At 63.7% G+C, this 106,606-nt stretch carries 82 protein-coding genes and 2 rRNA genes (1 of these 84 only partly in view); 23 read left to right on the forward strand and 61 right to left on the reverse strand.

Annotation, left to right across the window (positions count from 1 at the left end; all coding sequences use genetic code 11):
• The 6 genes from BM193_RS23385 to BM193_RS23410 all read right to left on the reverse strand — a co-directional run.
• A protein-coding gene (locus BM193_RS23385) for a YgiQ family radical SAM protein (RefSeq protein WP_217638518.1) crosses the window boundary here: on the reverse strand, positions 1-450 show its 5' portion. 1,806 nt of this gene lie to the left of the window's left edge; the window shows 450 of its 2,256 coding nt (coding positions 1-450); it begins with the start codon at positions 448-450; the stop codon falls past the left edge of the window.
• Between the two features lie 264 nt (positions 451-714).
• Entirely contained in the window at positions 715-996 is a 282-nt protein-coding gene (locus tag BM193_RS23390; protein ID WP_092801458.1) for a DUF4404 family protein, read from the reverse strand.
• 11 nt (positions 997-1,007) lie between these two features.
• Complete coding sequence (locus tag BM193_RS23395) at positions 1,008-1,220, reverse strand: VF530 family protein (RefSeq protein ID WP_092717418.1); 213 nt, start codon at positions 1,218-1,220, stop codon at positions 1,008-1,010.
• 118 nt (positions 1,221-1,338) lie between these two features.
• On the reverse strand, positions 1,339-3,477 hold the full coding sequence (locus BM193_RS23400; protein WP_092801461.1) for a M3 family metallopeptidase: 2,139 nt from the start codon (positions 3,475-3,477) through the stop codon (positions 1,339-1,341).
• Positions 3,478-3,707: 230 nt separating this feature from the next.
• Positions 3,708-5,879 (reverse strand): M3 family metallopeptidase, encoded by a 2,172-nt coding sequence (locus BM193_RS23405; RefSeq protein ID WP_175533396.1) that lies wholly within the window; start codon positions 5,877-5,879, stop codon positions 3,708-3,710.
• A gap of 120 nt (positions 5,880-5,999) precedes the next feature.
• The gene (locus BM193_RS23410; protein ID WP_046683207.1) at positions 6,000-6,218 is read right to left on the reverse strand and encodes a SlyX family protein; all 219 of its coding nucleotides are present in this window, start codon (positions 6,216-6,218) and stop codon (positions 6,000-6,002) included.
• A 193-nt stretch (positions 6,219-6,411) separates the two neighbouring features.
• Between BM193_RS23410 and BM193_RS23415 the strand changes: the two genes are divergently transcribed.
• Positions 6,412-6,765 (forward strand): type II toxin-antitoxin system RelE/ParE family toxin, encoded by a 354-nt coding sequence (locus BM193_RS23415; RefSeq protein WP_302847675.1) that lies wholly within the window; start codon positions 6,412-6,414, stop codon positions 6,763-6,765.
• Positions 6,762-7,118 carry an addiction module antidote protein gene (locus BM193_RS23420; protein ID WP_092801470.1) on the forward strand — a complete coding sequence of 119 codons (357 nt, stop codon included), beginning with the start codon at positions 6,762-6,764 and terminating at the stop codon, positions 7,116-7,118. Before BM193_RS23415 ends, BM193_RS23420 begins: the two co-directional genes overlap by 4 nt.
• Before the next feature lie 7 nt (positions 7,119-7,125).
• Here the strand turns inward: BM193_RS23420 and BM193_RS23425 are convergent, their stop codons facing one another.
• Complete coding sequence (locus tag BM193_RS23425; protein WP_092801473.1) at positions 7,126-9,186, reverse strand: UvrD-helicase domain-containing protein; 2,061 nt, start codon at positions 9,184-9,186, stop codon at positions 7,126-7,128.
• A 209-nt stretch (positions 9,187-9,395) separates the two neighbouring features.
• Here BM193_RS23425 and BM193_RS23430 point away from each other — a divergent pair, with 209 nt between their 5' ends.
• Entirely contained in the window at positions 9,396-9,881 is a 486-nt protein-coding gene (locus BM193_RS23430; RefSeq protein ID WP_092801476.1) for an SRPBCC family protein, read from the forward strand.
• Between the two features lie 113 nt (positions 9,882-9,994).
• Here the strand turns inward: BM193_RS23430 and BM193_RS23435 are convergent, their stop codons facing one another.
• Together BM193_RS23435 and BM193_RS23440 are read right to left on the reverse strand one after the other, a co-directional pair.
• Positions 9,995-11,116: an HD-GYP domain-containing protein gene (locus tag BM193_RS23435; RefSeq protein ID WP_254786389.1), complete on the reverse strand. Its 1,122-nt coding sequence runs from the start codon at positions 11,114-11,116 to the stop codon at positions 9,995-9,997.
• Positions 11,117-11,305: 189 nt separating this feature from the next.
• The gene (locus BM193_RS23440; protein ID WP_092801676.1) at positions 11,306-12,754 is read right to left on the reverse strand and encodes a dihydrolipoyl dehydrogenase; all 1,449 of its coding nucleotides are present in this window, start codon (positions 12,752-12,754) and stop codon (positions 11,306-11,308) included.
• Positions 12,755-12,884: 130 nt separating this feature from the next.
• Between BM193_RS23440 and BM193_RS23445 the strand changes: the two genes are divergently transcribed.
• Positions 12,885-13,775: an ArgP/LysG family DNA-binding transcriptional regulator gene (locus tag BM193_RS23445; RefSeq protein ID WP_092801479.1), complete on the forward strand. Its 891-nt coding sequence runs from the start codon at positions 12,885-12,887 to the stop codon at positions 13,773-13,775.
• Position 13,776: 1 nt separating this feature from the next.
• On the opposite strand, the gene BM193_RS23450 is transcribed toward BM193_RS23445, so the two are convergent.
• Positions 13,777-15,849, reverse strand: coding sequence for a primosomal protein N' (locus BM193_RS23450; protein ID WP_092801482.1), 2,073 nt, complete (start codon positions 15,847-15,849; stop codon positions 13,777-13,779).
• Positions 15,850-15,854: 5 nt separating this feature from the next.
• On the opposite strand from BM193_RS23450, the gene BM193_RS28560 reads away from it, so the two are divergent.
• Complete coding sequence (locus BM193_RS28560) at positions 15,855-16,145, forward strand: hypothetical protein (RefSeq protein WP_139176303.1); 291 nt, start codon at positions 15,855-15,857, stop codon at positions 16,143-16,145.
• A gap of 572 nt (positions 16,146-16,717) precedes the next feature.
• Here BM193_RS28560 and hemE read toward each other — a convergent pair.
• Positions 16,718-17,803, reverse strand: a complete 1,086-nt coding sequence (gene hemE, locus BM193_RS23455; RefSeq protein WP_092801485.1) for a uroporphyrinogen decarboxylase — start codon at positions 17,801-17,803, stop codon at positions 16,718-16,720.
• Positions 17,804-18,001: 198 nt separating this feature from the next.
• Between hemE and BM193_RS23460 the strand changes: the two genes are divergently transcribed.
• The 5 genes from BM193_RS23460 to BM193_RS23480 all read left to right on the forward strand — a co-directional run bounded on the left by BM193_RS23460 (position 18,002) and on the right by BM193_RS23480 (position 27,300).
• Positions 18,002-19,960, forward strand: coding sequence for a dipeptidyl-peptidase 5 (locus BM193_RS23460; RefSeq protein WP_092801488.1), 1,959 nt, complete (start codon positions 18,002-18,004; stop codon positions 19,958-19,960).
• Entirely contained in the window at positions 19,957-24,138 is a 4,182-nt protein-coding gene (locus BM193_RS23465) for a DEAD/DEAH box helicase (RefSeq protein ID WP_092801491.1), read from the forward strand. Before BM193_RS23460 ends, BM193_RS23465 begins: the two co-directional genes overlap by 4 nt.
• A gap of 69 nt (positions 24,139-24,207) precedes the next feature.
• Entirely contained in the window at positions 24,208-24,696 is a 489-nt protein-coding gene (locus BM193_RS23470; RefSeq protein ID WP_092801494.1) for a hypothetical protein, read from the forward strand.
• 176 nt (positions 24,697-24,872) lie between these two features.
• On the forward strand, positions 24,873-26,726 hold the full coding sequence (locus tag BM193_RS23475) for a DUF885 domain-containing protein (protein ID WP_092801679.1): 1,854 nt from the start codon (positions 24,873-24,875) through the stop codon (positions 26,724-26,726).
• Between the two features lie 172 nt (positions 26,727-26,898).
• Complete coding sequence (locus tag BM193_RS23480) at positions 26,899-27,300, forward strand: hypothetical protein (protein ID WP_092801497.1); 402 nt, start codon at positions 26,899-26,901, stop codon at positions 27,298-27,300.
• A gap of 84 nt (positions 27,301-27,384) precedes the next feature.
• On the opposite strand, the gene tatC is transcribed toward BM193_RS23480, so the two are convergent.
• From tatC to BM193_RS23685, 41 genes are all read right to left on the reverse strand, one after another.
• Positions 27,385-28,140, reverse strand: coding sequence for a twin-arginine translocase subunit TatC (gene tatC, locus BM193_RS23485; protein ID WP_092801500.1), 756 nt, complete (start codon positions 28,138-28,140; stop codon positions 27,385-27,387).
• Positions 28,137-28,679, reverse strand: a complete 543-nt coding sequence (tatB, locus tag BM193_RS23490) for a Sec-independent protein translocase protein TatB (RefSeq protein WP_092801502.1) — start codon at positions 28,677-28,679, stop codon at positions 28,137-28,139. Before tatB ends, tatC begins: the two co-directional genes overlap by 4 nt.
• A 48-nt stretch (positions 28,680-28,727) precedes the next feature.
• Positions 28,728-28,967 (reverse strand): Sec-independent protein translocase subunit TatA, encoded by a 240-nt coding sequence (gene tatA / locus BM193_RS23495; RefSeq protein ID WP_092801505.1) that lies wholly within the window; start codon positions 28,965-28,967, stop codon positions 28,728-28,730.
• Positions 28,968-29,047: 80 nt separating this feature from the next.
• Complete coding sequence (locus BM193_RS23500) at positions 29,048-29,419, reverse strand: histidine triad nucleotide-binding protein (protein ID WP_092801508.1); 372 nt, start codon at positions 29,417-29,419, stop codon at positions 29,048-29,050.
• A gap of 15 nt (positions 29,420-29,434) precedes the next feature.
• Positions 29,435-29,806 (reverse strand): phosphoribosyl-ATP diphosphatase, encoded by a 372-nt coding sequence (locus BM193_RS23505; protein WP_092801512.1) that lies wholly within the window; start codon positions 29,804-29,806, stop codon positions 29,435-29,437.
• Positions 29,803-30,240 carry a phosphoribosyl-AMP cyclohydrolase gene (hisI, locus tag BM193_RS23510; protein ID WP_071326065.1) on the reverse strand — a complete coding sequence of 146 codons (438 nt, stop codon included), beginning with the start codon at positions 30,238-30,240 and terminating at the stop codon, positions 29,803-29,805. The genes BM193_RS23505 and hisI overlap by 4 nt, the downstream gene beginning before the upstream one ends.
• Before the next feature lie 19 nt (positions 30,241-30,259).
• The gene (gene hisF / locus BM193_RS23515) at positions 30,260-31,021 is read right to left on the reverse strand and encodes an imidazole glycerol phosphate synthase subunit HisF (protein WP_092801682.1); all 762 of its coding nucleotides are present in this window, start codon (positions 31,019-31,021) and stop codon (positions 30,260-30,262) included.
• A 59-nt stretch (positions 31,022-31,080) separates the two neighbouring features.
• Complete coding sequence (gene hisA, locus BM193_RS23520; RefSeq protein ID WP_092801515.1) at positions 31,081-31,854, reverse strand: 1-(5-phosphoribosyl)-5-[(5-phosphoribosylamino)methylideneamino]imidazole-4-carboxamide isomerase; 774 nt, start codon at positions 31,852-31,854, stop codon at positions 31,081-31,083.
• 64 nt (positions 31,855-31,918) lie between these two features.
• Positions 31,919-32,557: an imidazole glycerol phosphate synthase subunit HisH gene (hisH, locus tag BM193_RS23525; protein ID WP_092801519.1), complete on the reverse strand. Its 639-nt coding sequence runs from the start codon at positions 32,555-32,557 to the stop codon at positions 31,919-31,921.
• 37 nt (positions 32,558-32,594) lie between these two features.
• Positions 32,595-33,185 (reverse strand): imidazoleglycerol-phosphate dehydratase HisB, encoded by a 591-nt coding sequence (gene hisB, locus BM193_RS23530; protein WP_092801522.1) that lies wholly within the window; start codon positions 33,183-33,185, stop codon positions 32,595-32,597.
• 19 nt (positions 33,186-33,204) lie between these two features.
• Positions 33,205-34,299 (reverse strand): histidinol-phosphate transaminase, encoded by a 1,095-nt coding sequence (gene hisC, locus BM193_RS23535; protein ID WP_092801525.1) that lies wholly within the window; start codon positions 34,297-34,299, stop codon positions 33,205-33,207.
• Positions 34,300-34,321: 22 nt separating this feature from the next.
• Complete coding sequence (locus BM193_RS23540; RefSeq protein ID WP_092801685.1) at positions 34,322-35,275, reverse strand: DNA-methyltransferase; 954 nt, start codon at positions 35,273-35,275, stop codon at positions 34,322-34,324.
• 5 nt (positions 35,276-35,280) lie between these two features.
• Positions 35,281-36,606, reverse strand: a complete 1,326-nt coding sequence (gene hisD, locus BM193_RS23545) for a histidinol dehydrogenase (protein ID WP_092801528.1) — start codon at positions 36,604-36,606, stop codon at positions 35,281-35,283.
• 26 nt (positions 36,607-36,632) lie between these two features.
• Positions 36,633-37,301 carry an ATP phosphoribosyltransferase gene (gene hisG, locus BM193_RS23550; protein ID WP_092801531.1) on the reverse strand — a complete coding sequence of 223 codons (669 nt, stop codon included), beginning with the start codon at positions 37,299-37,301 and terminating at the stop codon, positions 36,633-36,635.
• A 146-nt stretch (positions 37,302-37,447) separates the two neighbouring features.
• On the reverse strand, positions 37,448-38,698 hold the full coding sequence (murA, locus tag BM193_RS23555; RefSeq protein ID WP_070257789.1) for a UDP-N-acetylglucosamine 1-carboxyvinyltransferase: 1,251 nt from the start codon (positions 38,696-38,698) through the stop codon (positions 37,448-37,450).
• A gap of 4 nt (positions 38,699-38,702) precedes the next feature.
• On the reverse strand, positions 38,703-38,939 hold the full coding sequence (locus BM193_RS23560; RefSeq protein ID WP_010402134.1) for a BolA family protein: 237 nt from the start codon (positions 38,937-38,939) through the stop codon (positions 38,703-38,705).
• 58 nt (positions 38,940-38,997) lie between these two features.
• Entirely contained in the window at positions 38,998-39,759 is a 762-nt protein-coding gene (locus BM193_RS23565) for an ABC transporter permease (RefSeq protein WP_034753822.1), read from the reverse strand.
• Entirely contained in the window at positions 39,756-40,673 is a 918-nt protein-coding gene (locus tag BM193_RS23570; RefSeq protein WP_092801534.1) for an ABC transporter ATP-binding protein, read from the reverse strand. Before BM193_RS23570 ends, BM193_RS23565 begins: the two co-directional genes overlap by 4 nt.
• A gap of 210 nt (positions 40,674-40,883) precedes the next feature.
• Entirely contained in the window at positions 40,884-41,231 is a 348-nt protein-coding gene (locus BM193_RS23575; RefSeq protein WP_092801537.1) for an STAS domain-containing protein, read from the reverse strand.
• Between the two features lie 52 nt (positions 41,232-41,283).
• Entirely contained in the window at positions 41,284-41,919 is a 636-nt protein-coding gene (locus BM193_RS23580; protein ID WP_092801540.1) for an MlaC/ttg2D family ABC transporter substrate-binding protein, read from the reverse strand.
• Between the two features lie 72 nt (positions 41,920-41,991).
• Positions 41,992-42,882: an MlaA family lipoprotein gene (locus BM193_RS23585; protein WP_092801542.1), complete on the reverse strand. Its 891-nt coding sequence runs from the start codon at positions 42,880-42,882 to the stop codon at positions 41,992-41,994.
• The gene (gene mlaD / locus BM193_RS23590) at positions 42,879-43,349 is read right to left on the reverse strand and encodes an outer membrane lipid asymmetry maintenance protein MlaD (protein WP_092801545.1); all 471 of its coding nucleotides are present in this window, start codon (positions 43,347-43,349) and stop codon (positions 42,879-42,881) included. The genes BM193_RS23585 and mlaD overlap by 4 nt, the downstream gene beginning before the upstream one ends.
• Before the next feature lie 80 nt (positions 43,350-43,429).
• Positions 43,430-44,212, reverse strand: a complete 783-nt coding sequence (gene mlaE, locus BM193_RS23595) for a lipid asymmetry maintenance ABC transporter permease subunit MlaE (protein ID WP_092801548.1) — start codon at positions 44,210-44,212, stop codon at positions 43,430-43,432.
• Positions 44,209-45,018 (reverse strand): ABC transporter ATP-binding protein, encoded by an 810-nt coding sequence (locus BM193_RS23600; RefSeq protein ID WP_092801688.1) that lies wholly within the window; start codon positions 45,016-45,018, stop codon positions 44,209-44,211. Before BM193_RS23600 ends, mlaE begins: the two co-directional genes overlap by 4 nt.
• 243 nt (positions 45,019-45,261) lie before the next feature.
• Complete coding sequence (locus tag BM193_RS23605; protein WP_092801551.1) at positions 45,262-46,725, reverse strand: glutamate synthase subunit beta; 1,464 nt, start codon at positions 46,723-46,725, stop codon at positions 45,262-45,264.
• 80 nt (positions 46,726-46,805) lie between these two features.
• The gene (locus BM193_RS23610) at positions 46,806-51,506 is read right to left on the reverse strand and encodes a glutamate synthase-related protein (protein WP_092801554.1); all 4,701 of its coding nucleotides are present in this window, start codon (positions 51,504-51,506) and stop codon (positions 46,806-46,808) included.
• A 194-nt stretch (positions 51,507-51,700) separates the two neighbouring features.
• Entirely contained in the window at positions 51,701-52,408 is a 708-nt protein-coding gene (locus tag BM193_RS23615; protein WP_092801558.1) for a transposase, read from the reverse strand.
• Between the two features lie 155 nt (positions 52,409-52,563).
• Complete coding sequence (locus tag BM193_RS23620; RefSeq protein ID WP_034753797.1) at positions 52,564-53,244, reverse strand: response regulator transcription factor; 681 nt, start codon at positions 53,242-53,244, stop codon at positions 52,564-52,566.
• A 137-nt stretch (positions 53,245-53,381) separates the two neighbouring features.
• Positions 53,382-54,509: a PAS domain-containing sensor histidine kinase gene (locus BM193_RS23625; RefSeq protein ID WP_092801561.1), complete on the reverse strand. Its 1,128-nt coding sequence runs from the start codon at positions 54,507-54,509 to the stop codon at positions 53,382-53,384.
• Between the two features lie 50 nt (positions 54,510-54,559).
• Positions 54,560-57,664 carry a DEAD/DEAH box helicase gene (locus BM193_RS23630; RefSeq protein WP_092801564.1) on the reverse strand — a complete coding sequence of 1,035 codons (3,105 nt, stop codon included), beginning with the start codon at positions 57,662-57,664 and terminating at the stop codon, positions 54,560-54,562.
• A 208-nt stretch (positions 57,665-57,872) separates the two neighbouring features.
• On the reverse strand, positions 57,873-58,364 hold the full coding sequence (locus BM193_RS23635) for a YbjN domain-containing protein (protein ID WP_254786390.1): 492 nt from the start codon (positions 58,362-58,364) through the stop codon (positions 57,873-57,875).
• A gap of 29 nt (positions 58,365-58,393) precedes the next feature.
• Positions 58,394-59,098, reverse strand: coding sequence for a hypothetical protein (locus BM193_RS23640; protein ID WP_092801570.1), 705 nt, complete (start codon positions 59,096-59,098; stop codon positions 58,394-58,396).
• Between the two features lie 6 nt (positions 59,099-59,104).
• Positions 59,105-60,814 (reverse strand): putative porin, encoded by a 1,710-nt coding sequence (locus BM193_RS23645; protein ID WP_254786391.1) that lies wholly within the window; start codon positions 60,812-60,814, stop codon positions 59,105-59,107.
• Between the two features lie 187 nt (positions 60,815-61,001).
• Positions 61,002-61,718 (reverse strand): energy transducer TonB family protein, encoded by a 717-nt coding sequence (locus BM193_RS29310; RefSeq protein WP_302847674.1) that lies wholly within the window; start codon positions 61,716-61,718, stop codon positions 61,002-61,004.
• Between the two features lie 10 nt (positions 61,719-61,728).
• Positions 61,729-62,139 (reverse strand): ExbD/TolR family protein, encoded by a 411-nt coding sequence (locus BM193_RS23655; RefSeq protein ID WP_034753784.1) that lies wholly within the window; start codon positions 62,137-62,139, stop codon positions 61,729-61,731.
• Between the two features lie 13 nt (positions 62,140-62,152).
• Positions 62,153-63,922: a DUF2341 domain-containing protein gene (locus tag BM193_RS23660; RefSeq protein ID WP_092801576.1), complete on the reverse strand. Its 1,770-nt coding sequence runs from the start codon at positions 63,920-63,922 to the stop codon at positions 62,153-62,155.
• A gap of 56 nt (positions 63,923-63,978) precedes the next feature.
• On the reverse strand, positions 63,979-65,616 hold the full coding sequence (locus tag BM193_RS23665) for a ShlB/FhaC/HecB family hemolysin secretion/activation protein (RefSeq protein ID WP_217638517.1): 1,638 nt from the start codon (positions 65,614-65,616) through the stop codon (positions 63,979-63,981).
• Positions 65,617-65,762: 146 nt separating this feature from the next.
• Positions 65,763-79,397 (reverse strand): filamentous haemagglutinin family protein, encoded by a 13,635-nt coding sequence (locus tag BM193_RS23670; protein WP_092801579.1) that lies wholly within the window; start codon positions 79,395-79,397, stop codon positions 65,763-65,765.
• A gap of 183 nt (positions 79,398-79,580) precedes the next feature.
• Positions 79,581-80,528, reverse strand: a complete 948-nt coding sequence (locus tag BM193_RS23675; RefSeq protein WP_092801582.1) for a FecR family protein — start codon at positions 80,526-80,528, stop codon at positions 79,581-79,583.
• Entirely contained in the window at positions 80,521-81,078 is a 558-nt protein-coding gene (locus tag BM193_RS23680) for an RNA polymerase sigma factor (protein ID WP_092801585.1), read from the reverse strand. Before BM193_RS23680 ends, BM193_RS23675 begins: the two co-directional genes overlap by 8 nt.
• Positions 81,079-81,080: 2 nt before the next feature.
• Positions 81,081-81,815 (reverse strand): secretin and TonB N-terminal domain-containing protein, encoded by a 735-nt coding sequence (locus BM193_RS23685; RefSeq protein WP_092801588.1) that lies wholly within the window; start codon positions 81,813-81,815, stop codon positions 81,081-81,083.
• A 192-nt stretch (positions 81,816-82,007) separates the two neighbouring features.
• Here BM193_RS23685 and BM193_RS23690 point away from each other — a divergent pair, with 192 nt between their 5' ends.
• The 5 genes from BM193_RS23690 to BM193_RS28880 all read left to right on the forward strand — a co-directional run bounded on the left by BM193_RS23690 (position 82,008) and on the right by BM193_RS28880 (position 86,366).
• Complete coding sequence (locus BM193_RS23690; protein WP_092832527.1) at positions 82,008-82,385, forward strand: hypothetical protein; 378 nt, start codon at positions 82,008-82,010, stop codon at positions 82,383-82,385.
• Positions 82,386-82,479: 94 nt separating this feature from the next.
• Positions 82,480-84,828 (forward strand): Tex family protein, encoded by a 2,349-nt coding sequence (locus BM193_RS23695; RefSeq protein WP_092801595.1) that lies wholly within the window; start codon positions 82,480-82,482, stop codon positions 84,826-84,828.
• A gap of 116 nt (positions 84,829-84,944) precedes the next feature.
• Entirely contained in the window at positions 84,945-85,256 is a 312-nt protein-coding gene (grxD, locus tag BM193_RS23700) for a Grx4 family monothiol glutaredoxin (RefSeq protein WP_034753766.1), read from the forward strand.
• Positions 85,249-85,863: a UbiX family flavin prenyltransferase gene (locus BM193_RS23705; protein WP_092801598.1), complete on the forward strand. Its 615-nt coding sequence runs from the start codon at positions 85,249-85,251 to the stop codon at positions 85,861-85,863. The genes grxD and BM193_RS23705 overlap by 8 nt, the downstream gene beginning before the upstream one ends.
• Before the next feature lie 140 nt (positions 85,864-86,003).
• Entirely contained in the window at positions 86,004-86,366 is a 363-nt protein-coding gene (locus BM193_RS28880) for a hypothetical protein (protein WP_175533397.1), read from the forward strand.
• A gap of 62 nt (positions 86,367-86,428) precedes the next feature.
• Here BM193_RS28880 and BM193_RS23715 read toward each other — a convergent pair whose 3' ends face one another.
• The gene (locus tag BM193_RS23715; protein WP_034753756.1) at positions 86,429-86,836 is read right to left on the reverse strand and encodes a hypothetical protein; all 408 of its coding nucleotides are present in this window, start codon (positions 86,834-86,836) and stop codon (positions 86,429-86,431) included.
• Between the two features lie 713 nt (positions 86,837-87,549).
• Here BM193_RS23715 and BM193_RS23720 point away from each other — a divergent pair.
• From BM193_RS23720 to BM193_RS23745, 6 genes are all read left to right on the forward strand, one after another.
• Entirely contained in the window at positions 87,550-87,954 is a 405-nt protein-coding gene (locus BM193_RS23720; protein WP_086148086.1) for a MerR family transcriptional regulator, read from the forward strand.
• 126 nt (positions 87,955-88,080) lie between these two features.
• On the forward strand, positions 88,081-89,265 hold the full coding sequence (locus BM193_RS23725) for an isovaleryl-CoA dehydrogenase (protein ID WP_092801604.1): 1,185 nt from the start codon (positions 88,081-88,083) through the stop codon (positions 89,263-89,265).
• 53 nt (positions 89,266-89,318) lie between these two features.
• Positions 89,319-91,115 carry a bifunctional isocitrate dehydrogenase kinase/phosphatase gene (aceK, locus tag BM193_RS23730; RefSeq protein ID WP_092801607.1) on the forward strand — a complete coding sequence of 599 codons (1,797 nt, stop codon included), beginning with the start codon at positions 89,319-89,321 and terminating at the stop codon, positions 91,113-91,115.
• Positions 91,108-92,304, forward strand: a complete 1,197-nt coding sequence (locus BM193_RS23735; RefSeq protein ID WP_092801610.1) for an acetyl-CoA C-acyltransferase — start codon at positions 91,108-91,110, stop codon at positions 92,302-92,304. The genes aceK and BM193_RS23735 overlap by 8 nt, the downstream gene beginning before the upstream one ends.
• 72 nt (positions 92,305-92,376) lie before the next feature.
• A complete protein-coding gene (locus BM193_RS23740) occupies positions 92,377-93,045 on the forward strand; it encodes an SDR family oxidoreductase (protein WP_092801612.1) in 669 nt (222 codons plus the stop codon).
• 38 nt (positions 93,046-93,083) lie between these two features.
• Positions 93,084-94,211 (forward strand): acyl-CoA dehydrogenase family protein, encoded by a 1,128-nt coding sequence (locus tag BM193_RS23745; protein WP_092801615.1) that lies wholly within the window; start codon positions 93,084-93,086, stop codon positions 94,209-94,211.
• 488 nt (positions 94,212-94,699) lie between these two features.
• On the opposite strand, the gene BM193_RS23750 is transcribed toward BM193_RS23745, so the two are convergent.
• The 4 genes from BM193_RS23750 to BM193_RS23765 form a co-directional block, all read right to left on the reverse strand.
• The gene (locus BM193_RS23750) at positions 94,700-95,593 is read right to left on the reverse strand and encodes a YihY/virulence factor BrkB family protein (protein ID WP_092801618.1); all 894 of its coding nucleotides are present in this window, start codon (positions 95,591-95,593) and stop codon (positions 94,700-94,702) included.
• Positions 95,594-95,678: 85 nt separating this feature from the next.
• Positions 95,679-96,758 (reverse strand): S66 peptidase family protein, encoded by a 1,080-nt coding sequence (locus BM193_RS23755; RefSeq protein WP_092801622.1) that lies wholly within the window; start codon positions 96,756-96,758, stop codon positions 95,679-95,681.
• A gap of 88 nt (positions 96,759-96,846) precedes the next feature.
• On the reverse strand, positions 96,847-99,540 hold the full coding sequence (locus tag BM193_RS23760; RefSeq protein ID WP_254786392.1) for a TonB-dependent receptor: 2,694 nt from the start codon (positions 99,538-99,540) through the stop codon (positions 96,847-96,849).
• Between the two features lie 275 nt (positions 99,541-99,815).
• Complete coding sequence (locus BM193_RS23765) at positions 99,816-101,621, reverse strand: ABC transporter substrate-binding protein (protein WP_175533398.1); 1,806 nt, start codon at positions 101,619-101,621, stop codon at positions 99,816-99,818.
• 213 nt (positions 101,622-101,834) lie between these two features.
• Between BM193_RS23765 and BM193_RS23770 the strand changes: the two genes are divergently transcribed.
• On the forward strand, positions 101,835-103,073 hold the full coding sequence (locus BM193_RS23770) for a nucleoside recognition domain-containing protein (protein WP_034753725.1): 1,239 nt from the start codon (positions 101,835-101,837) through the stop codon (positions 103,071-103,073).
• Between the two features lie 8 nt (positions 103,074-103,081).
• Positions 103,082-104,584 (forward strand): D-alanyl-D-alanine carboxypeptidase/D-alanyl-D-alanine endopeptidase, encoded by a 1,503-nt coding sequence (dacB, locus tag BM193_RS23775; protein ID WP_092801628.1) that lies wholly within the window; start codon positions 103,082-103,084, stop codon positions 104,582-104,584.
• 15 nt (positions 104,585-104,599) lie between these two features.
• Here dacB and BM193_RS23780 read toward each other — a convergent pair whose 3' ends face one another.
• The 4 genes from BM193_RS23780 to BM193_RS23795 form a co-directional block, all read right to left on the reverse strand.
• The gene (locus BM193_RS23780; protein WP_092801631.1) at positions 104,600-105,448 is read right to left on the reverse strand and encodes a CPBP family intramembrane glutamic endopeptidase; all 849 of its coding nucleotides are present in this window, start codon (positions 105,446-105,448) and stop codon (positions 104,600-104,602) included.
• Between the two features lie 22 nt (positions 105,449-105,470).
• The gene (locus tag BM193_RS23785) at positions 105,471-105,944 is read right to left on the reverse strand and encodes a MarR family winged helix-turn-helix transcriptional regulator (RefSeq protein ID WP_092801634.1); all 474 of its coding nucleotides are present in this window, start codon (positions 105,942-105,944) and stop codon (positions 105,471-105,473) included.
• 176 nt (positions 105,945-106,120) lie between these two features.
• A 5S ribosomal RNA gene (rrf, locus tag BM193_RS23790) occupies positions 106,121-106,233 on the reverse strand.
• 137 nt (positions 106,234-106,370) lie between these two features.
• Positions 106,371-106,606, reverse strand: a 23S ribosomal RNA gene (locus BM193_RS23795); the annotation flags it as partial.

A 106,606-nucleotide genomic window follows, 5' to 3' on the forward strand; every position in this document is an offset into this window, starting at 1 on the left:
ACGGCGGACCTTGTCCGACCAGTAATCGTAATGGGCGATGCGGCGCAAGGACGCTTCGATGCTGCCGATGACGATGGGCACGTCGGAATACGCTTCGCGCGCGCGCTGGGCGTACACGGTGACGGCGCGGTCCGGGCGCTTGTTCGGTTCCGCGTTGGCCGTGTAGGCGTCGTCGGAGCGGATCTTGCGGTCGGCCGTGTACTGGTTGACCATGGAATCCATGTTGCCGGCGGTAATGCCGTAGTACAGGCGCGGCTTGCCGAGGATGCGGAAGGCGTCGGCCGACAGCCAGTCCGGCTGGCTGATGATGCCGACGCGATACCCCTGCGCTTCGAGCAGGCGGCCGACGAGGGCCATGCCGAAGCTCGGATGGTCGATATAGGCGTCGCCCGTGACGAGGATGACGTCGCACTGGTCCCAGCCCAGGGCGTCCATCTCGGCACGCGACATCGGCAGGAAAGGCGCCACGGCAGCGCGGGCAGACCGCTTGGGAACGGTCGCAAATAAATTGGTAGGGGAGCTCATAGGGTACGGATTGTACCGGAATTGGCCATTTCCAACCTGACGGCCTGCTTTTTACTGTTGGATTTCAGTACAAAAAACGTTTATTTTTCAATTACTTGGGGTCAGACCCGTCGGGGCAACGCGCCCCAGTGGGGCGCATTGCGATCGCGTAGCGACGGACCCCGATCAGCGCACAGCGATCGACTCCGATCAAATCCCCATATTGGCGAGAATCTCGCCAAGTTCCCGCAACGCCGGCTCCAGCTTCGGATGCTTGACGGCGAACTTGGCCGACAATTCCTGGCTGCGCTCGGCCAAACCATAGGTGGTCGATTCTGCTGCGTCCTGCTCTTGCGCGGCGCGCTTTTCCAGCAGCAGCTGGATGTCGCCATCGAGTTTCTGCAGCAAACCATGCAGTTCCTCATCCACAGGATCGCCGGACGCGATGCTCGATTGCAGCTGTTGTAACGATTCCTTGAGTTTGCTATCCATGTCTCTTCCTGTCAGTCAGTAAATTGCGTGTCCAGGAACAATTGTTCCACCTTGCTCCTGGCCCACGGGGTCTTGCGCAAAAACTTCAGGCTCGACTTGATGCTGGGATCGCTGATGAAGCAATTGATATCGATGTGCTTGGCCAGGCCATCCCAGCCGTAGTGGGCTTGCAGGCGCGTCACGATTGCTTCCAGGGTAATGCCATTCAAATCTTGCTGACTCATCATTCTCTTTCGACTGCCTGGGTTACGTCTTACTGACATCTTACTCAATTCTACGCCGCCGGCACGGAAAGCTTGCGTGCGCCGGGACGACGCAGCGCAAGCATCCGATGGGGACGCCTTACTTGGCGTTCAAGCCACGGCGTTCCAGCAGCGGCTCCACGGTGGCGTCGCGGCCGCGGAAGTCGCGGAACAGCTGCAGCGCATCGACGCTGCCGCCGCGCGACAGCAGTTTATTGCGGAACCAGTCGCCATTCTTGCGCGTCAGGCCGCCGTTTTCCTTGAACCAGTTGACCGATTCCGCGTCCAGCTTTTCCGACCACAGGTAGGCGTAATACGCCGCCGAGTAGCCGCCCGAGAAGCTGTGCGAGAAGTACGTCGTGCGGTAGCGCGGCGGCACGGGGGCGTAATCGACACCCGCGTCTTTCAGCGAGGCCGCCTCAAAGGCCAGCACGTCGGTCGGGATCTGTGCCGGGGTCAGCTGGTGCCAGCGCTGGTCCAGCAGGGCCGCCGACAAGTATTCCGTCGTCATGAAACCCTGGTTGAATTTCTTCGCCGCCGTCACCTTGTCGAGCAATTCCTGCGGCATGGCCGCGCCGCTCTGATAGTGCTTGGCATAGTTTTGCAACACTTCCGGCCAGACGGCCCACATTTCATTGACTTGCGATGGATACTCGACGAAGTCGCTCGGCACGCTGGTGCCGGCAAAGCGCGGGTATTTCACGTTCGAGAACATGCCGTGCAGCGCATGGCCGAATTCGTGGAACATGGTCGTCACTTCGTCGAACGTCAGCAAGGTCGGCTGGCCGGCCGGCGGCTTCGGAATGTTCAACTGGTTGGCCACCACCGGATGCGTGCCCAGCAGCGCCGATTGCGACACGTATTCATTCATCCACGCGCCGCCATGCTTGTTGCCGCGCGCATAGAAGTCGGCGATGAACAGGGCCAGCGGCTTGCCGTTGGCATCCAGAACGTCGTAGACGCGCACGTCCGGGTTGTACACCGGCAAGTCCTTCCGTTCCTTGAAGCTGATGCCATACAGTTTATTGGCGGCAAAGAAGACGCCATTGTTCAGCACGCTGTTCAATTCCAAATACGGTTTCAGCTCGTTTTCATCAAAGTTGAAACGTTGCTTGCGCAGCTTGTCCGTGTAGATGGCCCAGTCGGCCGCCGCCACCTGGAAACCGCCTTGTTCCGCATCGACCACTTGCTGCAGGTCGGCCGCCTCGCGGCGCGCGTTGGCCACAGCCGGTTTCGCCAGTTCCGACAGCAGGGTATTGACGGCCGTCGTGGTCTTGGCCGTCTGGTCTTCCAGCGCATACGCGGCGTAGTTGGCGTAGCCGAGCAAAGTCGCCCGTTCGGCGCGCAATTTCGCCAGCTTCAGCACGATGGCGCGGTTGTCGAATTCGCCGCCCTGGCTGCCGCGGTTCAGCGACGCGTCCATCAGGCGCTGGCGCGTGGCGCGGTTGGTCAGCACGGCCAATGGCGGCTGGCCGCTGGTGTTCACCAGAGCGATGACGAACTTGCCCGTCAAGCCACGTTCCTTGGCGGCTGCGGCGGCCGTGTCGATATCGCTGTCCGTCATGCCGGCCAGCTCCGCGCGCGTGTCGACGATGATGCTCTTGGCATTCGTTTCCTTCAGCACGTTTTGCGCGAAGGCCGTTTCCAGGCCCGCCTGCTCGGCGTTGTAGGCTTTCAGCTTGTCCTTATCCGCGTCCGACAGCTTGGCGCCGGCGCGCACGAAATCCGTGTGGTAGCGCTCGAGCAGGCGCAGGGATTCGGCGTCGAGGCCCAGCTTGTCGCGCTTGGCGTACAGGGTGTCGATGCGGGCGAACAGTTTCGGATTCAGGGCGATGGCGTCGCCATGCGCGGCCAGCTTGGGCGACACATCCACTTCCACCGCTTCGAGCACGCTGTTCGTGTTGGTCGACGTCATGTTGCCAAAGATGCTTTGCACGCGGTGCAGCAACTGCCCCGTGCGTTCCAGCGCGACGATGGTGTTCTCGAACGTGGCCGGCTGGCGGTTGTTGGCGATCGCATTGACTTCGGCCAGCTGGCGTTTCATGCCTTCGGCAAACGCCGGCGCATAGTGTTCATCCTTGATCAGGCCGAACTGCGGCATCTGGAACGGCAGCGGACTGGCTTTCAGCAAGGGATTCTGGGCGCTGACAGTCGCGGCAGGGGCGGCGGCCAGGGCGGAAGGAGCGGCGTGGGCCAGCATGATGCTGGCGGCGATGACGAGCAGTTGTGGACGGATCATGACATCTTTCTGGAAGCACGGGGAAGAACCGCGATCGCATCGCGGGCCAGTGGCAGATCATAGCAGCCTGTCACACAGGCGTCATCCAACGTGGGCGATATGCTGGCCCCAAGGCTCAACTGCGCGGTTTACCACGGTTTGCGCGGCGATTCGCCAAATAAAAATGGCCGCCCATTGCCGGGCGGCCATTCTTGTTCCGCACCGGCCAGGCCGGTGACGGGGAGTGACGATTACTTGGCGTTCAAGCCACGGCGCTCCAGCAGCGGCTCGATCTTCGCATCGCGGCCGCGGAAGTTGCGGTAGATGTCCAGCGCATCGGCGCTGCCGCCGCGCGACAGCAGTTTATTGCGGAACCAGTCGCCGTTTTTGCGCGTCAGGCCGCCGTTTTCCTTGAACCACTCGACGGTATCGGCATCGAGCTTTTCCGACCACAGGTAGGCGTAATAGCCGGCCGAGTAGCCGCCCGCGAACGCGTGCGAGAAGTAAGTGGTGCGGTAGCGCGGCGGCGCCGGCGCGAAATCGACGCCCGCGTCGGCCAGCGCCGCTTTTTCAAAGGCGATCACGTCGGTCGGGATCTGTGCCGGGGTCAGCTGGTGCCAGCGCTGGTCCAGCAAGGCCGAGGCCAGGTATTCCGTGGTCTTGTAGCCCTGGTTGAAATTGTCGGCGGCCGTTACCTTGGCCAGCAGTTCGGCGGGAATCGCCGCGCCCGTCTGGTAGTGCTTGGCGTAGTTTTGCAGCACTTCCGGCCACAGGGCCCACATTTCATTGACTTGCGACGGGTATTCGACGAAGTCGCGCGGCACGCTGGTGCCGGCGAAGCGCGGGTATTTCACGTTCGAGAACATGCCGTGCAGCGCATGGCCGAATTCGTGGAACATGGTGTTGACTTCGTCAAACGTCATCAGGGTCGGCTGGCCCGCTTCCGGCTTGGGAATGTTCAGGTTATTCGCGATGACCGGCTTGCGGTTCAACAAGCCCGACTGGCCCACGTAGGCGTTCGCCCAGGCGCCGCCGCGCTTGTTGCTGCGCGCGTAAGGATCGAGCGTGAAGATGGCCAGCTGCGTGCCGTCTTCATTGAAGACGTCATACACCAGCATGTCCGCGTTATACACCGGCAAGTCGGTACGCTGCTTGAAGGTCAGGCCATACAATTTACCTGCGGCAAAGAACACGCCCTTGGTCAGCACGCTGTGCATTTCAAAGTACGGTTTGAGTTGCGTCTCGTCAAAGTTGTAGCGTTCGGCGCGCACTTTGTCGCTATAGAAAGCCCAGTCGGCGGCGCCCACCTTGAAGCCGCCTTTGCCCGCATCGATGATCTTCTGGATATCGTCCGCTTCCCGGCGCGCATTGACGACGGCCGGCTTGGCCAGCTCGCCCAGCAAGGCGTTCACGGCGGTGGTGTCGTGCGCCGTCTGGTCTTCCAGCGAATACGCCGCGTAGTTCGGGTAGCCCATCAGCGCTGCACGTTCGGCGCGCAGTTTCGCCAGTTCCAGCACTTCCTGGGTGTTGTCGAACTCGCCGCCACGGCTGCCGCGCGCTTGCGAGGCGGCCATGATGCGTTCGCGCAAGGCGCGGTTGGTCAGCAGCGCCAACGGCGCCTGGCCCGTCGTGTTGACGAGGGCGATCACGTATTTGCCGTCCAGGCCGCGCTTCTTGGCCAGACCGGCGGCCACTTCGATGGCGGCTGGCGACAGGCCGTCGAGCTCTTCGCGCGTGTCGACGACGACGGCCGAAGCGTTCAATTCCTTCAGTACATTTTGCGCGAACTTGGTCGACAGGGCAGCCAGCTGGCCGTTGTAGGCGCGCAGCTTTTCCTTATCGGCCGACGACAGCTTGGCGCCGGCGCGCACGAAATCGGTGTGGTAGCGTTCCAGCAAGCGCTTCGATTCCGCATCCAGGCCCAGCTTGTCACGCTTGGCGTACAGGGTGTCGATGCGCTTGAACAGCTTGTCGTTGAGCATGATCGCGTCGCTGTGGGCCGCCATCTTCGGCGCCAGCTCGCGTTCCAGGCCCTGGATCGTGTCATTCGTGTTCGAGCCGGACATCACGGAAAACACGGTGCGCACGCGGCCCAGCAGCTGGCCCGAGCGTTCCATGGCGACGATGGTGTTGTCGAAGGTGGCCGCTTTCGGATTGTTGGCGATCGCGTTGATCTCGGCCAGGTGGGCGGCCATGCCTGCCGTAAAGGCGGGCGCGTAGTCGGCGTCCTGCACCTTGTCGAACGGCGGATACTGGAAGGGCAGGCTGCTGGCCTGCGCAAACGGATTCGAGGCAGGCAGTGCGGCAGCCGCGGTAGCGGTAGCCTTGACGGTCGCGGCGGTGGTCGGCGCGGTGGCGGCGGCAAAAGCGGCTGGCGCCAGCATCAGGCTGGCGGCGATGACGAGCAGGGTTGGACGGGTCATGTCTTCTTTCAAGAAACGCAAGAGTGCCGCGATGGTGTCGCGGGCCAGCCTGAAATAATAACAGCCAGAAACACTTGCGTCACCCGCAACTACCGATGGTAGCGATACGCCCGTACAGCTTTAGTAATGCGGCGGACGTTCGTTGACCAGCCCGCCATTCGCCTGCTGCGCCCCATCGCGCACGTGCTCGCCCAGCTTGTGCAGCATCGCTTCCAATTGATCGATGCGCTTGCCCTGCTGGTACACCATCTGGTTCAGCGACTCGACCAGGTCTTCCTGCTGCGCCAGCTTGATCTCGATATCGACGAAACGTATTTCCATCTGTTCTGCATTGTCCATGGTGCTCATTCCTGACTCAAAGCGGCATTCTACCGCCGCAGCGGCGTGCGCCAGCACAAACACAGCGCATTCTTCCCGGCGCGGCGTCGATTCCTGCCTATTCTCTGCGTATGGCTGCATCAAACCGCTTGACGAATGAGAACAAACGATTACAATAAATGAACCAACACCAACACCAACCGAGCCACCGCTGATCGACACGCGCAAGACGGCCGAATACCGGCGCTGGGAAGATTCCCTGCACGATGTGGCGGCGGCCGCCATCGATGCGCGCATCAAGCATTTGCAGCACGGTAAGAAGGGGGACTGGCGGCCAGTGGGCGAAGGCGTGTGCGAGCTGCGCTTTTTACAGACCGGGCCCGGCTGGCGCGTGTATTTTCACGAAACGAACCGGGGCACCCTGATCTTGCTGCTGCTGGGTGGCAATAAATCCAGCCAGCAGCGCGACATCAAACAGGCGCAAGCGATCCTCAAAGCGCTGAAAGCCCGGCAGGCGGCCATGCGCAAAGCGGCGGCAAGCCCATCGACAGGAGCACGAACGAAATGAACCAGGACAGTGACCACGATACCTTCGACCTCGACGACCTGGAAGCATTAGGCCTGAGCAAATTTGATCCGACGCAACACCTGACCAGCAAGGCCGCCGTGGCCGCCTACATGAGCGAAATCGTCGCCACCGGCAACGCCGAACTGTTCCAGTCGGCCATGAACGACGTGGTGCGCGCCTACGGCATGGGCAAGGTGGCGGCCCGGGCCGACATCACGCGCGAAGGCGCATACAAGGCCTTGCGCACAGGCAGCAAGCCGCGCTTTGAAACCATTTTAAAGATGCTCGATGCGCTGGGCATGCAGCTGGCCATCGTGCCCAAAACCACGCCCGACAGCGCCGTGGAAGCGTGAACGCCGCTTAAGCCTTCGGCGCGGCCAGCAAGGCCTTCATGCGCGCCAGACGTTCTTTCGGCGAAATCACTTCCGCCTCCGTCGGCACGGCGTCGCCCACGTCGAGCTGCATTTCCTTGATGAAGCGCGACGGGTCGCAATGCACTTGCTCGCCGGCCCGCTTGCGCTTCTTGCACCAGGTAACGTGCAAGGTGCGCTGGGCCCGCGTAATGCCCACATACATCAGGCGTCGCTCTTCCTGGATGCGCGCGGCGATGGTCTCGGCCGGCGCGTCCGCGTCGCCCTTGTGCGGCAAAATCCCCTCTTCCACGCCCACCAGGAACACGTGCGGAAATTCCAGCCCTTTCGACGCGTGCAGGGTCGACATGCGCACGGCGTCCTGCTCCTCGTCCTTGCCTTCCAGCATCGTCATCAGGGCCACCATCTGCGTCAATTCCAGCACGTTCTTTTCTTCGCCGTCGCGGTCCTTGCCGCCGCGGCCCCGTTCCTTGAGCCAGTTGACGAATTCCAGCACGTTCTGCCACTTGCTTTGCGCTTGCCGTTCCTCGAAGGCATCGTACAGATACGATTCATAGTGGATTTCCTTCATCATGTCATCCAGCACTTCGGCCGCGTTGTCGCCGCTGCCGGCCGCGCCGGGGCGGCTGGCGCGCGATTCCAGGTCATTGATGAAGTTGCAGAAGTCGCGCAGCGGACCCAGCTGGCGGTCCGTCAGCTTGGCCTCGATGCCGCCTTTGAAAACGGCCTGGAACAGCGAGCACTGCCACTGCCCCGAGAACGCGCCCAGCACCTCCAGGGTCGACTGGCCCACGCCACGGCGCGGCGTCGTCACGGCGCGAATGAAGGCCGGGTCGTCGTCCTCGTTGGCCAGCAGGCGCAGATAGCTGATGATGTCCTTGATCTCGGCCTTGTCAAAAAAACTCTGGCCGCCCGAGATCGTGTACGGAATGCGCTCCTTGCGCAGGCACTGCTCGATGATGCGCGCCTGGTGGTTGCCCCGGTACAAAATCGCGTAGTCGGAAAATTTATTCTTGCGCTCGAAATGGTCGGCCGAGATCATGATGGCGACCTGCTCCGCCTCCTGCTCGTCCGTCTGCATGCCCAGCACCTTGATCGGCTCGCCCAGGCCATGCTCGGACCACAGCGACTTTTCAAACAGCTTCGGGTTGTTGCCGATGACGGCATTGGCCGCGTTCAGCACGCGCATGGTGGAGCGGTAATTCTGCTCCAGTTTGATGACGCGCAAATCGGGGAAATCCGTCTCCAGCGTTTTCAGATTTTCCACCGTGGCGCCGCGCCACGCATAGATCGCCTGGTCGTCGTCGCCCACGGCCGTAAACATCGGCTTCTTGCCGATGCCCGTCACCATCAGTTTCACCAGTTCGTACTGGCAGGTATTCGTATCCTGGTACTCGTCGACGAGCAGGTAGCGCAGGCGGCGCTGCCACTTGTCGCGCACGGGGCCGTTATTGCGGAACAGTTCCACCGGCAAACGGATCAGATCGTCGAAATCGACGGCCTGGTAGGCGGACAAGGTGGCGACATAGCTGCGGTAGATGCGCGCCGCGTTCGCTTCGTCCTCATCCTTGGCCTGCGCCAGCGCCATGTCCGGATCGATCAGGCCATTCTTCCACAGCGACATGGCGTTCTGGATGCCGCGGATCACCTGTTTATCGGTGGTAATGGCCAGGTCTTGCACCAGCGAAAAACAGTCGTCGCTGTCCATGATGGAAAAACGGTCCTTCAGCCCAACGCCATTGGCTTCCTGGCGCAGGATTTTCACGCCCAGCGAGTGGAAGGTCGACACCGTCAGCTGCTTGGCCTGGCGCGGCTGTTTCAACAGCTTGGCAATGCGCTCCTGCATCTCCAGCGCCGCCTTGTTGGTGAAGGTCAGGGCGGCGATGGTGCGCGGGTCGTAGCCCCGGTCTTCGATCAGGTGGGCGATCTTTTGCGTGATCACGCGCGTCTTGCCCGAGCCGGCGCCCGCCAGCACCAGGCAGGGGCCGTCGAGGTAGGTAACCGCTTCGCTTTGGGGAACGTTGAGACCGAATTGTGGCGCTTTGGACATCAGGGTATTTCCGGAGGGAACAGCAGCCCATTGTAACAGCGTCGCGTGCGCATTTTGCGCGCGGGCGCATGCCTGAAAAACAGGCAACGGCATTGATATATCGCCATATGCCGCCATCTTGAGCGCTGCAATGCGTGCGGCCAGGCCACGCCTGGAGTACCATTCCGCCTATCTCGCCCGTGCGCACTCTCTTACCGAATGGCAGTCCTATGAAATTTGAACACCTGATTGAAATTAACGATCCGCTCAACCCGCTGATCGATACCCTGACCCTGGAGCAAGTGTGGCGCGGCCTGGTCTTGCGCGCCGAATCGCCGAAACTGTTCGTGCCGCACCTGGACGAGTGCCGGATCAGCGAACACAGCGACACCGGCTTCGCCCGCAGCCTGCGCTATGGCGAGCTGGTCATCAATGACAAGGTGGTGCTGGTGCCGCAATTGCAAGTGCGTTACGAAGTGCCGGCGCAGCAAGACATCAGCGCCTCGTCGCTGGTGATGACCATCGAGATGCCCGACGAAGCCAGCCTGTGGGTGCGCTTCCAGTACGACGACGGCCATGACGCGGCCACCGACGAGGCCAACGCCCTGTACGACGACTTCCGCCGCTCCGCCTACAAGGAGTCCGACATCGACACCGTGCGCATCATGCGCGAGCTGGCCCTCGAAGGACGGCTGGACGCGGGCTTGCTGAATTAAGCGATGCATGCAGAGCGTGCCTGGCAGACGTTCAGGGCCAGGCGCCTTGCCGAAGGCAGTACGCAAGTACGACGAGGCAATGCAACAACGCCATGGGCGTCTTTCCAGCCGCGCTACACTCTTGCGCTGCGGCCCCACAGCTGGTCGGGGCGAAACTGCAGCCCCGCCTGCTCCGCGCTGAGCACTTCGCGGATGGCGTGCAAATCCACGCGCGTGTCGCGCCGCAAGGGCACGTCCAGGCGCGCGCCGCGCGGGCCGATCAGCGACTGCACGTGCGGCGTGGCCGCGCTGAGTCCCTTGCGCGTGACGACGCCGATCTCCCCATTGAGCAGCCTGACGAAAGTGCCGACCGGGTAAATGCCCAGCTCGCGCACCAGCAGGGAGGCCAGCGGCGCATCGAGCGTCGCCTTGTCGGCCATCAGCATTTCACGCAGGGCCGCGTTCGGCAACAGGGGCTTGCGGTAGCTGCGCGCCGAGATACGCGCGCAGTAGCGGTCGGCCAGCATGATCAGCCGGGCGCCGACGCCGATCTCCGCCCCCTGGATGCCCAGCGGATAGCCGCTGCCATCGACATTTTCATGGTGCTGCAGCACGGCTTGCAGCCACACGGCATCGCCCACGCCGGCCGCGCGCAGCAGGTTGACGCCCGCCTGCGGATGGGCGCGGATGTAGGCCCGCTCGGCCTCGTCCAGCGGGCCTTCCTTGTGCTGGAACTGCGCGTGGCGCGCCAGCATGCCCACGTTCATGCTCAGCGCGGCCAGCACCACGCTGCGGATCACCGCGTCGTCGAGTTTCAGGGCGCGCGCCAGCAGGGCCGTGATGACGGCCGTGTCGACGCTGTGGCGCACGGCAAAATCGCCCGCGCCCTGGTTGTGCAGGATGCAGGCCAGGGCCACGTCGGCGTCCAGCGCGATGGCCTCGTCCACCAGTTGCGCCAGCGGCAGCAAGGGCGCGTGGCTGCCCGCCTGCCCGGCGGCAATGGCCGGCAAGACCAGCGCCAGGCCCGCAGTGACCAGGTTCAGCATGCGCAGGGCCGACGGCGCCTCGCTTGCCGCGCGCGGCGCATCCTCGCTGGTATCGGCGATGACGCCGCGCGCCAGCAACAGTTCGATCTGCGTCTCGCTGCTGATCACATGGCCCTGCCTGGCCAGCAAGCCGCCCGTCTCGCCATGCACGTCCCAGGGCAGGGCCAGGCCCAGGGCCAGTTCCCCCGCGTAAATGCGCCGAATCTTCACATCGTCTCCGTGTCATCGCTTGCATCCGCTTATGTTTACCATCCTGGCATCAGCGGCATGTGCCAATTGAAATGTTTTTTGCTTTTAATCAATATTTCAATGTGGCAGCGATAATCGCGCAATCGTGTGAGCTTGTCTACATAATTATGTAAATCGCAAAGTTGCAACAAATTCTCATGCTCTTTTGCATCAGACGCCGGGTGAACAATCGGCGCAGCCGGGCGCATGTTCCGGATCTTTTTCCAGGTGCAGCGCCAGTTCGCGCAAGGCCGTGCGCACGCCTTCCTCGATGACGGGGTGGTAGAACGGCATGTCGAGCATGGCCGGCACCGTCAGCTGGGCCTGGCACGCCCAGGCCAGCAGATGGCCCAGGTGTTCCGCCCGTGGGCCGATCAGCTCGGCACCGAGAAAGCGCTTGCTGCCGAACTCCGCGTACACGCGCAGCAAGCCCTGGTTTTGCAGCATCACGCGGCTGCGGCCCTGGTTGCCGAACGACACGGCGCCGACGGCAAAGCGGCCCGCGTGGCTCACGCACAATTGCTGGTAGGTGGCGCCCAGGGTGGCGATCTGCGGCTCCGTGAAGGCGATGGCCAGCGGCGTGCGGCGCAATCCCGCTTGCACGTCGGGAAAGCGCGCCGCGTTCTCGCCGGCGATGCGGCCTTCGTCGGCCGCCTCGGGCAGCAGCGGCAAGACGTTGTCGGCGTCGCCCGCGATGAAGATGGCGCTCTTGCCGCACTGCATGGTGCGCTGGTCGTGCAGGGGAATGCCGTGACGGTCGAGTTCGATTTGCGCCGTCTCCAGGCCGATCTGGTCCACGTTGGGACGGCGGCCGATGGCGGCCAGCACATACTCGAACTGCTCGGTCTTTTCCACGCCCGCGCCATCGCGGCTGGTCAGCGCGATGCCGCTGCCGTCCGGCGTTTTTGCCACGTGCGCCACCGTGGTCTGGAAGCGCAGGTCGAGTTCGCGCGCCAGCACCAGTCCCGCTTCCTGCAGCACCAGCGGATCGGTCAGCTGCGCCACCTTATTGCCGCGTGCAAACACCGTCACGCGCACGCCCAGGCGCGCCAGCGCCTGGCCCAGCTCCAGGCCGATGACGCCGCCGCCCACCACGGCGACTGACTCGGGCAAATCCGTCCATTCGAACACGGCGTCGCTGCTGATGACCCGCTCGCCCGCCGCCTGCCACTCGGGCGGCACGATGGGCGTGGACCCGGTGGCGATGACCACGCTGCTGGCCTCGACGATGGTGTGCTGATCCACCTGCAATGTGCCGGGGGAAATAAAACGCGCATGGCCGCGCAGCTTTTCCTCGTCGGGGATGGCGTTGACGCCGTCGAGCACGAAGCCGACAAAACGGTCGCGCTCGCTGCGCACCCTGGCCATGACTTGCTGGCCGTCGATGCGCACGGGGCCCGGATGCACGCCAAAGCCGGGCGCGGCGGCCACCGCATGGGCCGCCTCGGCCGCCGCGATCAGGAGCTTGCTGGGCATGCAGCCCACGCGCGCGCAGGTCGTGCCGTAGGGCCCGCTTTCGATCATCAGCACGCGCTTGCCCTGCATGCGCGCCGCCTTGTGCGCCGTCATGCCGGCCGTGCCGCTGCCGATCACGGCCACATCCACTCGTATCGTCTTCATGGTGCTGTCCATCCCGTTTCAGATTGATTACAGCCTTCGATACTACCCGTTTGCCGAAAATAAGGTTTTACTTTGCTGCAATATATGCATTAGTATAACTAATCATTTTTAAAGTTTATAAGCTGAGCTAATGGGATCACTCGATTATCGCGCGCTGGCCGTGCTGGACGCCGTGGCCAGCCATGGCAGTTTCGACAAGGCCGCCCTGGCCCTGGGCATCACCCAGTCGGCCGTCTCGCAGCGCATCAAGGCGCTGGAAGACGCCAGCGGGCGCCTGCTGATCATCCGTGGCCAGCCCGCCGTGCCGACGGGACTGGGCCAGCGCCTGATCGTGCATCACCGCAACGTCAAGCTGATGGAAGCGTCGCTCGACATCGACCTGGGCAACAGCGTCAGCATGCCGGAGATCGCCATCGCCATCGATGCCGACAGCCTGGCCACCTGGTTCCCCGACACTTTATTCGCCCTGCTGGCGCCGCCGCGCTGCCAGCTCGACGTGCGCCTGGCCGACAGCGATGCCGCCTTGCAAATGGTGCGCGACGGTACGGTATTTGGCTGCGTGGCGGGCCCCGCCAGCGTGGCAAGCGAGGCGGCGGCCGCCCCCAGCGTGACGCCGCTGGGCAGCCTGCGCTATGTCTGCGTGGCAACGCCCACTTTTGCCGGGCACTGGTTCGGCGATGGTTTTATTGCCGAGGCGGTACAACTGGCGCCAGCCGTGGTGGGCCAGCACGCCTTGCTGGCGCGTTTCCTCGCGGAACAGTTGAATGTGCGCGAAGCGTTTCCGCACCACACGTTACCGGTCGAAGCGGCGCGCCGCGGCTGCGTCCAGGATGGCCTGGCCTACGGCCTGCTGCCGCAGCGCCTGGCCGCGCCCGCGCTGGCGACGGACCGTCTCGTGGATCTGCTGCCGGGCCGCACCCTGGACGTGCCGCTGAGCTGGCATGCGTGGACCCTGGACACGCCATTTACCAAGCTATTGTCGGAACAGATCGTCCAATCGGCGCGCGACTACCTGCAATAAGTTAAATATCCAGCGGGTCCACTTCCAGCGACCATTTCACGCGCGTCTTCATGGCGCGCAACTCCGTTAACCATTCCTTCAAAAACGCCTGCAGGGCCGGCCGCGAAGGCGATTCCAGCAGCAGCTGGGCGCGGTCCACGTTGTAGACGCGCGTCATGCTCATGGGAATCGGATCGTTGATGGTCACCTGCGGGTGTTGCATGCATTCCTTGGCCGCCTGCAGGAATTCGATGGCCGTCGCCAGCTCGGGCGCCTCGGCGCGCAGCAGGGCCTGGAACAGATAGGGCGGCAGCGCCGCCTGCTTGCGCTCTTCCAGCAAGGTGGTGGCGAAATGGTCGTAGTCATGGTTGACGACGGCGTCATACAGCGGATGGCGCGCATAGCGCGTCTGGATCAGCACTTCACTGACGCTGCCGCCTTCCGTCTGCGCGGCCCGCCCGGCGCGGCCCGCCACCTGCATCAGCTGGGCGAACAGCCGTTCGCTGGCGCGGTAATCCTGGGAAAACAGGGCCGTGTCCGGATTCAGGATGCCCACTAAAGTCAGCTTTTTGAAGTCGTGGCCCTTGGCCACCATCTGCGTGCCGATCAGGATATCCACGTCGCCGCGGTGCACGGTATCGAAGGCCTCTTGCGCGCTGCCCTTCTTGCGCGTGGAATCGGCATCGATGCGCAAAATCCGCGCCTCGGGAAACAATTGCTGCAAGCCCTCTTCCACGCGCTGCGTGCCGCGTCCCAGCGGCTGCAGGTCGACGTTGCCGCAGGTGGGGCAGTGACGGGGGATGCGCAATTCCAGGCTGCAATGATGGCAGCGCAGGCGGTGCTCGGGCTTGTGCAGCACCATGAACGAGGTGCAGCGCGTGCAATTGCTGATCCAGCCGCACGATTCGCAGCAGATCACGGGCGAATAGCCGCGCCGGTTCAGGAACAGCAGCGACTGCTCACCGCGCTCCATGCGCAGTTTCAAGGCGGCGACCAGGTGCGAAGTCAGTCCATCCTTCGGCCGGTCGCGCTCCATATCCAGCAGTTTCACGCGCGGCAACACGGCATTTTTCACGGCCCGTTCGCGCAACTCCAGCTTGCGGTAGCGTCCCGTCTGCGCGTGGTGCCAGCTCTCCAGCGACGGCGTGGCCGAGCCCAGCACGATGGGAATCTGCAATTGCCAGGCGCGCCACACGGCCAGGTCGCGCGCGGAATAGCGCAAGCCTTCCTGCTGCTTGTAGGAAGGATCGTGCTCCTCGTCGATGACGATCAATTTGAGTTTCGGCAAGGACGCCAGGATGGCCAGCCGCGTGCCGAGCACGATGCGCGCCTGGCCCTGGTGCGCGGCCAGCCAGTGCAGCATGCGCTCGCCTTCGGACAGGCTGCTGTGCAGGGTGGCCAGCATGACGCCGGGAAAGCGCGCGCGGATATTGCCTTCCAGCTGGGGGGTCAGGTTGATTTCCGGCACCAGGATCAGGATTTGCGCATCGTCCTCGCGCGCCAGCACCTGGGCGCACGCTTGCAGATACACTTCCGTCTTGCCGCTGCCCGTCACGCCGTAGAGCAACGTCGGCTGGAAACCCTGCGCCCCGCCGATGGCATCCGCCGCTTCCTGCTGGGCCGGGTTGAGGGCCGGCATGTTCAGCGGCGTGCCGTCATGCACATCGGCCAGCTTGGCCAGCTTCTTGATGGCGCGGTCCAGCGCCACGGTGGTCAGCACGCGCAGGTTCTTCGGCAGTCCCGGCAGGGCCACCTCGCCCAGCGGACGCTGGTAGTAATCGGCGGCGAAGGCGGCCAGCGCCAGCCACTGTTCCGACAGGGGCGCCAGCTGGCTGCGCACGGCCAGCACGTCCTTCAATTTCGCATCGGGCACATCGGTGCTGTCGGCTACGCCGACGATCAGCCCCATCACTTCGCGCCGGCCAAACGGCACCAGCGCCAGCTGTCCCACCTGCGGCAGCGGTGCAACGGTGCCTTCGGCGCCCGCCTCCCGCGCCGCGTTGCCGCCGCCGTTCCAGCGGTAGTCGAACAGGGCATTGAGGGGCGTGTCGAGCGCGACTTTCAGGATGCACGGCGTCGGGATGCACTGCGGCATGGGTGGTGTGGCCTATCTATCTCAATAAAAAGCGTCAAAAACGCGCCTGGGGGGACATGGCGCTGCGGGGGTGTCAGGCATCGAGCCAGCCGGCCATGATACTTGTTCCGCCCCTTGAATGCCTAACGGCGGGCGCGTCGGCGCGTCAAAAGGGCGCTGGCCGCCCTGAAGAAAATTCTGTGGATAACTTTGTGGACAAAGCAAAATTAACTTTCAGAAAAATGTGGATAGAATATTTTGACCGCCGTCAAGAGGGGCACACAAGAAAAAATAAACGTTTAAAATCAATGAGTTAAAAATTACCGCCCGGGAGGCGTAAAAACGGGAGGACTTTTTCGCTGCTGTGCATAACTGAACCATTCGTGAATTTTTTATCCAGAAATAAGACCATTTTCCATGACTTGAATCAACCTCAGCATTAGAAAAATGAGGCAAAGTTGACAATTGCCGGGCAAACGCTCTGTTGCACCAGCAGGGCCGTGAAACATTGTTCAAATATCATGCGCTGCAACATGGACTTCAGGTGAAACCTGAACATCTGCGCTAAGTCTCGGTTAACACATTACTTTTCAATTTTATCCACAGAATCTGTTGATAACTTTGTGGACAATGCGCTGACAAGCCTGGCAAGGGGAGGAATAACCTGCTTCTTTGCCATAAAGTGCGTCCAAGCGTGGGGTTTTTATTTCTTAATAATCAAATACTTGCAATGCCTCTCCGGGCATGGCCTTTGCACTGCCTCTTATTTCCGCAGCAAAAAAAATTGTGCATAAGTCGGTATTCCTTGCTACCACGCAGCAAAGAAAAAAGGCAGGCTCCCGCTGGAAAGCCTGCCTTTTCGTCCCCGGCCTGGGGAATACAGCGGAGGTTACTGACCGCTGCGCATGGCGCGGCTCATGCTGTGCACGGCTTCCACCATCGCTGCCACGGATTCCGGCGGCGTGAACTGGGAAATGCCATGGCCCAGGTTGAACACGTGGCCCGTGCCTGCCGACGGCGCGCCGAAGGCGTTGAGCACTTTTGCCACTTCGGCGCGGATCTGCTCGGGGCTGGCGAACAGGATGGCCGGGTCGAGGTTGCCCTGCAAGCCCACTTTATGCCCCACCAGCTGGCGCGCGCGCGTCAGGTTCACGGTCCAGTCCAGGCCCACGGCATCGGCGCCGATGTCGGCGATCTGCTCGATCCACTGGCCGCCGCCCTTGGTAAACACGATGGCGGGAATCTTGACGCCATCCTTGTCGCGTTTCAGCTGCGCCACCACTTGCTGCATGTAGGCCAGCGAGAATTCCTGGTAGGCGCCATCGGCCAGCGCACCGCCCCAGGAATCGAAAATCATCACGGCTTGCGCGCCGGCATCGATTTGCGCATTCAGGTACTGTGCCACGGAGGTGGCGTTGATCGCCAGGATGTGATGCATCAGGTCCGGGCGGTTGTACAGCATCTTCTTGATGGTATGGAACTCTTTCGAGCCGCCGCCTTCCACCATGTAGCACGCCAGGGTCCACGGGCTGCCGGAAAAGCCGATCAGCGGCACGCGGCCGTTGAGTTCCGTGCGGATTTGCGTGACGGCCTTGAAGACGTAGTCGAGCGACGCCAGGTCCGGCACCTGCAATGCCTGCACGTCCTGCTCCGTGCGCAGCGGGCGCTCGAACTTCGGGCCTTCGCCATCGGCGAAATACAGGCCCAGGCCCATGGCGTCCGGCACCGTCAGGATGTCGGAAAACAAAATCGCCGCATCGAGCGGGAAACGCTCCAGGGGCTGCAAGGTGACTTCCGTGGCGTAATCGGGATTCTTTGCCAGGCCCAGGAAGGAGCCGGCCCGCTCGCGCGTGGCGCGGTATTCGGGCAGGTAGCGGCCCGCCTGGCGCATCAGCCAGACAGGCGTATGCTCGGTCGGCTGGCGCAGCAGGGCGCGCAGGAAAGTGTCGTTCTGGAGCGGAGCAAATTGTGGCATGGAAGGCAATCAATAGCTTGGAGAAGCGGTATTATCGCATCCAATCGCCGCCATTTCATTGATTCCAGTGCCGCTTTGCAGCATTTGCCGTGCGCGCCATGGCTTTCGTTGCGCACGCCCTTCCATTATGATGATGCACGCTGCCACGCGCCCTGACCCTGCCTGGCGGCCATTGATCCCCCACTACACGGAGCCCGCATGACATCGACCGCATCCAGCCCATCCCCCTTGACCGCCCCCTGCGGCACCTGGCCTTCGCCGATCAGCGCGGCCATCGTTGCCGCCGGCGCCTCGCCACTGACGCAGCTGGCCCTGGGCGGGGCCGATGGCGGCGATGTCTTCTGGCTGGCCGGGCGCGCCAGCGAGGCGGGCCGCAACACCCTGCTGCGCCAGCGCGGCGCGCGCGTCGATGAACTGACGCCGGCGCCCTTCAATGTGCGCACCCGCGTGCACGAATACGGTGGCGGCGCGTACGCCATCGACGGCGACGACGTGATCTTTTCGCATTTCGCCGACAACCGCCTGTACCGCATCGCCGGCGACGGCGCGCCGCAAGCCTTCAGCGCCGGCGGCAACACGCGCTACGCGGACTTCGTCGTCGATGCGGCGCGCGCGCGCCTGATCGCCGTGCGCGAACAGCATCCGCAAGAAGGCCATGCGCATCCGGAAAACAGCCTGGCCGCCATCGGTTTCGACGGCCGCGAAACGGTGCTGGCACGGGGCCACGATTTTTATGCGGCGCCACGCCTGTCGCCGGACGGCAGCCAGCTGGCCTGGATCAGCTGGGACCACCCGCGCCTGCCATGGCAGGGCACGGAACTGTGGCTGGCCGACGTGCATCCGGACGGCAGCCTCGGTTCGCCGCGCCTGATCGCCGGCGGCGCGCGCGAGGCGATTTGCCAGCCGGAATGGTCGCCGAACGGCTTGCTGCACTTCGTTTCCGACAGCAGCGGCTGGTGGAATCTGTACCGCCTGCAAGGCGGCGAGATCGAGGCGCTGTGCCCGATGGAAGCGGAATTTGCCACGCCGCACTGGACCTTCGGCGGCAGCATGTACGGTTTCCTGTCCGACGACGAGATCGTCTGCACGTATATCCAGGCGGGCATCAGCTATCTGGCGCAATTGAGCGTGGCGGCGGCCAAGCTGGAACCGATTCCCCACCCATACCAGGAAATCCGCGAACTGCGCGTGGGACCCGGCTTCGTGGCCTTGCTGGGCGGCAGCCCCACCATCGCGCTGGAACTGGCGCGCATCGATCTGTCGAACCATGAGCTGGAAGTGCTGGCGCAGTCGATCGCCCAATTGCCCGCGCTCGCCTACCTGTCCGTGCCGCGCAGCTTGAGCTTTACCAGCAGCAATGGCCGTACGGCCTACGCCTTCTTTTATCCGCCGAAAAATGACGACGTGCAGGCGCCGGCGGGAACCTTGCCGCCCGTCATCGTCATCAGCCACGGCGGCCCCACCAGCATGGCCAGCAATACCTTGAAACTGGCGACGCAATACTGGACCAGCCGCGGCATCGGCGTGCTCGACGTCAATTACGGCGGCAGCAGCGGCTTCGGCCGCGAATACCGCGATGCGCTGCGCGGGCAGTGGGGCATCGTCGACGTGGAAGACTGCATCGCCGGCGCCCGTTACCTGGCCGCCAACGGCCTGGCCGACCCCGAGCGCCTGATCGTGCGCGGCGGCAGCGCGGGCGGCCTGACGACCCTGTGCGCGCTGACCTTCCACGACGTCTTCAAGGCCGGCGCCAGCTATTACGGCGTGTCCGACCTGCAAGGCCTGGACAACGATTCGCACAAGTTCGAATCGCGCTACACGGACTACCTGATCGCCTCGCAGCCCGAGGCCGAGGCGCTGTACCGCGAACGCTCGCCCATCCACCATACGGATAAACTGTCGCGCCCCATGATTTTCTTCCAGGGCCTCGACGACAAGGTGGTGCCGCCGCAGCAGTCGCAGCTGATGGTCGACGCCCTGCGCGCGCGCGGCGTGCCGGTGGCCTACGTGCCGCTCGAAGGCGAGGGACACGGCTTCCGCAAGGCGGAAAACATCGTGCGCACGCTGGAAGCGGAACTGTATTTCTATCAGCGCGTCTTTGGCCTGCCGGTGGCGGACGGCGAACCGCCCGTGCATATCGATAATCTGCCTGCATGACCGAGCAAAACGTCGACCAACATCTGCGGGACGAATTCGCCGCGCTGGAGCGGCACGAGCAGATGATCCTGGCCTTGCTGGCGATCACGGGCGAGCCGGTGGGCAAGCATGCCGTGTATGAACACTTGCAGCGCGCCAATGTGGTCGAGCCGGACGGCACGCCGTTTACCTTGCTGGTGGTCACGGGCATGCTGCAGCGCCTGACACGCCTGGCGCTGGCATCCGAGATCGTCGGGCGCGGCTTTGCCTGCGAAGCGAAGCTGCGCTGGCCCGCCATGCGCGCCGCCATCGAGCACCTGGTGTTCCGCGACCTGTGCCAGGCCATCGAGCTGATCAATCCCGTGCGCCGCAACTGGGATGGCTATGTGGAGCTGCGCAGCTATCGGCAAGGCGTGGCGCGCCTGCGCATCGCCCTGTTGCGCAATGACGAGGTACGCCACGTGGCCGCCATCCTGGCCGCCTGCATGGCCTGCTATGAAGCGCAGCAGCTGCATCCGCTGATCGAGATCTTCGGCCGTCCGTTCGAGCCGGAAATGTTGTCCTTCGTCATGCCGCAATTGCAGGATGACATACTCGCCGTGCTGCTGGGAAACGCCCCGCGCGAACCGGCCACGGCGCATGCCATCCGCGCCTATGCGCGTGCCCACCATGCGCGCCAGACGGCGGCCGGCGACCATATCGGCGCCGCCCTGCCGCTGGCCCTGGCCGAGGATGCCCTGCTGTGCGGCGAACTCGACGCGGCCGCGCGCTACCTGGCAGGCCAGCAGGGGCCGCAGGTGCTGTTTATCGACAGCAGCATCGCCCTCTTGCGCGGCGAACATGCGCACGCCGTGGCGGGCTTTGAAACGGCCCTGAAGGGGCTGCGCAAGGAAGCGGGCAAGCGCAAGCTGTGCTTTACGGGCATCGGCGGCCATTTATATGTGCTGGCCCTGCTGCGCGGCAACGACGCCAAGCTGCTGAAAAGCGCGGAAAGCTACCTGGACATCGCCCTGCACGCGCAGCCGAACCACGACAGCCTCGTCTACCAGCAGTTGAATACCCTGCGCCTGGTGCGCGCCGGCGTGCTGCAGGCGGACGCCATTCCCACGCGCAACTGGGAAACGGGCTTGCAGGCACAGCTGTTCCAGGGCTTGCTGTACTACTGGCTGGCCCTGCCGCAACTGGCCGAGCGCAAGCCGCAGCTGCGAGCGCTGGTGCAGCAGGCGGACGCGGCCGGCTACGACTTGCTGGCGGCTCAGGCGGCCGGCTTGCTGGGCCTGATGAGCGAGCCGGACCAGGAGCGCTATGCCACCGCAAAACGGGCGCAGCACGGCTTGACGGACATGGCGCCGTGGTTCGAACGCCAGGAAGCGTGGCAGCGCCAGCTGAGCGCCCTGATCAACCTGCAGCAGAACGCGCCCGCCGAAGCGCTGGGCGGCGTCTCGCGCCTCGTGTGGCTGGTGGCGTTCGACCCGCGCTTCGGCTTGACGGCCGTGGAAGTGCGCGAGCAGAAACGCGACGCGCGCGGCGGCTGGAGCAAGGGCCGCGCCATGGGCCTCAAGCGCCTGGCCGAAGAGGCGGGCGACATCGATTTCCTCACGCCGCAGGACGCGCGCGCGGCGGGCAGCATCGCGCCGTTCAAGCAATACTATTCGTCGGCGCCGCGCTACGAAGTCGAGCTGGACAAGGCCGCCGTGCTGCTGGTGGGCCACCCGCTCGTCTTCTGGCTCGACCACCCCGAGACGCGCGTGGAGCTGATCGCCGGCGCGCCCGAGCTGCTCATCAAGTCGCACGAGGGGCAGCTGTGGCTGGGCATGCAGCCGCCCTTGCCCGACAACGGCAGCAATGTGGTGGTGCAGCGCGAGACGCCGACGCGCCTGCGCGTGGTGCACATCCTCGACGAGCACCGGCGCATCGGCGCCATCGTGGGCCTGGGCCTGTCCGTGCCCCTGCACGCGGAAAAACAGGTGATGCAGGCCATCGGCGCCATCTCGTCCATGGTCACCGTGCAATCGGACATCGGCGGCGGCGCGGGCGACGCGCACGCCATCACGGCCGACCACCGCCTGCACGTGCACCTGCTGCCCTACCAGCAGGGGTTAAAGATGCAGATTCTGGTGCGCCCGCTGCTCGACAACGGCGCCTATTACGCGCCAGGCAGCGGCGCCGAAAGCGTGTTTGCCGACGTGGCGGGCCGGGCCGTGCAAGCGCGGCGCGACTTGAATGCCGAACGCGAAGCGCAGCGCCAGCTGATCGGAAAATGCCTGGTGCTGGAAGAGGCGGAAGAGGAGCATGGCGAGTGGCTGCTGGGCCAGCCCGCGCTGGGCCTGCAATTGCTGGTGGAATTGCAGGCGCTGGACCCTGCCGGCATGGTGCTGGCGTGGCCCGAAGGCGAAACCATGCGCGTGTCGAAACGCATCGACAGCGGCCAGATGCGCCTGAATATCAAGAGTGAAAAAGACTGGTTTGCCGCCAGCGGCGAAGTGCAGATCGATGAAGACAAGGTGATGGATTTGCGCGCCCTGCTCGATTTGATGCAGAACAATAAAAGCCGCTTCGTGGCCCTGGGCGACAACCAGTTCCTCGCCCTCAGCGACGAATTGCACCGCCGCCTGTCGGAACTGGCCGCGTATGGCGAAGCGCATGCCGATGGCGTGCACATCCACCCGCTGGCCGCCTTTGCGCTGGAAGAACTGGCCAACGACGCGGGCGGCGTGAAGGCCGATAAATTGTGGCGCGAACATTTGCTGCGCCTGCGCGCCCTCGACGATTATCAACCGCAGTTGCCCAGCACCCTGCAGGCGGACTTGCGCGACTACCAGCTGGCCGGCTACGAGTGGCTGGCGCGTCTGGCGCACTGGGGCGTGGGCGCCTGCCTGGCCGACGACATGGGGCTCGGCAAGACCTTGCAGGCGCTGGCCCTGATCCTGGCGCGCGCGCCGAACGGCCCCACCCTCGTCGTCGCGCCCACCTCCGTGTGCCTGAACTGGATCAGCGAAGCGCAGCGCTTCGCCCCCACATTAAAAATAAAGCTGTTCGGCGGCGGCGACCGCGCCGACATGCTCGACACCTTGCAGCCGTTCGACGTGGTGGTGGCCAGCTATGGCTTGCTGCAGCAGGAAGCGGCCATGTTTGCCGGCGTGCGCTGGCATACGATCGTGCTCGACGAGGCGCAGGCGATCAAGAATGGCGCCACCAAGCGCTCGCAAGCCGTGATGAGCCTGCAGGGCGATTTCCGCATGGTGGCCAGCGGCACGCCGCTGGAAAACCACCTGGGCGAGCTGTGGAACCTGTTCCGCTTCATCAACCCCGGTTTGCTGGGCACGCTGGACCAGTTCAATCTGCGTTTCGCGGGACCGATCGAGAAAGACCAGGACAAGCGGGCGGCGGCCGGCGCGCGCCTGCGGCTGCGCCGCCTGATCGCGCCGTTCATCCTGCGCCGCACGAAAACGCAAGTGCTGTCGGAATTGCCGTCGCGCACGGAGATCGTGCTGGAAGTGCAGCTCTCGCCGCAGGAGACGGCGCTGTACGAATCCTTGCGCCGCGAAGCGCTGGAAAAGCTGGCCATGGTGGAGGGGCCGGCGTCGAAAAAAGCCATCCAGATTCTGGCGGAGATCATGAAGCTGCGCCGCGCCTGCTGCAATCCGCACCTGGTGGCGCCGGAACTGGGCCTGGCCAGCAGCAAGCTGGCGGCGTTCGCGCAATTGCTGTCGGGCTTGCTGGAAAACCGCCACAAGGTGCTCGTCTTCAGCCAGTTCGTCGACCATCTGAGCCTCATCCGCCAGCATCTGGAGCAGCATGGCGTGCGCTACCAGTATCTCGATGGCAGCACGCCCATGCAGGAGCGCAAGCGCCGCGTGGATGCCTTCCAGGCGGGCGAAGGCGATGTCTTCCTGATCAGCCTGAAAGCGGGCGGCATGGGCATCAATTTGACGGCGGCCGATTACGTGATCCACATGGACCCGTGGTGGAATCCGGCCGTGGAAGACCAGGCCTCGGACCGCGCCCACCGCATGGGGCAGTTGCGCCCCGTCACCATTTACCGCCTGGTGGCGAAGCACACGATCGAGGAAGGCATCGTCGAATTGCACCAGCACAAGCGCGACCTGGCCGACAGTCTGCTGGAAGGCAGCGACGCGGCCGCGCGCATGTCGGCCAGTGACATGCTGGGCATGCTGCAGGACGGGTTGAAGCGATGAGCTTGAAAAAATGCACGGGCAAGCCGCGTTCCATGCGATGATCGTTTTTCCCTGTTTATCCGCCACGCCATGACCGACTATATCGCCACCAGCGCCGGCCAGCGCGCCACCTTTTTGTGCGGCAAATCCTGGACCGCGTATGTCAGCACCTTCATCATCGCCGTGCTGCTGTTTTTTGCCGCCCTGCCGCTGGCCTTCAAGTACAACACGCGCGCTGCCTTTGTCGTACTGATCGGCTCGGCGCTGATCGTTGGCTACCGCCTGCTGACCATCCGCAGCTATCAGCTGTACTACGATGAAACGGGCGTGTGGCTGGCGTCCGGCATCTTGCCGTGGAAGAAAAAACTGATGGGCGTCAAATGGCGCGACATGGACGAAGCCGTCTACGAGACCAACTTCTGGAGCTGGCTGTTCCAGTCCTATACGGTGCGCGTCAGCCAGCGCTACACGCAGGACATCGAAATCCACGCCACCGGCATGGCGCGCGGCAAGGATGCCGTGGCGGCCCTGAATGCGCGCCACCAGGAGATGCTGCACGGTAGCGCCATCGTCGTCTAGACCCGCGGGGCGGGTGGCGCGAGCGCAAAAATCTGCGCAACGGCGGCAATTAATGCTAATCTTTGGGCCGCCCTGGCAAGCAGAGCCGACCTTTCAATAGTTGTTTGTTATCTATATTGTCAGTTTATTCTTTACTGATAATGACAAATAACCAAATATTCAAGAGATAAACTATGCTGACAAGAAATAAAGTTGCGCTCGCCGCATTGATGATGGCCTTTACCCTGACACCGGCCAGCGCCGCCAAGAAGCCGCACGGCAAGGCGTCCACCAGCAGCAAGAAAAAAACCGTCGCCAAGAAAGCCGTCGTCGCCGGCGCCGCCGCCACGGCAGCCACCGCCGCCGTGGCCGCCAACGAGACCAGCAGCGACCGCTCCATGAATAACCTCAGCGGCCAATTCCTGACGGCCCTGTGGCGCCTGGACCCGGAAAGCGCGATCGCCGCCGGCAAGTACGATGGCGCCGCCAACCTCACCATCCCGGACGCGGCCAGCCGCCAGAAACAGCTGGCCTTCATCGAGGAATGGCTGGGCAAGTTCGAGAAGCTGAATGCGAGCAAAATGTCGGACAAGCAACGTACCGACCTGGCCTTGCTGACGAATAAATTGCAATCGGACCGCTGGTATCTGACCACCTTCCGCGAATTCGAATGGAATCCCGCCCAGTACAACGTGGCCGGCACCATCGACTTCATCCTGAATACGGAATACGCGGCGCAGCCGCAGCGCCTGCGTACCTTGCTCAAGCGCATCGCCACCGTGCCGCAATACTATGCGGCCGCGCGTGCCAGTATCAATCACCCCACGCGTGAACACACGCAGCTGGCCATCGCCCAGAGCGCTGGCGTGCTGAGCGTGCTCGATGACCTGAACAAGACGGCACAAGGCTCCATCCTCACACCGGTGGAAAAACAGCTGTACAACGCGCGCATCGCCGCGGCGCGCACGGCCGTGCAAGGCTATGCGGCCTGGCTGACGGAACAGGATGCCGCGCTGGCGCAGAACGGCAATGCGCGCTCCTTCCGCATCGGCAAGGAACTGTACGAACAGAAATTCGCCTACGATATCCAGGCTGGCGTGAGCGCCGAGCAGATGTACCAGAAGGCCCTGGCCGCGCGCGAGAAGCTGCTCGAGCACATGGATAGCCTGTCCGATGAACTGTGGGTGAACACCATGGGCAACACGGCCAAGCCGGCGGACCGCACGGCGAAGATCGGCATGGTGATCGACAAGCTGTCGAGCAACCATGTGGCCGCCGCCGACTTCGTGCCGGAAATTCGCCGCCAGATCCCGCAGCTGCAGGAATGGGTGACCAGCCACAACCTGCTGACCATGGACCCGAAAAAACCGCTCGTCGTGCGTGAAACGCCGCCCTACCAGCGCGGCGTGGCCGGTGCCAGCATCGAGGCGCCCGGTCCGTACCGTCCGCAGGACCGCACCTATTACAACGTGACGCCGCTCGACGGCGAGACGCCGGAACAGGCGGAAAGCAGCTTGCGCGAATACAACCACTGGATCTTGCAGATCCTGAATATCCACGAAGCCATCCCCGGCCACTACACGCAGCTCGTGTACGCCAACAAGTCGCCGTCGCTGATCAAGTCGATCTTCGGCAATGGCGCCATGATCGAAGGCTGGGCCGTGTATGGCGAACGCATGATGCTCGAATCGGGCTATGGCAATAACGCGCCGGAAATGTGGCTGATGTACTCGAAATGGAACTTGCGCAGCGTCACCAACACGATCCTCGACTACAGCGTGCACGTGCTGGGCATGACGCGGGAACAGGCGCTGGACTTGCTGACGCGCCAGGCCTTCCAGACGCAGCGCGAAGCGACGGAAAAATGGCGCCGCGTGCAGCTCAGTTCGGTTCAACTGACCAGCTATTTCAGCGGCTACAGCGAAATCATGGACTTGCGCGAACAGCGCAAGCAAGCCCTGGGCAACAAGTTCGTGCTGAAGGATTTCCATGAGCAATTCCTCAGCTACGGCAGCGCCCCCGTGAAAGTCATCAAGGAATTGATGAATTAAGCGGCGCTCGCCGTCTGCTTGCAAAGGGCGCTGCGGCGCCCTTTTTGCCTCCATTTGCGCCGCCGCAAAGCACCGCCTGCCCGCTCCATTACGCTGACGGGAAGGCAGGCGCCACCGCACTCCTCACTGGCAATTGCCGATTTTCCTGCTAGGCTGGATATCAGGAGCGTCCATGCATATGCCCATCCAGTTCGACACCCTCGATTACGCCAAACGCCTCGCCTCGGCCGGCGTGCCCACCCAGCAGGCGGAAGCCCATGCCATGGCCCTGGGCGAGGTACTGGGCTCGGCCGTCGTCGTGCATGGCGAACTGGCGGCGCTGGAGCGCACGCTGCTGGGGGAAATCAAGCTGCTGTCGCAGAACGTCGATACCAAGTTAGGCGCTCTGGAGGCGAAGATCGATGCGCTGGAGCTCAGGCTCGACACCAAAATAGACGCCCTGGAGCAAAAATTCGACGCCCGCCTGGAACGCCTGGACTTGCGCCATGGCGCCGACATGAAGCACGTGTACTGGATGATGAGCACCTTGATCCTGCTCAACCTGGGCATCCTCAGCAAACTGATGCTGCAGTAAGCACTCACCAACTTTCCTGGCAATCAAAAAGCCGCTGCTCCCGGGGGAGGTCAGCGGCTTTTGCTTGTGAGTATTGTCGAGCCTCTAGGACGCCTCTTCCGGCGCCTGCGTGGCCCTGACGAAGACGGGCGCCACCAGCAGGCCCAGCTCGAACAGCAGCCACATGGGGACGGCCAGCGAGAACTGGCTGACCACGTCCGGCGGCGTGACGATGGCGGCAATGACGAAGGCGCCGACGATGACGTAGGGACGCACTTCCTTGAGCTTGGCAACGGTAACGAGGCCCATGCGCACCAGGATCACCACCACCACGGGGACCTCGAAGGTGGCGCCAAAGGCCAGGCACATCGACATGACGAAATCGAGATAATTTTCGATATCGGGCGTGACGGCGATCGAGGAGGGCGCGAAATTGCTGATGAAGTGAAACACGCGGCCAAAGACAAAGAAATAGCAGAAGGCCACGCCGGCCATGAACAGCAGGGACGACGAGATGACCAGCGGCGCGATCAGGCGCTTTTCATGCGTGTACAGGCCGGGCGCGATGAACGCCCACATCTGGTACAGCACCCACGGCAGCGAGACGATAAAGCCCAGCAGCAATGTCACCTTCATGGGAATCAGGAACGGCGACACCACGCCAGTGGCGATCAGTTTCGAGCCGACAGGCAGCGACGCCAGCATGGGGGCGGCGATGAAGTCATAGATGTGCGAGGCACCCGGCCAGTAAAACAGGATGCCGCAGACGATGGCGAAGCCGATCGAGGCCTTGACCAGGCGGTTGCGCAGCTCGACCAGATGCGAGATAAAGGTTTCTTCCACCGGGGATTTGCTACTCATGAGTAAAAGGAGGACGCGCTGGCGCGGGGACGGAAGCGGGCCACGCGGGCGGCCGCCGACTGCACGTGCAGCTTGCCGCCGTGGCGCTGCTTGTACCAGCCGGGAATGGCGGAATTGCGCACCAGTTTCTTGCGGCGGAATTCGCGCGCCTTGCGGGCCAGGTCATCGTTGGTGGCGCGCAGCATGGCTTCGTGGGCATCATGCCCGTCGTCATGGCCTGCAGAGGACGTGGCATCGCCGCGCCAGGCGTCTTCCACCGCGGCCAGGTTGCCGGAAATCGAGTTTTCCACGCCATGCATGGATTTCTCCACGCTTTGCTTGACGGAATGGGCCGCTTCCTGCACTTCCTTCTGCAGGTTTTTCAGCTCTTCCATCTCGATTTCGCGCGAGACTTCGGACTTCACCTGGTTCAGATAGCGTTGCGCGCGGCCATACAGGGTACCGGCCATGCGCGCCACTCTCGGCAACTTTTCAGGGCCGATGACTATCAATGCAACCACGCCGATGATGGCGATTTTAGAGAGACCGAGATCGATCATAAGCGGACAAGGGCTGTTACCGGACGAGGCAAGCGCCCCGCCACGCTATCAGAACTTGGTTTTCTCTTTCGTCTCGACGTCGATGGTGCTTTTGTCGGCCACTTGCGATGGCGCAGCAGCAGGAGTGTTGGCTGGAGGAGGGACTTCCTCGTCGCCCTTGACGCCATCCTTGAAGCCTTTGACGGCCTTGCCGATATCACCGCCGATATTGCCCAGTTTTTTGGTGCCGAAGACCAGCATCACAATGACCAGAACGATCAGCCAGTGCCAAATACTCAATGAACCCATCACATTCTCCTTGCGGGACGGTGCCCGAATAGCGTCAACCAATGCCGGTAGTATACACGCGAACCCGGCGCGCGGCGAAATCAGTGCTGGCCGCGCCAGGGACGCGGGCCGCCATACACATGCATGTGCAGGTGGTACACCTCTTGCCCGCCATTCGGGCCGCTGTTGATCATGGTCTTGAAGCCGCCCGACGGCACGCCATCGGCGTCATAGCTGACGGCGCAGCCGAACTCGGCAGCGAGCTTTGGCGCCAGGCGCAGCAGCTTGCCCAGCATTTGCGTATGGCTGTCGTCGCAGTCGGACAGGCTGGCCACGTGGCGCTTCGGGATCAGCAGCAGATGCACGGGGGCGGCCGGGTTGATGTCCTTGAAGGCCAGCAAATCGTCGTCCTCATACACGATGGACGCAGGAATTTGTTTTGCAGCAATCTTGCAGAAAATACAGTTATCCACGCACGCTCCAGTAGGTCAGTGTTTGTCTGTTTCGCCAGCGTCGCGCAGCGCATCCTTGCGCGCGGCTTTTTCTTCCAGGCCGGACAGGCCTTCGCGGCGCGCCAGCTCGTCGAGCACCTGCTGCGGCGTCAGGTCGAACTGCGCCAGCATCACGAGTGAATGAAACCACAGGTCGGCGCACTCGTACAAGACCTTCGACGGGTCGTTGTCGCGGCGCGCATCCTTGGCGGCCATTACCGTTTCCGTCGCCTCTTCGCCGATCTTTTTCAGGATGGCATCGTCGCCCTTGGCAAACAGGCGCGCCACGTACGAGGTGGCGGGATCGCCGCCATTGGCCAGCTTGCGTGATTCGATCACGGCGGCCAGGCGTTTTAAAGTTTCGCTCATTTGTTCTTGGTTTCCGCGTAAATCGTCTCAGGGTCTTTCAGCACGGGATCGGTGACTTGCCATTCCCCCGTTTTTTCGTCGCCTTCGAACTTCTGGAAGAAGCACGAATGGCGGCCCGTATGGCAGGCGATGCCGCCGGCTTGCTCGATTTTCAGCAAGACCACGTCCTCGTCGCAATCGAGGCGGATTTCCAGCACCTTTTGCGTGTGGCCCGACTCTTCGCCCTTGTGCCACAGTTTCTTGCGCGAGCGGCTCCAGTACACGGCTTCGCCCAGCTCCACCGTGCGCGCCAGCGCGTCGCGGTTCATCCAGGCAAACATCAGCACGTCATTGCTGCCCGCTTCCTGCGCGATCACGGGCACGAGGCCGTGCTCGTCCCACTTGACCTTTTTCAGCCACTTGGCATTGCTCGATACAATTGTTGCGTTTTGCATAATCTTCTATCCTGCTGGTTTACGCCAGGCGCATGGGAATGCCCTGCTGCGCCATGAAACGCTTGGCTTCCTGCACCGTGTGCTGGCCGTAGTGGAAGATGCTGGCGGCCAGCACGGCGTCCGCGCGGCCCACCTTGATGCCATCGACCAGGTCCTGCAAGCCGCCCACGCCGCCCGAGGCGATCACGGGAATGCTGACGGCATCGGACACGCCGCGCGTCAGGCCCAGGTCAAAGCCCACTTTCGTGCCATCGCGGTCCATGCTGGTGAGCAAGATCTCGCCGGCCCCCAGGCTTTCCATTTTACGCGCCCAGTCGAACGCGTCCAGACCCGTGGCATTGCGTCCGCCGTGGGTAAACACTTCCCACTTGCCGGGCGACACCTGCTTGGCGTCGATGGCGACGACGATGCATTGCGAACCGTGCTTTTGCGACGCTTCATACACGAGTTGCGGGTTCGTCACGGCCGAGGTGTTGATGCTGACCTTGTCGGCGCCCGCGTTGAGCAGGCGGCGCACGTCTTCCACCACGCGCACGCCGCCGCCCACCGTCAGCGGAATGAACACTTGCGAAGCCACCGCTTCGATGATGTCGAAGATCAGGCCGCGGTTGTCGCTCGAAGCGGTGATGTCGAGGAAAGTGATTTCATCGGCGCCCTGCTCGTCATAGCGGCGGGCGATTTCCACCGGGTCGCCGGCGTCGCGCAATTGCGTGAAATTGACGCCTTTGACGACGCGGCCATTGGTCACGTCGAGGCAGGGGATGATACGTTTTGCAAGCATGATGAGTTCCAGATTGTCGCCAGGCCCGGACATGCCTGCGCATGCCGGGCCGGGCAGGCTTAGACGGCGGCGTCGGTCAGTTCGTCGGCGCGTTCCTGCGCCTGCGCCAGGTCGATCGTGCCTTCATAGATGGAACGGCCGCAGATCACGCCTTCGATGCCTTCCGCCTGGACGGCGCACAGCGCTTCGACGTCGCCGATATTGTGCAGGCCGCCCGAGGCGATGACGGGAATCTTGACGGCTTGCGCCAGCTTGACGGTGGCCTCGATATTGATGCCGCCCATCATGCCGTCGCGGCCGATGTCCGTGTAGATGATCGATTCGACGCCGTAGGCTTCGAATTTTTTCGCCAGGTCGATCACTTCGTGGCCCGACATCTTGCTCCAGCCATCGGTGGCCACCTTGCCATCCTTGGCATCGAGGCCGACGATGATGTGGCCGGGAAAGGCGCTGCAGGCGTCATGCAGGAAGCCGGGGCTTTTCACGGCCGCCGTGCCGATGATGACGTAGCTGATGCCCGCATCCAGGTAGCGCTCGATGGTGTCGAGGTCGCGGATGCCGCCGCCCAGCTGCACGGGGATTTCCTCGATGTCGTTTTCCACGGCGAAATCCTGCACGGCTTGCAGGATGGCTTTCACGGCGCCCTCGTTCTTCGGCTTGCCGGCAAAGGCGCCGTTCAGGTCGACCAGGTGCAGCCGGCGCGCGCCCTGCATCAGCCAATGGCGGGCCATCTCGGCCGGGTCTTCGGAAAATACGGTGGCAAGTTCCATATCGCCTTGTTTCAGGCGTACGCAGTGACCGTCTTTCAGGTCGATGGCGGGAATAAGCAGCATGGTCAGTGTGGTTTAGAGTAAGAGTGAAGAGCGAAAAAAAGCCGGAAAAGTCACGTAGGGAGCGTCAAGGTTGCCAGTGAACGAAGTTCTTGTACAGCTGCAAGCCAGCGGCAGCGCTTTTTTCAGGGTGGAACTGTGTCGCGAAAATATTATCACGGGCGACGGCGCAGGCGAACGGCGCGCCATAGACAGTCTCGCCCACCGTGTGCGCCGCCTCTTGAGGTTGAGCAAAATAGCTGTGCACAAAGTAAAAATACGCGTTGTCGGCGATGCCATCCCACATGGCATGGGACGCCGTTTGCCGCACTTGGTTCCAGCCCATTTGCGGCACCTTGAAGCGCGAGCCGTCTTCCTGCACCTGGCCGTCGAGCTGGAAGCGCACGACTTTGCCTGGCAGCAAGCCCAAGCCGGCCGCGTCGCCCTCTTCGCTGCTGTCGAACAGCATCTGTTCGCCGATGCACACGCCCAGCACGGGCCTGCTGTCGGCCGCGCGCAGCACCGCCTCCAGCACGCCCGATTCGCGCAGGCTGCGCATGCAGTCGGGCATGGCGCCCTGGCCCGGCAGGACGATGCGGTCGGCGCCGTCGATGTCGGCCGGCTCGCCGGAGATGCGCACATCGGCTTCCGGCGCCACGGCGCGCAGGGCCTGCGCCACCGAGCGCAGGTTGCCCATGCCGTAATCCACCACCACAATTTTATTCATGTTTAATCTCGGAATCTACAGGTAGCGCGGGCGGCGCTTACAGGCTGCCCTTGGTCGATGGAATGATGCCGGCCGCGCGCTCGTCGAGCTCGGCAGCCATGCGCAGCGCGCGGCCAAAGGCCTTGAACACGGTTTCGCACTGGTGGTGGGCATTCGTGCCGCGCAAGTTATCGATATGCAAGGTCACGCCCGCATGGTTGACGAAGCCGCGGAAAAATTCCAGGGTCAGGTCGACGTCGAAGCCGGCGATCATGGCGCGCGTAAACGGGATGTGGTATTCGATGCCCGGGCGGCCCGAGAAATCGAGCACCACGCGCGACAGCGCCTCGTCCAGCGGCACGTAGGCATGGCCGTAGCGGCGGATGCCTTTCTTGTCGCCGATGGCCTTGGCCACGGCCATGCCCAGGGTGATGCCCACGTCTTCCACCGTATGGTGGTTGTCGATATGCACGTCGCCCGTCGCTTCGATATCCAGGTCGATCAAGCCGTGGCGGGCGATCTGGTCCAGCATATGGTCGAGGAAGGGCACGCCCGTATTGAGCTTTTGCTGGCCGGTGCCGTCCAGGTTGAGGGCGACGCGAACTTGCGTCTCGTTGGTGTTACGCGTGATTTCTGCGGTGCGGGTCATGGGAGGCTCTGGCGATTAGCTAAACGAGGGATGCCTTGAAGGCATCGTAAAAAAGGGAATTCTCTTCCGGGGTGCTGACGCTGATGCGCAGGCAATTGGCCAGCGCAGCATGCATTTTACTCATATTTTTAATTAAAACCCTGCGGGCAAGCAGTTTTGCGCAAACATCGTCGGCATCAGCCACACGAATCAGAAGAAAATTTGCCTTCGAGGGGAACACGGTCACGCCGGGCAGTTCCGCCAGGCGCAGCGCCAGCGCGTCGCGCGCGCTGTTGAGCAATGTCGCCTGGGCGTTGAGCACATCGAGGTGCGCGAGCGCGAATTCGGCCGCCGCCTGCGTCAGCACATTGACGTTGTACGGCGGGCGCACTTTTTCAAACTGCGCCAGCAGGGCCGGCGCGGCCGACATGTAGCCCAGGCGGATGCCGGCCAGGCCCAGTTTCGACACGGTGCGCATCACCACCAGGTTCTCGAACTCGGGCAGGCGGCCCATGAAGCTGTGCTGCGCGAACGGCTCGTAGGCTTCGTCGACGACGGCGATGCCCGTGTCGCCCAGGGCCGCGAGGATGCGCTCGATATCGGCGCTGGCGAACAGGTTGCCCGTCGGGTTGTTCGGATACGCGAGGAAGACCAGCGCCGGGCGGTGTTCGGCGATGGCCGCCAGCATGGCCGGCAGGTCCAGGCTGAAGTCCGCCTGCAGGGGCACGCCGACGAAATCCATGCCGGCGAACTGCGCCGAACGCGCATACATGACGAAGGCCGGCACGGGCGCCAGCAGCACGGCGCGCTGGCCCGGCTCCTGGGTGGCGCACGCCATGGCCAGGATCGAGATCAGTTCATCGGAGCCATTGCCCAGCAAGACATCGTAGCCGGCGGGCACGCCAAGCTTTTCGCAGATGGCCGCCTGCAGGCTGGCGTAGGAAGGGGGGTAGCGGTTCAGCACGGCGCCGGCCAGGCGCGCGCCCAGTTCCTCGCGCAGCTGCGGCGGCAGCGGATACGGGTTTTCCATCGCATCGAGTTTGATGTAACCGCTGGCATCGGCAACCTGGTAGCTTTTCACGGCCCGCACATCGGGCCGCACGGTGTTGCTGATTAACTGCTCGAGGAAAGACATGCTGCAAACACTCCTGATGGAATTAGATGGATACGTCTTCCGGCACGCCGGCGCTGCGCGCCTTGCGGGCCGGGTTTTTTTTCACGGCGGACGTCTTTTTCGCCGCCGCCGGTTTCTTCGCGGCCGCCTTGGCCGCCGTGGGCGCGGCGCTCCTGCGCTTGGCCGGCGCCTTCTTCTTGTCCGCCTGCGGCGCGGCCGGTTCGGCCTGCTCCTGGGCGAGCGCCGCCAATCGCTGTTCGATGATGGCGCAGTAATCGGGATTCAATTCAAAGCCGACGAAGTCGCGCCCGCAGCGCTTGGCCGCCAGCGCCGTGGTGCCGCTGCCCATGAACAGGTCGAGCACCACGCCGCCAGGCGGGCACGAGGCCTTGAGCATGCGCTCGATGATTTCCAGCGGCTTTTGCGTCGGGTGGTCGGCCCGTTCCGGGTGTTCCTTGTGCAGGCGCGAGACGCTCCACAAGTCTTTCGGGTTGTAGCCCACTTCCAGCCATTTGGCGCCGATGAAAATCGAGCGCGAGCGGGCTTTTTTGGTGGCCGCGTCGTAGGCGATGCGCACCGCGTCAAGATCGAAGTAGTAATCCTTGCGCTTGACGAAGAAGCCGATGGTGTCGTGCACCGATGAAAAGCTGCGCACGCTGCCGCCCATGGACGGCACGCGGCGGTCCCAGATGATTTCATTCATCATCGCCATGCGCTGTTTCAGCATGACGAAGATCTCCGGCGAATAGCGCCAGGTGAGAAAGATATACAGGCTGCCGTTGGCTTTCAGCTTGGGCAGCGCCGCGTCGATCCACTGCTCCGTCCAGCGCAGGTAGTCGGCCACCGACTGCTGGTCCGAGGCGTTGCCGTAATCCTTGCCCAGGTTGTACGGCGGATCCGTCAGGATCAGGTCCACCGAGCCATCGGGAATGCGCGCCAGCCCCGCCAGCGCGTCCTCGCAATAGACCCGGTTGACCCAGTCCGGCTGATCCGCCATCGCCGTCATGGCTGCGGCTTCAGGCGCAGTTCGGCGCTGCGCGCGTGCGCCTGCAAGCCTTCGCCATACGCCAGGGTGGCGGCGACACGGCCCAGGGTTTGCGCGCCCGCCTCGCTGACGTGAATGATGGAAGAACGCTTCTGGAAGTCGTACACGCCCAGCGGCGACGAAAAACGCGCCGTGCGCGACGTCGGCAGCACGTGGTTGGGACCGCAGCAATAGTCGCCCAGCGATTCGGACGAAAAACGGCCCAGGAACATGGCGCCCGCGTGGCGGATTTTATCTGCCCACTGCTGCGGATGCTCCGCCGAGATTTCCAGGTGCTCGGCGGCGATGGCATTGGCGATCTCGCACGCCTCGTCCATGCTGCGCACCTTGATCAGCGCGCCCCGGTCGGCCAGCGAGGTGCTGATGGTGGCCTGGCGCGGCATCGTCGGCAGCAGCTTGGCGATGCTCTCCTCGACTTTCGCGATGTAGGCGGCGTCAGGGCACAGCAAAATGGCTTGCGCCAGTTCGTCGTGCTCGGCCTGCGAAAACAGGTCCATCGCCACCCAGTCCGGGTCCGTCGTGCCGTCGCACAGCACCAGGATTTCCGACGGCCCGGCGATCATGTCGATGCCGACGATGCCGAACACGCGGCGCTTGGCGGCCGCCACATAGGCGTTGCCGGGGCCGACGATTTTATCCACGGCGGCGATCGTCTGCGTGCCGTAGGCCAGCGCGCCGACGGCTTGCGCGCCGCCGATGGTGATCACGCGCGTCACGCCGGCGATGGCGGCGGCGGCCAGCACCATCTGGTTTTTCACGCCGTCCGGCGTCGGCACCACCATGATGATTTCGCCCACGCCCGCCACGTGCGCGGGAATGGCGTTCATCAGCACGGACGACGGATACGCCGCCTTGCCGCCCGGGACGTAGATGCCGACCCGGTCCAGCGGCGTGATCTTTTGCCCCAGCAGCGTGCCATCAGGCTCGGTGTAGGTGAAGCCGCGCAATTCCTCGCGCTGGCGTTCGTGGAAGGCGCGGATGCGCTGGGCGGCGACCTGCAGCGCTTCGCGCTGGGCCGACGGCAAGCCGTTCAGGGCCGCCTGCAATTCGGCCTGCGAAATATCAAACGCCGCCATTTCCGCCGCGCCGCCGTGCGGGATGCGGTCGAAGCGGTTGGTGTATTCCAGGACGGCGGCATCGCCGCGCGCTTTCACGTCGGCGAGGATTTTTGCGACCGACGTTTCAATCGCTGCGTCGGTGCCCGCCTCGAACGCCAGCAGCGTATCGAGCGATTGTTGGAAACCTTCCTGGCTTGAATCGAGCTTGCGTATCTGTATCGGCATAATCGGCTTTCTGCTACTGAATGTGTCTAGGCTTGCGAGGCGCGTTCAAACGCCTCGATAATCGGCTGCAAGCGCTCGCGCTTGAGCTTTAATGCCGCCTGGTTGACCACCAGGCGCGACGAAATTTCCATGATGTGCTCGACCTCGACGAGGTTGTTCGCGCGCAGGGTGCTGCCCGTGCTGACCAGGTCGACGATGGCGTCGGACAGGCCGACCAGCGGGGCCAGTTCCATCGAGCCATACAGCTTGATCAGGTCGACGTGCACGCCCTTGGCGGCGAAGTGCTCGCGCGCCGTGTGCACGAACTTGGTGGCCACGCGCAGGCGCGCGCCCTGGTGCACGGCCTTTTCGTAATCAAAGCCGGCCTGCACCGCCACCGACATGCGGCAGGAGGCGATATTCAGGTCGATCGGCTGGTACAGGCCTTCGCCGCCGTGTTCCAGCAGCACGTCCTTGCCCGCCACGCCGAAATCGGCCGCGCCGTACTGCACATAGGTCGGCACGTCGCTGGCGCGCACGATGATGACGCGCACGTTCGGATCGTTGGTGGCCAAAATCAGCTTGCGCGAGGTCTCCGGGTTTTCCAGCACCTGGATGCCGGCCGCTTCCAGCAGCGGCATGGTGTCCTCAAAAATGCGGCCCTTCGACAGCGCCAAAATCAGCTGGGAGCTGTCGCCCGTATTCGATCCGTTCATGCTCGTTCCTTACTCATTTATGATTTACAACACCTGACAAAACCGTAGCGAGCGAAAGTGATTTGTGGTCGAGAAGCGCAACTGTACGAAGGTACAGTGAGCATCGCAGGCCGCAAAGCACGACGCGCAGTAGGTTTTGACAGGCGTTACTTGATGCGTACGATGTTGGCGCCAACTGCCGAGAGCTTCACTTCCATGCGGTCGTAGCCGCGGTCGAGGTGATAGATGCGGTCGATCAGCGTTTCGCCGTCGGCGGCCAGGGCCGCGATCACCAGCGACGCCGAGGCACGCAAGTCCGTCGCCATCACGGGCGCGCCACGCAGCTGCTTGACGCCGGCGATGATGGCCGTATTGCCTTCGATGGTGATGTCGGCGCCCAGGCGGTTCATTTCCTGCACGTGCATGAAGCGGTTCTCGAAGATCGTCTCGGTGACGCGGCTGGCGCCATTGGCGATGGTGTTCACGGCCATGAACTGCGCCTGCATGTCGGTCGGGAAGCCCGGGTATTCCGTGGTGCGGAAGCTGACGGGGTTCGGGCGGGCCGACATCTCGGCGCGGATCCAGTCGGCGCCGAAGGTCATCGTCAGGCCCATGGCGCGCAGCTTGTCGAGCGCCGCGTCGAGGATATCGGTGCGCACGTTGCGCAGGGTGATGTCGCCGCCGGTGGCCGCCACGGCGCACAGGAAGGTGCCCGTTTCGATACGGTCGGCGATCACCGCGTGCGAGGCGCCGTGCAGCGCGTCGACGCCCTGGATCACCAGGCGGCTGGTGCCGATGCCGTCGATCTTCGCGCCCATGGCCACCAGCAGGTGTGCCAGGTCGGTCACTTCCGGTTCGCAGGCGGCGTTTTCCAGGATGGTCTCGCCTTCGGCCAGGGTCGCGGCCATCAGCAGATTCTCGGTGCCGGTGACGGTGATCATGTCGGTGACGATGCGCGCGCCTTTCAGTTTGGCGCACTTGGCGTAAATATAGCCCGCCTCGATGCGGATCTCGGCGCCCAGCGCTTCCAGGCCCTTGATGTGCTGGTCGACGGGGCGCGAGCCGATGGCGCAGCCGCCCGGCAAGGACACCTTGGCTTCGCCGAAGCGCGCCAGCATGGGACCCAGCACGAGGATCGAGGCGCGCATGGTTTTCACCAGTTCATACGGCGCTTCCAGGGTGTCGATGGCGCTGCCGTTGAGAACCACGCGGTCGCCGTCCTGCTGCACCTTCAGGCCCGTCTGGCCCAGCAATTTGAGCATGGTGGCGACGTCGTGCAAATGCGGCACGTTGGTCAGGTCCAGGTCGCCCGCGGTCAGCAGGCCCGCGCACAGGATGGGCAGGGCGGCGTTTTTCGCGCCGGAGATGGCGATGTCGCCGTTCAGGCGGTTGCCGCCGTTGATGAGGAGCTTGTCCATGTGCTTATCCTTGGAATTCTTCAGGTGTCAGGGTTTTCATCGACAGCGCGTGGATTTCCTCGCGCATGCGGTCGCCCAGCGCCGCGTAGACGATCTGGTGGCGGGCGATCAGACGCTTGCCGGCAAACGCGGGCGAGACGATCACGGCCTGGAAGTGCTGGCCGTCGCCCTCCACTTCGAGGTGCGTGCATTCGAGGCCGGCCGACAGGTAGCCGTGGATCAGTTCTGGAGTGGTGGTCACGATAAGTCCTTGATATTGAAGAATTGGGTAATTGAGCTTGCCGCCATCGGTGGCGCAGTTAGTGACGCAAACGATAGCCGCTTTTCAGCAGGCGGATCGATGCCAGCGCCAGGATCACGAGGAAGCCGGCGACGATGGAAAGGCTGAGCCACGGGCTGACGTCGGACACGCCGAAGAAGCCGTAGCGGAAGCCGTCGATCATGTAAAAGAAGGGGTTCAGGTGCGATACCGTCTGCCAGAAGGCGGGCAGCGAGTGGATCGAATAGAACACGCCCGACAGGAAGGTGGCCGGCATGATCAGGAAGTTCTGGAAGGCGGCCAGCTGGTCGAATTTCTCGGCCCAGATGCCGGCGATCAGGCCCATGGTGCCCAGCATGGCGGCGCCCAGGAAGGCGAAGACGACGATCCACAGGGGCGCGACAAACGACAGGTCGGCGAACCAGCAGGTGATGGCAAACACGCCAAAGCCCACGGCCAGGCCGCGCGCGACGGAAGCGAGTACATACGCCGAGAAGATTTCCCAGTGCGACAGGGGCGTGAGCAGCACGAACACCAGGTTGCCCGTGATCTTCGACTGGATCAGCGAGGACGAGGAATTGGCGAAGGCGTTTTGCAGCACGCTCATCATCACCAGGCCGGGAATCAGGAAGGCCGTGTAGCTGACGCCGGGGCTCGGTTCGACGCGGCCGTCGAGCACGTGGCCAAAGACCAGCAGGTACAGCATGGACGTGAGCACGGGCGCGGCCACGGTTTGCGTCGCCACCTTCCAGAAGCGCAGCGTCTCTTTGTAGACGAGGGTGCGAAATCCTGTCGAAATCATACGGTACCTTTATCCATGATCTGCAAGAAGATATCTTCCAGGTCGGCTTGTTGCAATTGCATTTCATCGATCTCGGCGCCCGCTTCGCGCAGGCGGGCGAGGATTTTTTCGACTTCGCTGTATTCGTTGACGCGCAGGCTGAACTTGTTCGGCGCCTGCTGCTCTTCCGGGTGCAGCACCAGGTGCTGCAGGTCGGCCGGCAGGGCGCCGTTTTTCAGGTGCACCTGCAGCTGCGAGCCGGCGATGCGGCGGATCAGCGCCGACATGGTATCGAGCGCCACCACCTTGCCGGTTTTCAGCATGGCGACGCGCTGGCACATGGCTTGCGCCTCTTCCAGGTAGTGCGTGGTCAGCACGACCGTGTGGCCGCCTTCGCGGTTCAGGCGCGAAATGAACTTCCACAGGGTCTGGCGCAGTTCCACGTCGACGCCGGCCGTCGGCTCATCGAGCACGATGACGGGCGGCTTGTGCACCAGCGCCTGGGCCACGAGCACGCGGCGCTTCATGCCGCCGGACAGGGCGCGCATGTTGGTGTCGGCCTTGCCGGTCAGGTCGAGGTTTTCCATGACCTCGTCGATCCACTTGTCGTTGTTCGGCAGGCCGAAATAGCCGGACTGCAGGCGCAGGGTTTCGCGCACGGTGAAAAACGGGTCGAACACCAGTTCCTGCGGCACCACGCCCAGGTTGCGGCGCGCGTTGCGGAAATCCGTGACCACGTCGTGGCCGTGGATCTTGACGGTGCCCGCGTCGGGCCGTATCAGGCCGGCGATGATGGAAATGAGGGTGGTCTTGCCGGCGCCGTTGGGGCCGAGCAGGCCAAAGAACTCGCCTTCCTCGATGGCCAGCGACACGCCGCCCAGCGCCTTGAGCGATTTATAGCTCTTTTCTACATTCGTTATTTGAATTGCGGTCATGTGCTTGTTTCAAGTGTAATGCGTCTGGTGTGATGCGCCAGTGCCGGCGGTGATGCAGGCCGACCGGCCGGTGCAGGGCGCCACCTTCAGGCGAGGTAGCGCAACAGTCAATTATAGTTGGAAAATTCGTGGAACACTTGGAGTTCAATCCGGCGGCGCTGCTGGCCTGCCGGCTTGAAAGCTACTGCTGATGCGGGGAGTGGGACAGGATCAATGATGATGCAGGTCGGACGGGCTGCGTTCGGCGTGGCCGCCGGCGCTGCCGCAGTCCTCGGCCGTCAACGTGCTCGAGACGAGCGAGCAGACGCCATACAGCTTGGTGAGGTTTTTCAGGTTCGTCGGCAGGTTCTTCAGCTCCAGCACGGCGCCCGCGTCCTGCGCGGCGCGTTGCCACGTCAGCATGACGGAGACGGCGGCCGAATCGACGGCCTTGACGTTGCGCAGGTCGAACTTGGTCTGACCCGAGCGGATGGCGTCCAGACCCTGCTCCAATGCCGAGGTGGCATTGTGCACGGTCAGGGAAGTCAGGGACTGCAAGGTGTCGAGAGAGTCGGGCATGGCGTCGGGCTGCGCTGGTCTGGAGCTGGGTCAGGAGCTATATGATAGCCGATTATTTGGCTTTGGCAGCGGGACGGCTGGCCAGGGCCTTGTTTTTCGCCTGCAAGGTCTTGATCAGGCCATCGATGCCGCCCTTGCTGATCTCGCTGGCGAAGCTGCTTTTGTAGGTTTCCACCAGCCACGCGCCCAGCACGTTGATGTCATAGATCTTCCAGCCGCTCGGGGTTTTCGCCACGCGGTAGTTCAGGGGCACGGGTTCGCCGCGCGCCATGTTCACCTGCGAGCGCACTTCCACTTCCGTATCGCTCGGATCGGCGCGCAAGGGCTTGAATTCCACGGTTTCATTCTTGATCTGCGACAGGGCGCCCGAATACGTGTAGATCAGCAGGGTGCGGAATTCCGCGGCCAGCTGCTTTTGCTGCTCCGGCGTGGCATCGCGCCAGTAGCGGCCGGCTGCCAGCGACGTCATGCGCTGGAAATCCACATACGGCAGGATCTTGCTTTCCACCAGTTCGGTGACGCGCTTGATGTCGCCAGCCTGGATGGCCTTGTCGGACTTGGCCGTGTCGATCACGTCCTGGCTGATGCGTTTTACCAACACATCAGGCGCTTCCACGGCAGGCGCGGCCTGGGCGGCGGTGGCAAAGGCGATGGTCGCCATCGCGAGCAATTGTTTCATCAATTTCATGGTTCTACCTTTCATGGTGTTGCTATGCACCGGCTGGCGCTGATCGCAGCCGTGGTGTTCTTGTACCGTAGTTTACTCCTGAGGCTTGGCCTCGGAAGCAACGGTATTGCTACCAGATGTTACGAGGTCGGCGGACACGGCATCGGCGGCGGGCACGGCTTGCGCCGCCACTTTCGGCTCTTGCGGCGCCTGCTTCACGTCCTCTTCCGGCTCATAATCGCTGCTATCGTTCTTTTTCGGCGACAGGCGGTCGCGGCGGCTGGTATCGCCATCGAAGACCTTGCTTTCACGCGCCTGCAGGAAACCGTCGCGGATGAATTCATAGCGGTCCAGCGCGGCCGCTTCCATCAGGTTCGTCGCGTCGAGCAGCGCGGCGCGCTTGTCGACCACGCGCGTCACCGTGCCGATATTGCGCACCGAGACAGGGTCCTTGTAGCGCCATGGGTCGCCCGTGATGTCGAGCGGCAGGGCCACCGTGTCGCGCACGGTCGATGGGCCCAGCAGCGGCAGCATCACGTACGGACCAGGCTGTACGCCATACCAGCCCAGGGTCTGGCCGAAGTCTTCGCTGTGCTTTGGAATGCCCGCCTGCGACGCGATGTCGATCAGGCCGAAGATACCGAAGGTCGAGTTCATGCTGACGCGCACGACGTCCTGCAAGCCCGCCTCGCCTTTGCCTTGCAGCAAGTTGTTCACGGCGCTCCAGACGTCGGCCAGGTTGCCGAAGAAGTTGCCCACGCCCGTTTGCACGAACGACGGCGTGACCTTCTTGTAGGCCGTGGCGACGGGCTTGAGGGCCACCTGGTCGACCGTATCGTTGAATTTGAACATGGCGCGGTTGTACCCTTCCAGCGGGTCGCGCGGATTGGTGCCGGTGGCGCAGGCGCTCAGGGTGGCGGCGATGGCCAGGGCCAGGCCGATACGCGCCAGGCTGCCTTGGGATTTCTTGGTCGACTCGCTCATTTGCTGTCCTTTCCTTCTGCTGCCTTGCTGTAGATGAACTGATTGATCAGGTCTTCCAGCACTGTGGCCGATTGAGTGCGGGCAATCTTGTCGCCCTCCGCCAGATTGGCCAAATCACCGCCCGCTTCCAGGCCGATGTATTGCTCACCCAGCAGACCAGCCGTCAGAATCTTGGCCGAGCTGTCTTTCGGGAATTTGTAGCCATCTTCGATATCGAGTTTCACCAGCGCCTGGTAAGTCTTGTCGTCAAACGTGATTTCGGCCACGCGTCCGACCACCACGCCGGCGCCCTTGACGGGTGCCTGCGGCTTGAGACCGCCAATATTGTCGAACTTGGCGCTAATGGTATACGTCTTGCTGAATGACAGCGAGCTCATATTGCCGGCCTTGAGCGCCAGAAACATCAACGCCGCCACGCCCAGCAAGACGAACAAGCCAACCCAGACATCCAAAGATTTACGTTGCATAAACAATCCTAAATAATTTTTACTTGCCGCCACCTGCGCAGAACACCACCCAGGCCGCTGATTTTGTCGCCTATTGGCAATTACTTGCTAAACATCAACGCCGTCATCATGAAATCCAGCCACCACACCATCAGTGACGAAATCACCACGGTGCGCGTGGTGGCACCGGAGACATCCTCCGGCGTCGGCTGTGCCTGGTAACCCTGGAACAGGGCGATGAAGGTCACCGCGATGCCGAAGACCAGGCTCTTGATGGTGCCGTTACCGACTTCTTTCCAGACATCCACGCCGCTTTGCATCTGCGACCAGAACGAGCCTTCATCGACGCCGATCAGCACCACGCCGACCAGGTAGCTGCCGATGATGCCGACGGCCGTAAACAGGGCGCCGAGCACCGGCATGGCGATCACGCCGGCCCAGAAACGGGGGGCCAGCACGCGCTGGATCGGATTGACGGCCATCATTTCCATGGCCGACAACTGCTCGCCCGCCTTCATCAGGCCGATTTCCGCCGTCAGCGACGTGCCGGCGCGGCCCGCAAACAGCAGCGCCGTGACGACCGGGCCCAGTTCGCGCGTCAAGGACAGCGCCACCAGCAAGCCCAGCGACTGCTCGGCGCCATACGTGGTCAGGGTGTAATAGCCCTGCAGGCCCAGCACCATGCCGACGAACAGGCCGGACACGACAGTAATCACCAGCGAGCGGTTACCGATAAAAAACAGTTGTTCCGTCACCAGGCGTGGACGGCGCCACAGGCCGCCCGACGAGGCGATGATGATAAAGAACGAACGCACGGCAAAGCCGAGATCTTGTACCGAACGACGCAACCATGCTCCGATAGCCGCCAGGAAACGCGCGATCATCGGCCCACTCCCGTGTGCAAGCCCAGGTCGTCGGCCAGCGACTTGCCCGGATAATGGAAGGGCACGGGGCCATCGGCCTCGGCATTGACGAACTGCTTGACGTACGGATGCGTCGACACGGCCATTTCGGCCGGTGTGCCGTGCGCCACGATCTTGCCCGATGATAGAAAATAGACATAATCAGCGATGGCGAAACACTCCTTCACATCGTGCGATACCAGGATAGACGTGGAGCCCAGCGCATCGTTCAAATTGCGGATCAAATTGGCCGTCACGCCCATGGAAATCGGGTCCAGGCCGGCGAACGGCTCGTCATACATGATCAATTCGGGGTCGAGGGCGATGGCGCGCGCCAGGGCGACGCGACGGCCCATGCCGCCGGAAATCTCCGCTGGCTTCAACTGCGCCGCGTTGCGCAAGCCCACGGCATGCAGCTTCATCAGCACCAGGGTGCGGATCAGCTCTTCATTCAAATCCGTGTGTTCGCGCAGCGGAAAGGCCACGTTCTCAAACGCCGTCAGGTCCGTAAACAGGGCGCCATGCTGGAACAGCATGCCCATTTTGCGGCGCAACTGATATAACTGGTCGGTCCCCAGCGTATGCACGATCTGGCCGTCGACATTCACGGAACCCGAACTGGGACGCAACTGTCCGCCGATCAGGCGCAATACGGTCGTCTTGCCACTCCCGGAACCACCCATGACAGCCACAACTTTTCCACGTGGGAAATCCATTTGAAGGCCCGATAAAATCGAACGTTCTCCATAGGCAAAGTGTAAATCACGGATTTCAACAAGATTTGGCACGACGAGGCTCACTATTTTAATGGCGTATTGTAGTGCAGAAACGCCAATCTCTGCTGAGACACCCCCTTGGACGGCCCGGGACAGGGGGAGAATACAACACTAATGAATCAAAAGTCAGATATTTTATTGTAAAAAACCCGCGCCTGCACGGTGGCCGCCCATGCCGCTGGCGGCGTGAGCAAAATAACAAGGGCCACGACGCATCGCGCGCCGTGGCCCTGGCCTTGCCAATCGCGCGATGGATTAGCGTGGCAGCAAGGAAACACCCATCAGGAACTCATCGACGGCACGCGCGCACTGGCGTCCTTCGCGGATGGCCCACACCACCAGCGACTGGCCACGGCGCATGTCGCCGGCGGCAAACACCTTGGCCACCGAGGTCTGGTAGCAGCCGGCGCCATCCGTTGTCGCCTTGACATTGCCGCGCGCATCCGTGTCGACGCCAAACGCTTCCAGAACTTGTTGCACGGGGGAAACAAAACCCATGGCCAGGAAGACCAGGTCGGCCTTCATCTCGAATTCCGAGTTTGGCACTTCGCTCATCTTGCCGTCTTTCCATTCGACACGGCAGGCGATCAGCTTTTCCACCTTGCCGCCCTTGCCTTCGAAACGCTTGGTGGCCACGGCCCAGTCGCGCTCGCAGCCTTCCTCGTGCGAGGACGAGGTGCGCAGCTTGGTCGGCCAGTACGGCCAGACCAGCGGCTTGTTTTCCTGTTCCGGCGGCTGCGGCATCAGTTCGAACTGGGCCACCGAGGCGGCGCCATGGCGGTTCGAGGTGCCGACGCAGTCGGAACCCGTGTCGCCGCCGCCGATCACCACCACGTGCTTGCCCGTCGCCTTGATCTGGTCCTTGAGCTTGTCGCCCGCGTTGACCTTGTTTTGCAGCGGCAGGAAATCCATGGCGAAATGCACGCCTTTCAGTTCGCGGCCCGGCACAGGCAAGTCGCGCGGCTGCTCGGCGCCGCCGGCCATGATGACGGCGTCGAATTCTTTTTCCAGGTCTTCCGGGAAAATGGTTTCCTTGGCCCAGTTGTTCACGTTGGCAGGGAAATCCTTGCCCACCAGCACGCTGGTGCGGAACACGACGCCTTCCGCTTCCATCTGTTTCACGCGCAGGTCGATGTGCGACTTTTCCATCTTGAAGTCAGGGATGCCATACCGCAGCAAACCACCGACCCGGTCGCTCTTTTCGAAGACGGTGACGGCATGGCCGGCGCGCGCCAGTTGCTGCGCCGCCGCCAGGCCGGCGGGACCGGAGCCGACGATGGCCACTTTCTTGCCGGTGCTGAAGCCGGCCGGCTGCGGCGTGACCCAGCCGTGCTCCCAGCCCATGTCGATGATCTTGTGTTCGATCGACTTGATGCCGACCGGATCTTCGTGGATGCCCAGGGTGCAAGCCGATTCGCACGGCGCCGGGCAGATGCGGCCCGTAAATTCCGGGAAGTTATTCGTCGAATGCAAGATATCGAGCGCTTCGCGGTAGGCGCCGCGGTACACCAGGTCATTCCAGTCGGGAATGATGTTATTCACGGGACAGCCCGTGGTGCAGAAAGGGATGCCGCAATCCATGCAGCGCGCGCCCTGCACGGTCGCCTGGGCGTCCGACAGGTGCAAGACGAATTCCTTGTAGTTCTTCAGACGCGCGGCAGGCTCCAGATAGTGCTCGTCCTGGCGCTTGAATTCCATGAAGCCGGTAATTTTACCCACGATGTTTCCTTTGTATTTGGCTGGCGGGGAGCGGCCGGGCCGCTCCCTGGTCAATTCATTTGGCAATGAGCTTGGCTGGCTCAGGCGGCGACGGCTTGCACTTCCATGGCGGCATCGGCCGCCATTTCGATCAGCGCGCGCTTGTATTCGTTCGGGAAGACCTTCACGAACTTGCCGCGCGCCGCGGCCCAGTCGTCCAGCAAGACGCGGGCGCGGGTGCTGCCCGTGTGCTTGAAGTGACGCTCGATCAATCGCTTGAGGATCACCTCGTCCGCTTCCGGCGCGCCATCGCGGTGCTGCGTATGCCAGGCGTCGCGGTCGACCTGCTGTTCGCTGGCTGACACGACCTTGTCGAGGCTGACCATGGCCGTGTTGCACTTGCTGGCAAAGTCGCCGGCCGGGTCATACACATAGGCTATGCCGCCCGACATGCCGGCCGCGAAGTTGCGGCCCGTGTTGCCCAGCACCACGACCGTGCCGCCCGTCATGTATTCGCAGCCATGGTCGCCCAGGCCCTCGACCACCGTGGTGGCGCCCGAGTTGCGCACGGCAAAGCGTTCGCCGGCCACGCCATTGAAGAAGGCTTCGCCGGCGATGGCGCCGTACAGCACCGTGTTGCCGATGATGATGTTGTCCACGGCCCAGCCGCGGAACTCCGTATTGGGCCGCACGATGATGCGCCCGCCGGACAGACCCTTGCCCACGTAATCGTTGCCCTCGCCCACCAGGTCGATGGTGATGCCGTGCGCCAGGAAGGCGCAGGCCGACTGGCCCGCCGTGCCTTGCAGCTGGATGTGGATGGTGTCGTCCGGCAAGCCGGCATGGCCGTATTTCTTCGCCACTTCGCCGGACAGCATGGTGCCCACCGTGCGGTTGACGTTGCGCACAGGCGAGATGAACGAGACGCGCTCGCCCTTTTCCAGCGCCGCGCGCGCTTGCGCGATCAGCTTGTGGTCGAGCGCCTTTTCCAGCGCATGGTCCTGGTTTTCCACGTGGCGGCAGGCTTGCTCGCCCGTCGTTTCCGGCTTGTGGAAGATGGCCGAGAAGTCCAGGCCCTGCGCCTTCCAGTGCGTGATCGCCTTGGACTTGTCCAGCAAGTCGACCCGGCCGATCAGTTCGTCATACGTGCGGATGCCCAGCTGCGCCATCAATTGACGGGCTTCCTCGGCAACGAAGAAGAAGTAATTGACGACATATTCGGGCTTGCCCGAGAACTTGGCGCGCAGCACCGGATCCTGCGTGGCCACGCCCACCGGGCACGTATTCAAATGGCACTTGCGCATCATGATGCAGCCTTCGACCACCAGCGGCGCCGTGGCGAAGCCGATCTCGTCGGCGCCCAGCAGGGCGGCGATGACCACGTCGCGGCCCGTCTTCATCTGGCCATCGGCCTGCACGCGGATGCGGCTGCGCAAGCCGTTCAAGACCAGCGTTTGTTGCGTTTCAGCCAGACCCAACTCCCACGGCGTGCCCGCATGTTTCACGGACGACAGCGGCGAGGCACCCGTGCCGCCATCGTGGCCGGCGACGACCACGTGATCGGCCTTGGCCTTGGTGACGCCGGCGGCCACCGTGCCGATACCCACTTCCGACACCAGTTTCACGGAAATCGAGGCGCGCGGGTTGGCGTTCTTCAAGTCATGGATCAGCTGCGCCAGGTCTTCGATCGAATAGATGTCGTGGTGCGGCGGCGGCGAGATCAAGCCCACGCCCGGCACGGAAAAGCGCAGGCTGGCGATGTATTCGGACACCTTATGGCCCGGCAACTGACCGCCTTCGCCCGGCTTCGCGCCCTGCGCCATCTTGATCTGGATCTGGTCGGCCGAGTTCAGGTAGGCGGCCGTGACGCCGAAACGTCCCGACGCCACCTGCTTGATGCGCGAGCGCATGGAATCGCCTTCCTGCAGGGGAATATCGACGACGATCTGCTCGCTGCCCACGACGGAAGCCATGGTGTCGCCCTGGCGGATCGGGATGCCCTTCAATTCCTGCGTGTAGCGGTTCGGATCTTCGCCGCCCTCGCCCGTGTTCGACTTGCCGCCGATGCGGTTCATGGCGACCGCAAGCGTTGCGTGCGCTTCCGTGCTGATGGAGCCGAGCGACATGGCGCCCGTGGCGAAACGCTTGACGATTTCCTTGGCCGGTTCCACTTCATCGAGCGCGATGGCCTTGGTCGGGTCGAGCTTGAATTCGAACAGGCCGCGCAGAGTCAGGTGGCGACGGCTCTGGTCGTTGATGATTTGCGCGTACTCCTTATAGCTGGAGAAATTGTTGCTGCGCGTGGAATGCTGCAATTTCGCAATCGCGTCCGGCGTCCACATGTGGTCTTCGCCGCGCACGCGGAACGCGTATTCGCCGCCCGCGTCGAGCTTGTCCGCCAGCACGGGATCGTTGCCGAAGGCCAGCGCGTGCAGGCGCAGCGCTTCTTCCGCCACTTCAAACACGCCGATGCCTTCCACGTTCGAGGCCGTGCCCTTGAAGTATTTGTCGACCAGCGACTTGTTCAGGCCGATGGCTTCGAAAATCTGCGCGCCGCAGTAGGACATGTACGTGGAAATGCCCATCTTCGACATGACCTTCATCAAGCCCTTGCCGACCGCTTTCGTGTAGTTGTAGATGGCTTTGTCGGCCGACAAATCGCCCGGCAAGCCATGCGCCAGCTCGGCCAGGGTTTCCATGGCCAGGTACGGGTGGACGGCTTCCGCGCCATAGCCCGCCAGCAGGGCGAAGTGGTGCGTTTCGCGGGCCGAGCCCGTTTCCACGACGAGGCCGGTGGACGCGCGCAAGCCCTTGCTCACCAGGTGCTGGTGCACGGTGGAGGTGGCCAGCAACGCGGGGATCGCCACCTGGTCGGCGCAAATGGCGCGGTCCGAGACGATCAGGATGTTGTGGCCGGATTTCACGGCGTCGACGGCTTCCGCGCACAGCGAGGCCAGGCACGCTTCCACGCCTTCCTTGCCCCAGGCCAGCGGGTAGCAGATGTCCAGCTCATACGACTTGAACTTGCCGCCCGTGTGGGCGCTGATGTTGCGCAGCCGCGCCATGTCGTCAAAGCCCAGCACGGGCTGCGCCACTTCCAGGCGCATCGGCGGGTTGACGTTGTTGGTATCGAGCAAGTTCGGTTTCGGGCCGATGAAGGACACGAGCGACATCACCATCGCTTCGCGGATCGGGTCGATCGGCGGGTTCGTCACTTGCGCGAATAGTTGCTTGAAGTAGTTATACAGCGGCTTCAATTTGTTCGACATGACGGCCAGCGGCGAGTCATTGCCCATCGAGCCCGTCGCCTCTTCGCCGGCCAGCGCCATCGGCGCCATGAGGAATTTGAGGTCTTCCTGCGTATAGCCGAACGCCTGCTGGCGGTCCAGCAGCGATGGCTGGGCTTTTTCGCCCTGGGCGCGGTCCTGCTTGGCTTGGCCTTCGGCCAGCTTGATCTCGTCGAGCTTGATGCGCACCGAGTTGATCCACGCTTTATACGGCTTGGCGTTGGCGTAGGTGTTTTTCAGTTCCTGGTCGTCGATGATGCGGCCCGCTTCCAGGTCGATCAGGAACATTTTGCCGGGCTGCAAGCGCCATTTCTGGATGATCTTCGATTCCGGGATCGGCAGCACGCCCGATTCCGACGCCATCACCACCAGGTCGTCGTCCGTGACGATGTAGCGGGCTGGACGCAAGCCGTTGCGGTCCAGGGTGCCGCCGATGTGGCGGCCATCCGTGAAGGCCATGGCGGCGGGGCCGTCCCACGGTTCCATCATGGCCGCATGGTACTCATAGAAGGCGCGGCGGTTGTCATCCATCGTCGTGTGGTTTTCCCACGCTTCCGGAATCATCATCATCATCGCCTGGGCGATCGGGTAGCCGGCCATCAGCAGCAGTTCCAGCGCATTGTCGAAGCAGGCCGTGTCGGACTGGCCTTCATAGATCAGCGGAAAGAGTTTCTGCAGGTCGTCGCCCAGCACGGCCGACTTCATCACGCCTTCGCGCGCGCGCATCCAGTTGAAATTGCCTTTCACCGTGTTGATCTCGCCATTGTGCGCGATCAAACGGTAGGGGTGGGCCAGCGGCCATTCCGGGAAGGTATTCGTCGAGAAACGCTGGTGCACCAGGGCCAGGGCCGAGATGCAGCGCGCGTCCTGCAAGTCCTTGTAGTACACGCCCACCTGGTCGGCCAGCAGCAAGCCTTTATACACGATGGTACGGGCCGACATCGATGGCACGAAGAATTCCTTGCCGTGCAACAGTTTCAAGGCCTGGATGGCGTGGCCCGACGATTTGCGGATCACATACAGTTTGCGCTCGAGCGCGTCGGTGACCATGATGTCCGGGCCGCGGCCGATGAAGATCTGGCGGATCACGGGTTCCTTGGCGCGCACGGTGGGCGACATCGGCATGTCCGTATCGATGGGCACGTTGCGCCAGCCCAGAATGACTTGTCCTTCGATGCGCACGGCGCGTTCGATTTCCTGTTCGCACGCGATGCGCGACGCGTGTTCCTTCGGCAGGAAGACCATGCCCACGCCGTATTCGCCAGGCGGCGGCAATTCCACGCCCTGCTTGGCCATTTCTTCGCGGTAGTACTGGTCGGGAATCTGGATCAATATGCCGGCGCCATCGCCCATCAGCGCATCGGCGCCCACGGCGCCCCGGTGATCGAGGTTTTTCAGAATCAGCAAACCCTGTTCGACGATCGAATGGGTCTTGTTGCCCTTGATATGGGCGACGAAACCGACGCCGCAGGCATCGTGTTCATTGGCTGGGTCGTACAGGCCTTGCGCTTTCATGGGCTTCTCCGCTGCATATGACTATCGAAAAACTAGAGTAGTGCAACGCAACAAAAAACTCAACCAGAACAATTAGGGTCGGAGTCGAATTAAATTCGATTCCGTCGCTCTAAAAATTTAATAGGGACATAGTCAAAGGAATTTCAATAAACGATGAGAAAGAAGCCATTTTTTCTTTTAAATGCGAATGCTTGTCAATTGGGGCCGGACTCGGCCACGGTTTTGCGGGGACGGCCCCGCTTGGCAGGCAGCACTTGCCGCTGCATTTTCTGCTCCAGCGCCTGCTTGAACGCCTCGGAACCGAGCGGCCAGCCCTTCAACACGGCCTGTTCCACGACCTTGACCTGGCTGCTGCCCAGGCCCTGCTCGAACAGGCGCAGATACGCCGCCTCGCGGTCGAACGGCGTGTTGCCCAGCGCCCAGTACAGCGCATGGTCGGTGATGACGGGATCGGGCCGCACGCCAGCATGGTGGGCATAGCTGGACCAGGCGTGGTCCAGCACCTGGCCCGCCAGCCCCGCCTGCACGGGCACGGATTCCAGATAACGGCAGCAGGTAAGGAAGAAATTGTCGGGATCGATGACGGCCGTTTTGTAGCGTCCCTGCCACAGTGCGCCTTCGCGGCCGTATTTCTGGTTGAAATACGGCACGTAATAGCGTCCCAGCCACTGCATCAGCTGTCCCAGGCCCGTCGCATCGGCTGGCGTCGCCAATAAATGTAACTGATCTGGCAATAAAACATAGGCGTGGATGGCCACCTTGAACATTTTCGCGCCCGTTTTCAGCCAGGACAAAAATTGCGTGTAGTCAAGCGCGTCCTGGAACACAGGCTGGCGGTTGCTGCCGCGCTGGATCACGTAATGGGGCAGTGCGGGAATGATGAGGCGGGGCAAACGGGCCATGGAAAAAGTCGCAAAATGAAGGCTAAGGCCTTGATTTTACACACTTGTGAGCGCAGGACGCGACTCTGACCCTGTTTAATTTGAAAATCTGGAAAAAGCGCTGGACTCTGTCCCTCTTATGCAGTCGCCCGCTTCCGGGTGACTGGCATCACGGATCAGGACAGGTTGAAACTGGCCGACAGGCTGTAGCCCTCGCCATACGCGCTGCGCAGCGGCAAGTCCTGGCCCAGGCCCGTCTTGGCTTTCTTGCGCAGGCGGTACACGAGCATGTCGACGCGGCGGCCCGCATCGGGGTCTTCGCCGCCCATGCCGGCCACGATGACGTCGCGCGGCACGGGGCGGGTGTTGATGGTCAGCAGGTGCAGGAAGTTGAATTCTTTTTCCGTCAAGGCGATGACGGCGCCCATCAACTCAAGTTGGCGAGCGCTTACTTTCAAGGTCCACTTGCCCGGCTCGGGCACGGGGTCTTGCGGCCCGACGCGGCGGTCGAGCGCCTCGATGTGGGCCGCCAGTTCCGGGAACTTGATCGGCTTGGTCAGGTAATGATCGGCGCCCAGGCGCAGGCCCAGGATGCGGCTGTCGAAAGCGACCCGTCCCGTCAGCACCAGCACGCCGATCTGCGGATACAGCTGGCGCATGCGGGGGATGACATTAAAACCGTCCTCATCGGGCAAGCCCAGGTCCAGTACCACCACGCCGACATTGCCATGGCTGAGCGCAGTCCACATGCCGCCAGCGGAGCTGGTGATATGTACCTCATGCTCGAGCTCTACGAGGAACTCCGCCATGTCTTCGGCGTAGTCGAGATTGTCTTCGACGATCAGTATTTTCGTCATTGCTACGCCATTCTTCCGTTAGTGAGCTGCCGTGGGCAAACCGTGCCAGTGACTTCTGCACCATGATGGACGGCACAATAGGTTTACGTCAAGGAATTATCACGTTTGCCTTCAGCGGAAGCAAGGCTTTTCCTAGTCTAGACGGGAAGCGGCAGCCAAATGCGGAAAAGTGCCCCGCCTTCGGGCAGATTATGCCCGTGCAAAGTCCCGCCATGCACCTCGACGACGGCGCGCGCCATATACAGTCCCAGCCCCGCGCCCGGATGCGTGGCATCGCTTCCACGGCGTCCTTTTTCGAACAGCTGCGCCAGCTCTTCTTCCCGCAGGCCAAGCCCCGCGTCGCGCACGCACAGCGCCACGCCCCCCTCGGGCGCCAGGCTGGCCGACAAGGTGATCGTGCTGCCCGGCGGGCTGAACTTGACGGCGTTATCGAGCAGGATTTTCAGGCACAGCGCCATGCCGGGCACGTCGCAGCGCAGCTTGACGGGCAAGTCCTCGTCCAGTTGCAGTTGCACCGGGTGGCTGGCCGGCACGGTGGCCCCCGCCTGCTGCAGCAGGGCCAGCGGCGCGATGCCGTCGGCGGCCCGCTCGCGGCCGATCGCGGCCATGCGTTCGGGCGACAGGTAATCGTCTATCATGGCCAGCAGGCGGTCGACGGCCGTCTGGATTTTCACGTAGCGCTTGCGCGTGGCCTCGTCCGCCTGCGAGGAGGTCGAGACGAGGCGCTGGATGGCGCCATCGATGGTGGCCAGCGGCGTGCGAAATTCATGCGACAGCATCGAGGCGAAACGCTTCTGCTCCTGTTCCCGTTCCGCCTCCTGCGCCTGGGCCGCGCTGACGTCGCGCACGGTGCCCGCCAATGTCACGCCCCGCCCCGCCGCCGCGGGCACGATGGTGGAATGGATTTCCAGCGCCAATATTTGCCCATCGGCATGCGGCAAGGCCACGTCGCGCAGCAGGGTCAAACGGCTGGTATCGCCATCGCGCCAGCGCTGCAGGCGGGCCGGCACGTCGGCCGCCAGGCGCGCCGCGTGCTCGCGCAGGGCGGCCAGGTCGTGCCCCGTCAGGCGCTGCGCGGCCGGGCTGATATAGATCAATTCGAGGGTGGCGGCGTCGAGCAGGAAGGCGGCGTCGCGGCTGTGTTCAAGCAGCAGGCGACACTGCTGTTCGCCGGCGCGCGCGCGCAACAGGGCGCGGCGCAACTGGATGAAACGCAGCGCCATCAGGATGACGCCGGCAAGCAGCAAGAGGAAAAAGGGCAGCATGCTTTACACCTGGCAAGAAATAATCGCCAAGTATAGGGCCAGCTGCCGTGTTAATCCTCGAGCGGCGCGAAAATCTGCTGCAAGTCTTCCTGCGTGAGGGCCATCTTTTGCGATTCGCCTTCCGCCAGGATCGATTGCGCCAGTTCCGATTTCTTTTGCTGCAGCAGCTGGATTTTTTCTTCCAGCGTGCCCTTGGCGATCAGCTTGTAGACGAACACGGGCTTGTCCTGGCCGATGCGCCAGGCGCGGTCCGTGGCCTGGTTTTCCGCCGCCGGGTTCCACCACGGATCGTAGTGGATGACCGTGTCGGCCGCCGTCAGGTTCAGGCCCACGCCGCCCGCCTTCAGGCTGATCAGGAAGATCGGCACGGCGCCCTGCTGGAAGGCGGCCACTTGCGCGCCCCGGTCCTTCGTCTCGCCCGTCAGCAAGGCGTAGGGAATGTCGCGCGATTCCAGTTCTTCCTCGATCAATTCCAGCATGCTGGTAAATTGCGAGAAGACGAGGATCTTGCGCCCTTCGTCGAGCAAGTCTTCCACCATCTGCATCAGGTCGAGCAGCTTGGCCGAACCGGCCGACTGTTTTTTGGCCGGCAGGGATTTCACCAGGCGGGGATCGCAGCACACCTGCCGCAGTTTCAGCAGCGCTTCGAGGATGACGATCTGGCTGCGCGCCACGCCCTTCTTGTCGATTTCCTCGCGCACCTTCTGGTCCATCGCCAGGCGCACGGTTTCGTACAGGTCGCGCTGCGGTCCCGTCAATTCCACCTTGCGCACCATTTCCGTCTTCGGCGGCAGCTCCTTGGCCACATTGTCCTTCGTGCGGCGCAGCAGGAAGGGCTTGATGCGGCGGTTCAGCAGCATGCGGCGCAGCGGATCGTCCTGGCGCTCGATCGGATGGCGGAACTGGGTGTTGAACGTCTTCTCGTCGCCCAGCAGGCCCGGCAGCAGGAAGTGGAATTGCGACCACAGTTCGCCCAAATGGTTTTCCAGCGGCGTGCCGGACAGGCACAGGCGGTGGCGCGCGCGCAGCAGGCCCGCGCTTTGCGCCGCCTTGCTGCGCGTATTCTTGATGTAGTGCGACTCGTCGAGAATGACCAGGTGGAAATCGTGCTCGCGCAAGGTTTCCTCGTCGCGCGGCAACAGGGCGTAGGTCGTCAGCACCAGGTCGCACTGATCGATCTGGTCGAATTGCTGGGCGCGGTCCTTGCCTTGCAACAGCAGCACTTTCAGGCTGGGCGCGAACTTGGCCGCCTCGTCCTGCCAGTTGCCCATCAGGCTGGTCGGCGCGATGACGAGGGCCGGATGCGTCAAACGGCCCGCTTCCTTTTCCACCAGGATATGCGCCAGCGTTTGCACGGTCTTGCCCAGGCCCATGTCATCGGCGAGGATGCCCGCCAGGTCATGGTCGCGCAGGAATTGCATCCACGCCAGGCCATCGGCCTGGTAATCGCGCAGGGTGGCTTGCAAACCGTTTGGTGCCGCCACTTTTTGCACGGAACCGAACTGGCTCAGCTTGCGGCCCATGGCGCGCAGCTGCTCGCCGCCCGTCCACTGCATCTCCAGGCCCCGCGCCAGCTCTTCCAGGCGCGCCGCGTCCAGCGTCGACATGCGCACGGTACGTTTGATCTTGTCGCTGAAATACAGTTCCCCCAGCGTGTTCAGGATCGGGCGCACGCGGCCCCACGGCAGGGCCACGCGCGTGCCGTCAGGCAAGGTCGCCAGCATCTGGTCATCGTCGGCATGCGCCTCGATGACTTTCGGATTGAAATCGTTGGGCGCGTTGCGGATCAGCTGCACCAGCACGGGCAGCAGCGGCACGCGCGCGTGGTTGACGACGATGCCCAGCTCCAGCTCGAACCAGGCGTTGCCGCTGTCCGGGTCCTGGTCGTCGATGTCGGCATACCAGTCGTCCACGTCGCTCACGTCGTAGCGGTACTTGGCCGTCTTTTCCACGATCCAGCCCTGCTCCAGCAAGGTGTCAATGCCCGACTCGGCAAAGCGCAGCCATTCCGCCTGGGACGGCAGCAGCAAGGCGCCCTTCAAGCCACTCAAGGGGGCCGAGCCCGGCTTCTTGAATTGCAGCTCGGCCAGGGTGGCCAGCGCGCGCGCTTCATCGACCGTATTTCTCTGGATGATTTCCGTCACGTCGCCCACTTGCCGCACCACGCGCTGCGACGGGTCGAACGAGACGCGCTCGCCATCGTAGTCGTAGGACAGCACGGCGAAGTCGTGCCAGCGCTGGATGCTGCCGTCGGCCAGCATGGCGCTGTCGAGCAGCAAGACCGGCTTCGCCGGCACATCCTTGCGCAAGCGCTGCGGCAATGGTTGCGGCAGCGGCATCAGATGCTGCAAGCCTTGCGCCAGCAGCAGCTGCGATACGCGCACCTTGTCGTTGGCGTTCAAGGGCGGCGCCTGCGCCACCAGCGCCTGCAGGTCGGCCAGGGAAATGTCGGAGCCGCCCTGGTTCAGTTCCAGCACGCCGCACGACAGGTTATCGATATACCACGGCGGATCGGTGGGCAGCATGTAGTCAATCTGGTCGGCGCCATGGTGCTTGGCGCCTTCCGGCGGATCGACCTGCCAGCCCAGGCGCATGGTCTTGCCCTCGTCGCGCCAGAACAGGCGTGCCGGACGCACGGGCCCTTCCTTCAAGGGATACACGAGACCGTTGCCCACGTCGGCCCAGGAATTGGCCCATAACAGCTTGTCCTGCTCGGCCAGCATTTTCAGCAGGGCCGCGCCCACCTTGCCCTTCGGCTCCGTGGCGCTGCCCGTCTGCGAATTCTGTCCGCTGCGCATGGCCACGAAGAAACGCACGAGGTCTTCGTCGGCCGGCGTCAGGAAGCTGGGCGGGGCCGACAGCAGCGAGAAAATTTCGCTGATGGGCGACGCCGCCGCCACGTCGCCGTTCGGCCGCAGGCGCGCCTTGTACAGGCACAGGGCCACGTGGCGGCCGCCGCTGGTGGGCGCCAGCACATAGATCAGGCGATGCGCGTTGAGCTTGGGGTCGGGTTCGGCAATGCTCAGCACGGCCTTCGGGTGGGCGGCTGCCTCCACCCGCTGCAGCCAGGTGGCGACGGCATACGGCAAAGGCGCTCCCGGGCTACTTGCCGGGGCAACTGGGGTTTCACTGGTTTCGTCGCGGGTAAAATCCATGGGGCGCATGAGTGTGTAAAGGTCGTATCCAAATCGGCAACAGGCAATATTATCCGCCATACGGCCGTTGCTGGCTTGATTCACACACGCTCTTTGAGCAGTTTTAATGCGCGATGCCTAAAAAATAAGTATTTAATACGACACTTGGACCATGCGGACGGCAAAAATGGCCCGCAAACGGCCATTTCCGCCGCTTGCGGACGACTTATCAGGCCGGCACGCTTTCTTCTTCGGCCACGGCCGGCGCCTCGGCGGCCGCTGCAACACTGTCATTGGCCGGCGTAAAGTTGCGTAAAAACAAGAAAAACTGGCCCATCATCTGCGTCCACAATTGCAGATTGATATTCAGGTGCATCGCGCTGACGCCGCCGGCGACCAGCACATCCATTTCCAGCACGACAAAATCGCCATGCTGGGCCACGCGGGCAAAGCGCTTGCTGCGGTGCCATTCGGCCAGCAAGCCGGCCGGCAAATCGCCGCCCTGCACGCGCAGCGGGCAGCTCAGGGTCAGGTCGGCGTACTGGCCAGGCGCCGCCTCATTGCCCCACAGCACCTGGAAGCCGATGCCGTGGCTGGCGCTGTGCAGGCGCACCACGCCGTCGTGTTCGATGCTGGTGACGGCGCAGCCGGCCGCCTTGATGGCGTCGGCCATCTGCTCGGCGTTCAGGGTGGTCAGCAAGTTGTTGGTGGTATTTTCCATCGTCATTCCATTCATTTCAGAAAGTAAAATTATTGGGAGGCCGGCGCGGTCGCGGCCGGCGTTGCTGCCGCTTCGCTTTGACGCGCATCAAAGCGGCCCTGGTACAGCTGGTCGCCATACTGCTGGGCGACTTGCTCGAGTTTCACCCGGCTTTGCGCGGCGAACGGCTGGCGCGCCCGCATGACGCCCAGCACGTCGAGGCCTTCATACGCTTGCAGGATTTCCTGCCCCGTCGCATACAGCTGGGCATTCTTGCTTTCGCAACGGGCCAGCGCCCCGCGCTGCGCCGTCACTTCGCCGTCCAGGCGCGCGCGTTCCGCTTCCAGCTGCTTGCCGGTGGCCGTCAGCTGCGCGCTGGCCTGGCGGTACTGCGCCAGATTGGCCGCCAGCTCCTGCGCGGCGGCCGTGCCGCGCTGCTGCTCGTCGGCCAGTTTTTCCCGCTGCGCGCGTTCCTGCGCCAGCTGTGCCTGGCTGCGCGCCAGGTCTTTCTTCAAGGCGTCGCCGGCCGGCGCGGCGGCGGGCGCCGCCTTGGCGACGGGAGCGCCCTTGGCTTTGAGCAGTTCCAGTTCACCGCGCGTCTGCTGCAGCTGCGCCGTGACATTGCGCAACTCGGCCCGCAGGCGCTCTTCCATGCTCTGGCCTTTTTGTCCCTGCGCCTGGGCGGCGTTCGCCGCCAGCAGCAAGAGCAGGACAGCGGACAGGCGCGCCGTATTGGCGTTCAAAATCGGCATCATGGCTCCTTAAAAACGCGCGTTCAATTCGATCTGCAGGGTGTCGATCGACAGCGCCGAACCGAACACTTCGCGGCTCGACGTCCAGCGGCCGCTGAACCAGGTGTTCTTGTCGATCGCATACGCGCCACCCAGGTAATACCCGCGCGCATTCGTGCCGCCCAGGTGGAAGGTGGAATCGTTGTAGGCGTCAGGCAAGGCATCCGGTTCGATGCGCTTATAGCCCAGCAACACGTTCCAGTCGCCGCGCGCCTGCGTGTTCGCCTTGCCCAGGGTCGCCTGCAGCATGTAGGCATTGCCGCCGCTCCTGAAATCGGCTTGCGACACGCCGCCCGTGCCGCCGAAGTTGTTCATGATGCCGCCCTTGGCGCGCGCCCACATTTCATTCTTGTCGTAGGCCATGTTGCGCACATAGTCGCCTTCGATGCGCAAATCCGTGCCGCCCGCCACCTTGCTGTCCCAGCGCGCGTTCAGGTTGGCCAGGCGGAACTTGGAGGCCAGGCCCACGTATTGCGGCTGCGGCGTATTCGCCGGATCGAGCGGATTGAGCGCGATATTGCGCAGCAACATCAAGCTGTTGCCTTTTTGCATGCTCGATGGACGCGACCAGTCCGTGCTGCAGCCATCGGCGCCCGCGTACAGCGCGCACGGCTGCGAGTATTCGCCGCTGATATTGCGGAAGTTGTAGTAGGCCAGCGCGCCGCGCAATTGATGGTCGCTGTTGACCTTCCACGAGGCGCCCACTTGCGCGCCCAGCAGCCACTTGTTTTCGCTGGACATTTTTGCCTGGCTGCGGCTCGGCGCATTGTCGGACGAATACTCGAGCGGAATCAGGCCCAGGGTGCCGAACACGGTGACGTCCTTGCTGGCGCCCACCGGCTGCTGCACCTTGGCGGCGATGCCGTCGAAATTGAGTTCGCTGGAAAACAGTTCATCGCCGGAAATAAACGGGTTGTCGAAGCGGCCCGCCGTCAGTTTCAGCCAGGAAGCGGGCTGGTACGACAGCCAGGCCTGGTCCAGCCAGATGTTTTTCTTGCCCAGGCCGCCGCCGAGGGTCTGCGTGGTCGACACCGGGCTGTCATCGTTGCCGCTGGCCAGGCGGATGCCCGCTTGCGTGTTCTCGGAAATATCGGCCAGGATGCCCAGGCGGGCACGCGCGCGCAGCAAGTGCTTGCGGTCCTGGCGCGTGTTCAGCAGCGATGGCAGTGCCAGGTTGGTGTTCGCATTGACGTCGTAGCCGCTGCCGCTGTTGAGCGAGCGCCAGTCGATCTCGATATTGCTGTTGGCCATGTCGTAATAGCGCGATTCATAGCGGGCGCGCACATCGCCTTCCACGCGGATGCGCTTGGTCCATGCCGGCACTTCATTCGGCGCCGCCCAGCCACCCGCCTGCGCTTCGGCCATGACCTGTCCCTTGATCTCGTCACGGATCTGCTCGCGCACGGTTTGCGAAATGTACGGCACGCGCACGTCGCCCGGCTGCACTTGCGCCAGGGCGACAGGGGCGGCCGCCGGACGGGCTTGCGCGGCGGCCAGCGCCTCGCTCTGCGCCTGCGCCAGCAGCGCTTCGCCGGCATCCTTGTTCAGGGCGCCGCTCTGGATCAGGCCACGGATCAGCTTGACCATGGTGCTGTCGGCCGGTGCGGCAACCTGCGCTTGCACCGCGCCCGCCGCCATGCTCAGGGCGAAAGCGGCCAGCGCCAGCGGAAGGCGGCGCACACGCTGTGAGGGAGAAAATAAGGAATTCATTGTTTCTTTCGGTAAAAATTAAAATGAATGTCGTAAAGAACGCCTGACCAAACCGTCGCGAGCGGCAGTGAGTTGTGGCTGAGAAGCGCAGCTGTGCGCATGCACAGTGAGCATCGCAGGCCGCAAATCACAACGCGCAGCAGGTTTGGTCGGGTGTTCACGGCCGGCGGCCTTTGATGGAAACGCGGGCCGGAAAACGCAACGCCGCCGGCGGCCGTTCATCGGCGCGGAAGTCGCGCACCATGGCCAGCACCTGCTCATCCGTCTGCGCATTGCCCGTGCCTTGCACCAGCTGCACCTTCGTCGTCCTGCCTTCCGTATCGAGCCACAGGTCGACGCGGATATCGTTGAACGCCAGCTGGCGCGTGCGCGGGTCGCGGGCAAAGGCCAGCTGCAGCGCGTTGGCGACATAGCGGCCATACGATCCCGCGCCGAGTCCGCCGCCACCGCCGCTACCGCTCATGCCGCCGCCGCGTCCGGCCTGGATGCCGAAGGCATCGCTGCCGGCCTGCGCCGCGCCGTCGATGGTGACGGGGTCGCCCTTGTCCGGCGACGGGCTTTCCGGCGCGTCATCCATGGGCTTGTCGGCCGGCGTCGGTTCCGGCTCCGACACTTCCGGCACCACCTTGTCGGGCGTCGGTTCCGGCAGTTTTTCCGGTTCCGGCGGCGGCGGCGGTGGCGGCGGCAGCATCAGCATCGGCGTGGCCGCCACTTCGCGCTTGGTGGCCGCCGTGTCGGACAGCAGATACCAGACCAGCGCGGCCAGCGCAGCGGCCAGCAGCGCGCCGCCGGCCACGCCGCCCCAGCCGCGCCACCACTGCGCGGCGCCCGACGGTTCCGAGGCCGCCATCTTCATCATGTCGTCACGCTTCACCTTGCGCTCCTCATGCGGGCTTGCCGGTCACCAGACCCACCTGGTTCAGGTCGATGCGGCGCAGCAAGTCGAGCACTTCGACCACCTTCGCGTATTGCACGGCGGCATCGCCGCGCACGATCACGGGGAAGTCGGGCGTGAGCGCCTTTTCCGTGCGCAGGCGCTCTTCCAGCTCGGGCAGGGTGACGGGATACGCGTCGAGGAAGACCTGGCCCGCGTTATCGATGGTGATGGCCTTGGTCTTCGGCTTCTCCAGCGCCATGGCCGAACTGGCCTTGGGCAGGTCGACCTTGATGCCGGGAATGCTGGCGTTGCTGGTCAGAATAAAAATCACCAGCACCACCAGCAGCACGTCGACGAAGGGCGTGATATTGATGCCGCCGCTACGCTTGCGGGGGGTAAACTTGGCGGAGGTGGCCATGGTTATGCGCCCCTCACGCCTGTTGCAGCACGGGACGCATCTGGCGTCCGTCGCCCTGCTCTTCGGCCAGGCGCGTGGCGAATTCGTCGACGAAGACGGCCATGTCGGCAACGATGGCGTCCGAACGCGAGGACAGCCAGTTGTAGCCGAACAGGGCGGGAATCGCCACGCCCAGGCCCGCAGCCGTACACAGCAGCGCTGCGGCCATGCCGGGCGCCACCGAGTTGATGTCCACGGCGCCGGCCATGGCGGCCACGACGAACACCAGCATGATGCCGATCACGGTGCCGAACAGGCCGACATACGGCGCGCCTTCGATGGTCGTCGAGAGCCAGATCATGCGTTTCGACATGCGCTCGCTTTCGCGCACCATCACGCCATCCATGGCGGCGCGGATGGCGCCGATGGTCGCGTTCGAGACGGCGTTCAAATCGTAGCCACGGTCGTGGCGGCGGCGCATCTCGTCGATGGCCACGTCATACAGGCGCCACAGCGAGGAATCCGTCTTCACGGCAGTGCTCAGCTTGCCATTGCGCGCCAGGTGGTCCAGCGGCGCGCCGGCCGCTTCGTGGAACGACTGCATGAATTGCGCATTGGCGCGCGAGATGGCGCCATAGCTGCGGCCCTTGCCGATCATGATGATCCACGACAAGACCATCATCAGTCCCAGCACGCCGACGACGATCCACGCGTCGAGCGGCATGGCGGCGATGATGAAGCCGAAATGGCTCTTGCCGGCCTGCTGTTCGTCGGCGCCAAACACGGCCAGGCGCGATTCGGAACCTTGCGAAACGGCGTCGGCCAGCAGCAGGGCGTCGGGACGGGCCGTGCGCGACAGGCGCAGCTCGTCGATGGCGCCCGTGAAGTTGGCCAGGCCGGCGCTGGCGTTGACGTCGGCGCCCACGGCGGCGGCGGTCGCGAATGCCGGCAGGGCGGTGGCCAGCGAGACGGCCGGACGGCCGCCCACGTACAGGGCCACGTTGGTATTGTCGGCTTTCAGTGCCAGGTGCGACCATTGACCGGCCTGGATCGGCTGGCCCGGCTTGCTGCGCTGGCCGTTGACTTGCACGAAGGGCACGCCCTGGTCCACGCCGACCAGCAATTCACTGGCGCCGTCGCGGCGCGCATACAGGATCTGCTGCGCGCCCAGGCTGTCCGGGCGGACCCAGGCCGAGAAGGTGAATGGCGCACCGGCGGCCAGCGCCAGCGACGGCGAGGCGGGCAGCGTCAAAGGTGCCGTGCCCAGGCGGGCGCCCGCGCCGATGACGGCACCGTCGAGTGCCGGCACGGCTGTCTGGGCATGGTTGCCATAGGCGGTGCTGTCGCGCGACGGCACGCCAGGTTCGGCGAAGTGGTACACCAGGCTGTAGTCGGGGTCGAAAGTGCGCTGGCCATTGCCGGAGGCGGGCGCCTTCGGATTGCCGTAGTACATCCACAGTTGCTGCGGCGTGCCGGCCGTCAGCGCCGGCACGTCGACCCAGATCAGGGCGATGCCCAGCAGCGGGTTGAATTGCTCGATCTGGTGGTTCAGGACGGTCTTGTCATCGCCGGCCACGAAGCGCAGGTCGGCGCCATTGTCGCTGACGCCCTCGAAGTTGAAATTGCCCGAATGCAGGCGCAGCAGGACGGGAATGCGGCCGGGATCGCCGCCCACGGCGCCCGCCTTCGGGCCGGCATCGACGGTGACGGGTTTGCGGTAAGCCCAGTCGGGCTGCCACCAGGCATGCGCCAGGCCGGGTACGAGCGTGCCCAGGATCGTGAGCAGAAAAAGAAAACGTTGCATGACAGTGATTCTCCGAAGAAAAGTCTAGAAAAGTGCAGTGCTGGTGAGCTGGGCCGTCAGTAGCTGGCCGACAGGTTGAAATTGATGCGCCGCACGTGCTTGTGCGTGCGCGGCCCCTCGCGCAGCGGGTAGGAAAAATCCACGCGGCCCGTCAGGTAGCGCAGGAACTGGAAGCTGCTGCCGACGCCCACCGAGGCCAGGCCGAACAGGTCTTTCTGCTCGAGCATCGGATCGCGCAGGCGCAGGCGCGCGCCATCGGCGAAGGCGAACAAACGCCAGTTTTCCAGCTGGCTGAAATACGTCAGCTGCGGCGTGCGCCATTCGACGGTGCCCGAGATGCCGTAGTCGCCCGTCGCCTCGGCCGACAGGTAGCCGCGCACGGAATTGGCGCCGCCGGCGGCCATCTGTTCGCCCGACACCAGCGCCGCGTCGGCCAGCTGGCCCGACATGCGCCCGTGCAGCTGCGCGCCGCTGTCCAGGTTGTAGGTGGCGTTGGCGTCGCCCTTCAGCACGAGGAAGCTGGGCGAGGCCTTGTAGCGCTTGTTGTCATACGCGGCGCTGTCGCTGCCATAGCCGAACGCGGCGCGCGTGCCGGCCACCAGCGACAGGCCCAGGCCATACGTCGCCGATTCCGTCTGCGCGAAGCCGTTGTAGGCCACGTTGAGCGGCACATACTTCAATGGGATGGTGGAACCGGTGCCATTCAGTGTCAGCGCTTCCTGGTTATCCTTGAAGTCGATGCCGCCGCTAAAGCTGTGCCACCAGATGCCGCTGTTGGGCACCGTGTAATTGACTTTCATGCCCAGCGCGTGGCCCTTGCCCAGCACGCTGGTGCCGCCCGTGCTGGCCACGTTGCTGTTCGACTGGTAGCCCGTCGCTTCCACGCTCCAGCCCTGCGTGCCGATGGGCGCCACGTACGAGGCGGACCACACCTTGGTCTGGTTCAGGTCGCCCGGCGTGCCGAAAAAGCTGATGGTGGCGCTATGCCCCAGCTGCCACAGATTGTCGTGGCCGACCGACAGGCTGGTGCGCAATTTTTTCGTGTCGGCGCTGTAATCATTGTTCAAGCCCACGCTGGCGCGCCACGGGCTGCTGTCCTCGACTTTCAGGTCCACGTCCATGGTGCCGGGCAGCGTGCCCTGGCGCACCAGCGGCATCACCTGGCGCTTGGGACCGCGGTTCAGGGCCGTCAGTTCCACTTGCGCCTGCGTAAAGTCGGGCACCGTGCCTTCCGTCAGGGCCGGCACTTGCTGGCGCACGTCGAGCGGCGAGTTGTATTGCGCGCCGACCACGCGCAAGCGTCCCACCTTCGTTTCGCTCACCTGCAGCACCACCACGCCCTGCTCCACCTGCTGCTCCGGCAAGTCGACATAGACGGACTGGTAGCCCCGGGATTGATATGCAGCAACGAGGGCGTCGCGCGCCCCTTCCACGTCCTTCAAAGTGCGGCCCGGCCCCAGGAAAGGCGTGACCGCCGCTTCGATGGCGCGGGCGTCGAGCACGGTATTGCCGCGCACCAGGTATTCCTCGATCGTCACTTGCCGTTCCGGCGCGGCCACGGGGGCCGCCGCCGGCACCGCATCCTGCGCGCGCGCCATGCCGGGCAGCGCCAGCATGGCCAGGCACAGCATCGTCAGGGCGGTCGCGGGTGCCGCGGGCGGCATGCCCCTGCCCTTGCTTGTCATTTCACGCATCTTCCATTCACCTTCATATCAAACGGTTGCCCTGTGTTGCGGCGCTGGGCCGGCGTTTTGTTGTTGCCAATGCTGATCTACTGATGCCTAGACAGTCGCCGCGCGCGGCGACTGCCGAATGTCATCAAATGTTCATAAAACTCCGCTCACGGCTGCAAGCCGCGCCGCTCGCCCGGTGTCAGCGCCTGCAGCTGGGGCGCCGTCAATGGCCCCGCGCCCAGCACTTGCACCACGCCGGCGGGCTGGTACAGCGACGCCTGCGGATCGCTCCCCTTGCCGGCGCCGCCCTCGTCCACCGTCTCGTTGCCAAAGCCCAGCACCTTCACGGTGAACAGCGATGGCTGCGCCTGGCGCGTGGCGGCCCGTTCGCGCTGCAGCACGTCCTGCGCCGCCGTCACGGCCTGCGAGGCGGCCGCGCTGGCATTGCTGAGCGCGCCCACGTTGACGGAAACGATGGCCGGCATGCCGGTCGACTTGCCCTGCACCTGGATGTTTTCCGCATTCACCACCTGCAGCGCCGCCAGGTTGACGTTGCCCGAGACGCGGATACCCGCCTCGCCCGCATCGATGGTGCCCAGCGGGGCGATCAGGTCGATGTCGCCGGGCGGCACCTCCGGGATCGGATTCAGCGTGGCGATGCCGGCGCCCGTCGTCGGCGTGCTCGGCGACAGGCTGACGAGGCCGATGCTGTCGTAGGTGCGGCGCTGCGGCGTGTAGACCACGGTGGACTTGGTGCCGCGGCCGGCGTTGATGTCGCCCGTGGCCGACCAGGCCAGGATGTTGCCGCCGAACGTAGTAAAGATGCGGCTCTGCCCCAGCAGGATGCTGTCTTTCGCATACATCTGGATGTCGCCCTGTCCCTGCGTCAGCACGCCCGAGCCTTCGCCCGGCGCATAGCCGCCATCGACGCCGATCAGCGCGCGGCCGCCCGGCACGGTGATGCCGATGTCGCCGCCGAAATCCGTGTGGATGCCGGCATCGTTGACGGTCACGTAAGGCACGTTGTAGTCGGGACGGCCCGCCTCGGCCCATTCCTGCGGACTCAGGTAGCGCACGCCCGCGACGGGCCGCTTGGTGAACACGCCGCCGTAGCCGTTGACGGTGTACAGCGCGCTGCTGAACATCGTCAGGTCGCCCTGGTACTCGATCTTCTTGCCCGCCTTGTCCTGCGCCGGGAAGAGGGTGGCGATGGCTACACGGCCGCGCAGGTAGCTGCCGCGGCGCACGCCGTCCGGATCGTTGTACTCGCGTCCGGCCGCCTTCAGCTCGGCAAAGTAGACGTTGCTCAGGTACACCTGCTGCTGTTCCTTCGGCAAGGCGGCAAAGAAGCTGCGCGCATCGGTGGCCGGGTCATAGCGGATGCCCAGGCCGCTGTCGCCGCCAAAGCGCGTCGTCAGCCAGTTCACCAGGTGCAACTGGCTGACCTGCGCGTATTCGCGCGCCAGGTCGCGCCGCACGGCGCCCGTTTGCTGGCCGGCCTTTTCCAGTTCGGCCTGCTTCGTGCCGAGGAAGGCGGCAGCGCCCGCCTCGTCGCCGCTGTAGGCGAACTGGCCGCGCAGCCAGTCGGCCAGGGTCAGCTTGCCGCCATAGACATACACGGCGCTGCCGGCCTGGTCGGCCAGCGGCTTGCTTGGGTCGGCCAGCTTGGCCGGGTCCAGGTAGCGCGCCGCGAAGGCCGCATAGTCGGGACCGTTGCGGCCCACGCCGGCGGCCACGCTGATGCCGGCGCCATCGCCGCGCTTGTCCTGGCCGACATGGACGATGGAGCCGAGGCTGCGCAATTCCGCCTTGTCGGCCATGTACAGGTCGCGCCCGGCGCTCACGTTCAGCTGGCCCGGCCCCGCCACATAGAAGGTGCTGTAGCGGATGTCGCGCCCGGCGCTGACGACGGAAACGTCATCGGCATGGCGGTGCACGAACAGGTTGCCGCGCGCCGACGAGCTGCCGAAGACGACCGGCTTTTCCGGCAACTCGGGACTGTTGGCAAAGGGCTGGCCGGTCCATCCCGCCGCGCCGTCCGGCACGCTCTCGACGTTGCCGAGCGGGGTGCCGGAATTGACGATGTCGCGTCCGGCACGCACGGCCACGGGGCCGCTGCCTTCATACCAGAGGCCCAGGGCGCCGCTGACGCCCTTCAGGTTGCCCCGGTACACGATGCCGCCCGTGCGCAGGCCGACGATGTCGCCGCTGTTGGCATAAAAGTGCGCAGGCAACTGGCTTGCCGGCACATAGTCGGACACCGTCGGCGGCGTCATGCTGAACAGCGGATACACTTGCTGATTGGCATCGCTGGCGCCATTCGACGTCGTACCAAACCATTTCAATGCCCCCGGCGCCAGCGCATCGGCGCTGACGTTATGCAGCGGCAGCAGGCCGAACCAGACCTTGTCCAGTGCGCCGACGAAGCCCGGATTGAACGGATTCGGCAGCATGCGCGGGTCGGCGCCCGATGGCGTGATCGGATAACCGGCCGCATGGATGGAGTCGGCGGCCAGCATTTCCAGCTGGCCCGTGCCGGTCCTGACAAATTGCGGCGCCACCGGCGACGGCGCCAGGATCACGCCGTTTTGCGGCATGTCCACCTTGCCGCCATCACCACCCAGCCTGCCCAGGCTGGCATTGCCGTAGTACAAGCTGCCGCTGGCGGCCACGGCGCGCAGCACGGACGGCATGACGAAGCGCCCGTCCGTCGGCGCGTGGTTGTCGCCGGGCGTCGCATTGATCCAGGACGAGGTGGGCGTCAGGTTGCCGCCCGCGCTGAACAGGTCGATGGCCGTGGCCGGCGTCCACAGCGAGAACCAGCTCCAGCCTTCGCCGGTGCGCTCCACGCCCTGGTAGCTGAACGGCGAACCATAGCCCAGTTGCTTCACGCGGCCCGCATCGGCCACGCCGCCCAGCACCACGTCGCCGCGCGCATCGATGCGCACGCCGCTGTCGCCCGGCACCAGGATCGGTCCGCCGCTGGCGATCGCCGTGCCCGCCGTGTAGGTTTCGTACGGCCGCGATTCCGTCGGATCGGCGCGGTCGAAGCGCAATTCGATGCCGCCCACGGCGCCCGCCTCCAGGCGCAGCGCGCCGCGCAGGTTGGTGAGCGTGCTGTTCAGGCTTGGCAGCTGGCGTTCGAAACGCGTGTTCGGGTTCGGCCGGTCGCTATTGCTGTCGAAACTGCGCACCTCGGCCACGGGGTTCAGCCCGCCGCCGATGCGGATATCGAGGTCGCCGCCGCCCGTCAGCAGGAGCTTGCCGTCCGGCGTCACCCTGCCCGTGCTGCCCACGGCCACGTTCAGGCCCTGGCTGCGCGGCGCGAACTCGCCGCCCGCATCGGCGCGCGAGGCCAGCATGCCGGCGTCGCCGCCCGCCTGCAGCAGCAGATTGCCGCCACCCAGGGTGCCGATGCCCGTAAAGCCCGACAGCCCCGGCAAGCCCGAGAACAGGTCGACGCCTTCGGGACGCGCGACATAGGTGCCGAAATTGATCCACCATGCCGTCGGCACCCCCGCGCCCGTGCTGCCGCTGCCCTGGCGCCACAGCCAGGTGCCGATGTCGCTGGTGTCCTGCTGCGCGCGCAGCCAGCCGATCGCATCCTCGCGGCGCTGGGTGAAGCTCGCCAGCGTATCGCCCTTGACGTCGCCCTGGGCGCGCAGCAGCAGGTTGCCGCCATGCTCGGGATACCAGGCGCGGTACAGGCTCTGGCTGCCGCCATCGACAAACGGCGTAAAGTCCTCGCCCAGCGCCCCCAGCAGCTGGCCCTTGGCGTTCAGGCCGCGCGGCAGGTTGAACAGATCCTTGCCGTCCACCAGCGGCGAGGCCGACTGCGTGCCCGCCGTGTAGACGCCATACAGCGAACGCATGTCGAAGTCGCCCGCGGCGAGCAAATCGAGGTCGCCCGTGCCCGTGCGCAGCACGCTGAACAGGGGCTGGCGCGCCGGCTCCACGCTGGTCACCTTCTCAGGCGGCGTGCCGTCGGCCACCTTGACCACCAGATACGCGGCATACTCCAACATGGTCTCTTCATTACCAAAGTACATCTCGATATCGACCTCGCCTTCGGGATATCCTTCGAGGAGAGCCGCTTCGCTGAAGATATATTTGGCCGGCGAACCCGTGCCCGGCACGATGGAAGTCACCGCGTCCAGGCCGTAATGCGTATCGGCCAGCATCAGATGGGCGTCCTTCGCATGCGGTTTCAACGCGCGCGTGTCGGCCGCCGCCGTATCGGCGCCGCCCACCAGGCGCAGCGACCACGCTTGCGAACCCTGGGCCAGCATGGGCGCCAGCGCCAGGTTGCGGCCCTGGCTTCCGCTGCCATCCGCGCTGCGCAGCGACACCATGGTGACGTCGCCCGGCAGCCTGACCACGGTGCCGGCGGGCAGCACGCTGCCCTTGTCCAGCGCCAGCGCCGAGGCCAGCACCACGCCATTGACGGCATTCGTGCTATCGGCCACGTCCCACGGCCGGCCTTCCGGGAAAGGCAGGGCCACGTTGGCCGGCCACACCATGGCCGCCACCCGGGCCGCGCCAGGCAGGCGCAGGCCGGCATCGAGCTGCATGCCGCTCGATAAGGTCAGCGCCTTCGGCAAGACCGTGCCGGCCGCGTACAGCACGCTGCCATCGGCATTGCGCACGGCGCCGCCCAGCACGCTGCCTGCAGGCAAGTTCAACTCCGCCGTCAAGGTGGCGCGCGCCGCCAGCAAGGTGCCGCTGCGCAACTCCATGGCTTTCATCGGCACGGCGAAATTGACGCTCGTGCCCGATTTGAAATACGTGTCCTCGGCCAGTGTCACCAGGCCCGCTTGCGGCACGACGACCTCGCCGCCCCACGGCAGCCGGCCTTTCACCAGCTGCCAGCCCTTGTCATCGATCGTGACGGGCAGGACGCTGGTATCGAAACCATCGGTGATGCTGCCAAAGACGCTGAGCTTGCCGCCGGCGCGCAGCACCAGCGCACCGGCCTCGCCCGAACCGTACACGCCGCTCAGGCGCGCCAGCGGATTGACGCCGTCGTAGCGGTGGCCGGACAGGTCGATGTCGCCATCGATATGCAGGTCGCCGCCCGGCGTGGCGCTGACGATCTCGACGCCAGGGCGCAAATGGAAAGCGTTGGCGTCGCCGCGCAAGCCGCGCAGCTTGTTATTCATCAAGTTACCGTTCGCCAGCGCCTTGGCCATGAAGACCTGGCTGTCGGCGTGCTTCTCGTCCAGGTAAGCCTGGTTGATGCCCTGGTAGCTGCGGCCGTCCGCATCCTTGCCCGTGCCGGCCGGGGCATCCTTGTATTGCCAGAAGGCATTGACGTTGATCGTGCGCGCGCCGGCGATGTTCAGCGCGCCGGCCGCGTCGATGTCGATGTCGTCGCCCGTGGCGCCACCGAGGCGGCGCGCATTCAGGTCGATGCTGCCATAGTTGCCGCCCTTGTCACCGCTGCGCAGGTCGAAACGCGCGCCGCCTTCCAGGGTCAGGCGGCCGCCAGGCGACGCCAGTTCGATCACGGCGCGGTTCGGCGCCTCGATCACCTGGCCATAGCTGTCCGTGCGCAGCAGCGTGCCATGCGCGTCGAGCACGGCGCCGGATTGGATGGTGACGCCGTCGCGGCCAGCCAGGCGGATGCTGCCCACCTGTTCGCCGCTGGCGTCGATGCGGCCGTTCACCGTCAGGCTGCCGCCGTCGACGGAAACGCTCACCTCGCGCGCCTTGAGCTCGTCGCCGATGGCCAGATTGCCCTGCTTGAGCTGGAAGCTGCGGCTGCCGAATACCTTGCCCGTGGTCAGGCGCTGGTTCAGGCCGGCGAAATCGCCGACATGCTGGGCGCGCAGCTCCAGGCCGCCCGCCGCGTAGGCCACCTGAGTGCCGCCCGCGTCATAGCTGCCGCTGGCGCCGCCCAGCAGGCTGCCGCGCAAGTCGGCCGTACCGGCCGCCTCGCCCGTGGCGATTACGCTGAGCTTGCCGGCGCGGTTGTTCACGGCCGACACGTCGATCACGGAAGCGGCGGCCTGGCGCACGTCGCCTTCGCGGCTGTCGAGGATCACGTCGCCGCCCCAGCTGTACTTGCTGGTGTCATAGAAATCGATCTTGCGGCCCGCCAGGTCCAGCTTGGCGTTGTCGCCCAGCAGCACATCGCGCTCGGCCGACAGCGTCAATTTACCGCTCGGCAAGACCACCGACGTGTCCAGGCTGATGCTATTGCCGCTCAGCGCCACTTCGGCGCCCAGGGCGCCAGCCAGGGCCGCATTCGTCGGCGTGGCGGCGGCACCGCCCGCTGCGCTGACCTTGACGGCACCGCCCGCCGTGAGGCGATTGACGGATCCGGCCGCGCCCGTCAACAGCGGCGTGTTGATCAGCAGATCGCCGCCGCTGTAGTGATAGCCATTCGTGGCCGTATCCCACGCGCTTTGCGACTGGTACACGGACAGGCTGCCCTTGTTGTTGGCCGTCAGCTGTTCGCTGGCATTCAGCGCCACCTGGCCAAAGCCCAGCACCAGGCGGTCCAGATTGTGGATGGTGTCGGGACGGCTGTCCGGCGTGAAGCCGAACTCGATGCGCCTGGCATCGACCTGCAGCTTGCCGCTGCCCGTGCCGGGGCCATTGGCGACGACGGCGCCGGGCGCATTCGTCGCGCCCTGCCACACCAGCGTGTCCGTGTGGATGCGCGCCAGCGCGTCGGTGCCGCCATAGCCGTAGATAGCCGGCGTATTGAGCACCAGGCGCGACAGCGACGACTTGCCCGTGGCCGCATCGATGGTCGACAGCTGCGACGCATCATAGAAGTTGAAGGAATTGCGCGCCGTCAGGCCCAGATTTTCCAGCGCCGGTGCGCCCGTGCTGGTGTCGCCGCGCAGCAGGCGGTCGAGCACATCCTGGTTCAGCGCCAGGCCGTCCGGCAAGGCGCCGCGGGCGCTGGCGTCCGCCAGCGACGCTGCACTGCCCACATTGATCGACCCCATCGCCAGCACCAGGTTGCGCGTGCCGTAGCGCACGTTGTCGCGCAGGGTAAACGCGCGCTCCGTCACGGCGGCGATGGTGCCCTCGGAATACAGCGCGGTGCTGCCGCCGCAGGCGCCGTCAGCCTTCTTGCAGGCGCCGATATCGATGATGCCGGGGCCATACGATTCGGACGACGGCGGCGCGGCCGGCAGCATGTCCAGCCAGCCGTTCGAGACGGCCAGCACGCTACCCATGGGCTCGTACACATAGCCGTCGCGGGAATCCCAGGCGGCCTTGCCGCGGCCCAGCGTATTGATGCCGGAGCCCTGCTCGAGGACGATGCCGTCGTCTTTTCTCGCCGTCACCAGAAACACTTCGGCCGCCTTCAGCACGGCGCCGTCGCGCAGCACGATGCCGCCCGCCGATTCGTTGATGGCGGCGATATTGGCGCGCTGGTTGCTGCCCGTGCCAAAGGCGCTGTAGGTCACGCGCGGCAAGCCGCCGATGCCCACGCGCTGGGCGCCAAAGGCGTTGATCTGCGACGCATGCACGGACACGCCATTGAAATCTGCCAGCGGCGCCGTGCCGTCGGCCAGCACTTCGTAGCGGGTCGACGCATGGTTGCCCGTGCCCAGCAGCAGGGAGCCGCCGAAGCCCCCTGCGGCCGGCGCATACAGGGCGCTGCCATCCATCATCAATGGCGTGTGGTTGTCCATGACGCTGTGCACGGACGGGGCGATCAGCTGCACTCGCACGCCCTTGGCATCGCGCTCGAGCGCGGCGCGTGGCACGCCGTCGCGCGTGGCCTGCGCCACGGCAAAGGCGGCATAGCCCGTTTCATTGTATTGCGAGTAGGTACGCAGCACGTCGGCCGGCGTCAGGATGGCTTGCTGCGCCACCGCGTCGCGGATCGCCGTGCCGGCGATGCCCGTCTGCGCCGCCGTGGCAAACGAGCCATTGCGCATGGCGATCGTGCCGCCCGTCTCGACGGCGCCGGCCAGGCCATTCAGTTCCACGCGGAAGGCACCGGGCAGCAGGGCGAAATTCGAAGGCAGCAAGGTGTAGGTGCCGGCCGCCAGGCCGGGCACGCCCGCGGCTATGGTGATCTGGCGTCCCACGGCGGGCTTGCCCGCGCCTTGCTCGGCCGTCAAAGGCGCCACGTCCGGCTGCACGCCGGGAATGATGGCGTACACGGGATTGGTATTCAGGCCGGGCAGGGTAAAACCGCCGTTCGGCTTCATCTGCACCAACGGAGTGAGGCGCGCGTCGGTGGAGCCGCCGCGTCCGGCCAGGAAGGCCGCGCCCGTCAAGGTGCCGCCGCCCGACATGTCGAGCACGGCGCCTTGTTGCACGTCGATGGCGGCGCCCGTCAAGGCGATCTCCGGGCCATTGCCCACGCCCTTGAAGACGACATCGTTGCCGTCATACAGGTAGCTCAAGCCATCGAGCGTGCCGCCGTACGGCATCGTCAAGCCTGTCGCGCTGACGGACGTCAGGCTGCCCGGCAACAGGTTGACGCGGCCCGTATTGGCTTCGAAGCCTTCGGCGCCCAGGTTGATCTGGCCCAGCGGCGCGCGCAGCACGCCATGCTGGTTGATGGTGGGCGCAACCAGGCTCAGGGTGCCGAACACGGAGAACGGCTGGTTCGGCATGGCGCCGTCGCCGCTGCGTCCGATATTGAGCGTGCGCAGCGGATCGAGCGTGACGCGGATATTGCCATACTCGTCGATGCCGCTCTTCTGGCCCACCGTGACCATGCCGCTGTCGCCCGTGGCCGGGTAGATCTGCGCGGCCACCAGGGTGGCATTGCCGGGCTGGTACAGGGCGGCGCTGTTCGACAGGCGCATGTCGCCGCGGCTGTTCAGGGTCAGCTGTTCGAAGGCGTCGCGTTCGACCACCAGGTCGGCGCCGCTGCTCTGCGCGATGGTGCCGCGCGTGCCCATGTTGACCTCGCCCGCGATATCGAGCATGCCCGCATCGATCTGCAGCAGGGAATCCTCGGCCACCAGGGGCACGCCCAGCATGCCGCGCCCCTTGCCCAGGTTCTTCGAGCCTTTCACGGCATTCGGCACAATGTAGTCGTCCTTCTGCACGCGCGACGCCGTTCCCAGGCGCACGTACGGCGCCGCCAGGTGTACCTGGCTGGCAAGGCTGTCCGCCTTGTCCTGGCCATCGGGCACAGGCTGCTGCGCCAGGCCCAGCGAGGTGGCGCTCAGGCGCAGGCTCTGGCCCAGCGACAGGTTGACGTCGCCGTCAAAACTGAGCATGCCGTTCACGTGCAGGGCCAGGTTGTCGAAGCCGCCCGCCTGCACGCGGTCGGCGCCCAGGCGCGCGCTGCCGTAGCGCAGCGCCGCATCCTGCTGGCCGGCGCGCAAGTCGTCGGGCAAGGCGCTCTCGCCCTGCACCTGCGCCAGCTGCATTTCGCGCGGCACGCGCACCGCGTTGTCCACGTTGTCGCCTTGCAAGTTGTAGCGGTTGACCTTGCCATAATTGGGCGTGTCCAGCGCCAGCGCCAGCGTGCCGCCGGCCGCACCGGCGCCACCGGCCGCGGCGCGCAGGGTGCCGTCGGCAAAGATGCCGTTGTACGAACTGAGAGCGATCAAACCGCCGTTGCCGGCCACGTTGACGGTGCCCTGGTTCGGCAAGTCCAGCGTGGCTTGCGCGCCGCTGGCGTCGAGCAGCGCGCCAGGACGCACGACGACGAAGGCATCGGCCGCGTCGACGCTGGCGGCATCAGCCTTGTAGCGGGCGCCGATTTCGATGCTGCCGCCCTGGTCCGCGCGGCCATAGCGCCCGCCCCGCATGTCGGTGGCGATGGTGGCGCGGCCGGCGACATCGAGCACGGCCTTGTCGCCGATCCAGATCGACGTGGCTTGTCCCTTGCCGTTCGGCACGTCCACTTCATTGCCCGTGCCAAACGTGCCTGGCAGGATGGCGATCTTGCCGCCCGAGGCAGCGAGCTTGCCATCGATGGTGATCTGCGCATTGCCCGTCATGCTGATCTGGCGGCCCGGATCGACCTGGATGACGGCGCCCTCCTGCACCACCAGCGCGCCCTTCACGTGCGGGCTGCCGGCCGTCAGCGACAGGTCGGCGCCGGCGCGCTGCGTCAGACGGGCCTTGCGCGCATCTTCCTGGTACAGCTCCGGTGTCCACAGTTCCAGCGCGGCACCCGGATCGGTGCCGCCCGCCACCGTGCGGCCGGTGGCGGGATTGAAACGCAGCACGGGCATGGTGACGTCGATCTGCGCATTCTTGGCCACCACCACGCCATCGCGGCCCGTGATGGCGTAGTCGGCAAAACCACTCTGGAACAGGCTGGCGTCCAGCGCCAGCAGCGGCTTGACGGTCGCGTCGCGCCCCAGCACCGTGCCGGCCGGCAGCAGCATGCCGCGCGGCGCGCGCAGGTCGTCGGTGGCGATGCTGCCCGCCGCATACTGCGTCGTGACCGGCTGGATCGGCAAGCCGTTCGGAAAGACCGCCGCCGAGACCACGAAACCGGGATTCAAGCCATTGATGACCGTCAGCACGCTGCCGGCTGGAACGGTGGAACCAGCCCAGACATACGTCTTGTTATCGATGACGACGTGCGCGCCTGGCGGCAACAGCAGGTCGGCTCCCAGGACCAGCGGCTTCTGCACCGACACATCCACCGTCACGGGTTTGCTCAAGGCCTGGCCCGGCTTGATCACGCTGGTGGTCAGCGCGAAATCCAGGGGGATCTTCTCGCCCTTGGCGATCAGGAATTCATCGGCCAGGCGCAGGCCCACCGGGGCGCTGCTTCCCGCCGGCAACACGTCGCCGTCGAACAGCTTGCCGCCCACGCTGACGGCCGTACCGCTGTCGATGATCAGGCGTCCGCCGCCCTTCACGCCATGGCCGCGCAATTCGCCGTCGAGCTTGAGCATGGCGCCCGTCGGCGCTTTCTCCGTCGGCAGATCGACGGCCAGGGTGATGTCGCCGCCGCGCCCGCCCTGCAGGCTGCCATTGTTCATCAGGGCCGCGCCGGACGAGACGTCGATGACGCTGCCGCCCGTCAGGTCGATGCCGCCCGAGCTTTTCAGCGTGACCTTGCCGCCATTCACATACGGCAGGCCGGCGACCGCGCCCGGATCGAGTTCCAGGTTGCTCCACACGCCGCGCGCATCGAGGCGCACGCCGGGCGCCACGCGCACGCCGGCCGTTCCCGTGGGACGGTTGTCCGGCACCAGCTTGCCGTCGACCCATACCGCGCCCGCATTCGCCAGGTGGCGCGAGATGATGTCGCCGGCGGCGATGCTGCCGCCGCGCGCGCTCACGTTGGCCTTGATGGCCACGTCGGTGGCGTGCAGGGCGATATCGCCGCCATCGGCCACGCGCAGGCCGGCGTCGACGCTCAGGCTGTCGTAGGCATAGATTTTCAGGGCGCCCAGCTCCAGCCCGTTGAGCCAGTCGGCGTCGAGCCGCAGGGTGTCGCGGCGCTCCGCCGGCAAGGCGTCGGCCAGCAACTGGCCATCGGCGACGCCGGCCACCTTGCCGATTTGCACCTTGTTCAACACGGCTTGCGGGTTGTCGCGCATCTGGCCTGTCTTGGTATCGAAGACGGGCGTCATGTTGCCGACGATCAGCTGTCCGGCGCGTGCCGCCGACGTTTGCGCCTGCTTGTAGCCATCCACGCCCTCGTCGCGCTTGCGCTGCTGGCGTTCGCCCTGGAACACGGAGGTATCGATATCGCCCTCGAGCACGGCGGCGGCCGTGGAGACGATCACGCGGCCCGCGTCGCGGCCCACCGTGTAGCCATTTTCCAGGCGTTCGCCGGGGGCGATCAGGGCATTGGCAAACGTTTCCGTCGTGTTCGCGCCCCAGCGCGCATGCGTGCTTTCGTAGCCGCGGAACAGGCCCGTGTACAGATTGTCGCCGGGCGCGGTGCTCAGCTTGACCATCGCGCCATCGGCGCCTTTCAGCCACGTCTGCTTCACCATGCCCGTCTGCACGTCCAGCGAGCCGCCGGCGATGTTGATGCGCGAACCAGCCTGCGTCACCAGTTCGCCACCGCCAAAGGCCACGGTGCCGCCCTGCGCCGCCCATTCGCCGATGCCGTGGCCGCTGGTATTGAGGTAGCCGCTCACTTCCAGCAAGCCGCCCGCCGTGTACCAGCGGTCGGTGGCATAGCCGTTGGTGCCGGCCGGCACCAGCACCAGGTCGCGGCGGTCGACCCACACGTCGCTGTTGTTCAGGTATTTGGCGTCGCGGCTGCCCGGCGCGTCGCGCTGCTCATTGCCCTGCACATTGATCAGCACGTTATTGCTGCTCATGTCGACTTTCACGCCCACGGCGCCGGAGACGTCGATGGCGGCGTCGCGCGCCACATGGCTGCGGCGCGCCGCGTCGACCATCACCTGGCCGCCCGTGGCCAGGGTCAGCGAATCGCCTTCGAACTCGACGTTGCCGGCCGAGACGATGCGCACCAGCGACTGGTCGCGCCGGTCCAGCGGCGTGTCCGTGCCCTTGCCCGCATCCTTCAGCAAGGTGTCGCGCTGCACGTCCAGCGCCGTGGCGCCGTTGTCGTCGATAAAAATGGCACTGACGCTGCCGCGTCCCATGGTAACGCTGGCGTCCGCGCCCGCCGCCGACAGGTGGATGGCGCCGCGGCCATTGACGCTGGTGCTCGACAGCAGCATGCCGTCCTGGCGCAGCGTGTTGCCACTGAGCGTGATGTCGCCGCCGGCCGCCTGGATCAGGCCGCTGTTGACGATGCTGCCGGCGCTGCTGCCTGCCACGCGCAGCATGTCGACTTCATTGCCGCGCGTGCTCGAGTAGGGGTTCTTGTCCGTGCCCTGGCCCGGACGCACGACGATGGCGTCGCCGGCGGCCAGGGTGGTCTGGCCATTCGGCGTGGTGATGGTGCCCGCGTTCTCGACGCCGCGGCCGGCCAGCAGCACGTAACCGCCGCCTTCCGTCACCGTTTGCGGCTTGCGCGTGTCGATGCGCGCGCCGGCGGCGACGACGACGTCCGCCTCGGCCTTGCCATGCGTGTAGGTATTCTGGCCCGGCAGCAAGTCATTCGTGAAGGTCGGCACGGCGCCCGTGCCCTGCGCTTTTCCATACAGGCCGCTCTTGAACTGGCTGTCGCTCATGCCCATGGCGGCGGCCGCCAGGTTGCGCGTGTCGACCTGGCTGCTGCCCGTAAACACGATGCCGTTGCGGTTGACGATCATCACCGTGCCGTCGCCCTTGATCTGGCCCTGGATCTGGCTGGGGCGCGCCAGCGGATCATTCACGCGGTTCAAGACCGCCCAGTTCGATTTCTGGTCAAACTGCAAGGTGGTGTTCTTGCCGATATTAAAGCTTTCCCAGTTCAGGATCGCCTTCTCGTCCGTCTGCACGACCTTCACGACGGTCTTGCCGTCGGCCTGGGTCTGCACGGGGCCCTGGGCGTTGAGCCAGCCCGCCGTGAGGCTGTTCGTGTCCACCTGCAAGCCGCCCTTGACCAGGCCATCGGGGGCGCCGCCCGCCGCCAGCGCGGCCTGGCGCGCGGCCGCCTGCACCGCCTGTTCGGCGGCGATGCCGCGCGCCGCCAGCAAGAGATTGTTCAGCGATTGCTGCAGCTTGCCCTCGGCCTGTTGCTGCTGCGCTTGCGGATTGGTCAGCAAGGCTGCCGGCTGGCCATTCGGCAAGCGTCCCGTGGTGGCGGCCGCGCCCTGGTTGGCGCCCTTGCCCGCGAACCAGGCGCCGCTGAACGGCTGCTGCGCCTGCGCGCCGCCCGCCTGCAGCAGCATGGCGATGGCCAGCGCCAGCGGTTTCAGGCGCACCGGGCGCCCGGACTGACTGCCCGCCATGGCGGAGGAGGATGCGTGTTTCGTGACCGACTTGCTTCGCTGCATGGCGACATTCCCTTTTCATGTTCCGTTGCTGACCGATATCGCGAGGCGGCGCGCGCCACGCACGGGGGCGGGCGGCAGGCACTGATTCGCGGCTTCCAGCAGCATTGACAGCGGACAAGGGCCGGGACTGCAAAAGGTCATGAAAATGTCATAATCGGGGGCACTGCGCCGCCAGCGACATGGCTAGCCGAACAGCACGATGCCGCCGGGCAGCCGCGTCACGCGCGCGCCATACGCGTCCTGGATCAGGGCGATCACATCATCGAGGCGGTCGAGTGAAAAGCTGGCCTGCACGCGGGTCTTGCCCAGCACCTCGTTGTTCAAGATGAGCTTGCCGGGACGGTAGCGGTTCACCTCCGCCACCACGTCAGAGAGGGTGCTTTGCTTGAACACCAGCAGGCGCTGGCGCCAGGCGCTGACCTCGCCCGCCCGCACGGCGCGCGTGATGCCGAAATGCGCGGGGCGGTAGCGCAGCTGCTCGCCGGCCGCCAGTTCCGCATCGTTGCCGTTCTGCACCACGCGCAGGCGTCCCGCCAGGCACGTCACGCACACTTCCTGGCCGAACAGGCGAATATTGAAGCGCGCGCTGCCGGCCGAGACGCTGCCGTCGCCCGCCTGCACGCGCAGGCGCGCCGCGCCGCGCAGGCCGGCCTGGAATTCCGCCTCGCCGGCCAGCAGCACCAGCGCCGCCGTGCCATCCTGCACGGGCGCCGCGTCGAAGCGCGTCTGCGTATTCATCTGCACCAGCACGCCGCCGTCGAGCGCCACTTCGCGCTGCTCGCCCGTGCCGGTGGCGTAGTCGGCGGCAAGACCGGCCACGGCCGGCCACAGGTCCGTGGGCGGCCGCAGCACCAGCAAGCCCAGCGAGGCGGCCACGGCGCCGCCCAGCCAGGCGCGCCGCGCCACGTTCACGGGCTGCTGCGCCCGCTTGACGGCGCGCGCGGCCGGCGCCATCGCGCCCCACACGGCGCGCGCCTCGGCAAACGCCGTCGCATGCGCGCGGCTGCGCGCGCACCAGTGGCGAAACACTTGCGCATCGCGCTCGCTGACCTGGCCCGAGGCCAGGCGCACGACCCACGCCTGCGCTTCCTTCTGGATGACACCCATGTCGTCTTCCGCTTGTTCAATCATGATGTTTAGACGTTTTTCCCGCGCCGGGACCGAAGCGCTGGATGAAATCGCGGCCCATGCGCTCGCAGCAATGTTCGAGGCCGGCGCGTAATTCCTTCTCCACCGTGCGGGCGGAAATGCCGAAGCGCTCGGCGATGTCGCGGTGCGGCAGCAAGTCCACGCGGGCGGCGATGACGATGGCGCGCCGGCGTTTCGGCAGCTCCTGCAAGGCCCGTTCCAGCTCCTCGAGCTCGGCACGCGCGCTGTAGGTGCGGGCCGGGTCGGCCAGCTCGTCGGCCATCTCGTACAGGTCGTCGATATCGGGCAGGCTGAGCAGGCGCGCATTGTCGCGCCGCTGGTCTTCCGCGATATTGATGGCGATGCGCATCAGGTAGGCGGACGGATAGCTGATGGCTTCGGGCGCGTTCATTTTTTCCACGCGCAGATAGGTTTCATGCAGCGCGTCATTCGCCAGGTCTTCCGACCCCAGGCGCCGCTGCAGATGGCGGCGAAACTGTCCATAGCGTTCCAGGAACAGCTTGCGCAGGGTGGATTTGAGCAATTCCGGCATGCTCAGGGCGCCCCGGCCAGGGCCAGATATGGCGCGCAATCGGCGCCCGGGTCGGGCCGCGGCGTCAATAAAATCGTCAGCGGCTGCGGCAGGCCTGCGGGCGGCGCGCCATCCATCAGCAGGCTGCGCAGGCGCGCAAGCACGGCGTGGTCGCGCTGCGCCACGCCGCTCGGTTCGAGCACGTGCACGTCGCGCACCTTGCCCCGTTCATCGAGCCACAGCTGGAAGGCCAGCCGGTAGCGGCCGAACGCGTCCGGATGCAAGCGGCACAGGGCGCGCGTGAGCGAACGCTGCAACACAGCCGCGTAGGCCTGCAGCGCGGGCGCGGCGGCGACAGGTTCGCCAGGCGCGGCGGCTGGTGCCGGCGCTGACGCTTCACCCGCCAGCGCCAGCAAGGTAAACGCCTTGCTGCCGCTGAAACGCGCGCCCAGCTGCGTGCCCACCAGCAAGCGTTGCAGCGCTTCGGCCGGCGTGTACTCGCCCCGCACGGGCGCGGCCATGCGACCCGCCGCCAGCTGGCTGCTGACCAGCACGGAATAGCCGGTCATTTCGCCGAACACCACCAGGGCCGCGTCGAGCGGCTGCGCGGGCAAGTCGAAACGCACGCTCGCTTGTGCACCGGCCTCCCCCGCATCCGCGCCGGCGGCCGGACGCACAAAGGTCATCAATGTCATCAGCAAGCAGGCGGACAGGGCCAGGGCATTGCCCGTTGCGGTGCGGCGGTGGGGTCGTGTCATTTTCCAGGGAAATCAACGAGAGCCTGCATAGGAAATGTCTTGTCTGCAATGTTGCCTGCAGAATGGCAAGATAGTAGCTTCACAAAATGACAACTGCATGACATGCGGACAGCCTCCCGGCCGGCGTGTGTCATCGCCGCGACACATGCGCCTGCTATGCTGGCGACTCCTTTCACCGCTGCGGGAGCCAGCATGGCGCGCCTGTCCTGGACTGTTTTGTTATGCGCTTGCGCCGCCCTGCCCGCGCAGGCGGGCGAGAACGTCGTCATCGTCACGCCCGCGAAAACGGAGGGCGCGCAGGGCGGCTGCACGGCCGTCGACAGCGCGGGCCAGCGGGTGCAATCGATGTCTTGCCTGAATGAAAAATTGCTGCCCGCGGGCGACCTTGCCAGGCGGCCACCGCCCGCCCTGTCGACGGCGGAAACGAATCTGCAGCGGCCATCGAACCAGCTGGGCCTGTACAACCGCGCCGCGCTGGAACACCGCATGGGCAATGCCTTTGGCAAATCCGTCACGCCGCAGCGCCCGCCGCCACCGACGCCCGCCAGCCCGCTGCTGCCGCCCCGCTGACGCCGTTGTCAACGCACAGTCCATTTGCGCTGTCAAGATTGCGCAATCGCGCCGATTGCGTATCATTCCAGGCTTGATCGCTCTGGAAACAACCATGCTGCCCACTATCGAACAACGCCTTGCCCTTGAACTTGCCGCCAAACCGGTGCAAGTTGCCGCCGCCATCGAACTGCTCGACGAAGGCGCCACCGTGCCTTTCATCGCCCGTTACCGCAAGGAAGCGACCGGCGGCCTCGACGATATCCAGCTGCGCCTGCTGGAAGAGCGCTTGCGCTATCTGCGCGAGCTGGAAGAGCGGCGCGCCGCCATCGTGGCGTCGATCACGGAACAGAACAAGATGACGCCCGAGCTGCTCGACGCCGTCCTGCACGCGGAAGACAAGACGCGCCTGGAAGACCTGTATCTGCCATACAAACAGAAGCGCCGCACGAAGGCGCAGATCGCCATCGAAGCGGGCCTGATGCCGCTGGCCGACGGCTTGCTGGAAAATCCCGAACTGACGCCGGAAATGGAAGCGGGCAAGTTCCTGCGCGACGCGTTTACGAGTGCCGACGGCAACAACCCGGGCGTGGCGGACACCAAGGCGGCCCTCGACGGCGCGCGCCAGATTTTGATGGAGCGTTTCGCCGAAGACGCGACCCTGCTGCAAACCCTGCGCGAGTACGTGCAGGAACACGGCATCGTGGAATCGAAAGTGGTGGACGGCAAGCAGGACGAAGGCGAAAAATTCGCCGATTATTTCGATTATTCGGAAACCATTTCCACCGTTCCTTCGCACCGCGCGCTGGCGCTGCTGCGCGGCCGCCGCGAGGGCATCCTCGACGTGACCCTGCGCCTGGACACGGAAGCGGAAAAGCCGAAATGGGATGCGCCGCACAACCCGTGCGAAGGCCGCATCGCCGCCCGCTTCGGCATCAAGCAACAAGGCCGCCCGGCCGACAAATGGCTGGCGGACACGGCGCGCTGGACCTGGCGCGTGAAAAGCTTCATGCACCTGGAAACTGAACTGATGGGCGCGCTGCGCGAACGCTCGGAACTGGACGCCATCAACGTCTTCGCCACCAACCTGAAGGCGCTGCTGCTGGCCGCGCCGGCCGGCCAGCGCGCCACCATGGGCCTCGATCCGGGCCTGCGCACGGGCGTCAAGGTCGCCGTGGTCGACGCCACCGGCAAGGTGGTCGACACGGCCGTGATCTACCCGCACCAGCCGAAGAACGACTGGGATGGCTCATTGCATACCCTGGGCCGCCTGGCCGCCAAGCACAATGTATCGCTCATTTCCATCGGCAACGGCACCGCCTCGCGCGAGACGGACAAGCTGGCGCAGGACCTGATCAAGCAGCATCCGGAAGCGAAGATGACGAAGATCGTCGTCTCGGAAGCGGGCGCGTCGGTGTATTCGGCGTCCGAATTCGCCTCGAAGGAATTGCCGGACATGGACGTATCGCTGCGCGGCGCCGTGTCGATCGCGCGCCGCCTGCAGGATCCGCTGGCCGAACTGGTGAAAATCGACCCGAAATCGATCGGCGTGGGCCAGTACCAGCATGACGTGAGCCAAAGCCAGCTGGCCCGCTCGCTCGATGCCGTGGTGGAAGATTGCGTGAACGCCGTGGGCGTGGACGTCAACACGGCCTCGGCGCCGCTGCTGGCGCGCGTGTCCGGCCTGTCGGCCAGCGTGGCGCAAAGCATCGTCACCTACCGCGACATGAAGGGCGCGTTCACCTCGCGCGCAGCGTTAAAGGCCGTGCCGCGCCTGGGCGACAAGACCTACGAACAGGCGGCCGGCTTCTTGCGCGTGATGGGCGGCGAAAACCCGCTGGACGCCTCGGCCGTCCACCCGGAATCGTACCCGCTGGTGGAAAAGATTTTGGCCGACATCAAGAAGGATATCAAGGCCGTCATCGGTGAAACGGCGCTGCTGAAAACCTTGAGCCCCGCAAAATACGCGGACGAGACGTTCGGCGTGCCGACCATTTCCGATATCCTGAAAGAGCTGGAAAAGCCGGGCCGCGATCCGCGTCCGGAATTTACCACCGCCACCTTCAAGGAAGGCGTGGAAGAAATCCGCGACTTGCGCCCGGACATGATTCTCGAAGGCGTCGTCACCAACGTGGCCGCCTTTGGCGCCTTTGTCGATATCGGCGTGCACCAGGATGGCCTCGTGCACATCTCGGCCCTGTCGAACACGTTCGTGAAAGATCCGCATACGGTGGTCAAGGCGGGCCAGGTGGTGCGCGTGAAAGTGCTGGAAGTCGACGAGAAGCGCAAGCGCATCGCCCTGACCATGCGCCTGACGGACAGCGCGCCGCAAGCGGGCAGCAAGCCCGAGCAGCGTGGCGACCGCAACGACCGCCGCAGCATGGCGCAGCACCAGTCGCAGTCGCGCAGCGCACCGGAACCGGCGGGCAGCATGGCGGCCGCGTTCGCCAAGCTGCGCGGTTAAGCGCTGCGGCCGGGCCAGCGTGGCTGGCTGGCCCGATTTATGACCTGAGCGCATACCCGTGGCGTCGTTTTCTTATAAAATGACGCCATCTATTTATTTACCCATCAGAGGCAGCTATGAGCGACGTACAAACCTGGATCAAAGAAACCGTGACGAACACGCCCGTCGTGCTGTTCATGAAGGGCACGGCCCAGTTCCCGCAGTGCGGCTTTTCCGGCCGCGCCATCCAGATCCTGAAAGCATGCGGCGTGGAAAACATCGCTACCGTGAACGTGCTGGACGACCCGGAAGTGCGCCAGGGCATCAAGGATTACTCGAACTGGCCGACCATTCCGCAGCTGTATGTCAAAGGCGAGTTCATCGGTGGTTCCGATATCATGAATGAAATGTTTGAATCGGGCGAACTGAAGTCCCTGCTGGATGCCTGATAGCCAAACGCAGCGGCCGCGGCGTATCGTCGTGGCCATCACGGGTGCCACGGGCGCCGTGTATGGCTTGCGGCTGCTGCAACTGCTGGTCGCCATCCCCGGCGTCGAGACGCATCTGGTGTTGTCGGATGCGGCCGTACTGACCCTGCACCAGGAAACGGGCGTGGGGCGCAAGGAAATCGAAGCGCAGGCGCACGTGGTGCACAAGCTGCGCGATATCGGCGCGTCGATCGCCAGCGGCTCGTTCCAGTCGGATGGCATGGTCGTGGCGCCGTGTTCGATGAAGACCCTGGCGGCCGTGGCGCATGGCTTGTCGGATAATCTGATCACGCGGGCCGCCGACGTGGTGCTCAAGGAGCGCCGCCGCCTGATCCTGATGGTGCGCGAAACGCCGTTCAACCTGGCGCACCTGCGCAATATGACGGCCGTGACGGAAATGGGCGGCATCATCTTCCCGCCCTTGCCCAGCTTTTATCACCACCCGCACAGCATCGCGGACATGGTCGACCACACGGTGGCGCGCGTCATCGACCTGCTCGGCATCGAGCACGCCCTGGCACCGCGGTGGAATGGTTTGAAGGCCACTGGCGACACCCCTATCCTCTAGATAACGTCACGATTGAGTTGACGTCACGATGCCTGACAAAAGCGTAGCGAGCGGAAGGAAGAGCTAGTCGAGAAGCGCAACCGTACTTTAGTACGGTGAGCATCGCAGGCTAGCTATGCCGACGCGCAGTAGCTTTGGTCATGCATCCCTCACCTCTTGTCGAACTGGTGAGCACTGGCCTGCTTCAAATCCCTGGCTTCCTCCACCATCCTGCGATGGGCGATCCGTTTGCGCATCACTTCCGCATGCTGCGCGGCAGTCATGGGGGGCACGGTCATCAAGTCTTTCAGCTGCGCGGTATTGCTGTAGTTACTTTTCATAAGACGGCTCAAATGCTCGGCTCCGTAGTGGATGAACTGGCTGCTTCTGATGTGATTATGCGCTGGTATTGGCCGCTGCGCCGCTGCGTGCGGGATTATTGTCAAATAATTCCGCTGCAGCGCAACATGCGAGGTCTTATTGTGCGGCAAAATCATGTCTCCAGTATGACGCTGCGCAAATAAAAGAACAGGAGATACGCCGCCAGCGAAACGCGGACGGCGCCGGCCTGGCAAGGCCTGATGGCTTACTTTTGGTAGTTAACGCGTACCAACATGCGAATAAATTCACGCGCGATTTGACGATGATGTTCATCTAATCTTTGCAAATCGGCAATCAATTTCACATCGGCGGACTCAAAACGCGACAAGGCACTGCCCGCTTCGCCATTCGGCGTGGCGCTTTCCGGACCGCCAAAACGCAGCCATTCCGCGGGAACGCCCAACCATTGGGCAATCATGCGCAATTTTTCTTGCGTCGGAATTGCTTCACCTACTAACCATTTCCTAGCAGCATGCACGGTAATCGGACGCCCGTCGAAACGGATGTTGAATTCCCGGGCCAGTCTGGTCGGGCTGTCTGGAGAATAATGGGCGTTTTTGAGAGCCAACTGAAGTCGCTGGCTGAAGCTTTCGCGTTCGTTAGAAGAATTCATAGGTGTACTATTTCATGTTGTAACATGAAAGTCAGTTTCTTGAATGACCATACAGATTGTTACATTTGAAAAATGCATTAATTGACAATTAACACTCCGGCGGGGCTTTTCGGGGAAAACCTGGGCCGAATTTTCTCTTGTTATCCTGCGTGGCTTCGGGTCAAATTCGCGGTTAGCCTTGATTTTCGCACTGCAGCACGATTCAAAGCCTCGGTTTGGCATTACAACGTACGGTATCGGATAATGCCCGCCTCTACCGAATAGCGCAATGCTCATGTCATACAATTTCTTATAGACAAAGTTTTCAGAAGCGCCATTTTGTTTTCAATATAGAAACAAATGCGCCAACGTGCTCATAGTGAAACGTTGTTTTTTGATCGTGCTTGATGGCAAAAATCAAGCCTCGAAAATTTTACTCCCATCGTAGCGAAAGAAATGTCGTCGTTACGCCAAGAAAGCTCTTTTTGGTGTCATGTTGGCCACCAACTCTCGATCTTAAGCGTGTTTGTGCCAGAAGAATCAATTTATTTTCAGTAATTGTTGTCTGATTCGCCAAATTGCCGCTTTCCCGGCATATTTTTCTGTGTTGCAGCACGGGCCAGGCACGCTACAATATAGTTGACGTTGACGTAAACGGCACTTTGCCGCCAGCCTGCCTTGCAGCGCCCCATCTTTCTACCGACCGCCCCATGCAACCGACACCGCCCGCCCCCATGACGACCTATACGATTACCGAACTGGCGCGGGAATTCGACATCACGGCCCGCGCCATCCGTTTCTACGAGGACCAGGGCTTGCTCAGTCCGAAACGCGAAGGTGCAGGCGGACGCAACCGCGTCTACACGCCGCGCGACCGCACCCGCCTGAAACTGACCCTGCGCGGCAAGCGCCTGGGCCTGGCGCTATCGGAAATCAAGAGCCTGGTCGACATGTACGAGTCGCCAAAGGACACGCGGGCGCAGATGGACCGCTTCCTGGGCGTGCTGGCGCAGCACCGCCAGACCCTGGAGCAGCAGCGCATCGACATTGAAATGGCGCTGGCGGAGATCAGTTCGCACGAAGAAGCGTGCGCGCGCATGCTGGCGGATTTGAACCTTGACCAGGCGCAAACAAACTAGCGATCCGTGCGCCGCCGCCAGCCGCGCGCGCGTCACTTTACGTTTACGTAAACGTCACAACTGAGTATCATAGCTTTACTGACCCGGCATCCATGACCGCCACACTATAACGACGACGAGGACGACATGCTCCATCTCCCAGGCTTGACCTTTGACCACGGCGAAGACATCGCCTCCCTGCGCGAAGCGATCCAACAATTTGCCGCCGCCGAAATCGCGCCGCGCGCGGCCGACATCGACCGCACGGACCAGTTCCCCATGGATCTGTGGCGCAAGATGGGCGACATGGGCTTGCTCGGCATCACCGTCAGCGAAGAATACGGCGGCGCCGGCATGGGCTACCTGGCGCACATCATCGCCATGGAAGAGATCTCGCGCGCCTCGGCCTCCGTCGGCCTGTCCTACGGCGCCCACTCGAACCTGTGCGTCAACCAGATCAAGCGCAACGGTACCGAAGAGCAAAAAGCCAAGTACCTGCCGAAACTCATCACGGGCGAGCACATCGGCGCCCTGGCCATGTCCGAGCCGAACGCCGGTTCCGACGTCGTCAGCATGAAGCTGCGCGCCGATTTCAAGGGCGACCGCTGGGTCTTGAACGGCACCAAGATGTGGATCACCAACGGCCCCGATGCGGACGTGCTGGTGGTGTACGCGAAGAACGACCTGGAAGCGGGTCCGCGCGGCATGACGGCCTTCCTGATCGAAAAGAATTTCAAGGGCTTTTCCATCGCGCAAAAGCTCGACAAGCTGGGCATGCGCGGCTCGCACACGGGCGAACTGGTGTTCCAGGATTGCGAAGTGCCGGCCGAAAACGTGCTGGGCGGCCTGGGCAAGGGCGTCAATGTACTGATGTCGGGCCTGGACTTCGAGCGCACCGTGCTGTCCGGCGGCCCGCTGGGCATCATGCAGGCCTGCATGGACCTGGTGGTGCCTTACGTGCACGAGCGCAAGCAGTTCGGCCAGGCCATCGGTGAATTCCAGTTGATGCAGGGCAAGCTGGCCGACATGTATTCGACCATGATGGCGTGCAAGGCTTATGTGTATGCCGTGGGCCAGGCCTGCGACCGCGCCACCACGCCGGAAGCCGTGCGCCAGCTGCGCAAGGACGCGGCCGGCGCCATTCTGTATAGTGCGGAAAAGGCGACGTGGATGGCGGGCGAGGCGATCCAGGCGCTGGGCGGCAACGGCTACATCAACGAGTATCCGGCCGGCCGCCTGTGGCGCGATGCCAAGCTGTATGAAATCGGCGCCGGGACCAGCGAAATCCGCCGCATGCTGATCGGTCGTGAATTGTTTGCCGAGACCAAGTAAGCACGGGCGCGCGGATATCGACTGGGTGAGGAGCGTTCAATGCGAGCAGACCCATGACGCACATTGCCTTCCCCAAATTGCTCTCTTCCCAGATTGCATTCGATATCGCGCGCACCATCCGCGACGGCTTCGACAAGCATTACCGGCTGTTCCGCGCCACCAGCCAGCAGGCCCGGCGCTATTTCGAGCAGGGCGCCTGGGCCGCGGCGCAGCAGGCGGCCCGCGAACGCATCGGCTTTTATGACCAGCGCGTGCAGGAATGCGTGCAGATGCTCGAAGATGAGTACGAAGAGTCGGAGTTAAGCGACGAAGTGTGGCGCGAACTCAAGCTCCATTACATCGGCATGCTGAGCGGCCACAAGCAGCCGGAACTGGCGGAAACCTTTTTCAATTCCGTCTGCTGCAATATCCTGCACCGCACGTATTTTCACAACGACTATATTTTCGTGCGCCCCGTCGTCTCCACGGAATACATCGAGACGGAAGAGCTCGTTCCCACCTACCGCGTGTATTACCCGGGCCAGGACGGCTTGCGCATCACCCTGCAGCGCATCGTCACCGATTTCCAGCTGGATTGCGTCTTTGCCGACCTGGCGCGCGACGTGGCCCAGGTCGAGGCGCGCCTGCAGCAGCTGTTTGGCGGCGAGCCGCTGGAACCGAACCACCAGCTCCAGGTCTTGACCAGTTTGTTCTACCGCAACAAGGGCGCCTACCTGGTCGGCAAGGGCATCAACGGCAACCGCGAATACCCGTTCGTCGTGCCCATCCTGCATGACCGCCATGGCAGGCTGGTGCTCGATACGGTGCTGTTCGAACACCAGCAGATCGCCATGCTGTTCTCGTTTACGCGCGCCTATTTTCTCGTCGATATGGAAGTGCCATCGGCGTATGTGCAATTCTTGCGCAGTTTGCTGCCGCGCAAGCCGCGCAGCGAAATCTATACGATACTGGGCCTGCAAAAACAGGGCAAGACGCTGTTTTACCGCGACTATCTGCAGCATCTGAAGCATTCGTCGGACCACTTTGAGATCGCGCCCGGCATCCGCGGCCTGGTGATGCTGGTGTTCGCCCTGCCGTCGTTTCCGTACGTCTTCAAGGTGATCAAGGATTTCTATCCAGCACCGAAGGAAACCACGCGCGCGCAGATCAAGGAAAAATACCTGCTGGTGAAGTACCACGACCGCGTAGGACGCATGGCCGACACGCTCGAATACTCGAACGTGGCCTTTCCCCGCGCCCGTTTCAGCGATGAATTGCTGGCCGAGCTGCATCATTTCGCGCCCTCGCTGGTCGAAGAAGACAAGGAGCAAATCATCCTCCGCCACCTGTACATCGAGCGGCGCATGGTGCCGCTGAACATGTGGTTGAGCAATGCCGAAAAGGCCGGCCGCGACGACCTGGTCGAACACGGCATCGTCGAGTACGGCAACGCCATCAAGGAACTGGTGGCGGCGAATATTTTTCCCGGCGACATGCTGTACAAAAACTTTGGCGTGACGCGTCATCAGCGTGTCGTTTTTTACGATTACGATGAAATCGAGTACGTCACCGATTGCCAGTTCCGCGTCATCCCGCAAGCGCGCACGGAGGAGGAAGAAATGTCGGCCGAACCGTGGTATCCCATCGGCAAGCACGATGTGTTTCCCGAACAATTCGGCAGCTTCCTGCTGGGCAATCCCCGTATCCGCAAGCATTTCATGCAGCACCATGCCGACCTGCTGACGGCCGCCTACTGGCAGGCGCGCAAGCAGCGCATCCTCGACGGCCATATCGAGGACGTCTTTCCTTACCCGCAGCACATCCGTTTCTGTCATCCCTCCCCACACTTACCGGAGATCCACCATGAATGATCCAGTCGTAATCGTCGGTGCCGCGCGCACCCCCATGGGCGCCTTCCAGGGCGATTTTGCCAACGTCACCGCCAGCGACCTGGGCGCCGTGGCCATCCGCGCCGCCGTCGAGCGCGCCGGCATCGCCCCCGAGGCCGTTGAACACGTGTATTTCGGCAATTGCCTGATGGCTGGCCAGGGCCAGGCACCCGCGCGCCAGGCCCTGCGCAAGGCGGGCTTGCCCGACTCCACCGGCGCCGTGACCCTGTCGAAGATGTGCGGTTCGGCCATGCAGACCACCATGTTCGCGCACGACACCTTGCTCGCCGGCAGCGCCGACGTGGTGGTGGCGGGCGGCATGGAATCGATGACCAACGCACCGTACCTGGTGCCGAAGGCGCGCGGCGGCTACCGCATCGGCCACGGCATGATCTATGACCACATGATGATGGATGGCCTGGAAGACGCCTACAGCCGCGATGAAAAAGGCAATGCCCGCTCGATGGGCACGTTTGCCGAAGAGTGCGCCAGCCAGTACCAGTTCACGCGCGAAGCGCAGGATGCGTTTGCCATCGAATCGGTGAAACGCGCGCAAGCGGCCACCAAGGATGGCAGTTTCGAATGGGAAATCGTGCCCGTGACCGTGTCCGGTCGCGGCGGCGACACCGTCGTCAGCATCGATGAAGGCCCGCAAAAGGCCCGCCTGGAAAAAATCCCGACCTTGAAGGCCGCCTTCAAGAAGGACGGCACCATCACGGCCGCCTCGTCCTCGTCGATCAACGATGGCGCGGCAGCCCTGGTGCTGATGCGCGAATCTACGGCGAAAAAGCTGGGCTGCACCATCATCGCGAAGATCCACGGCCACGCCACGCACGCGCAGGCGCCGAACGAATTCACCACCGCCCCCATCGGCGCCGTGAAAAAGCTGTATGCCAAAACGGGCTGGAGCAGCAGCAATGTGGACTTGTTCGAGATCAATGAAGCGTTTGCCGCCGTGCCGATGGCGGCCATGCACGACCTCGACATCTCGCACAGCAAGATCAACATCCATGGCGGCGCGTGCGCGCTGGGCCACCCGATCGGCGCCTCGGGCGCGCGCATCATCGTCACCCTGCTGGGCGCCTTGAAAAAGACGGGCGGCAAGCGCGGCGTGGCGGCCCTGTGCATCGGCGGCGGCGAAGCGACGGCGATGGCGATCGAACTGGTATAAGCTCTTCCCGAGCACGGGCGCGCATCGCGATTCACGCTGCGCGCCTTTCATTTTATTTCAGGGAGAAAAGATATGCCTACCGCATTGATCATCGGCGCCTCGCGCGGCATCGGCCACGAGCTCGTCCGTCAATACCGCCACGACGGCTGGCGCGTGATCGCCACCGCCCGCACGCCGGACGCATGTGAAGCCCTCAAGCAACTGGGCGCCGAGGCGCACCAGCTCGACGTGACGGACGTGGAAGGCTGCGCCGGCCTGGGGTGGAAACTCGACGATGAAAAGCTTGACGTGGCCATCCTCAACGCGGGCGTATATGGCCCGCGTCACGACGGTTTTCCCTCGCAAGACGATTTCGATGCCGTCATGCACACGAACGTGCTGGCCGCCATGCGCCTGCTGCCCATCCTGGCGCCGCTGGTCGCCAACGCCAAGGGCAAGCTGGCCGTGCTGTCCTCGCACATGGGTTCCCTGAGCGAGCGGGGCAACCCCAGCGGTTCGCTGTACCGCGCCAGCAAGGCGGCCCTGAATTCCGTGCTGATCGACACGTCCCTCGTGCATGGCCCGCAAGGCGTCAGCTGCGTGGCCTTCCATCCGGGCTGGGTGCGCACGGACATGGGCGGCGCCGGTGCCGATATTTCTCCCGAGGAAAGCGCTGCCGGCATCCGCGCCACCCTGGCCAGCCTGCCGGCCACGGAGAAGGCCGTGTTCCGCAACTACGATGGCAAGCCCATAGCCTGGTAGTTCCCCACACACCATAAAAACAAACGAGACGACGTCCCATGATACTCAATGAAGAACAATCGATGATCCAGGAAGCGCTGCGCAGTTTTTCGCGCGAACGCCTGGCGCCCAACGCGGCCCGCTGGGACAAGGAACATCATTTCCCCAAGGAAGAATTGCAGGAACTGGCCGCGCTGGGCGCCTTTGGCGTGGCCGTGCCCGAAGCGCTCGGTGGCGCCGGCCTCGACTACGTATCGCTGGCCCTGGTGCTGGAAGAAATCGCCGCCGGCGATGGCGGCACGTCGACCATCATCTCCGTCAACAATTGCCCCGTCTGCAGCATCGCCATGATGTACGCCAACGATGCGCAAAAGGAACAATGGCTGCGGCCGCTGGCGCAAGGCACGATGCTGGGGGCGTTTTGCCTGACGGAACCGCACACGGGCAGCGACGCCTCGGCCCTGCGCACGACGGCCACCCGCGATGGCAATGACTACGTGATCAACGGCACGAAACAGTTCATTACCAGCGGCAAGTATGCGGACGTGGCCATCGTCATGGCTGTCACCGACAAGGCGGCCGGCAAGCGCGGCATCAGCGCCTTCTGGGTGCCGACGAACACGCCGGGCTACATCGTGGCGGGACTGGAACAGAAGATGGGCCAGCATTCGTCGGACACGGCGCAAATCCTCTTCGACAACTGCCGCATCCCGGCGGAAAATCTGATTGGCGAAGAGGGACAAGGCTACAAGATCGCCCTGTCCGGCCTGGAAGGGGGGCGCATCGGCATCGCCTCGCAAGCCGTGGGCATGGCGCGCGCCGCGTATGAAGCGGCCTTGAGCTACGCGCGCGAACGGGAAAGTTTCGGCAAGCCCATCTATGAACACCAGGCCGTGCAGTTCCGCCTGGCCGACATGGCGACGCAGATCGAAGCGGCGCGCCAGCTGATACGCCACGCGGCAGCCATGAAGGATGCGGGCTTGCCATGCTTGAAGGAAGCGGCGATGGCCAAGCTGTTCGCGTCGGAAATGGCGGAAAAAGTGTGTTCGAACGCCATCCAGGTGCACGGCGGCTACGGTTATGTCTCCGACTTCCCCGTCGAACGCATCTACCGCGACGTGCGCGTGTGCCAGATTTACGAGGGCACCAGCGATATTCAGAAGATACTCATCGCCAGAGCTTTGTAACCCCGAGGCAGATGCTGGGGTCGTACCCTGCAGGGTACGACCCCGGGTGACGCCCTTGGGTTTCAAACAGACGAAAACGGCCGGGGTCAGACCCCCACATACGTTGGCGCGGAGCTTTGCGTTAGCGGTGTTGTGGGTCTGACCCCATACGCCAACGATGGACGAAAAAAAAGCCCGCTAGCGCGGGCTTCGTTCCAATGTATTACCAATGCTTTAATCGTGTCATGGACGCCAGTGCTATCTGCAAAGTGCCTCCTGATTTTCGGACTCCCATGCTATCTGCATGGTGACTCCAAGGTGTAAATCGACCATCGTATCCGGAATTACAAAATCCATTTCTTCGCACTGTCACGCCATCGACATTACACCTGTCGGTCGCCGTGCTGAAACTGGATAGTGAGACTATTTGCAAGCAAATCTCAATCACTGAACGGAGTATAGCACAGTCTTTTGTGCGGTGCAACAACGCATTCAAGCCATACTTCAAATCAAGTCCTTAGCGCCAGCGGCTTGTCATCTTCGCCGCCACGGGCCACTCTTTCGTATTCGGAAATCACTTGCGCACCGAGCAGCAGCAAGGTGGCGCCGATTTCCAGGCTGAACATGACGACGATGGCGGTCGTCATCGAGCCATACACCACGTTCACCTGCGACAGGGTGGAAAAATACCAGACCAGCACATGGCGGGCGATTTCCCACAGCAGGGCTGCCGTCACGCCGCCGATCAGCGCATGCGTGATCGACAGGCGTCCCACGGGCATGACCAGGTAGATCGAACTGAGCACAAGGATTTCTCCCGTCAGCCCCAGCAAGTACAGCAGCACGCCCGATACCCCTTCCAGGCCCCAGTCGTGGCGCAGGAAGCGCACGCTTTCCTCGCCCATCACCTGCAAGCTGCCCGCCACCAGGGTAATCAGCAGGATGCCCACGCCCAGGCACAGGATGTAGCAATACGGCAGCACGGCGGAAATCAGGAAATGGCGGCGGCGGATGGCCACGCGGTGGACAAAAATCACGCTCATGGCGTTTTCCAGCACGGTAAACGCCAGCGAACTGAAAAACAGCATGGTCAGCAGCAGCAACCAACCGATCACGCCCCGGTTGTTGAGGAAATGCGCGACTTCCGCCACGATGGCCTTCGACTGGCCCGGCACCAGCCATTCCAGGTAATGGCCTATGGTTTGCAGCAACTCGTCCTGCGCGATCACGTGCGACAGGGCCACCACCACCAGCATCAGCAGGGGCACGATGGACAGCAGCGAGTAATACGCGACGGCGCCCGCCAGCAGCAAGCCCTGGTTGGCGCGGAAACCCTTCAGCACCTGCAGCACGAAGGCCAGCGGGTGGCTGAGGATGTAGGTACTGGCGTGGCGGTTGATCATGTCGGAAGCGGTGTAGAAGGCGGCGCGGCCTCGTGCCACGCCTTATCACACTAGCATACTGACAATCGCCCCGCTGCACCGTACGCTAGCAGACGGCCGGCTCCAGCAAGGTCAAGGTTTGCCGCTCCGCATCCAGGGTCGCCAATATGCCCATCGGTATCGTGAACTGGTGGCGGATGTGGCCGAAGGAATAGCCGCTGACGGCCGGCACGGTCAAGGGCTGCAGATGCTGGTCCAGGGTATCGTTCAAGGTCAGCGAGGTGTCGCCCTCGGCCGCCTCGCAATGCTCGAAGATGCCCAGCATCAAGGCCGCCGCATGCTTGAAACCGATGGACAGGTCGAGCTGGCACAACATCCTGTCGATGCGGTACGGCACTTCGTTGATTTCTTCCAGGAACAGGATGTGCCCGCGGAAATCGGCGGCGTACGGCGTGCCGGCCAGCGCGCTGACCATGCACAGGTTACCGCCCGTCAAGCGTCCCGTCGCCTGCCCGCCATGCACGGTGCGGATGGCAAAGTTGTCTTCCGTCTGCGCGCGGCGGTGGTTTTCCAGCGCCATGGGGATCGTGTAGTTTTCCTGCGGCGTCATCAGCACGTTTTGCAGCTGCGTCACCGTGTAGTCGGAAAACGTCGACGAGGCCACGGGGCCGTGGAAAGTCACCAGCCCCGTCTGTCTGCCGATGGCCAGGTGCAGGGCCGTGATGTCGGAATAGCCGATCAGCACTTTCGGGTTGCGGCGGATCAAGGCGTAATCGAGCAGCGCCAGCAGCGAAATGCAGCCGGAGCCGCCACGAATGGCCCAGATCGCCTTGACGTCGGGATCGGCGAACGCCGCATGCAGATCGTCGAGGCGCTGCTGCACCGTGCCCGCATAGTTGCCGTGCACGGCGCGGATATTCGCGCCCAGGCTGGCGCGCAGGCCCAGCGATTCAACGTTGCGCACGGCCTTGGCGATGGCGTCCTCGTCCGTGAAACCGCCTGGCGCGAGTATGGCGACCAGGTCGCCCTGGCGCAGGCGCGCCGGTTTGATCAAAGCGTGTTGCGCTTGCATGCGTTTGTCCTTCGCTTGCGCGGCCGCCGTCCATGCCGGTGTGCCTGCCGCCCCCAGGGTGGCGGCCAGCAAGCCGCCGAAGCGGCGCCGGCTGAGATTGGTCTGACTGGACATGCGGCCCTTTCCTGGAATAAAAACGGCGGCGCCAGGCGCCGCCGCACGAGAGTAGCATGCCGGCGATGTGGCCGCCGGCATCGCCGCCTTACATGAACTTGTACTTCAGCTGGAAGGACAGCGAGCGGCCACGCGGGTCGGCCACGCGCGGATCCCAGCCGGCACCCACCACTTCATCCACGTTGTGCGCGGTGAATGGCGGATCGCGGTCGAACAGGTTCTGGATACCCACGGTGATGGTGGTATTTTTGAAGCCCGTGTAGGTGCCCGACAAGTTATACGTGGTGTAGCTGGAGACGTCGGGATTGAAGCCCGGCGGCGGCGTGCCCTTGCCACCGTTCGGCACCTGGTCCTTGTAGCCGGACGAGAAACTCTGGATCAGCAAGCCGCTCCAGTCGCCGCGCGACACGCCAAAGCTGGCATTGTGTTTCCAGCGCAAGTACAGGTCGCGCGTGTAAAACTTGCCGACCAGCTCCTGGTACTCCTGGCCTTGATACTCGGCAAACTTGAAGCTGTCCATATACGTGCCGTCCAGGGTAGCCGTCCACTTCGCATCCTTGATCTTGCCTTCGCCGCGCAGACCCACGTCCAGGCCGCGCACCCGGCTGCCTGCCGCATTGATCCAGCCCGCCTGCACGTAGTCGATGGTACCGTCCGGCTTGCGGATGATGTACTGGTTCAGCGCCTGGTAGTTGGCCAGCACGATTTGCGGCGTGCGGTTCAGGATGCGGTCCTTGGTGTTGATGGCCCAGTAATCGAACGAGGCAGAGTATCCCTTGAATGGCTCGATGACAAAGCCGACGCTGCCCTGCTTCGACGTTTCCGGCTTCAAATTCGTGTTGCCGCCCGTCTTGTAGTCAAGGCGATCGATGGCGCAGTATTCGGGCACGCCCGGATGCTGGGCACAGCCTTGCTGGTCGACCACGCCATTCGGCAATTCCTGGCTCAGCGAACCGGAATACAGCTGCTGGAAGCTCGGTGCGAGGAAACCTTTGCTGGCCGAACCACGGAACAGCAGGAAGTCGGCAGGCTGGTAGCGGAACGCCACTTTCGGATTCGTCGTCGCACCCACCAGGCTGTAATCGTCGCGGCGGATGGCCAGTTGCATTTCCAGGTCTTTCAACACCGGCACCAGCAATTCGGCATACACGGCCTTGACCGTGCGGCTGGCGTCGCTCAGTGCGGCATTGCCTGGCGCCAGCAGAATTTGCGTGGCATCGACGTCTTGCGCAAAGTTATAGCCTTCGCGGCGGAAATCAAAACCGGCCGCCATGGCCAGCGCGCCGGCCGGCAGCTGGAACAGCTCGCCGGAGACGGAGCCATCGATCTGCGTCAGCGTGGTCTTGCCGTGCTGGAAGGCGCCGCGGAACTTGGTCGACTCGATCAATTGCTTGGCCGCCTCCGTCTGGCTCTGGCCCGCGCCCACCCATGGATTGATGATGCCCGTGGCCAGCGCCGCGTACAGCTTGTCCGTGTAGGAATAGCCATCCGTCAGCTTGGTCTTGGTGCTGCTTTCGGCGCGCGAAATGCCGGCCTTGTAATCCCACTTGCCGAAGTTACCCTCGAAGCCGACCAGCACGCGGGCATTGTCGGTGGTGTTTTCCTGCGTGCGGTTGCCCACGTCGTTGGCGCGCCATTTGTAGGAAATCGGCTTGGTGTTGTCGAACGTGGGAATGTAGGCCGACAGATCCTGGTAATACGCGCCGCCGACCGGATACACGGCCTTGTTGGCGATGGTCGCCTGCACCTGCATCGGCGTCAGGATGGCCGTGGCCTTGGTGCGCGAACCGAGCACCTCGACAAACATGCGGTGGTCGGGGGCCAGCTGGAAAGTGCCACGCGACAGCAGATTGGCACGCTCGACAGGGAATTGCAGCACATAGTCGGCGCCATAATCATAGGCGCACGAATACTTGGTGCGCAGCGGCGAGGTCACGTCTTTCCACAGTTCCGTCTGGTATTGCGACATGCCGGGAATCGTGTCGCACTTGCCCTGGAAGCTCAGCGGATTGGCTTGCAGGTACTTGTTTGGATCGCCCGGCAGCTGGAACGAGGCGCCCAGCGCCGTGCCGGCCCCTGCCATCTGGTTGGCGAACGGCGTGCCCGTGGTGTCGGGCGACAGGCCGCGGTCCGGCTGGAAACCGTTGACGAAGGAACGGTCGCTGCCGTTCAGGCGCTGGGCCTTGTCGACGGTCAGGCTGGCCATGATGTTGTAGCGGTCTTCTTCCAGCGAACCCGTGCCCGCCAGCAGGGAAGCGCGGCGCGTGGCGCCGCCGCCGGCCTGCGTGTCATTCGTGGAAACGGAGGCTTCCACGCCGCTGTAATTGTTTTTCAGGATGAAATTGATCACGCCGCCGATGGCGTCCGTGCCGTAGATGGCCGAGGCGCCATCCTTGAGGATTTCCACGCGCGAGATGGCGCCCAGCGGGATCGAGTTCAGATCGACCGACTTGCCGCTGGCGCCGTGCGTGGCGATGCGGCGGCCGTTCAACAGCACCAGGGTGCTCGACGGTCCCAGGCCGCGCAGCGAGGCGAACGAAGCGCCGCCGCTGACCCGGTCGGCATCGGCGCCAAACACGTTATTGCCTGAAGTCATGTTATCGGCGCCCGTGCCGTTCGCCGACAGGGTGCGCACCAGTTGCTCGGTGGTCGTGATGCCCTGTTTTTCGATCTGGTCGAAGGTGATGACTTGCACCGGCAGCGCGCCTTCCTTGGCCACGCGCTTGATGCTGCTGCCCGTCACTTCCACCCGTTGCAGCGCTGGTGCCGCGTCCTGTGCCATCACCGGCCCTACCACCCCCATCAATGCCACCAACTGCGCTAGCTTTTTCAATTTCACAGGTCTTCTCCTTGTTGGGCAATCGAAACTTGAGTTATCAAGTCAGGCTGTTTTTTTCACGTCGCTTTGTCTGTCTCGCGGTACATTTTTTTATGACATTTGCGCATGACTTTATTTGTTTTCATTTTCAGAGTAGCGCGATGCATCCGAGCCCAGCCAATGAAAAATGCTTTCCTAACCATAACTTTTTGGAATGAATGCCCTTTTCAATGGCGGGGTCACTTGCCTGCGGGGCGGCCCTTGGCGGTATCGATGTCCAGGTAGCGCCAGGACGTGAATTCCACGGGGTGGCGCCTGTAGTTTTTTAGCCACGGTTGCTGCAGGTCGGCAGAGATGGGATGCGTCAGCAGCACCCACGGCGTGTAGGCGTGGATCAGCTGAAACAGGTCGAAGTACAGACTGCGTCGGCGCGGCGTATCGGATAGCAGGCGCGCCTCCTCATAGCGTTTATTGTAATCGGGCAAGTTGAAGCGGGCATAGTTGGCGCGGCCAACGTTGCCGCCATACAACAATTGCATAAAGTTATCGCCGTCGGGGAAGTCGGCGATCCAGTTGGTCTCGAACATCTGCACCTTGCCCAGGCGCGAGGCCTTGATGATCTCCGTCTTCTTGTCGCTTTTAAACTCCACGCGCAGGCCGATGGCGTTCAGGTTGCGGCGCCACAATTCGTCGCGCAGGCGTCCCACCGTGCTCGGCTCCGTGTGCATGGTCAGCATCAAGGGCGTGCCGTCGGGCTGCGTGCGGAAACCGTCGGCGCCCGCCTTGTAGCCGAAGCGCTCCAGCAGGGCGCGCGCCAGCGCCGGATCGTAGCCCACAGGGCTGCGGTAGCTCTTGTCATAGCCGAGCACGTTGGGCGGCAGCGGCGATTGCGCCGGCAAGGCCAGCCCTTTTTTGAGCAACGCGATATCTTCGCGGCTGTTGTAGCTGAGCGCGATGGCGCGCCGCAGGGCCAGCTTGTCTTTGGTATAGCCACCCAGCACGGGGTCGTCCATGTTCATCCACATGTAATACGTCTGCAGCACGGGAAAGCGCGTCAGCTGCAAGCCCTTGGCGGCCAGCGCCGGTTTCAGGGCGCCGTTTTCCAGCACCATGTCCGTCATCGATTCGGGCACTTGTTCCAGGTAATCGAATTCGCCTTTCAGGAAACCCAGCATGCGCGACTGGTATTCCTCGACGATGCGCACTTCGATGCGTTCGACCAGCGGCAAGCGCTGGCCTTCCAGCGCACTGGCGATGGCCTGCGCGTCGGCCGGCAAGGCGGCCAGCGCCTTCGCTTCCGTATGGAACACGGTCGGGCGGAAGGTCGGATTGGCCTGCAGCACGATCTTGTCGCTGCGCTTCCATTCCTTCACCATGAACGGTCCCGTACCCACGGGATGGTTGCCGACCTGCCCCGGCGCCGCATACGCTTCGGCCACTTCGCGCGCCACCACGGCGGTCGCCGGCATGGCCAGGTAAAACAGGAAGTTCGGGTCGATGGCGTTCAGGCGGATGCGCAAGGTGTATTTGTCCAGCGCCTGCAAGCCGGCGATCGGCGTGTCGTAGCTGAATTTGGTTTTCAGGGCCGCATCGCCCACCAGCTTATCTTCCAGCAAGAACAACCACGGCGACTTCAGGCCGGGGTCATACAGCCGCGTCAGGCTGTACACATAATCCTGCGCCGTCACTTCGCGCGGCTTGCCCTTGAAGGCGGGATCGGGCGTGAAGAAAATACCGGGCTGCAAGTGAAAGGTATACGTGCGCCCGCCATCTTCCACCGTCGGCATGGCGCGCGCCGTGTTGCCCTGCAGTTGCACCGGGCGCGCCAGGTAGTCGTAGCGCAGCAGCGAATCAAAGATGTTTTCCATCAAATTTAAACTGGCCAGGTCCGAGGCCACGGCCGGATCCAGGCCCGTCTCGCTGGTGCTCAAGAATAAGTGCAGGGTCTTGTTTGCGCGGGCATCGGTGGCGGCATGCGCGGGCGCCATGAAAAGCGTCAACAGGGCCAGGCCGGCGGCGCAGGCGGTTTTGCGTAAAAACATCATCAGTGATCCAGTGCAGACAAGGTAACGAACAGCGACAAGCGACAGGCATCCCCCACACTACGCGGGCAAGCGACGGGGCGCCAATGAAAACAGGCTGCCAGCTTATAACTTTTTGGCATGCGATTGCTGCATTCTTTCATCAACTCGTATCGGGCTGCCCCTATACTTTGTTTGCAGACATTTTTCACTCCCGACACACAGAACTGATCGCATATGGCACTTAATTACATCTGGTCCGGCTTTTTCCTCGTTGGCTTCCTGGCCGCAGTGCTGCAGTGGCTGTTTCTCGGCGATACCGATATCTTCAAGCGCATCATCGATGGCACGTTCGAAACGGCGCGCATGGGCGTGATGGATATCGCCCTGCCGCTGGCGGGCGTGATGACCTTGTGGCTCGGCATCATGAACATCGGTGAAAAGGCGGGGATTGTCGGCTGGCTGGCGAAAGTCATCGCGCCCTTCTTTTCGCGTATCTTCCCGGAAATTCCCAAGGACCATCCGGCCACGGGCCACATGGTGATGAATTTTTCGGCCAACCTGCTGGGCCTGGACAATGCGGCCACGCCCTTCGGTCTGAAAGCCATGGAAAGCCTGCAGACCCTGAACCCGAACAAGGAAGAGGCGACGAACGCGCAGATCATGTTCCTCGTGCTGCACACCTCGGGCCTGACCCTGATTCCGCTGGCTATCATGGCGCAGCGCTCCATCCTCGGCGCAGCCGATCCGTCCGACATCTTTATTCCGTGCATGATCGCCACCTATGTGGCCACCATGGTCGGCATCATCACGGTGTCCATCAAGCAGCGCATCAACCTGCTGAACCGCGTCGTGCTGGGCTGGATGGGCGGCATGACGAGCGCCATCGTCGCCATGATCTGGTACTTCACGCAATACCTGACGAAACAGGAAATCGAGCTGGTCTCGAAGGTGGTCAGCAACCTGGTGTTGATCAGCGTCATCGCCATCTTCATCATCGGCGCCCTGCGCAAGAAGGTGAACGTGTACGACGCCTTCATCGAGGGGGCGAAAGGCGGCATCCAGACGTCGATCACCGTGATTCCCTATCTGGTCGGCATGCTGGTGGCCATCAGCGTCATCCGCAACGCGGGCGTGTTCAACTTCCTGATGAGCGGCATGAACTGGTTCTTCGCCAACCTGGGCATCAATACGGACTTCGTGCCGGCCCTGCCGACGGCCATGATGAAGCCGCTCAGCGGCTCGGGTTCGAAAGCCATGATGATCGATGCCATGAATACCTACGGCGTCGACTCGTTTGTCGGCCGCCTGGCCTGCGTCTTCCAGGGCTCGGCCGATACCACATTCTATATCGTGGCCCTGTATTTCGGTTCCGTCGGCATCCGCAAGACGCGGTATGCCATCACGGCCGGCCTGATCGCCGATCTGGCTGGCGTGATCACGGCCGTCTTCGTCGCCTACGTCTTTTTCCATTAAGGAGCACCATGCTACGTCCTGTTCTGCTGGCTGCGCTGTTGGCAGGTCTTGGCCTGTCGAATGCGCAAGCGCAATTGCCCGAATCCGTCAGCCTGCTGCTGCGCAGCGCGAATATTCCGGAAGACGCCATGGGCGCCATCGTCTTGCGCGGCAACACCACCGTGCTGTCGCATGGGGCCGAGCGCAGCATGCAACCCGCGTCCACCATGAAGCTGGTGACGACGGCCGTGGGCCTGGAGCAATTAGGCCCCATCTTCCGCGGCCGCACGGAGCTGCGCACCAGCGCCGACGTCATCAATGGCGTGCTGAAGGGCGACCTGATCCTGCGCGGCGGCGCCGATACGGATTTCAATGCGGACGTGCTGGCGCACATGCTGCAAACCCTGCGCACGCAAGGCATCGTGAAAATCAAGGGCGACCTGATCCTCGACCGCCAGCTGTTCCAGCCGGCCCGACCCGATATCGGTGCGCCGCCCTTCGATGAATCGGCCGAATTCCGCTACAACGTCATCCCCGATGCCTTGTTGCTGAATACCAATCTGATCGATATCGACATCAGCGCGACGGACCGTAAATTGACTTTCCAGATGCAGCCGGTGCTGGAGAATGTCAGCATCACGAGCGACATGAAGCTCATCAAGGGCAATTGCGCCAGGTGGGAAGATGGCTGGCGGCCACCAGAGTACCAACGCGATGCCAGCGGCAAGCTGCAAGTGATATTGCACGGTACTTTCCCGCAGAATTGCAGCAAGTCCACCAGCATCAATGTGCTCGACCGTAATGACTATGCGGACCGGCTGTTCCGCGCTACCTGGAAACGCCTGGGCGGCACCATCACGGGCAGTGTGCGCGAAGCGCCAAGCACGGGCATGCCGCCCACGGCCGAACCCGTTGGCACGCGCATGCTGGCCGACCACGTGGCCCGGGCCTTGCCGGAAGTGCTGCGTGACATCAACAAAACGTCCGACAACACCCTGGCCCGCACTTTATTTCTGAGCCTGGGCAGCTTGCAAAGCGATGGCTGGCTGGGCAGCCGCCCCGCCGCCATGGCGGCACCGGAAGACACGGCCAGCCGGGCACGGCAAGTGATCCAGGAATGGTTCCAGCGGCACAATATCACTACCCAGGGCATGCTGGTCGACAACGGTTCCGGCTTGTCGCGCACGGGGCGCATTGCACCGGCGCAGTTGGCCGGTGTCTTGCAGGCGATGCAGTACAGCCCGTGGGCGCCCGAGTTCCAGTCCAGCCTGCCCATCGTGGCGCTGGACGGCACCATGCGCAAGCGCCTGCTGAACAGCCCGGCCGCCGCGCGGGCCCGCATCAAGACGGGGACGTTAAAGAATGTGGTCGCCATCGCCGGCTATGTGCCCGACGCCAACAACCAGTTGTGCGTGGTGGTCGCCATGATCAATAGCGACTTGGTGGGCAACGGCAACGGCCGCGCCGCCGTCGATGCCCTGATCGAGTGGGTAGCCAGGAGCGGCGCCACGCCGGTGGTGGCGGGCCAATAAGGCCGGTGCAGCGGCCTAGCGTGGTGCGCTGGCAAAGGCCAGGCGCAGCACGTAGGCGGCGACGGCGCCGATGAGCAGGATCGTCACCAGCGATGCTTCCACACCGAAGGCGCCGCCCGTCAGCATGACATTGCCCGCCAGTTCGCCATGCAGCAGGCCGTCCGTGGCCGCGTGGCCCGATACCGCCGAAGAAAATACTTGGCTGACACAGTAATTCCAGCCGACATGCGTGCCGATGCAAACCCACAGGCGACGCGTCCGCATGTACAGTGCGGCCTGCAGCACGCCATAGGTGACAATCGCGGCGATGGCCAGCAGCGAAAAACCGGCATTGGGCAAATGGGCCAGGGCGAACACCAGCGATGAAATCACGATGGCGGCCTTGCTGCCCAATGCACGTGCCGTCACGCCGAACAGGATGCCGCGAAACATCATTTCCTCGGCCATGCCGACCAGTACCAGTTCGGCCAGCGGCAGCAACAGCATGGCATGCACGGCATTGACGCCACTCAATTGATATACGCCCAGCGCTGCCAGCACGGCAAAGGTGAGGCAGACCAGCCCGGCGCCAAGCAGCAGTCCACGCCCCAGTTCACGCGCCATGCCCGGCATCGCCAATTCGCTCGGCTGGCGCTTTTCGATATGGCGCACATAAAAACGGTAGCCGCACCACACCAATATTGCCGCCAGCAACTGCGGCCACAGGATGCGGTAGGGCTTGTCCACCAGTTGGGAAGCGGTGCCCATCACCAGCGGTATCCAGGCAAAGGTGAGGACCATGCCCAGCACAATCTGCACCAGGGGATAGGCCAGCAGGCGGGCCAGAGGGGATTTTTTTGTTGCCATGCTCAGGGTATTGTCCATCGTCGCTTTCCTCAGATAGTTTTCAGGGCGTTGTTTTTAGCTGCTTGCTTGTATCGCGGATGCGCTCGCCAAATGAACGCTGTTCCAACACCGTGATGGCTTGCGCCAGGCATGTGGATAAAGGAAATGCCAATTCCGCATCCAGGCTGTCGGCAGCACACTTGGTCGCCTGCCAGCACCTCTGCAGATGGGGCAGCAGTGCCTCACCCTGGCTGCTCAGGCGTACCACGCGCTGACGGCCATCCTCGCCACCGGCAGCCACCAGCAGCAAGCCTTCCTTTTTCATCAGCGCCACCGTCTGGGTGACGGCCGGCTGCGTGATGCCTGCCAGCTCGGCCAACTGGCCGATGGTCGCGCTCTGCTGTTGCGCCAGTACCCGCATCACGGGCGTGTAGCGCGGCCGGTAATCGAGGCCCGCGTCCGCGTAGGCTTGCTGGACGGCGCCGTCCAGCAGTTCGATCAGGTGGCGTAGTTGTGTTCCGAGTCCTTGTTTCATGTAGTGATAGTAACAGCATTTATATAAGCACTTATATAAATACTGAAAGGTGTTGCATTTTATGCACAATGCACCAGGTGGGTGCCCGAAGAAAGGAGGGGAAGTGGCGAGAAACCGCCAGACAAAAAAAAACCCGACCATTGCTGATCGGGTTTTTCTCTTACTGCGAATAACAAGCCTGACGATAACCTACTTTCACACTGGTTGCAGCACTATCATCGGCGCAAAGTTGTTTCACGGTCCTGTTCGGGATGGGAAGGGGTGGGACCAACTTGCTATGGTCATCAGGCATAACTTGGACGACATACTGTCCCCTGTAGGGCAACAGCTGTCTGAATCTGGAAGAAGCAAAGATTAAGGGTAATGAATGGTATCAACAAACACACAACGTTGTACCGTCTTATCCTCTGTACCTGCTAAGGTTATAGGGACAAGCCGTACGGGCAATTAGTACTGGTTAGCTTAATGCATTACTGCACTTCCACACCCAGCCTATCAACGTCCTGGTCTCGAACGACCCTTCAAAGAGCTCAAGGCTCTGGGAAATCTCATCTCAAGGCAAGTTTCCCGCTTAGATGCTTTCAGCGGTTATCTCTTCCGAACTTAGCTACCCGGCAATGCCACTGGCGTGACAACCGGTACACCAGAGGTTCGTCCACTCC

The organism is Janthinobacterium sp. 344, assembly GCF_900112025.1.
Lineage (GTDB): Bacteria > Pseudomonadota > Gammaproteobacteria > Burkholderiales > Burkholderiaceae_D > Janthinobacterium.

Bases quoted from the DNA above. Each gene is read 5' to 3' on its own strand.
- BM193_RS23445 (WP_092801479.1), top strand. From the start codon at position 12,885: ATGGGATCACTCGATTATCGCGCGCTGGCCGTGCTGGACGCCGTGGCC.
- BM193_RS23390 (WP_092801458.1), bottom strand. From the start codon at position 996: ATGGATAGCAAACTCAAGGAATCGTTACAACAGCTGCAATCGAGCATC.
- BM193_RS23505 (WP_092801512.1), bottom strand. From the start codon at position 29,806: ATGAGCGAAACTTTAAAACGCCTGGCCGCCGTGATCGAATCACGCAAG.
- hisI (WP_071326065.1), bottom strand. From the start codon at position 30,240: ATGCAAAACGCAACAATTGTATCGAGCAATGCCAAGTGGCTGAAAAAG.
- BM193_RS23770 (WP_034753725.1), top strand. From the start codon at position 101,835: ATGGCACTTAATTACATCTGGTCCGGCTTTTTCCTCGTTGGCTTCCTG.
- BM193_RS23760 (WP_254786392.1), bottom strand. From the start codon at position 99,540: ATGGCACAGGACGCGGCACCAGCGCTGCAACGGGTGGAAGTGACGGGC.
- BM193_RS23425 (WP_092801473.1), bottom strand. From the start codon at position 9,186: ATGTCCAAAGCGCCACAATTCGGTCTCAACGTTCCCCAAAGCGAAGCG.
- hemE (WP_092801485.1), bottom strand. From the start codon at position 17,803: ATGCCACAATTTGCTCCGCTCCAGAACGACACTTTCCTGCGCGCCCTG.
- BM193_RS23585 (WP_092801542.1), bottom strand. From the start codon at position 42,882: ATGAGCGAGTCGACCAAGAAATCCCAAGGCAGCCTGGCGCGTATCGGC.
- BM193_RS23575 (WP_092801537.1), bottom strand. From the start codon at position 41,231: ATGCCCGACTCTCTCGACACCTTGCAGTCCCTGACTTCCCTGACCGTG.
- hisC (WP_092801525.1), bottom strand. From the start codon at position 34,299: ATGTCTTTCCTCGAGCAGTTAATCAGCAACACCGTGCGGCCCGATGTG.
- hisF (WP_092801682.1), bottom strand. From the start codon at position 31,021: ATGCTTGCAAAACGTATCATCCCCTGCCTCGACGTGACCAATGGCCGC.
- BM193_RS23670 (WP_092801579.1), bottom strand. From the start codon at position 79,397: ATGCAGCGAAGCAAGTCGGTCACGAAACACGCATCCTCCTCCGCCATG.
- BM193_RS23410 (WP_046683207.1), bottom strand. From the start codon at position 6,218: ATGGACAATGCAGAACAGATGGAAATACGTTTCGTCGATATCGAGATC.
- hisH (WP_092801519.1), bottom strand. From the start codon at position 32,557: ATGAATAAAATTGTGGTGGTGGATTACGGCATGGGCAACCTGCGCTCG.
- BM193_RS23610 (WP_092801554.1), bottom strand. From the start codon at position 51,506: ATGAAAGCGCAAGGCCTGTACGACCCAGCCAATGAACACGATGCCTGC.
- BM193_RS23740 (WP_092801612.1), top strand. From the start codon at position 92,377: ATGCCTACCGCATTGATCATCGGCGCCTCGCGCGGCATCGGCCACGAG.
- BM193_RS23440 (WP_092801676.1), bottom strand. From the start codon at position 12,754: ATGAAGACGATACGAGTGGATGTGGCCGTGATCGGCAGCGGCACGGCC.
- BM193_RS23640 (WP_092801570.1), bottom strand. From the start codon at position 59,098: ATGATGCCGATTTTGAACGCCAATACGGCGCGCCTGTCCGCTGTCCTG.
- hisB (WP_092801522.1), bottom strand. From the start codon at position 33,185: ATGACCCGCACCGCAGAAATCACGCGTAACACCAACGAGACGCAAGTT.
- BM193_RS23480 (WP_092801497.1), top strand. From the start codon at position 26,899: ATGCATATGCCCATCCAGTTCGACACCCTCGATTACGCCAAACGCCTC.
- BM193_RS23430 (WP_092801476.1), top strand. From the start codon at position 9,396: ATGAAATTTGAACACCTGATTGAAATTAACGATCCGCTCAACCCGCTG.
- BM193_RS23620 (WP_034753797.1), bottom strand. From the start codon at position 53,244: ATGACGAAAATACTGATCGTCGAAGACAATCTCGACTACGCCGAAGAC.
- BM193_RS23765 (WP_175533398.1), bottom strand. From the start codon at position 101,621: ATGATGTTTTTACGCAAAACCGCCTGCGCCGCCGGCCTGGCCCTGTTG.
- BM193_RS23705 (WP_092801598.1), top strand. From the start codon at position 85,249: ATGCCTGATAGCCAAACGCAGCGGCCGCGGCGTATCGTCGTGGCCATC.
- BM193_RS23725 (WP_092801604.1), top strand. From the start codon at position 88,081: ATGCTCCATCTCCCAGGCTTGACCTTTGACCACGGCGAAGACATCGCC.
- BM193_RS23395 (WP_092717418.1), bottom strand. From the start codon at position 1,220: ATGAGTCAGCAAGATTTGAATGGCATTACCCTGGAAGCAATCGTGACG.
- BM193_RS23685 (WP_092801588.1), bottom strand. From the start codon at position 81,815: ATGACACGACCCCACCGCCGCACCGCAACGGGCAATGCCCTGGCCCTG.
- BM193_RS23635 (WP_254786390.1), bottom strand. From the start codon at position 58,364: ATGGAAAATACCACCAACAACTTGCTGACCACCCTGAACGCCGAGCAG.
- BM193_RS23450 (WP_092801482.1), bottom strand. From the start codon at position 15,849: ATGCCGCAGTGCATCCCGACGCCGTGCATCCTGAAAGTCGCGCTCGAC.
- BM193_RS23630 (WP_092801564.1), bottom strand. From the start codon at position 57,664: ATGGATTTTACCCGCGACGAAACCAGTGAAACCCCAGTTGCCCCGGCA.
- aceK (WP_092801607.1), top strand. From the start codon at position 89,319: ATGACGCACATTGCCTTCCCCAAATTGCTCTCTTCCCAGATTGCATTC.
- BM193_RS23655 (WP_034753784.1), bottom strand. From the start codon at position 62,139: ATGGCCACCTCCGCCAAGTTTACCCCCCGCAAGCGTAGCGGCGGCATC.
- BM193_RS23780 (WP_092801631.1), bottom strand. From the start codon at position 105,448: ATGGACAATACCCTGAGCATGGCAACAAAAAAATCCCCTCTGGCCCGC.
- murA (WP_070257789.1), bottom strand. From the start codon at position 38,698: ATGGACAAGCTCCTCATCAACGGCGGCAACCGCCTGAACGGCGACATC.
- BM193_RS28880 (WP_175533397.1), top strand. From the start codon at position 86,004: ATGCATCCCTCACCTCTTGTCGAACTGGTGAGCACTGGCCTGCTTCAA.
- tatB (WP_092801502.1), bottom strand. From the start codon at position 28,679: ATGATCGATCTCGGTCTCTCTAAAATCGCCATCATCGGCGTGGTTGCA.
- BM193_RS23675 (WP_092801582.1), bottom strand. From the start codon at position 80,528: ATGATTGAACAAGCGGAAGACGACATGGGTGTCATCCAGAAGGAAGCG.
- BM193_RS23755 (WP_092801622.1), bottom strand. From the start codon at position 96,758: ATGTCCAGTCAGACCAATCTCAGCCGGCGCCGCTTCGGCGGCTTGCTG.
- BM193_RS23735 (WP_092801610.1), top strand. From the start codon at position 91,108: ATGAATGATCCAGTCGTAATCGTCGGTGCCGCGCGCACCCCCATGGGC.
- BM193_RS23665 (WP_217638517.1), bottom strand. From the start codon at position 65,616: ATGCGTGAAATGACAAGCAAGGGCAGGGGCATGCCGCCCGCGGCACCC.
- BM193_RS23540 (WP_092801685.1), bottom strand. From the start codon at position 35,275: ATGGCGGATCAGCCGGACTGGGTCAACCGGGTCTATTGCGAGGACGCG.
- BM193_RS23750 (WP_092801618.1), bottom strand. From the start codon at position 95,593: ATGATCAACCGCCACGCCAGTACCTACATCCTCAGCCACCCGCTGGCC.
- BM193_RS23615 (WP_092801558.1), bottom strand. From the start codon at position 52,408: ATGGCCCGTTTGCCCCGCCTCATCATTCCCGCACTGCCCCATTACGTG.
- hisA (WP_092801515.1), bottom strand. From the start codon at position 31,854: ATGCTGCTTATTCCCGCCATCGACCTGAAAGACGGTCACTGCGTACGC.
- tatC (WP_092801500.1), bottom strand. From the start codon at position 28,140: ATGAGTAGCAAATCCCCGGTGGAAGAAACCTTTATCTCGCATCTGGTC.
- tatA (WP_092801505.1), bottom strand. From the start codon at position 28,967: ATGGGTTCATTGAGTATTTGGCACTGGCTGATCGTTCTGGTCATTGTG.
- BM193_RS23715 (WP_034753756.1), bottom strand. From the start codon at position 86,836: ATGAATTCTTCTAACGAACGCGAAAGCTTCAGCCAGCGACTTCAGTTG.
- BM193_RS23565 (WP_034753822.1), bottom strand. From the start codon at position 39,759: ATGATTTCGACAGGATTTCGCACCCTCGTCTACAAAGAGACGCTGCGC.
- BM193_RS23400 (WP_092801461.1), bottom strand. From the start codon at position 3,477: ATGATCCGTCCACAACTGCTCGTCATCGCCGCCAGCATCATGCTGGCC.
- BM193_RS23470 (WP_092801494.1), top strand. From the start codon at position 24,208: ATGACCGACTATATCGCCACCAGCGCCGGCCAGCGCGCCACCTTTTTG.
- BM193_RS23460 (WP_092801488.1), top strand. From the start codon at position 18,002: ATGACATCGACCGCATCCAGCCCATCCCCCTTGACCGCCCCCTGCGGC.
- grxD (WP_034753766.1), top strand. From the start codon at position 84,945: ATGAGCGACGTACAAACCTGGATCAAAGAAACCGTGACGAACACGCCC.
- mlaD (WP_092801545.1), bottom strand. From the start codon at position 43,349: ATGCAACGTAAATCTTTGGATGTCTGGGTTGGCTTGTTCGTCTTGCTG.
- BM193_RS23420 (WP_092801470.1), top strand. From the start codon at position 6,762: ATGAACCAGGACAGTGACCACGATACCTTCGACCTCGACGACCTGGAA.
- BM193_RS23785 (WP_092801634.1), bottom strand. From the start codon at position 105,944: ATGAAACAAGGACTCGGAACACAACTACGCCACCTGATCGAACTGCTG.
- BM193_RS23625 (WP_092801561.1), bottom strand. From the start codon at position 54,509: ATGCTGCCCTTTTTCCTCTTGCTGCTTGCCGGCGTCATCCTGATGGCG.
- BM193_RS23570 (WP_092801534.1), bottom strand. From the start codon at position 40,673: ATGACCGCAATTCAAATAACGAATGTAGAAAAGAGCTATAAATCGCTC.
- BM193_RS23695 (WP_092801595.1), top strand. From the start codon at position 82,480: ATGCTGCCCACTATCGAACAACGCCTTGCCCTTGAACTTGCCGCCAAA.
- BM193_RS23745 (WP_092801615.1), top strand. From the start codon at position 93,084: ATGATACTCAATGAAGAACAATCGATGATCCAGGAAGCGCTGCGCAGT.
- BM193_RS23405 (WP_175533396.1), bottom strand. From the start codon at position 5,879: ATGACCCGTCCAACCCTGCTCGTCATCGCCGCCAGCCTGATGCTGGCG.
- mlaE (WP_092801548.1), bottom strand. From the start codon at position 44,212: ATGATCGCGCGTTTCCTGGCGGCTATCGGAGCATGGTTGCGTCGTTCG.
- BM193_RS23465 (WP_092801491.1), top strand. From the start codon at position 19,957: ATGACCGAGCAAAACGTCGACCAACATCTGCGGGACGAATTCGCCGCG.
- hisG (WP_092801531.1), bottom strand. From the start codon at position 37,301: ATGAACGGATCGAATACGGGCGACAGCTCCCAGCTGATTTTGGCGCTG.
- BM193_RS23720 (WP_086148086.1), top strand. From the start codon at position 87,550: ATGACGACCTATACGATTACCGAACTGGCGCGGGAATTCGACATCACG.
- dacB (WP_092801628.1), top strand. From the start codon at position 103,082: ATGCTACGTCCTGTTCTGCTGGCTGCGCTGTTGGCAGGTCTTGGCCTG.
- hisD (WP_092801528.1), bottom strand. From the start codon at position 36,606: ATGCCGATACAGATACGCAAGCTCGATTCAAGCCAGGAAGGTTTCCAA.
- BM193_RS23690 (WP_092832527.1), top strand. From the start codon at position 82,008: ATGGCGCGCCTGTCCTGGACTGTTTTGTTATGCGCTTGCGCCGCCCTG.
- BM193_RS23660 (WP_092801576.1), bottom strand. From the start codon at position 63,922: ATGCAACGTTTTCTTTTTCTGCTCACGATCCTGGGCACGCTCGTACCC.
- BM193_RS23680 (WP_092801585.1), bottom strand. From the start codon at position 81,078: ATGCCGGAATTGCTCAAATCCACCCTGCGCAAGCTGTTCCTGGAACGC.
- BM193_RS23580 (WP_092801540.1), bottom strand. From the start codon at position 41,919: ATGAAATTGATGAAACAATTGCTCGCGATGGCGACCATCGCCTTTGCC.